Genomic DNA, 115,343 nt, shown 5'->3' on the forward strand with positions numbered 1-115,343 from the left:
TCGTCGACGTCGTGGGTCACGAACACCACGGTCGTCGGGTGGGTGCTCCACGTGTCGACGAGCAGTCGCTGCATGCCGCCGCGGGTCTGGGTGTCGAGTGCGCCGAACGGCTCGTCCATCATCACGGCCCGCGGCGCCCCCGCGAGGCCGCGCGCCAACTGCACCCGCTGCCGCATGCCGCCGGACAGGTTCTTGGGGAGGAAGTCTCCGAAACCGGTGAGTCCCACCTCCTCGATCCAGCGATCGGCGGTGTCGCGCCGCCCCTTGCGGGGTTCGCCGCGCAGTGCGAGGGCCAGCTCGATGTTCGAGCGGACGGTGCGCCACGGGAGAAGTGCGTTGTCCTGGAAGACGACGGCCCGGTCCCGGGACGTCGATGTCACCACCGCGCCATCGGCGACGACGCTGCCCGAATCGGGCGGCAGCAGACCGGCCAGAGCGCGCAGCACGGTGGACTTCCCGCACCCGGAAGGTCCGGTGAGAACCAGGATCTCGCCCGGAACCACGGTCAGCGACAGCGAACCGATGACCGGGTTCCCGGTGTAGGACAGGGTGACGTCGTCGAGGACCAGCGACATGCCGGCGGTCACGGACGGTGCTGCGGTGGCGGTCATGCGCGCTCCCCTCGCGGCAGCCAGCGGGTGACGCGCCGGCCGAGCAGTTCGACTGCGCCGGACGTGACGAACCCGAGGATGCCGATGGTGATCATCCCGACGAAGACGCCGGGATAGTCGACGATCGTGTACGCCTGCCAGGTGCGGTACCCGACACCGAGCCTGCCGGAGATCATCTCGGCGGAGATCACGCAGATCCACGCCACGCCGATTCCGACCGACAGTCCACCGAACACGCCTGGCAGGATGCCGGGGAGCACCACCCGCGACAGCACGTCCCACGGCCCGCCGCCCAGCGTGCGCACCGAGTCCTCCCACAGCGTCGGGAGGGCCCGTACCGCGTGCCGGGTGCTCACCATGATCGGGAAGAACGCGGCCACGAACGTGATGAAGACGATGCCCGCCTCGTCGCTGGGAAACAGCAGGATCGCGACGGGCACCACCGCGATGGCCGGGATCGGCCGAGCGAGTTCCGTCAGCGGTCCGAGGACGTCGGCGAAGAGTTCCGATCTGCCGAGGGCGATTCCGGTGGCCACACCGACGACGGTCGCGAGTCCGAATCCGCTGAGGATCCGGATCAGCGACTGCCCGAGGTCGAGGTAGAACAGTTCGGTCTGCAGCTGGGTGCCGAACGCGGACACGATGTCGGTGACGGTGGGGAGCGTGTCGAACCGCAACCACAGCCGCACGTCGTGGGCGGTCAGCAGCTGCCACGCGGTGATCGCGGCCGCGACCGATGCGATCCGGACGGCCCGGGACCGCCACGGTGACGACCGTCGGCGGATCCTTGCCGGATCATGTTCTTCCACAGCGGATTCGGTGTCGGTCAGGACGGCCGACTTCTCCAGGGTGGTCACTGCCGGACCTCCTCGACCGCGCGGTCGTACGTGATCGCGCCGCCCGTGGGGTGTGCGCGCAGGTACCGGTCGGCCGCGGCGCCGGTGGTGAACGGCAGGAAGGTGTCGCCGTCGCGCACCCACACCGCCTTGTCCGCGAACCATCGGGTGCCCAGTTCGGCGTCCGGGACGTACGCGGAGCGAACCGCGCGACCCTCGGCCTGGGCCTGCTTCACCGCCCGCAGCAGGCACGTCGGGTTCGCGGCCGGCTGGGTCTCGGCGGCGCCGTCGATCCAGACCTCCCCGGCCAGGGCCGGATCGTCCGCGGGCGTGGCGCACACCGGGTCGGTGCCGGTGACGGCGGTCGGGTTGGCCGTGGACGCCAGCGCGGTGTCGTAGTTCTGCCCGTCGGCCTCGAACGCGGACCGGAGCGGCGCGTCGTTCACGAAGCCCCCGACGTCGAGGTCGGCGAAGTCGCCGATCGACTTCAGGTACGGCACATCGTTCTTCAGCGCATCGATGAGCCCGGGCTTGAGGGTGGTGTCGAACGACGTGCCGCCCGGACCGTTGTACAGGTACACCACCTCCTGGGGCAGGCCGCTCGCCTCGGCCACGATCCGCGATGCCTCGAGCGGTTCCGTCCGGATGAAGCGCGTGGCGTCGAGCTGCGCCCGCAGGAACGCGTCGAGCACCTCGGGGTGTTCGTCGGCGTACGCGTCCCGGACCACCACGCCGTGCAGGGTCGGGGTGTGGAGTTCGGCGCCGTCGTACAACAGCTTGGCCTTGTCCTGGAAGACGAGGAGTCCGGGCCAGGCGACGAACTGCGACAGCGCCGCCACCTGACCGGATTCCAGGGCCGAGGATCCGACCTGCGGCTGCTGGTTGAGCACTTCGACGCCGGTGCCCGGGTCGATTCCGGCGCGGTCGAGGGCCTGGACGAGGGTGCCGTGGCCCGCGGAGCCGACGCTCGCGGACACCTTCTTGCCGGCCAGGTCGGCGAGCGTGTTCGCGGGTGAATTCGGTGGCACCACCACCATGTTCAGGGCGCCCTCGGGGTTGTAGCCGGTCACCGAGACGATCTCGGTCTTCGACCGCGGATTCGCCTGGGTGCGGGAGCCGTTGATCAGCATCGGGTAGTCGCCCATCGATCCGATGTCGATCTTCTCGGCCACCATCTGAGCGGTGATCGGAGCACCGGTGTCGTAGTCCTGCCACTCGACGGAGTACGTGGTCCCGGTCTGCTCGGTCACGTCCTGCAGGCGCTGTTCGAGGTATCCCTGCGCGCGGAGCAGGGTGCCGGCGGTGACGGTGTTGATCGTCTTGGACTGATACCCGATCACCACTGTGACCGCGTCGGCGTTGCCGGTCGACGGTTCGAGGGAGCAGCTCGTCGCCACGAGTGTCAGTGCCGCGGCGGCGATCGCGAAGGTGGGGAAGCGTCGCTTCATCTGTGTGGTCTTTCGCTCAGCGGAGGAGGTACGGCATGTTCACGGTGACCGCGCCGGTCGGGCAGCGAGCCGCGCAGGGACCGCAGTACCAGCATTCGTCGACGTGCATGAAGGCCTTGCCGTTCTCCGGGTTGATGGCCAGCGAATCGAGCGGGCAGATCTCGACGCACAGGGTGCAGCCCTCGATGCACAGCGACTCGTCGATGGTGACGGGCACGTCGGCTCGTTGATTGACCAGAGTCATGAGGTGAGCTCCCAGTTCGTGATGTCGGGACGTCGGACGAGGCTGCTGCGCATGGTGATTCGGTCACCGCGCATGCGGATGTATTCGAGGTCGACGGGACGTCCGTCGACGAGCCGGGCGAGGCGTTCGAGCAACAGGAGCGCCGCGCCCTCGGGTGTCTGGAGATTTGCGGCCGAATGCGCATCGGCGTTGACGGATTCGATCGCCAGATCGGCGGAGCCGAGCGACTGACCGCAGACCTCCTCGATCAGCGCGAAGACGTCGTTGGTTTCGAGGTCGTGGCCGAGGATCTCGGCCCCGATGTCGGGGACGAGGTAGGTGAGGTCGAGGCTGAGTGGCAGGTCGCCGAGGTAGCGCACCCGCTCGATGTAGACGGCGGGTTCGCCCGGCTCGAGCTGCAGACGGCGGGTCACCGCGGGCGGCGGGGTGATCTCCACGGCCGAGCGGACGTCGTTGCGCACCTCGCCGTGCCCCTTGAGCGTCTCCTTCAGCCCGAGCAGGGCGTCGAGACCGTGGTCGTACTTGCGTTGCGCCACGTGGGTTCCCACACGGGGGGCCCGGTCGATGAGCCCCTCCTGCTTCAGCAGCGCCAGTCCGTCGCGTACCGCATTGCGCGACACACCGAACTCGGCGGCCAGCTCCGACTCCGACGGCAATCCGCGCTCGGTGAAGGCGTCCGCGTGGATCTGCTGACGGAGCAGGTCGGCGAATCTGCGCGCATGGTCGGCACGGGAACTGCGCGACGCCGCCTGGAGGGGAGTCGGATTCACCACCACGGTCTCCTTCGTCGATTGTGCTGTGAGCTGGACGAAGACACACGCTAACGGCAGTCCGCCGGGCCGGGAGGCGTGGCGAACAGGCACTCGGACCGCGTCGGGTAATCGGCCGGGTCCTCGGTCGGAGTGGAACGCCTCACCAGCGAGAACACGGCAGCGACCGGGTAATGCGCCGGGTCGCGCCGAGCCCGGGATTTTCAATCACGGTGATTCGAAGTGGCGCCGTCCGCCGGTCGGGCCAGAATGTCTAGGTTAGGCTTACCTTCTGTTCTCGTCCCGAAGGAGCCGTTGCCGTGTTCGCACCCACCGCCAGACGTCAGATCGCCGTCGCACTCGCCGTGGCCAGTTCGTCCCTCTTCCTCGCCGCGTGCTCGTCCGGCGACAGCGGGGGCACCACGGAAGCGGCCGGTGAGGGATTTCCGGTCACGATCGAGAACACGTTCGGATCGACCACCCTCGACGCGGCACCCGGACGCATCGTCACGCTCGGATGGAACGCCCAGGACGTCGTCTACGCCCTCGGCGAGACACCGGTCGGCATGCCGAAGTACACGTACGGCGCCGAGGCGAACGGTGTGATGCCCTGGCTGCAGGACCGATTCGATCCGTCCCAGACCACCTTGCTCGACGCCGAAACGTCCACCCCCATCGAGGCGGCGGCGTCCCTGGCGCCGGACGTCGTCCTCGCCCCGTACGAGGGGTTCGACCAGGCGACGTACGAGAAGCTGTCGGGAATCGCGCCGACCGTGGCGTACCCGGACAAGGCGTGGCAGACCTCCTGGCAGGACCAGACGACGCTGGTCGGGCAGGCACTGGGCAAGAGCGCCGAGGCCGAGCAGCTCGTGGCCGGTCTCGACGACACCCTCGCCCAGACCGCCGCCGCGCATCCCGAATTCGCCGGCAAGACGATCTCGGTGATCAACTTCGACACCGACGCCGCGACCGTCAACGTCTACATGCCGTCCGATCCCCGCGTCCAGGTACTCACGCAGCTCGGCTTCACCGTGTCACCCGGCGTGCAGAAGCTGGCCGCGACGAACGATCCGGACAAGTTCTTCGCCGACATCTCCGTCGAGAACATCTCCGATGTCGACGCCGACGTCGTGGTCGCGTTCGTCCCGGAGAACACCTCCATCGCCGCGAACCCGGCCTACGCGAATCTCGGCGCCATCGGACGCGGCACCGCCGTACCGCTGTCGGACACGAAGATCATCTCGGGGCTCAGCCAGACCAGCGTCCTCGCGACACCGTGGGTTCTGGACAAGCTGACACCTCAGCTCAGCGAGGCCGCGAAGAAAGCGGGTGCCTGAACTCCCGCCTGACAGGCGGTGTCGGGCGTAGCGTATTCCGGGACACGCATTTCGGTTGTGCCCGCATCAGGAACGCTCGTCGAAAGCAGGTATGCGATGACGCAGATGTCCGAAAGACACACCGCGAAGGTCATCGGCGTCACCGTCGCCGCCGCGGTGGGTGGATTTCTCTTCGGTTTCGACAGCTCGGTCATCAACGGCGCCGTCGACTCCATTCAGGGCCATTTCGAGCTGGGGTCGTTCTTCACGGGTTTCGCCGTGGCGATTGCCCTGCTCGGATGTGCTGTGGGCGCGTGGTTTGCGGGTCGCCTCGCGGACCGCTGGGGCCGCAAGAAAGTGATGCTGCTCGGCTCGGTGCTGTTCGTCGTGTCTTCGCTCGGAGCGGGTCTCGCGTTCAGCGTCCCCGACCTGATGCTGTGGCGCGTCCTCGGCGGCCTCGGCATCGGTATCGCGTCGGTCATTGCGCCCACGTACATCTCGGAGATCGCGCCGGCCCGATACCGGGGCGCGTTGGCGTCGCTGCAGCAGTTGGCCATCACTCTCGGCATCTTCGCCGCGCTGCTGTCGGACGCGGTGCTGCAGAACGCCGCGGGCGGCGCGTCGAACGAGTTGTGGCTGAACCTCGAGGCCTGGCGCTGGATGTTCATCGTCGGTGTGATCCCCGCGGTCGTGTACGGCATTCTCGCCCTGCTCATTCCCGAGTCTCCGCGGTACCTCGTGGGTAAGCACCTCGATCAGGAAGCGGCCGACATCCTCGCGAACATCACCGGCGAGGTCAACCCGCACGAGCGCGTCTCCGAGATCCGGCTCACGCTGCGCCACGAATCGACGGCGTCGTTCGACGATATTCGCGGCCCGAAGTTCGGGCTGCAGCCAATCGTCTGGGTCGGCATCTTCATGGCCATCTTCCAGCAGTTCGTGGGTATCAACGCGATCTTCTACTACTCCACCACGCTCTGGAAGTCGGTGGGCTTCACCGAGAACGAGTCGTTCACCACGTCGGTGATCACCGCGATCATCAACGTGGGTATGACGTTCGTCGCGATCCTGTTCGTCGACCGGATCGGCAGGCGCATCCTGCTCATGGTCGGCTCGCTCGGCATGTTCGTGAGCCTGCTCATGGCCGCTATCGCGTTCTCCCAGGCGACGGGCAGCGGCGACGACGTCGTGCTCCCCAGCCCGTGGGGGGCCGTCGCCCTGATCGGCGCCAACCTGTTCGTGATCTTCTTCGCCGCCACCTGGGGCCCGGTCATGTGGGTGATGCTGGGCGAGATGTTCCCCAACAACATGCGCGCCTACGCACTCGGCATCAGCACGGCGGCCAACTGGATCGCGAACTTCACGGTCACGCTGTCGTTCCCGCCGCTCACCCGCTCGGTGGGGCTGTGGTTCCTGTACGGACTGTTCGCATTCTTCGCGTTGCTGTCCTTCTTCTTCGTCCGGTCGAAGGTCCGGGAGACGAAGGGGATGGAACTCGAGGAGATGCACACCTGACCCCGGCACGAACGGATCCGGCCGAATCACAGTGTGATTCGGCCGGATCTCTTCGGGTGGGGCGCCGGGTCTACTGGCCGCTGTTCTCCGCGCGCTGCGCGTCGAGACCGGCGACGACGCCGTTCTGCTGCCCGGAGCGCGAGTTGCCGAGACCGGCGAACCATCCGGTGATCTGCCGGGCGACGTCCTGCGCGGTGAGACCCAACTCGGTGTGGATCTGTGCGCGCGACGCGTGGTCGAGGAACCGTTGCGGCACTCCGAGATCACGACACGGCACGTCCACCCCGGCCGACCGCAGCGCCGCGGAGACGGTGGAACCGATGCCGCCGTGCAGACCGCTGTCCTCGACGGTGACCACCATCGTGTAGCCCTCGGCGAGCTTCACCAGCGACTCCGGAACCGGCAGGACCCACCGTGGGTCGACGACGGTCGCCGAGATGCCCTGCTGTTCCAGTCGTTCCGCGGCGGCGAGCGCGAGACCGGCGAACGCGCCGACCGACACGATCAGCACGTCGTTCCGCCCGGAGGGGGCACGGAGGATGTCGACGACGCCGTCGAGGCGGCTCACCGCGGGCACGTCGTCACAGACAGTGCCCTTCGGGAAGCGGAGGGCGGTCGGGCCGTCGTCCACGGCCAGCGCCTCGTCCAACTCCTCCCGCAGGGTGGCGGTGTCGCGGGGAGCGGCGACCTTCATTCCGGGGACGATGCCCAGCAGCGACATGTCCCACATGCCATTGTGGCTGGCGCCGTCGTTGCCCGTGATCCCCGCACGGTCGAGGACGAGGGTGACGGGCAGGTTCAGCAACGCCACGTCCATCAGCAGCTGATCGAATGCGCGGTTGAGGAACGTCGAGTAGACCGCGACCACCGGGTGCAGTCCCCCGAGAGCGAGACCGGCCGCCGACGTGACGGCGTGCTGCTCCGCGATCCCGACGTCGAACATGCGGTCGGGATACTTCTCGCCGAACGCCGCGAGACCCGTCGGGCCCGCCATCGCGGCGGTGATCGCGACGATGTCCTGCCGGTGACTCGCCTGATCGATGAGCTCGGCGGAGAACACCGACGTCCAGTCGGCGGACGCCTTTCCGGTCGACCTGCCCGTCACCGGATCGATCACGCCGGTCGAATGCATCTGATCGGCCACGTGGTTCTCGGCGGGCGCGTAGCCCATGCCCTTGCGGGTGACGGCGTGGACGATGACCGGTCCACCGAACGCCTTCGCGCGGCGCAGCGCGGATTCGAGTGCAGCCTCGTCGTGCCCGTCGACCGGTCCGAGGTACTTGATGCCCAGATCCGTGAACATCACCTGCGGGGCGACCGCGTCCTTGAGACCCGCCTTCATGCCGTGCAGAACCGAGTAGGCGGTGCGGCCCACCCACGGAAGCTTCTTCACCATCCGACGACCGCTGTCGAGGATGCGCTCGTACCCCGGCTGGAGGCGGAGGGCCGCGAGGTGGTCGGCGAGCCCGCCGATGGTCGGCGCGTACGAGCGACCGTTGTCGTTGACGACGATGACCACCGAGCGGTCCTTGCCGGCCGCGATGTTGTTGAGGGCCTCCCAGCACATGCCGCCGGTGAGCGCGCCGTCCCCCACGACGGCGACGACGTGGCGGTCCTGGCCGGTCAGCTCGAACGCCTTCGCGAGGCCGTCCGCGTACGACAGCGACGCCGACGCGTGGGACGACTCGACCCAGTCGTGGTCGCTCTCCGCCCGGCACGGGTAGCCGGACAGGCCGCCCTGCTTGCGGAGCGAGTCGAAATCGTCCTTGCGGCCGGTGAGGATCTTGTGGACGTACGCCTGGTGGCCCGTGTCGAAGATGATCGGGTCGGCGGGCGACTCGAAGATGCGGTGCAACGCGAGGGTCAGCTCGACGACGCCCAGGTTGGGACCGAGGTGCCCGCCGGTCGCGGCGACCTTCTGCACGAGGAACTCACGGATCTCGGCGGCGAGCTGCTTCATCTCCGCCGAATTCAGCTGACGAAGATCGTCAGGCGTCTGGATACGGGCAAGAACACCCAACGAGATCGCTCCCTCCGTGATGCACGCTGCCTTGCGTGCCTCTGCCACGTGGCTGTCGTGTCACGTCACAGTGGAACCAGTCTACGGAGCCGCGGAAGTGCGGGACACACGGTACCGGCCGCTGCGGCACCGTGGTGCGGCTTCGTCCTCGGGCATTCCGGCCACAGCCGTGACCGGCTTCACACAATTGTGTCGCCGGGCGGGCCGAACGGAACACCCGACATCGTCGTGAACAGCCTCTAGGGTCGTCTCATGAGCACCGTCGTGGACGCGCTGATCGGAAAAGTCTTCACCGAAACCCGGAAGAATCGCGGCGGCGAACTCGCCGACTACATTCCCGAGCTCGCCGCAGTCGCCCCCGACTCCTTCGGCATCTGCATCGCGACCGTGGACGGCTACGTGTACGAGGTCGGCGACACCCGCCTGCCGTTCACGATCCAATCCATTTCGAAACCGTTCACGTACGCCCTGGCGCTCGCCGATCGCGGGCCCGACGCCGTCGCCGAGAAGATCGACGTCGAACCGTCCGGGGAGCCGTTCAACGAGATCAGCCTCGATCCCCGGACGGAGCGCCCCCGCAATCCGATGATCAACGCCGGGGCGATCACCGCCGCGTCGCTGATCGCCGGACCGGACGTGGACACCCGGTTCGAGCGGATCCGGGCGACGTACTCGAGGTACGCGGGACGGGACCTGACGTTCAACCGGTCGGTGTACGAGTCCGAGTCACGGACCGGCCACCGCAACCGGGCCATCGGCCACATGCTGCGCTCGTTCGACATCATCACCGACGACCCCGACGAGGCGGTGGACCTGTACTTCCGCCAGTGTTCCCTCGACGTGACGTGCCGCGACCTGAGCCTGATGGCCGCGACGATGGCGAACAACGGCGTCAATCCCGCCACCCGGGAGACGGTGCTCGAGCCCTTTCTCGTCGAGCGGGTCCTGAGCGTGATGTCGACGTGCGGCATGTACGACGCCGCAGGTAAATGGGTGTACGAGGTCGGATTGCCCGCCAAGAGTGGGGTCGGTGGCGGGATCGTCGCCGTCCTCCCCGGGCAGATCGGGATCGCGATCTACTCACCGCGCCTCGATTCCCACGGCAACAGCGTCCGCGGAGTCGAGGCGTGCCGGGCGCTGTCGAACGAGCTCGAGTTGCACTTCCTGCACGTCACCCGCGCCGCTCGCTCCGCGGTGCGCGCCCGGTACTCGGTGTCGGACGCCCCCTCACGGTTGCGGCGGTCACCCTCCGAACGGGCCGCCCTCGACGACGTCGGCAAGCGCAGCCGGATCTACGAGCTGCACGGAGACCTGCTGTTCGCCGGCGCGGAGAGCGCCGTTCGCGAGATCGGCGCCGTCGAGGAAGACCTCGAGGTGGTGGTCGTCGACGTCCGCCGGGTCGACGAGGTCAGCGGGGTCTCGCGCCGGATGATCGAGACACTGCGGGCCGACCTCGCCGACCGGAGGTGTGCGATCGCGTTCGTCGACCCCGCCGGTCTGCTCGGCAACACCCACTCCGACCTGTCCGGGAACACCGGCAGGGTGTTCGCCGACCTCGATGCCGCGGTGCAGTGGTGTGAGGACATCCTCCTCGAACGGCACTGCAGCACGGCCCGGCAGCCGTCGTCCGTCACGATCGCCGAGCATCCGATGCTGTCCACCCTCAGCCCGCAGCAGCTGCAGCGGTTCACCCGCGACCTCGTCACCCGCTCCTACGCTCGCGGTGAACTCCTCGTCCATCGGGGCGACCGCGCGTGTGGGCTGTTCCTCATCCTGTCCGGGCGGTTGAGCTCCACCGTCAGCGACCAGTCGGGTGCGGTGCACCGGGTGATGACGTTGTCGGCGGGGATGAGCTTCGGTGAGATGACGATGATGCTCGACTCCCGCTTCCTCAACGACGTCCGAGCCGACACGCCGGTGACGGTCGCGGTGCTGACGTCCGAGCGCTACGCCGAAATGGCCTCGGAGGAACCGAAACTCAAGTTGGCGCTGCTCGAGCGTCTCGCGTCGGGCGCGTACGAGCAGCTCGATGTGATGCTGCGGTCCCTGCTGCGGCAGGGCGACGGCATCTGACCTGCTCCCGCGAGAACCCCGCGAAAAGGCGTTGCCCGATTCGGAAAAATCGGACAGGCTGGGGGCTCGGAATCGACGACGCCGAAATCGAAAGCAGGGGGCAATGCTCACAGCGACCAAGCTGGCCATCGAGACGACAGGGCTCGTCAAGACATTCGGATCCACGCACGCGGTCGACGGCCTGGATCTGGCCGTGCCGCTCGGCGGCGTCTACGGCGTTCTCGGGCCGAACGGGGCGGGCAAGACCACCGCGATCCGCATGCTGGCCACACTCCTGCCCCTCGACGGCGGAACGGCCACCGTGCTGGGGCACGACGTCGCGAGCGAACCGGACGCCGTCCGCAGCAAGGTCTCCCTGACCGGGCAGTTCGCGTCGCTCGACGAGGACCTGACGGGCACCGAGAATCTGCTGCTGCTCGGCCGGCTGTACGGGTACTCCCGGGCGGCGGCCCGCACCCGCTCCGAACAGTTGCTGTCCGCCTTCGGACTCGAGGAGGCGGGCAACCGGCAGGTGAAGAACTACTCGGGCGGTATGCGCCGGCGGCTCGACATCGCGGCGAGCATCATCGTCACTCCCGAGATGATCTTCCTCGACGAACCCACCACCGGACTCGACCCGCGCAGCCGCAACCAGGTGTGGGAGATCGTCCGGGCGCTGGTGGCCGGCGGCACGACGGTGCTGCTGACCACGCAGTACCTCGACGAAGCCGATCAGCTCGCCGACCGGGTGGCCGTCATCGATCACGGCAAGGTCATCGCCGAGGGCACCACGGGCGAGCTCAAGGCCTCCGTCGGATCGGGCGCGCTACACGTGCGCGTCACCGATGTCGCCACCCGTCCCGCGGCTGCGGCGTTGCTGCGCGAGATCCTCGAGGTGCCGGTCGTCGAGGAAGCAGATCCGGCCGCCCTCACCGCCCGCATCGACGACCCGAAGCGGGTCTCGCGGGCGCTGCCCGCACTCGACGACGCCGGAATCGCCGTCAGCACGTTCGCTTTGGGGCAGCCGAGCCTCGACGAAGTCTTCCTCTCCCTCACCGGCCGACCCACCGAGGAGCATGCGTCATGACCTCCACCACCGACCGGACCGCCGACACCGCCACCGCTGTCGCCGACGTCCTGCAGATGCCCGGCCCGCGGCCGGCGAGACCCACCGCCTGGTCCACCTCGCTGTCGTTCGGATGGCGTGCCCTGCTCAAGATCAAGCACGTCCCCGAGCAGCTGTTCGACGTGACGATGTTCCCGATCATGTTCACGTTGATGTTCACGTACCTCTTCGGGGGCGCGCTCGCCGGATCGACCAGCGCGTACGTCCAGTTCCTGCTGCCGGGCATCCTCGTGCAGACGGTCGTCATGATCACCATGTACACCGGCCTGACGCTCAACAAGGACATCGAGAAGGGTGTCTTCGACCGGTTCCGGTCGCTTCCGATCTGGCGGCCGTCACCGCTCGTCGGCGCGCTGCTCGGTGACGTCGTCCGCTACACCATCGCCTCGATCATCGTTCTGATCCTCGGGCTGGTGCTGGGTTTCCGCCCGGACGGCGGTCTCGTCGGCGTGGTCGCGTCGATCGGCCTTCTGCTGCTGTTCTCGTTCAGCCTGTCGTGGATCTGGACGATGTTCGCGATGCTCATGCGCACCGAACAGGCAGTCATGGGTGTGTCGATGTTCATCCTGTTCCCGCTGACGTTCGCCAGCAATATCTTCGTCGACCCCGCGACCATGCCGGGCTGGCTCCAGGCCTTCGTCGGCGTCAACCCGATCAGCAAGCTGGTGACGTCCATCCGCGGGCTCATGGCCGGGTCGGTGGAGATGGCGGAACTCGCCGCCGTCCTCGGTTGGTGCGCCGGGTTCGTGGTGATCTTCGGACCGCTGACGATGCGGCTGTACAACCGTAAGTCGTGACGGTGGCGACATCCGAGCCCGCCGAGCGATCGGTGACGGTACGAGGATCCGGAATCGTGTCCGCGGTTCCGGATCTCGTCCGCGCCGCCGTCACCGTGACAGCGACTCGGCCCGCGGTCGCTGCCGCGTTCGAGGCGGTCGCGCGGTCCACCACGGCCGTCACCGACGTTCTCCGCGGACACGGCGTCTCGGGCCCCGACCTCGCGACCACCGGACTGTCCGTGCATTCGGAAACGACGTGGACCGAGGGCCGGGGCAGCGAGGTGACCGGTTACACCGCGGCGACGACGCTGCAGATCACCGTCCGCGCGGACGACGCGGACGGTGAGTCTGGGGCGTCACCGGCACAGGTGGTGGCCGCCTGCGTGGGCGCGGGGGGCGACGACATCCGCCTCGGCGGACTCGAATTCGACTTTTCCGACCCCGCCGCCCTGACGGCCACCGCCCGGGAGCGGGCGTGGGCCGACGCGCTCGCCAAGGCGGAGCAGTACGCCTCGCTGTCGCAGCGTGCACTGGGCGAGGTGCTGGAGATCTCGGAAGTCGACACCGGCGACGTGTCACCGCGGCCGGTCGTGAAGGCGTTCGCGGCGGCCGACTCCCCGATCGCCGTCGAACGGGGCGAGAAACCGACCCGGGTCGATGTCCGGGTGCGGTGGCGCCTGACCTAGACCCGCGGTCCGCGCTGCTGAACGGATGTGGTGAAGGTGTCGTTGAGCTGGGTCAGTGAGGTCACCGCGGCCAGGGCCTGTTCCTGGGACCAGCCTTCGAGCATGCCGCGCAGGCGTTCGGCCCGGCGTTCGGTGGTCTCGCGCAGAATGTCCATTCCGTTCGGCGACACCCGGATACGGGAGGCACGTTTGTCGTCGGGGTCGGCTGTTCGGGACACGTACCCCGCGTCGACCAGCTCGGAGATCTGCCGGCTCAGCGAAGACTGGCTGACGCAGAGGTCGGTGGCCAGTTCGTTCTGCCGGCACTCCCCGCGCGCGGCGAGCACGAAGAGCACGCTCGTCAACGCGGGTGCGATCGGAGTCTCACCGCTCGCGGCGACGACCGCCCGCAACGATCGCCCGAGCGCGAAGACCGCATCGACGAGCGCTTGCGCAGTATCTGCCTCTACCGACATCCAGTCCCCGTCCCAACACTCTCTACTTGCGGGGTCAACTATACGTAAAGTTGCGTTCGGTAAACAACGATGCACCCGTTGTCAGCGCGTCAGCAACGCGATGCACTCCACGTGGTGCGTGAGAGGGAACGCATCGAACGCACGGAGCTCGTCGAGCCGGAATCCGTGCCCCAGGTAGAGACCGATGTCGCGGGCGAACGACGCCGGATCGCACCCCACGTGAACGACGCGTTCGGCGCCCGCCGCGGCCACCGCATCGATCACGTCCCGTCCCGCGCCCGCGCGCGGCGGATCGAGCACCACCACGCGTGGCGGGCCGGTCAACCCGGACATCGCGCGCTCCACCCGGTCGGCATGGAAACGCACCTGCGGGACGTCGGACAGCGCGGCCTTCCCGTCCGAGACGGCCTGGCGCGAGGACTCGACGGAATCCACGTGCCCGGACGCTCCGGCACCGCCCGCAAGGGCGACGGCGAACACTCCCACCCCGCCGTACAGGTCCCACGCGGTGTCCCCCGCGGACATCCCGGCCCATTCGGCGACCACGGCCGAATAGGTGTCCGCGGCGCCGCGGTGCGCCTGCCAGAACCCGGTGGCGGCGAGCGCCCATTCGCGGTCGCGCACCCGTTCGACCGGACGACCCGAACCGACGACCACGCGTTCGGCTCGCGGCGCACCGACGGCGGCGCGCCGTGCCATGGCACCGCGGCGCCCGGGGCTCGTCCGGCCGGTCCGGGACACCTTCGGTGGGGCGATCTCGACGACGTGCCGCTCCCCCGCGCCGTCGAGAACGATCTGAACCTCGCTACCCGGCGTCCAATCACGTTCGCTCACACCGTCATAGGCGGCAACGTCGATCTGCGGGCACGCGAGCTCGGTAACGATGCCGGAACTGCGATGCCGGTGATAGCCGGGACGCCCGTCCTGGTCGACGGCGAGCCGCACCCGCGTGCGCCAGCCGGTGCCGTCCCCCGTGCCGGGTAGTTCCTCGACCTCCACGTCCCGCTGTACCCGCGCGAGCCGCACCAGCTGTTCGGACACCACCTGCGACTTCATGTCCCGCTGCACGTGCAGGGTCGCGTGCGAGAAGTCGCAGCAGCCCGCGCCGCCCGGACCCGACACCGGGCACACCGGGGTGACCCGCTCAGGGGACGCGTCGAGGATCTCGATCGCGTCGGCCCGGCAGTAGGACCCGCCGCGGTCCTCGGTGACGAGCGCCGTCACCCGCTCCCCCGGCAGCCCGTGCCGGACGAAGACCACCCGGCCCTCGTGCCGGGCGACGACGAAACCGCCGTGCCCGGGATTTCCGAGCCGCAGTTCGAGGCGGCGGTCCAACCAGTTCTCGCTCAACGTTTCTCGCCCGTCACTTGTCGTCGGCTTCGTAGCCGCGGCGCGAGGCCCCGGCCGTGTATTCGATGTTCAGGGTCTTCGCCTTCTCCGACGAGTTCAGCTGCCACGGAACGCTCGTGACCATCACGCCGGGCTGGAACAGCAGCCGGCTCTTGAGCCGCAGCGCGCTCTGGTTGTGCAGGATCTGCTCCCACCAGTGGCCCACCACGTACTCGGGGATGAACACGGTCACGACGTCCCGCGGCGAATCCTTGCGGACGCGGCGCACGTAGTCGAGGACCGGTTTGGTGATCTCGCGGTACGGCGACTCGATCACCTTGAGCGGCACCGCGATGTCGCTCTTCTCCCACCGGCGCACGAGCGCCCGCGTGTCGGGTTCGTCGACGTTGACGGTGATCGCCTCGAGTGTGTCCGGCCGGGTGGCCCGGGCATAGGCGAGCGCGCGCATCGTCGGCATGTGCAGCTTCGAGACGAGGACGATGGAGTGCGTCCGGCTGGGCAGCACCCCGTCCCATTCCTGTTCCTCGAGTTCCCGGGCCACGCTGTCGTAGTGCTTCCGGATCAGTTTCATCACGACGAAGATCGCGACCATGGCCACGATCGCGATCCAGGCGCCGGCGGCGAACTTCGTGATGAGCACGATGATCAGCACGGCGCCGGTCATGGCGAGGCCGATGGAGTTGATCACCCGGGAACGCTGCATCCGCCGGCGCTGGGCGGGGTCGTTCTCGGTCGTCAGGTGCCGGGTCCAGTGCCGGATCATGCCGGTCTGGCTCAGCACGAAGGAGACGAACACGCCGACGATGTACAGCTGGATCAGCTTGGTCACCTCGGCGCCGAACAGGACGACGAATGCGATCGCGGCCCCGGACAGGAACAGGATGCCGTTGCTGAACGCCAGGCGATCGCCGCGTGTGTGCAGCTGACGGGGCAGGTAGCGGTCCTGCGCGAGGATCGATCCGAGCACCGGGAATCCGTTGAACGCCGTGTTGGCGGCCAGCACGAGGATCAGGGCCGTGACGATGGCGATGAAGTAGAACCCGATGGGGAACCCGCCGAACACCGTCTCGGCGATCTGCGCGATCAGCGTCTTCTGGTGGTAGCCGGCGGGGGCGCCGATCAGCTGCTCGGCCGGGTTGTGCGCGTACACGATCCCGATCTTCTGGGCCAGGATGATGATGCCCATCAGCAGGACGATGGCGATCGACCCCAGCAGCAGCAGCGTGGTGGCCGCGTTGCGGGACTTGGGCTTCTGGAACGCCGGCACACCGTTGCTGATCGCCTCGACACCGGTCAGGGCCGCACACCCGGAGGAGAAGGCCCGCGCGATGAGGAACGCGAACGCGATCCCGTACAGGTGGGAATCCTCGGCTTCGAGTTGGAATCCGGACGATTCTGCTTGCAGGTCCTCGCCGAGGACGAAGATCCGGAAGAACCCCCACAGCAACATCAGGACCATTCCGACGATGAATGCGTACGTCGGGATCGCGAAGGCGGCCCCGGATTCACGGATGCCGCGCAGGTTGATCGCGGTCAGCAGGACGATGGCCGCGACCGCGAACAGCACCTTGTGCTCCGCCACGAACGGCACCGCCGAACCGATGTTGGACGCCGCCGACGAGATGGACACCGCGACGGTGAGGACGTAGTCCACCAGCAGGGCGCTGCCGACTGTCAGACCCGCGGTGGGTCCGAGATTGACGGTGGCCACCTCGTAGTCGCCGCCGCCCGACGGGTAGGCGTGCACGTTCTGCCGGTAACTGGCGACGACCACGGCCATCACCGCGGCGACGGCGAGGCCGATCCAGGGGGTGTAGGCGTAGGCGGAGATGCCCGCCACCGACAGCACGAGGAAGATTTCCTCGGGAGCGTAGGCCACCGAGGACATCGCATCGGAGGCGAAGACCGGGAGAGCGATCCTCTTGGGAAGCAGCGTGTGCCCGAGCTTGTCGCTCCGGAAGGGTCTGCCTAGCAGTAGCCGCTTGGTGGCGGTCGAGAGCTTTGACACTGCCAAAGCGTAAGCCGTCCGTGGAAAAGCTGGACCCTCACCCACCAATGTGTCCGGATTGCGATCTCTGTCTCGGTTGCTCTTCTGCCGCGGCACTGTACGGTTCGATTCGGTACGCACGTCCTCGAGGCGTGACACCAGAGCCCATGAACGGAGTACAAGGTGTATGTGGTCATCATGGGATGCGGCCGGGTCGGCTCATCCCTCGCTGGCTCGCTGACCCGGATCGGCCACGAGGTCGCGGTCATCGATCGCGATCCCGCCGCATTCCTGCGTCTCGAACCCGACTTCCCCGGGCACACCGTCATCGGCATGGGCTTCGACCGTGACGTGCTGGTCAAGGCCGGTATCGAGCGCGCAGAAGCATTCGCCGCGGTGTCGTCCGGAGACAACTCCAACATCATCTCCGCGCGCGTGGCCCGCGAGACGTTCGGCGTGGAACGCGTCGTCGCCCGCATCTACGACGCGAAGCGCGCCGCTGTGTACGAGCGCCTCGGGATCCCGACCGTCGCCACCGTCCCCTGGTCGACGGACCGCTTCCTGCACACCCTCACCCGCGACAGCCAGACGGCCAAGTGGCGCGACCCCTCGGGAACGGTCGCGGTCACCGAGTTGGCTCTGCACGAGGACTGGATCGGCAAGCCGGTCGCCGAACTCGAGGCAGCGACGAATTCGCGTGTCGCGTTCATCATCCGCTTCGGCACGGGCGTCCTCCCCGACCGCAAGACCGTTTTCCAGGCCGACGACCAGGTGTACATCGCGGCCGTGTCGGGAACCGTAGCCGAAGCCGTCGCGCTCGCGGGCAATCCCCCGCCCTCGGACAACTGAGACGGCAGTGAGAATGTTCACGATCGACCACCCGAACGGAAGCACACGATGAGAGTCGCAATCGCAGGAGCCGGCGCAGTCGGACGCTCCATCGCGCGCGAACTGGTCCGCGGCGAACACGACGTCATGCTGATCGAACGCAAGCTCGAGCACGTGGAGCAGGAGTCGGTGCCCGAGGCGACCTGGGTCCACGCCGACGCGTGCGAATTGAGCAGCCTCGAATCGGCCTCCCTCGAAACCTACGAGGTCGTGATCGCGGCCACCGGCGACGACAAGGCCAACCTCGTCCTCAGCCTCCTCGCGAAGACCGAGTTCGGGGTGAGCCGCGTGGTCGCCCGCGTCAACGACCCCCGCAACGAGTGGTTGTTCGACGAGTCCTGGGGAGTCGACGTCGCCGTGTCCACCCCCCGGATGCTCGCGTCACTGGTGGAGGAGGCGGTGTCGGTCGGCGATCTCGTGCGGCTGATGACGCTGCGGCAGGGTCAGGCCAACCTCGTCGAGGTCACGCTGCCCGACAACACTCCGCTCGCCGGAAAACCCGTTCGCAAGCTCCAATTGCCCCGCGACGCCGCGTTGGTCACCATCCTCCGCGGCGGTCGGGTGATCGTCCCGCAGCAGGACGACCCGCTCGAGGGCGGCGACGAACTGCTGTTCGTCACATCCGTGGACGTCGAGGACGACCTGCGGGCGGCCGTCGGGCTCTCGTAACCGGGCCTAGGCGATCGACTTCGCCTTCGGCGCAACGGGTTAGAGCCTGATACCCAGGTCCGGCCTAGACTTGGCCGGGCTCGTCGCGGGGACCTCCGGCCTCCGTGTCGTCGGTCGGTGCTGCGGGCTCCTCGGACGGTCCCGGTTCGACGATCCTGTCGGCCCGCCGGACCGCCCAGATCGTCACCAGCAGAGCCAATCCCGCCAGCGGCCAGCCCATGGCGATGCGGGCGAACGCGAGCCAGCCGGTCTGATCCGAATCGTAGAGCTGCGACTGCACGACGTACCGGGCACCGAACACCAGCGCCCAAGCGGCGGTGGCGACGTCATAGGCACGCACCGCGCCGCGATGCCGCCGCCAGAGGTTGCCGTGGCCGTTGAGGAATCCCCAGATGAGTCCGACGATCGGCCAGCGCACCAGAATCGAGATCAGGAACACCGCCCCGTACGCGAGGCTCGTGTAGATACCGAACAGAAAGTACCCCTTGGCATCGCCCGTGCGGTAGGCGATGAAGGCGGAGATACCGACGCCGAAGAACCCGGACACCGCGGGCTGGATGGGGCTGCGGCGGACGAGGCGCCAGACGAGGATGGCCACGGCGACACCGAGGGCCGCCCAGATAGCCGGACCCAGGCCCCACACACCGTTGACCGGAACGAAGACCAGGATGGGCAGAGTCGAATACACCAGCCCGCTGAGCCCACCGAGCTGTTCGAGTATGGATTGCTGCTTCGTTTCGGTCACTCAACGAGAGTGCCACACGAGACGGACCTTACGATTCGCCGCGCAGCTCGTAGTACGGGTTGAAGATCACCTTCTGGCCGTCGCGTTCGCCGACACGTCCCCGCACCAGCAACGTCTTGCCCGGCTCGATGCCCGGAATTCTCCGCCTGCCGATCCACACCAACTTGATCTGTTCGGTGCCGTCGAAGAACTCGGCTTCGATGCTGGCGTTCCCGGACTTCGGACAGGCTTCGACGCTGCGGAGCCGTCCCAGCATGGTGACCTCTTCACCGCGGCTGCAGTCGCAGGCACGTTGTGCGCCGGACGCCTGTGACGTCTCGGCCATTTCCTCGGCGTCCAGCTGCTCCAGGTCCTCGGTGAGCCTGCGAGTCAGCCGACGAAAATATCCTGCCGTGGCGGGTGCCATTGCGCGCTCCTGGAGCATGTGCGACGCGAGATCTTCGCGCCGCTCGTAGGGCTGTGTATTCGCCACTGTAGACCCATTGGTTCCCGGCAACCACACCACCGGAGAGGGCACTGTCACGCACCGGGCAAGATCACCTCATGCCCTCTGATGATCAGCCATCCGTGGCCGTGGTGCTCCCCGGTACGGGATCCGATGCGGACTTCGTGGCCCGCGCCTTCACCGAGCCCCTGGCCTGCCGTGGAGTGCGCACGGTCGCAGTCGAACCCGATCCCCGGAGGGTTGTCGGCAGCTACCTGGACGCGCTCGACGCCGCGGCTGCGGAGCACTCCCGGATCCTCGTCGGCGGGGTCTCGATCGGGGCCGCTGTGGCGTTGCAGTGGGCAGGATCACACCCGGACAGCGCCGCCGGGGTCCTCGCGGCGCTGCCCGCGTGGACCGGCACCGCCGCGGACGCCCCCGCCGCGGCCAGCGCCCGGTTCACCGCCGCCCGGCTGCGGGCGGACGGCCTCGAACAGGTCACCGCCGAGATGATCGCCTCCAGCCCACCCTGGCTGGGCCGGGAACTGGCGAAATCCTGGCGCTCGCAGTGGCCCCACCTGCCGGCCGCATTGGACGAGGCCTCCGAATACCACGCCCCCGGTGCAGACGACCTCGAACGCATCGTGGTGCCGGTCGGTATCGCCGCTGCCGTCGACGACGCCGTGCATCCACTCGAGGTAGCCCGCACCTGGTCCGAACGGCTACCGCATGCCGGACTGGTCACGATGTCGCTGGACGAGATCGGTGCCGATCCCGCCGTTCTCGGCTACGCCGGCCTCCGTGCGCTGGATTCGGTGCTACACACCACCTGAACCGCCGTCATCGGCCGAGTTGCTGCATGGCAGAACCCGATTCGCCGCGCCGCTGCTGCGGCTGGGCCGGCGCCGGCGATGCCTGCTGCTCACCCTGCGGACCCGGCGCGGGCTGCTGCGGGGCCGGTTGCTGCGGTGCTGGTTGCTGCGGGGCGGCGCCCTGCTGCTGCGCCAGCTGTTGCTGGTGGGCGGCGGCCAACTGCTGGGCGAGCGCCTCCGGCAGGACCACCGGCAGCGGGGTCCGCACCGGGTTCGGCTCGTTCCCCCGCTTGACGACGGTGTCACGCAGGATCGCCCGGGCGGTCGCCACGAGTTCCGAATCGGCCGTGTTGCCACCGCTCGGTCCCGCGACCACGCACCGCACCATCCAGCGGTAGCCGTCGACGCCGATGAAACGCAGGTCGGCGTTCGGGGTGACGGCGAACACCTCGCGGCCCCACGGTCCGCTCTCGACGCTCACCGTCGCGTTGTCGTTGCGCAGGGACTCGGCGAGGTCGCCGGCGACTTCCCGCCACTGACCGGGAGACTTCGGGGCGGCATAGGCGGCCACCGTGACACGCCCGTGCTGGGTGACGAGGTGCACGGCCTGCGGCGAACCGTCCGGTGCCATCTCGACCTGCAACTGGGCACCCTGCGGCATCGGGACGAGAACGGAACCGAGGTCGAGGCGGGTCCCCACCTCACCGACGGTGAGATCGGCGCCCGACTCCAGGTCGTCGGCGTCGTACGGACCGCCGTTGACCTCGCTCACGGCGTCGTAGTCGTCCTCGAAGTCCGTGTCCTCGTCGGCGGCGTCCGTCTCGGCGTCCTCGAAGAAACCGGGCCGGTCGTCCTCGGTTTCCTGCTTCTTACGACGTCCGAACATGATCAGGCTCCTTCACTGGCATTGCCGACGAGGCTGGCGTGGCCCCCGCTAGACCCGTGTCCGTCACTGCCGCGAGTGGTGCCGTCGAGGGACTCCACCTCGACGAACGACACCAGCTCGACCCGCTGCACGACGAGCTGGGCGATCCGGTCGCCGCGGCGGATCTCGATCGGCGTCTCGAGGTCGTGATTGATCAGGCACACCTTGATCTCGCCCCGGTACCCGGCGTCGATGGTGCCGGGGGTGTTGACCACCGACAGCCCCGACTTGGCGGCGAGTCCCGACCGGGGATGGATGAGTCCGACGGTGCCCAGGGGCAGCGCGATCGCAACCCCGGTTCCGACGAGGACGCGGCGCCCCGGCTCGATGGTGACGTCGATGGTGCTGCAGAGGTCGACACCGGCGTCGCCGTCGTGCGCACGCTGCGGCAGCGGAATGTCCGGGTCCAGGCGCTGGAGGGCGACAGGCGGAAGGGCGGGGGTCGCGGCGGGAGAAAGGCCGGGAGATAGGTCGCTCACGTGCACCGAGCCTACTCTCAGACACCGACTATCCTGGTCGGGTGTCAGAAACGTCCCGGCCCGAAGTCGCGCCCACCGATAACACCTCGCCCACGCTCTACTCGGAGCGCCTGTGGGTACCCGTCTGGTGGTGGGCAGTGGGCCTGTTCGTCGCCGGCCTGCTCGCCGCGGAGGTGCACATGGGTGCGCCGGGTATCCGCGCGTGGCTGCCGTACGTTCTTCTGCTTCCCCTGCCCGTCTGGGGACTCGTCTGGCTCAGCCGGCTGCGCGTCGAGGTGGTCGACGAGCCGAACGGCGTCCATCTGCGGGTCGGCCAGGCACATCTGCCGTTGGATGTGATCGCGCGGGTCGCGGAGGTTCCCGGCTCGGCGAAGAGCGCCGCGCTCGGTCGTCAGCTCGACCCCGCCGCGTTCGTCCAGCACCGGGTGTGGGTCAAGCCGATGGCGCTGATCGTGCTCGACGACCCCGAGGACCCGACCCCCTATTGGCTGATCAGCACCCGACGTCCGGCAGAACTGCTGGCTGCGATCAACCGTGCCCGCCCGCAGGCGGACGGAGACTGATCGGACGGTGGGGCCTCCCACCGTCCGCCTCTCTCGTGCTCGCCGCTCTCAGGCTGCGCAGTCCCTACACACCAGCACGCCGCCCGCATCGCTGGCGAGTCGGCTGCGGTGGTGCACCAGGAAACAGCTGGAACACGTGAACTCGTCGGCCTGCTTGGGCACGACCCGCACCGAGAGCTCTTCCCCGGACAGATCGGCGCCCGGCAGTTCGAACGATTCAGCGGTGTCGGACTCGTCCACGTCGACGACAGCCGACTGAGCCTCGTTGCGTCGCGCCTTCAGTTCCTCCAGCGAATCCTCCGAAACCTCGTCGGACTCTGTTCGCCGCGGTGCGTCGTAGTCAGTTGCCATGTCGCCTTCCCCTCATCCTCTTCCGTGTATCCCGGCCCGTTCGGTACGTCGCAACCGTGTACCGGTCGACCGTCCGCACGAAAACCGCCTCGGCGCAGATCACACCCTGCGGCTACACAACGCTGCAACGGATGGGTACGTGCCCGGAACCAGGCTCCGGAAACATGATCTACGCCTCATTTGTCATCTTCTGCCGACCCTCGTTCTGCACGCTTTGAACGACTCGGGCCGCCAGACAGTAGCCGAAGGGAGTACAAAAGTCGTAACTGAATCGGCCGATCGCGCAAATTGTCTGCTAATCGTCACCAACACCACAGCAAGCTGTGACATTCCACAACGGGGACGGGTTCCGGGTTATGACGCGCCTGGGCTCTAAGGTAGGTGCCGAACCTGCGCCACGACGTGTGGCCCGGGCCCTGTATCGGTGCGCTGTACGGGCGATACGTCACAAGCGCAGTCTGTAGGAGAGGTCGAGGCACACTGTGGTTTCACTGATCACCGAAGGCAGCTCGCTCGACGACAAGGGTCGTCCGTTCCGTCGGCGGCGGGCGATGCCGATCCTCGTGGTGTTCGCGGTCCTCGCCCTGCTCGGCGCCGTCGTGTGGAGCGGCGTCCTCGGAGACGACGAGGATCTGGCGACGACGGTCGACTGCAACCCTCCCCAGCCGGCGGCGCAGCCCGTCGACCCCGTGGCCCCGCCGCAGCAGACGCTGGGCGAGAGGGTCGACGGTTCGACCCTGCGGGACGTGGAGCCTGCAGCACTGTCCGCCACCAAGGTGCGCGTGTTCAACGCGAACGGCGAGCACGGCCAGGCAGCGCAGGTGGCCGCCCAGCTGAGCGACTACGGGTTCGCGAGCGCCCCCGACGTCCAGGCGGGCAACGACCCGATCTACGTCGACCAGAACATGCAGTGCCAGGGGCAGCTGCGGTTCGGCCCGAACGGCGCCGCCGCCGCGAGCGCCCTCTGGCTGGTGGCCCCGTGCGCCGAGCTCATCCAGGACACACGCACCGACGACACCGTCGACCTTGCGCTCGGAACCTACTTCCGCAAGATCTCACCGAACACCGATGCCGAAGAGGTTCTGCGGTCCCTGAAGGATCCGCCGCCCGGAACCCAGCCCGCACCACTCGACATCGATCTCCTAAAGGCGGCGCGCACGGCCCGCTGCTGACCGCGGTCACACCTCCGGGATCGGGGCGTCCGCCCCGGTCTCGGCGAACAGCGCGTCCAGCGCATCGGCGATGCCGGGCGCGGCGGCCACCACCACTTCGCCGTCCGCACTCGACGTGTGCGGCGCAGGGATTCGCACGCGCGCTCCGGCCTCGGTCGCGATCAGCGACCCGGCGGCCCAGTCCCACGGGCTCAGCCCGTGCTCGAAGTGGGCGTCGACCCGGCCGGCCGCGACCATGCACAGATCGAGGGCCGCCGAACCGATCCGGCGGATGTCCCGCACCCGCGGAAGGATGTCGGCGATGAGGGCCCCCTGAACCTTGCGCCGCGCCGCGCCGTACCCGAATCCGGTGGCGAGCAACGCCATCGACACGTCGGTCACGGGATTGGAACGGAGTTCGCTCACCCGCCCGTCCGCGTCGGTCAGGGTCGAACCGCCGCCGCGGGCCGCGGCGTACGTCGCCCGGGCCGCCACGTCGACCACGGCCCCGGCGACGGACACTCCGTCGATCTGGGCGGCCACCGAGACCGCGTACGCGGGTACCCCGTACAGAAAGTTCACGGTGCCGTCGATCGGATCCACGATCCATCGCACCCCGGCGACGGAATCCTCCTCTCCCCCACCTTCTTCACCGAGGATCGCGTCGCCCGGACGCAGCTCCGCGAGACGGTCCCGGATGACTTGCTCGGCCTCGGTGTCGACCACGGTGACCGGGTCCGTCGGGGTGCTCTTCGAGGCCACGGAATCGCCGGATCCCGCTCGCTTCCCGACGATTCCGAACACCTCGGGCCGCCTCGCCCGGACGTGGGCGGCGGCTTCCTCGGCCACGGTCACGGCGACTTCGAGCAGTTCTCGGGGATCGGTGCCGACGCGGCCTGACGGAAGGTCTGAACTCTGGGGTGCATGCACCCACCCATCGGAACACACTTTCACTGCCTCACACCACCGCTGACGTTCCACGCTCCCTGGTGTCATCACCCACCGAAGTCGTCTCGACGCACTAGTGTGACGAGCAGCAGAAGCGCGCCGGAGAACGCGTCGTCGTCGACACGGAGGAGCACACGCCATGACCAAGACCGGGTTCGGTGTCGACGTCGGAGGCAGCGGCGTCAAGGGTGGCGTCGTGGACCTCGAGACCGGCGAATTGATCGGGGACCGGATCAAGCTGCTCACCCCGCAGCCGTCCACCCCGGAGGCGGTCGCGGAGACCGTCGCCGAGATCATTCGCCAGGCCGAATGGGACGGACCGGTCGGTATCACCCTGCCGAGCGTGGTCACCGGCGGAGTGGCACGGTCCGCCGCGAACATCGACAAGAAGTGGATCGGGACGGACGCGCGCACACTGTTCGCCGACGCCCTCGGCGGCCGGCTCGTCACCGTCCTCAACGACGCCGACGCGGCGGGGATCGCGGAGGACGCGCTCGGCGCCGGCAAGGACGCGAAGGGTGTCGTCATCCTCCTCACGTTCGGCACGGGCATCGGCTCCGCGATCCTCCACAACGGCGTCCTGCTCCCCAATACCGAGTTCGGGCACATGGAGGTCGACAGCAAGGAGGCCGAGCACCGGGCGGCGTCGTCGGTGAAGGAGAAGAAGGACCTGTCGTACAAGGAATGGGCCGCCGAGGTGACCCGCGTCCTCACCCGGTTCGAGAACCTCCTGTGGCCGGATCTGTTCATCGCCGGCGGCGGAATCAGCCGCAAACACGAGAAGTGGATCCCTCATCTGACCAACAGGACACCCGTCGTACCTGCTGCGCTGCTCAATACGGCAGGGATCGTCGGCGCTGCTCTCGCGGTCGAAACGGGCATCGCTCCGTAACTATTTCGGATGGGTCGTTACAATGGAAGAGCCCGGCTGCGCGCCGGCGAAACCAGTAGACCTCTCCGCCGGATGACCACTCTGGCGTGACGCCGCACGACACCGTCACGAAAGGGCGTACGTGGCAGCCACCGATACACGTCAGACTGCTGATTCGACTTCGGAGTCAGGACCGGAAGCACCAGTCGGAGCGGCAGCCACCGGCACTGCTCCGGCAGCCGAGGACGCTTCCGCGAAGAAGCCGGCGGCCAAGAAGGCACCGGCCAAGAAGGCAGCAGCGAAAAAAGCTCCCGCCAAGAAGGCGGCAGCGAAGAAGGCGGGCGGCAAGAAGGCCACGGCCGGTAAGTCCGCGGACGGCGAAGACCACGACGAGGACTCCGCCGACATGGAGGACATCGACATCACCGAGGGCGACCTGGCCGAGGTCGAGACCGATGTCGTCGAGGTCGTCGCCGTCGGCGAGGACGAGGAGACCGAGGAGCCGTCCGAGAAGGACAAGGCCTCCGGCGACTTCGTGTGGGACGAGGAGGAGTCCGAAGCCCTCCGTCAGGCCCGCAAGGACGCCGAGCTGACCGCGTCCGCCGACTCGGTGCGTGCCTACCTCAAGCAGATCGGCAAGGTCGCCCTCCTCAACGCAGAAGAGGAGGTCGAACTCGCCAAGCGGATCGAGGCCGGGCTCTACGCCACCCAGATCATGCAGGAGCTGTCCGATACCGGTGAGAAGCTCCCCGCCGCCCAGCGCCGGGACATGAGCTGGATCTGCCGCGACGGAAACCGCGCCAAGAACCACCTGCTCGAGGCGAACCTCCGCCTCGTCGTATCGCTGGCCAAGCGCTACACCGGCCGCGGCATGGCCTTCCTCGACCTGATTCAGGAAGGCAACCTGGGCCTCATTCGCGCCGTCGAGAAGTTCGACTACACGAAGGGCTACAAGTTCTCGACCTACGCCACGTGGTGGATCCGGCAGGCCATCACCCGCGCGATGGCCGACCAGGCCCGCACCATCCGCATCCCGGTGCACATGGTGGAGGTCATCAACAAGCTCGGCCGCATCCAGCGTGAACTCCTGCAGGATCTGGGTCGCGAGCCCACTCCCGAAGAGCTCGCCAAGGAAATGGACATCACGCCCGAGAAGGTGCTGGAGATCCAGCAGTACGCGCGAGAGCCCATCTCCCTCGACCAGACGATCGGCGACGAGGGAGACAGCCAGCTCGGCGACTTCATCGAGGACTCCGAGGCCGTGGTGGCCGTCGACGCCGTGTCGTTCACCCTGCTGCAGGACCAGCTCCAGTCGGTGCTCGAGACGCTCTCCGAGCGTGAAGCGGGAGTCGTGCGCCTGCGCTTCGGCCTGACCGACGGACAGCCCCGCACCCTCGACGAGATCGGACAGGTCTACGGGGTCACGCGTGAGCGCATCCGTCAGATCGAGTCCAAGACCATGTCGAAGCTGCGCCACCCCTCGCGGTCGCAGGTGCTGCGCGATTACCTGGACTGACAGTCACACACAGTTCCCGATGCCCCCGGACTCCGAGCGAGTCCGGGGGCATCGTCGTCTGCGCCGGGCGTCCGGCAGTGGTCCGCTACGCGCTGGTGCGAACCCGGATCCAGGCGCCCGCCACCGGTTCGACCACGCGGGCCGCCACAGGCCCGATGACGGCCATCAGAAGGACGTACGCGGTAGCGAGTGCAACGAGTTCGCTCTCCACGGCGCCGGCCGACAACGCCAGGCCGGCGATGACGATCGAGAACTCGCCGCGCGCGATCAGCGCCACCCCGGCCCGGGCCCGGCCCAGACGCCCGACGCCCTGTTGTTTCGCCGCCCACGCGCCGGTGACCATCTTCGTCAGCGCGGTGACGACGGCGAGGAGGACGGCCCAGCCGAGGACCGGTGGGATCGCCCGGGGATCGGTGTTGAGCCCGAACACCACGAAGAACATCGCTGCGAACAGATCGCGGAGTGGTTCGAGAACACGGCTGGCGTTGTGGGCGGTCGTGCCGGAGATCGCGATTCCCAGCAGGAACGCGCCGACGGCGGCCGACACCTGCATCGCCGAGCTGATCCCTGCAACGAGGAGCGCGGCACCGAGCAGTTTCAGGAGCAGGGTCTCGCTGTCCGGGCTGTCCAGCAGCGCCGACACGTAGCGGCCGTACCGCAATGCGATCACGAGGACGACCGAGATCACGACCAGTGAGATCGCGACGGCCTCGAGTCCACCGGCGAAACTGACGCCGGCGAGCAGGGCCGTCAGGATGGGCAGGTACACGGCCATCGCGAGGTCCTCGAACACGAGTATCGAGAGCACGACCGGTGTTTCGCGGTTGCCGAGCCGTCCCAGGTCGCTCAGCACCTTCGCGATGATGCCCGACGAGGAGATGTACGTGACGCCCGCCATCACGACGGCGCCGGTGGTCCCCCACCCCAGCATCAGGGCGACGACGGCCCCCGGCGCCGCGTTGAGGACGGCGTCGACGACACCGGCCATCCACGACCGTCGCAGCCCGGTGACGAGCTCCGAGGCCGTGTATTCGAGACCCAGCAGAAGCAGCAGGAGAACCACGCCGATCTCGCTGGCGAGGTGGCTGAACTCGCTGATGTCACCGAGATTGACGAACCCACCGCTGCCGAAGCAGAGTCCGCCGAGTAGGTAGAACGGGATCGGCGACATGCCGAACTGAGCCGCGAGACGGCCCAGCAGCCCGAGCGCGAAGAACACCGCGCCCAGTTCGATGAGCGCGAGCGTGGTGGTGTTCACGGACTGTCAGCCGTTGGCCAGGAGCTTGGCTGACGCGTCCAGTCCGTCTGTGGTTCCGACGGCGACCAGAAGGTCGCCCGAAGTAAGCAGGAAGTCAGGCTTCGGCGACGGGTACACCTGGCCGGCCCGCATGACCGCGACGATCGAGACCCCGGTTCGTGTCCGCATCGCCGTGTCGCCGAGCGGCCGGCCGTCGAATCGGGAGTCCTCCTTGATGTACAGCTGCTTGGTCCGGATGCCGGGCAGGTCCCTGTGTTCCTCCTCCAGCTGCGCCACGAGTTGCGGGGCACCCAGCAGGTTGCTGAGGACTGCGGCTTCCTCGGTGGTGAGCGGTACGGAGGCCGCGCAGGAGTCGGGATCGTCGGCTTTCGAGACGATCAGATCCGTGCGCCCGTCGCGATGGGTGATGACACCGATTCGACGACCGGAGGCAAGTTCGAAGTCCTTACGCACCCCGATACCCGGTAGTGGCGTCACTTCAACGTTCATGACTCCACGGTAGTCCGATCCGTGGGGGCAACCGTGGGAGGCTCGCGTCAGTGCCGGGCGGCGAACGTTCCGTCGGCGCCGGGGCGGTAGTCCTCGACCGACGTCACCGCCGTGACGGGCAGCGGCCCGTACAGGTGCGGAAAGAGCATCGACGCCGGATCGGTGGGGACACCAGGCTCCCACTTCACGGGTGAACCGAGAGCAGCGGGGTCGAGGGACAGCAGGACGAGGTCCGTGCGCCCGGCGAACAGCCTGTTGGCCGGCAGGTGCACCTGGGTGGGCGTCGACAGGTGAATGAACCCGTCGGCGGTGAACCCGTCGGGCACACGACGGCCTTCGCGCTCCGCTGTCCGCCATTCCGCGCGGCTGCACAGATGGACGAGCCGGTCGGATCCGTCGGGGCGCGCGTGTTCGGATTGCACACGGCGAGACTAGCGTCACGTCCCGAACCGAATCAGCTGTCAGCGAACTCGGACCGCTCGGTCTGTTCACGTCCGCCCTCTTCAGGGCTCTTCCTGCACATTTCCGGCGCGTTTCGTGTGTGATGCAACACTGAGAAACGCCATCGGGAACAACGCGTAAACCCCAAACGTCTGACAGAGTAGATCCACCGCGCCACCCCGACGCGGCGGACCAAGGCCCCAGGCACTCGGCATCAGTCGAAAGCCAGTACGGAGGAGTCATGCCCGGAACACTGACCAGCCCCCCGTTGACCGCAGCCGACCGGTGCGACCGGTGCGGTGCGGGAGCCCGCGTTCGCGCGGTACTTCCGACCGGAGGAGAGTTGCTCTTCTGCGGTCACCACGCCAACGAGCACGCAGACCGACTTCGCGAGATGAACGCCACGATCGTGTCCGAAGCCGAAGCTGCAATCTGATACGTCAGCCCGGGTGACCCGTCCCAGGCTCACCTCTTCAGAACAAGAGACCGGCGAGTGCACTGCACTCGCCGGTCTCTTCTGTTCGGCGGTCCGAGCGACGGTGGTCACCACTGTCGCAGGGTGGAGATCCGCTCGGTGAGCTGATCGACGGTGGCGATCGCGGTGGGCGGTCCCCCGCACACGCGACGCAACTCGCCGTGGATGGTGCCGTGCGGTTTGCCGGTCCTGTGATGATGCATGGCGACCAGACTGTTCAGTTCCCGGCGCAGCTGCGCGAGCTGTCCTGCGGCCGCCACCCGGTCCGCGACCTGCGGCACGGGTGTGTGGGCGGGCGCGGCGGGAGCAGGCTGCGGCTTGTCCAGCTGCTCCGATTGCCGCTGACGCAGCAGGGCGCGCATCTGGTCGGCGTCGAGCAGCCCGGGCAGACCGAGGTAGTCGGCCTCCTCGTCGGAGCCCGAGAACGTGGCCGTCCCGAAGGACGAGCCGTCGTAGATCACCTGATCGAGCTCGGCATCCGCGCCGAGGGAGGTGAACGCCTTCTCCTCCTCGCCGAGTTCGTCCTTCTGCTTGTTCGCGTCGGCGAGAAGGTCGTCGTCGAATCCGTCTTTCTCGCGGTGCGGTTTGCCGAGCACGTGGTCGCGCTGCGCCTCGAGCTGGCTGGCCAGGTCGAGCAGCACCGGCACCGACGGGAGGAACACGCTCGCGGTCTCGCCCTTGCGGCGGGACCGCACGAATCGCCCGATCGCCTGCGCGAAATAGAGCGGGGTGGACGCGCTGGTGGCGTACACGCCGACGGCCAGGCGGGGTACGTCGACGCCCTCCGACACCATGCGGACGGCGACCATCCACTTCTGGGTGCTCGCCCCGAACTCGGCGATCCGCTTGGACGCCGTCGGGTCGTCGGAGAGCACCACGACCGGATCTTCCCCGGTGACCGCCTTCAGCGTCTGTGCGTAGGCGCGGGCCACGGTCTGATCGGTGGCGATCACCAGACCACCCGCGTCGGGCATGCCGCCCGTGCGGAGCTGGCCGAGCCTCGTGTCGGCGGCGTGCAGGACCGCGGGAATCCAGTCACCCGACGGGTCCAGTGCTGTCCGCCATGCCCGGGCCGTCTGTTCCGCGCTGAGCGGCTCACCGAGACGCGCCGAGAACTCCTCGCCCGCATTGTTCCGCCAGCGTGCCTCGCCGGAATAGGCCAGGAACACGACGGGCCGGACGACGCCGTCCGCGAGCGCGTCGGAGTACCCGTAGGAGTGATCCGCCTTCGAGCGCATCAAGCCCTCGCGATCGGGTTCGTATGTCACGAACGGGATCGCGCTGTCGTCGCTGCGGAACGGCGTTCCGGTGAGGGCGAGACGGCGGGTGGCGTCACCGAACGCCTCCCGGATGGCGTCACCCCAGCTCTTCGCGTCGCCGCCGTGGTGAATCTCGTCGAGGATGACCAGCGTGCGCCGGCTCTCGGTGCGGACCCGGTGCTTGAACGGGTGCGACGCGACCTGCGCGTACGTCACCACGACACCCTGGTAGTCGCTGGACGTCTGACCGGTCGAGTTGGAGAAGTACGAGTCCAGTGCGATGCCGTTGCGGGCCGCCGACTCGGCCCACTGGTGCTTGAGGTGCTCGGTCGGAGCGACCACCGTGACCTGGTCGACGGTGCGGTCGCGCAGCAACTCCGACGCGACGCGCAGCGCGAACGTGGTCTTACCGGCGCCCGGCGTCGCGACCGCGAGGAAGTCCTGCGGTCCGGTGGACAGATATTTGGTCAGCGCGCGACGCTGCCAGGCGCGCAGTGATCCTGCGGGTCTGGCCGGTTCGGTCTGTGCGAGGTAGGCCTCGGTGCCCACTATCTGCGCGGCCTCGGTTTCCACTCTCGGCGCCGACTGGGAGCCCACTGTCTCAGCACTCACGGGCTGCCCTCCGCTGACATGGCACTGTTTGCTCGCACTCCTCGGTATTCGATCGACATGTCCGGGTCCAGACCCGAAGGCGCTGTCCGTCAAGGAGCCTAGCGCCCGGATACGACGCGAACCGCATTCGCGAGTTCCGATAGTGGCAGATTTGTCGCGACACGAGGACAGCAGCGGTGGGCAACCGGGCGTGTCGTCAGGGATGCTGGAAACATCATGACCGAAACGCCCTCGAAAACGCCGAAGAGTGGCGGCGACCCACCCAGGTCCGGGTGGCATCCGCTACGTCGGACGCTGAGCGTGATCGGTCGCACAGCGAGCAAGGCGTGGGACGATTCGATCTTCGGGAAGGCGGCCACGGCGGCGTTCTGGCAGACGCTGTCGCTGCCCCCGCTGCTGCTCGGGCTCCTCGGGATGCTCGGATACGTCGGCGGGTGGTTCGGGCCCGACACCGTCGACATCATCCAATCCAAGATCATCAACTTCAGCGGGACGGTGTTCAGCGACAACGTCGTCGAACAGATCATCCGACCGACGGTCGGCGACGTCCTCGAACGCGGACGCCCCGAGATCGTGTCGCTGAGCTTTCTGCTGTCCCTGTGGGCGGGCTCGTCCGCCATCTCCACGTTCGTGGACTCGATCGTCGAGGCACACGGCCAGCAGGAGGCGCGGCATCCGGTGTGGCAGCGCGTGTTCGCGTTGCTGCTCTACGTGATGTTCCTCATCCTCGCCGTGTTCACCCTGCCGCTGGTCGCGCTGGGACCGACGCTCGTCGGCAGGGTACTCCCGGAGGCGTGGCGCACCATCGGGACGGAGATCGTCGACACGTTCTACTACCCCGCCGTCGGTCTGCTGCTGATCGTCGGTCTGACGACCCTCTACAAGGTGGCGCTGCCCCGGTCGCTGCCGTGGCACCGGCTGCTCGGCGGTGCGCTGGTCGCGGGCGTGTTCTTCCTCGGGGCCAGCACCTGCCTGCGCTGGTACCTCTCCTGGGTCGCAGGCACGGGGTACACGTACGGGGCACTGGCCACGCCGATCGCGTTCCTGCTGTTCACGTTCTTCCTGGGTTTCGCGGTGGTGCTCGGCGCCGAGTTCAATGCCACCGTCCAGGAATTCTGGCCTGCCCGGGCAACCCGTATCGACCAGATGCGGGACTGGATCGCGGCGCAGGCCGACAGCTCACCGTCGGCGGGCCCGGTGACCAGCCTCACACGGCGTATCGCCACCGGTCCGATCAAGATCGTCGGCGAACGCACATCACCGGACCGTCCCGAGCCGGAGTCCGGGAACGACGTCGAGCCCGACAGCTCGGTACGGGAACGTCCCGAGCCACCGGGTGTGCGGCGCGCGCCGGCGAAGCCTCAGTCGCCCTTGCGTAATCCTTCGTAGATCTTCTTGCAGTCGGGGCAGACGGGCGATCCCGGCTTCGCCGATTTCGTCACCGGGAACACCTCGCCGCACAGGGCGACGACGTGGGTGCCCATGACGGCGCTCTCCGCGATCTTGTTCTTCTTCACGTAGTGGAAGAATTTGGGAGTGTCGTCATCGGTCGACTCGTCGGTGGTGACGTCGGGCCGTTCCTTGGTTTGAGTGCTCACCCCTCAATAATGCCGCAACCGGCCGGCGATCCCACCCCCTGCCGACCCCTTGTGTGCAATTGCCGCCCGACAGTGGAACAGTGGAGTCATGGCACGAAGTGCAGGGTTCGGCGCGTCCCACGACGCCGGCTCACCGAACAATCCGGTTCTCATCACCGAAGCAGCGCGATCCATCGAGGATCAACATCGCGCCCGTGTCCGCAAGTACCTGCTCATCATGTCGTTCCGTTTTCCCGCGCTGATCTTCGCGGCGGCGGCGTACGGCATCTGGGAGAACCCGTGGATCTCGATGGCGATCATCGGCCTGTCGATCCCGCTGCCGTGGATCGCGGTCCTCATCGCGAACGACCGGCCCCCGCGCACCAAGGACGAGCCCAGCCGCTACGACCACCGCGAGTCGCCGTCCACCGCCCTGCCCGCGCCGCCGCACCACACGATCGAGGGCTGACGACGCCGCACAATCGAGGGCTGACGCCGCAGCGGCGCGTACTGACACAATGCACGGGTGAACCGTGACGAACTGCTGTCGATCTGCCCTTCGCTGCGCGAGGCGCTTCTCCGCAACCGTTACGACACGGACACTCTGCTCGACGCGCTCGGCCCCGAGAACCACGCCGCGCTGAGCCGCAACGAACCGGTCCCGGTGCGCCGGGCCAGCGCGGGCTGCGGGGAACTCGGCACCCTGATCCGCCTGTTCCTGCTCACCGACGACTGTCCCGCCGCCGAGGTGGCGGCGGCGCTGGCCCCGCTCACGGTCGAGGATGCCGTCTCCGCCGGCTTGCTCGAGTCCGACGGCGACGTCGTCCGGGCCGCCCTCGACCTCCGGCCCATGGACATCGGCGGGGGCAACCGCTGGGTGGTGTCCGACCTCGACGGGTCCCTCCGGCCCCGCGAGACACCCGTCGACCACGTCATCGGCGTCGGGCACGCGTCGCTGTCGCTGCTGCAGGCCACCCCGACGGCACCGGTCGGGTCGCTGCTCGACGTCGGGACCGGCTGCGGCATCCAGGCACTGCACGGAGCCTCCTACGCCGACACGGTGACCGCCACGGATCTCAACGTCCGTGCCGTCGATCTCGCGGCCGTCACGGCGGCGCTCAACGAGGAGAAGATGGAACTGCTCGCCGGGTCGTGGTTCGAGCCGGTGGAGGGCCGCACGTTCGATCAGGTGGTGGCCAATCCGCCGTTCGTCGTCAGCCGCGCGCGGGTCGGGCACACCTACCGCGACTCGGGTCTCGACCTGGACGGCGCGAGTGAATTGATGATCTCCGGGGTCGCCGACTACCTGGCACCCGGCGGGACCGCGGCGCTGCTGGCGTCCTGGATCCACGTCGAGGGCGAGGACTGGCGGGCCCGGGTGGCGTCCTGGCTTCCCACCCACGGAATCGATGCGTGGGTGGTGCAGCGGGACGTCGCGGACCCCGCCCTGTACGTGGGTACGTGGATGCGGGACGGCGGCCTCGACACCCGCGACCCCGCCACCGCGACGATCGCCGAGGAATGGCTGGATCACCTGGCGAGCGCCGACGTGGAGGGAATCGGCTTCGGGTTCGTCTACCTGCGCCGCACCGACGCACCCACCGACCTGATGGCGGAGGATCTCACCCACGGCTTCAGCGATCCGCTCGGCGCGGAGGCGCTCGGATACTTCGAGCGGGTGGCGTGGCTGCGGGAGCACGACGTGCTCACCGCGCGGTTCCGCGTCGAGGAGAGCACCGCCCTCGAGCGGGTGTTCCTCCCCGGCGACGACGGCTGGACCCAGGTGGTCGCCCGATTGCACCGCGGCAACGGCCCGGCGTGGCAGCACGAGGTCGACGATCTCGTCGCGTCCCTCGTCGCGGGCATGCGCGGCGGCGACGGCCTCGTGCTGGGCGAACTGATCGAACTCCTCGCGGCGGCCCACGGCGTCGACGCCGAGGAACTCGCGCAGTCGGCCGTCCCCCTCGTGCACGCCCTCGTCCGGCACGGACTGGTGCTCCCCACGTAGCCGACGGGTTCCCGAACCGTCCCCCTTATACGTGTTCTCAGCAACTTCTCAGGACCGAATCGAGGAACCCGCAGGTCACAGCCTCTTCGTAAATTACCGGCCGGGAACTTTCCCAGGCCTTCGGTGCGTTGATCCATATGAGACACCACCGATGAGGAGGCAAGTCATGACAAGCCCCAGCACCACAACTCGCATTCGTCCCAGCGCTGCCGATCTGGACGCCCAGAGCCCCGCTGCCGACCTGGTCCGCGTCTACCTGAACGGAATCGGCCGCACCGCTCTGCTGACGGCTGCAGACGAGGTGGAACTGTCCAAGCGAATCGAGGCTGGGCTGTACGCGGCGCACATCTTGGACACCGGGAAGCGACTGTCCCCCGCCAAGAAGCGCGACCTCGCGACGATCGTCCGTGAAGGACAGTCCGCCCGCGCACACCTCCTCGAGGCCAACCTGCGACTCGTCGTGTCGCTCGCGAAGCGGTACACCGGTCGCGGCATGCCGCTCCTGGACCTCATCCAGGAAGGCAACCTGGGGCTGATCCGCGCGATGGAGAAGTTCGACTACGCGAAGGGGTTCAAGTTCTCGACGTATGCCACCTGGTGGATTCGTCAGGCCATCACCCGCGGCATGGCCGATCAGAGCCGGACGATCCGGCTGCCAGTGCATCTCGTGGAGCAGGTCAACAAGCTGGCCCGGATCAAGCGTGAGCTGCATCAGCAGCTCGGGCGTGAGGCGACGGACGACGAGCTGGCCGAAGAGTCCGGAATCCCGGCCCACAAGATCGCCGACCTCCTCGACCACAGCCGCGACCCGGTAAGCCTCGACATGCCGGTCGGCAACGACGAGGAAGCACCGCTCGGCGACTTCATCGAGGACTCGGAGGCCACGTCGGCGGAGAACGCGGTCATCGCCGGTCTCCTGCACAGCGACGTGCGCACCGTGCTCGCCACCCTCGACGAACGTGAGCAGCAGGTCATCCGCCTGCGTTACGGACTCGACGACGGTCAGCCGCGCACCCTCGACCAGATCGGCAAGCTCTTCGGGCTCTCCCGCGAGCGGGTCCGCCAGATCGAGCGTGAAGTGATGGGCAAGCTGCGTCAGGGCGACCGCGCCGAGCGGCTGCGCTCCTACGCCAGCTGACACTCCCCCACCCGGAATCAGCGCCGGTGCCGGTCGTACGCGACCGGCACCGGCGTTGTGCTGTCCGCCCGGACCCCGCTTCGGGTCTGCGCGGCACAGTGGTCAGCGCAAGCGGCGGGGACCGAGGTCGGCGACACTCGGCTCCGGGCCGATCCGCACACGCGAATCGGTGATCTGGGCGCCCTCCGCCGAGGCGAGTACGGGTTCGCAGGCCAGTTCCCGCACCTCGGGGAGGTCGTCGGCGAGAGCCGAGATCCGCTGCACGAGGTCGACCAGGGCGGATTTGTTCACGGGCACCGCGCTGCGATACCCGGACAGCAGCGGCGCGGCCTTCGGTGCGTCGATCAGTTCGGCCGCGGCGTCCTCCGTGAGGGGCAGCACCCGGTAGGCGCGGTCACCGAGGAGGTCGGAGATCACGCCCGCCAGTCCGAACGAGATCAGCGAACCGAACGACGGGTCGTCCTGCACACCCACCACACAACCGATTCCCTTGGTGGCCATCCGCTGCACGTGGAGCAGTGGTTCACCGGACGCGGCGGCGAGGTCGCGGTAGGCCCAGCGGACGGAGTCGGGCCCGACCAGGTCGAGTCGGACACCGCCGAGGTCCGGCCGGTGCCGCCACTGCTCACCGGTCGCCTTGACCGCGACCGGGTACCCCAGTTCCTCCGCGGCCTGTACGGCCTCGTCTTCGGTGGTGGCGGACCGGAAGTCCACGACGTCCACGCCATAGCACGCGAGGAGCTGCGACGCCTCGAAGTCCGACAACCAGCGCCCGGACGACGCCCCGAGCCAGCCGTCGACCATCTCCTTCGCCCGTTCCGGATCGATGCCGTTGGGGCGCACCACCTTCGACGACGGCTTCCGCTTCCATGCCGCGTACCGCCACGCACGCGCCAGTGCAAGTGCCGCGCGCTCGGGGCCGGGATACGAGGGAACCGAACCCCGGGTCGGGTGCCCGTCCTCGCCCCGCACGGCCAGCACGTCGGGCACGCCCTCCGCCGCGAGGAACGTCGTCAGCACAGGTTTGTCCGCTTCCCGGACCGCTTCCCGGAGCGCCTGGGCATAGGGTTCGGCGGGCACGGCGACCGGCGGGACGAAGACGGCGATCACCGAATCGACGTCGGACGACGCCAGCGCGGTCCGCACCGCCGTCGCGAACTCCTCGGGACCGGCCTGCGGGCCGAGGTCGACCGGGTCGCCGACGTGCAGTCCTTCACTGCGTGCGGCGTCCGCGGCGAGGACGCCCAGCGCGGTCGAGTTGCCGACCACGGCGAGCCGGGGGCCTGCCGGCAACGGCTGGTACCCGAACAGCAGCGCGCAGTCGAACAGCTGGGAGATCGACCCGACCTGCACGACCCCGGCCTGCTCGAACAGGGCACGCACGATCGAATCGTCCATTTCGCCACCGCTGGCCGCGAGCGCGGGCGGAACGGCGTGCCGGCCGCTCTTGACTGCGACGATCGGCTTGTTCCTGGCCACCCGGCGCGCGATGCGCGAGAACTTGCGCGGATTGCCGAAACTCTCCAGATACAGCAGCACGACCTCGGTGGCCGGATCCGAATCCCAGTACTGCAGGAGGTCGTTGCCGGAGACGTCGGCGCGGTTACCCGCGGAGACGAAGGCGGACAGGCCGATTCTGCTCCGTGCGGCCTCGTCGAGAATGGCGATGCCGAGTGCGCCGGACTGGCAGAAGAATCCGACGTTGCCCGGACTCGGGAGCACCGGCGCGAGGGTCGCGTTCAGCGACACCTCGCGGTCGTTGTTGGCCACGCCGAGCGCGTTGGGACCGATCAGCCGCATCCCGTGCGCACGTGCGGCATGGACGAGCCGACGTTCGGACTGCCTTCCGTCCGAACCGGTTTCGCTGAAGCCCGAAGACACGACGACGAGCGCCTTGACACCCTTGTCGAGGCAGTCGTCGAGGACGGCGTTGATCGACTCGGCGGGAACGGCGACCACCGCGAGATCCACCTCGTCGGGGATGTCGCGGACCGTCGGGTACGCCCGCACACCGTGAACCGAACGGTGCTCGGCGTTGACCGGATACACGGGACCGGCGAATCCTGCCCGCAGCAGGTTGGTCAGAACGGCGTTACCGACCTTCGCTCGGTCGGTCGAGGCACCGATCACCGCGACCGATCGCGGACTGAGCACGTTGCGCATGCTGCGCGCCTCCGCCGCCCGCTCGCGGGAATTACGCACGGACACCATCGCTTCGGTGGGGTCGATCGCGAACTCGAGCCTCAGCACTCCGCCCTCGAAACTGCGGCTCACCTGGTACCCCGCCTCGCGGAAGACCGTCACCATGTTCCGGTTCTCCGCGAGAACCTCGGCGACGAACATCGTCAGGCCGTTCTCCGCGGCCGCCGCGGCCAGGTGCTCGAGCAGGATCGGCCCCAGCCCGCGGCCCTGATGCGCGTCGGCGACGACGAACGCCACCTCCGCGGACTTGCCGTCGCCTTCGCCGGTGAGCCGTTCGTAGCGCCCGACGGCGATGATCTCGTCGCCGAGGACCACCACGAACGCCACCCGATCGTGGTGGTCGACGGTGGTGAAGTGGACGATGTCCCGTTGCGACATGGTCGGGTAGGGGCCGAAATACCGGAGATAGCGGGTGCGTTCGGAGAGCTTCGAATGGAACGCCACGAGTGTGTCCGCGTCCTCGGGCACGATCGGCCGCAGCGCCACCGCCCCGCCGTCGGCCGCCAGTACGTCGGCGACCCAGTGCCGCGGGTAATTGTGCGCGGCGTCGGGCGGATTCCTCTTCGGCTCGGTCGTGACCGCCTCCGCGCCGGTGTCCGTCGAGGAGCTTCCGTCCGTCGGCTCAGTCACGGGGATCCTCCGGGTCGAGTCCGAGTAGCGGGAAGCAGGCGCGGCGGGTGGCGATGACGGCCGAGTCGATGCGTGTCAGGGCGCGGTCGACCGAGGGGACCCCGGTCTCCGGTGTGCCACCGGGTCCGTCCCAGGACAGGTAGTCGACCTCGCCGCCGTCGCCCATCGTGTCCGGCAGGTCCACGCTGGGCGCGAGCGCGTGGGCCCGCTCCTGCCAGTCCGCGGGTACGGCACGGGCCGTGTCGATCTCGCGGTCGAGTGCCGCGGCGATGAGGTGGGTCCAGGCACGGGGGACGACGCGGACCAGTCCGTACCCACCGCCGCCCACGGCCAGCCAGCGACCTTCGGCGTAGCGGTCGGCCAGATCACGCATCGCGAGAAACGCGGCCCGCTGGCCGTCGACCGTCAGCGCGAGGTCGGCCAGCGGATCCTCGCGGTGACTGTCGACACCGCACTGGCTGATCACGATCTGGGGACGGAACGCGGCGAGAGCGCCCGGGACGACGGCGTGGAAACCTCGCAGCCACAACGCATCGACGGTGCCGGGCAGCACAGGGAGGTTGACGGCGGTGCCTTCCGCGGCCCCCTCCCCGACTTCGCTCGACCAGCCGGTGTTGGGCCAGAGTGTCGCCGGATGCTGGTGGAGCGAGATCGTCAGCACCCGCGGGTCGTGGGCGAACGCGTGCTGCACCCCGTCGCCGTGGTGGGCGTCGACGTCGATGTAGGCGATCCGGTCGAAACCGTTGTCCAAAAGCCAGGACACGGCAATGGCGACGTCGTTGTAGACGCAGAAGCCGGACGCCCAGTCGGGCATCGCGTGGTGCATACCGCCGCCGATACTCACCGCGCGCCGCGTGCGCCCCGCTGCGATCTCCTGCGCTGCGGCGAGGGAACCGCCGGCGAGGATCGCGCTCGCCTCGTGCATCTGGGGGAAGACGGGGTTGTCCTCGGTGCCGAGACCGTGCGGGGCGTCCGCGCCGAGCACACCCGACGTCGCCGAGTGGCCGGCCTGCTTGACGGCTTCGACGTACGCGGGGGTGTGGATCCGCAACAGATCCGCGTCCGACGCGGCCTCGGGCCGCAACAGTTCGACCCCCTCCAGGATCCCGAGGCTGCGGGCGAGCGACATGGTCAGCTCGAGCCGGGTGGGATTCATCGGGTGGTCCGCACTCCACCGATAGCTGAGATAGTCCGGGCTCCACACGACGGCACGGTTCGATACCAGTGCAGCCGAATCCTCCCCGGAACTGAACGACGCGGTCATGAACTCACGCTACTGGTACCCCGCGGAGGGTGCGAGCAGACCCCGCTACGACTACCGTCGACGCGCTGCGAGGCGGACGGCGCCGGTGAGGGGCAATCACCGGTAGAATCAACCGAGACGAAGGGGTGTGAGTGTGAAGGATCTGGTCGACACCACGGAGATGTATCTCCGGACGATCTATGACTTGGAAGAAGAGGGCGTCGTCCCCCTTCGAGCACGTATTGCCGAACGACTCGAGCAGAGCGGTCCGACGGTCAGCCAGACCGTCGCCCGGATGGAGCGTGACGGTCTCCTCCTGGTCGCCGGCGACCGCCACCTGGAACTGACGGAGAAGGGCCGCGAACTCGCGGTGTCGGTGATGCGGAAGCACCGCCTCGCCGAACGACTCCTGGTCGATGTCATCGGCCTCAAATGGGAAGAGGTTCACGCGGAGGCGTGCCGCTGGGAGCACGTCATGAGCGAAGAAGTGGAGCGGCGCCTGGTGGAGGTGCTCAACAACCCGACGACCTCGCCGTACGGAAACCCGATTCCGGGGCTGGCGCAGCTCGGGCTGGACCGCCCGGTCGACGCCCCCGAGACGCTCATCCGTCTCACGGACGTGCCGCCCGGGAAGCCGACCGCGGTCGTGGTCCGGCGTCTCGCGGAGCACGTGCAGTCGGATCCGGACGTCATCGGCCAGCTGCGTGAGGCGGGCGTCGTGCCCGACGCGCGTGTCACCGTCGAGACCAAACCCGGTTCGGTCACCATCACGGTGCCCGGCCACAGCGGTTTCGATCTGTCCGAGGAGATGGCGCACGCCGTCCAGGTGAAGCAGGTTCAGGGTTAGCGGATGAAACTTCTGGTCACGGGCGGTGCCGGCTACGTCGGCAGCGTCTGCAGCACAGTCCTGCTCGAACGAGGACACGAGGTCGTCATCATCGACGACCTGTCCACCGGTAACGCCGACGCGGTGCCGCTCGGCGCCGAGTTCGTCGAGGGCGACGTCGCGGAGGTCGTGTCGGACGTACTCGGCACGGGCGGCACTCCCCGTTTCGACGGCGTCCTGCACTTCGCGGCTCAGTCGCTGGTCGGCGAGTCCGTCCAGTACCCCGAGAAGTACTGGCGCGGCAACGTCGTCACCACGCTCGAACTTCTGGAGGCAATGCGGAATTCGGGGACGCAGAAGCTGGTGTTCTCGTCGACCGCCGCCACGTACGGCGAGCCCGAGCACTCGCCGATCACGGAGGCCGATCCCACGCGTCCCACCAACCCGTACGGGGCGACGAAACTCGCGATCGACCATGCCATCATGTCGTATTCGGTGGCGCATTCGCTCGCGGCGACCAGCCTGCGGTACTTCAACGTCGCGGGTGCATACAAGTCGGCCGGCGAGAACCGGGTCGTCGAAACGCATTTGATTCCTCTCGTGCTCCAGGTGGCGCTCGGTCAGCGGGAGAAGATCTCGGTCTTCGGAACCGACTGGCCGACGCCGGACGGAACCGCGATCCGCGACTACATCCACGTGCTCGACCTCGCCGAGGCGCACGTGCTGGCACTGGAGTCGTCGATCGAGGGCAGGCACCGCATCTACAATCTCGGTAGCGGTGCGGGTTTCAGTGTGCGCGAGGTCATCTCGGCGTGCGCGCGGGTCACCGGGCTCCCCATCGCGGTCGAGGACGCACCGCGCCGGGCGGGCGATCCCGCCGTGCTGGTGGCGTCGAGCGATCGTGCCATCGCGGAACTCGGGTGGCGGCCGGAGCACACCGACCTCGACGAGATCGTCGCCGACGCCTGGACCTACCTGCAGAACCTCGGCGACAGGTCGCACGCCGCGCAGCGGTGACGTTCGCTCACCCCTCGACCTGCGGGGGTAGCACGACGCCGACCTCCGCCGCACTGTCGTAGCCAACTCCGGCCAGGCCACGCACCTCGGCCGGCCGGAGTCCGGCGTGCAGCGCTCCGTCCAGCAACGTGGCCAGTACGTGTCCCGGATCAGAGTCCAGGGCAGCGGCCAGGGCGATTCCCGCGAACGGCCCGTCCCCACGAATGTAGGCACTGTAACCGAGCAGTGCCGCCGCGTTCGCGCGTTCCGGGTCGGGGAGGTTGCGGGTGAGGAGAATCCACAACTGCTCCGCGTCGCCGGCGTAGGCTCCGACCGCCAGCGCGAGCGCGCAGTCGCGAACGATGACGTTGTCCAGGGCCAGCGCCAGTTCCGCGTACTCCGGCGCGAGGAGTTTCTCGCCCGAGGACACCCGCGCGATGTGCGTCAGCAGCAGTTCGAGTTCGAGACGGTGGCAACGTTCCGGTGTTGCCGATCGTTGCGCCAATTCCCTTCGAAGAAGCGATGATTGACGGCCACGGCCGATGAGGGCGGCGATCTGCATCCGTTCGAGCGGTGGGCCGGCCTCGATCGTCGCTTCCAGCTCTTCGCGTGAGGAGCGGATCGGCCGGCCCTCGAGGACCTGCGCCACCGCGACCCGAGACGACGTGGGATCCGGCTGGGCGCCGTACCCACCGCCGCCGAAGAGACTGAACCACTCGCAGCCGTCCGCGATCTCGGCCGTCACGAACACGTCGAGCAGCGTGGTGGGTGCGAAATCCAGGAGATCCTCGAATTCTTCGACGATGGCGGCCAGTTCGACGCGGGAGACCGCGAAAGGGTCGGTGAAGCGGTCGTCGACCAGCACCAGGATCACTCCGGCCGCACGGTCCCTCTCGCAGACCGAGGCGAACTGCCCCACCGCCGCGTACATCGATTCGGTCGGTTCGTCGCCGCCACCGAGGACCAGGTCGTGTCTCATGACGGCACCGACCGCCGGGGTGGGCTCCCCGGACGATCGACCGTGCCGGCCGGAAACCGAGCAGAGCGGGCACCGAGGCGAGGAGTTCGCCCGGGTCGGACAACTTGACGGTGTACCGCTGTGAGAACGGTCCCCCGCCGGGGTCGTCGGAGAAGTCGGAACTGTGCGGAAATGCAGGAGTCGTCATGCATCAGACTCTGACCGGTCGACGCCGACGGACTCGGCACTCGACCTGGGAAAACACACAGGGCTGTGGATGAGCGCGAGGTTATGGACAACCGGCCCGCCACGCCGAGCAGACGCGCCGATTGCCAGAGAAGTCGTCGGAGCCCTGTGCTAAGGCCTCCGCTCAGCTGTTCTGCACCTTCTGCACGGCCGCGGTGAACACCTCGTCGAGCGCGACGGTATCGGCCTTCGCGTCGCCGAACGACATGAACGTCGCCGACACCCGCACGTCGCCGACCTGCGCGATCAACGTGACCATCGACTGGGTGACCTTCTCGCTCTCGTTACCCGACCTGACGGTCCGCCGGAGCGCGAGGGTGTCGTCGGCCCGGACGGGTGGCGCGGGCGTGACCTGGGTGGTGACGGTGGACTCGGCGCCGTTGTCGGTCACGGTGACCTCGCCGCATCGCTCCGTCTGCTTTGCCAGCTCGTCCAGGGGCGTGTCGGTCTTGGTGAGTTCGATCGAGATCGTCGAACGGCTCGCATTGTCGGTGCCGACGGCCATGACCGTGCCGGTCGGTCCGTAGTCCTGCGACGGAGGTGCGCAGTCCGCGGGGTCGACAACCGCGCCCTGTGGCACGCCCGTCAGGTCGGGCGCGGCCATCGACACGGCCTGCGCGGGCAGCACGATCGCCTCGTACCGGGCCGGGAAGTCGGCGGGATCGACCAGGAGTTTCGACAGTCCCTTTCCGGACGGTGTACCCGCTGAGATGGTCGTGCTCGGCTGCGGGATCCCGGAGACCGTCGAGGAGCACCCGGAGAGGATCGCCGCGGCGGCGGACAGCGCGACCACCGGGGCAACGATGGCCGTCCGTACCGCTGTGCGCCGAGACCTCACCGTCGACCTCCCGTGTCGGATCCGTGCCCCCGTCCGGGGCGCCCTTTCCGCCACTCTGCCACGCCGATGCACCGGCGGCGGGGAGGCTGCGGCTCAACTGCCGCGGGCGATCCACTCCTCCAGATGTGGGGCCTCGGCCCCGATGCTGGTGCCGTCGCCGTGCCCGGTGCGGACCGTCGTCGACGCCGGCAACGCGAACAGGCGGTCGCGGATGGACCCGATGATCGTCGGGAAATCCGAGTACGAGCGGCCGGTGGCACCCGGTCCGCCCGAGAACAGGGTGTCGCCACTGAACAACTCCCCCGCTTCCGGGAGATACAGGCAGCACGAACCGGGCGAGTGACCGGGAGTGTGGAGCACGCGGATATCGGTGCCGGCCACAGGGATCTCCTGTTCGTCCTCGATCGGTGCGTAGGCGACGGCGGGGTGCGTCTGTCGCCACAGCACGTCGTCGGCCGCATGGAGGTAGAGAGGAGCATCCAGCGCCGCCGCCAGTTCGGGCGCCACGGTGACGTGGTCGTTGTGCCCGTGTGTGCAAACGATGGCCCGGACCTTCCTGCCGCCGACCGCCTCGACGATCGGTTCGGCGGAATGGGCGGCGTCGACGACCACCACCTCGGAGTCGTCGCCGACGATCCACACGTTGTTCTCGACGTCCCAGGTGCCGCCGTCGAGACTGAAGGTGCCGGAGGTGACCACTCGGTCGATACGGACGCTCACGACGCGACCGCCGATCGCCTGATCCGGCCGGCAGTTGCTCGTACCCGCCTCGACATCGTGCACCTCCAGGATCGTTCTCCGGCTCGGACCGTGCTGTTCCCCACAGTGCCACAGTCTGTGCGCGGGATCTCGCTGTGGGCGAACACCGAACGGCCACCGGCGGGAATTATCGGTCGACCGCACCGTGTTCCCCCAGGGCGGGACCTCCGAGAGCAAAGTCCGACGTATCGATGCCGGAGCCGATAGGGGACACTGGAGGCCAGGCACGAAGGAGAAGAGGTCTGTGATGGACGAACAGTCGAAGATGTACGAGCTGGAGTTCCCGGCGCCGCAGCTGTCCTCCGCGGACGGGCAGGGACCTGTGCTGATCCACGGACTCGAGGGCTTCTCCGACGCCGGCCACGCCGTCAAACTCGCCACGACGCATCTCCGCGAGAGCCTGGAGAGCGAGCTGGTCGCCTCCTTCGCGGTCGACGAATTGGTCGACTACCGCTCACGTCGGCCCACGATGACGTTCAAGGCCGACCACTTCTCGGACTACGACCAGCCCGAGCTGAACCTCTATGCCCTGAAGGACACGGCGGGGACCCCGTTCCTGCTGCTGGCAGGCATGGAGCCCGATCTGCGCTGGGAGCGCTTCACCACGGCGGTGCGGCTGCTCGCCGAGCAGCTCGGTGTGCGCCGGACCGTGGGCATCAATGCCATTCCGATGGCCATTCCGCACACCCGCCCGCTCGGTGTGACAGCGCATTCCACCAACAAGGACCTGATCAAGGACCACCAGCGCTGGTCGGGTGAGCTGCAGGTGCCGGGCAGCGCGTCCTCGCTGATCGAATTGCGGATGGCGCAGCACGGACACGAGTCGGTCGGATTCTCGGTTCACGTTCCTCACTACCTGGCTCAGACGGATTACCCCGGGGCCGCCGAAACCCTCCTCGAGAATGTGAGTGACGTCACCGACCTGGATCTGCCGCTGAGCGCGCTGGGCGAGGCCGCGGCGCGCGTCCGCGAACAGGTCGACGAGCACATCGCGGGTAACGAGGAGGTACAAACCGTCGTCCACGCCCTGGAACGTCAGTACGATGCCTACGTAACGGCACAAGAGCAGCAATCCACGCTCCTGGCCAGCGAAGAAGATCTTCCGAGCGGAGACGAACTCGGCGCGGAATTCGAGCGTTTCCTCGCCGAACAGGCGATGCAGGACGGCAACGGCGGCGACTCCGAGGAGGAGGGCGGATCACCGGGCGGGGCATGACCGGCGAGCGGTTGTGCGGCCGCCACCCGGACACTGTGCGGCCGCACGGTCCAGTTGTTCACCCGACACCGGTGCAATAGCGTCGATGTGAAGCGGATGATTGAGCTGTCAACATTCGGGTATTGCATCTAGTTCAGGAGGCGACATGAGCGACAATCGCATTCGTAAGCTCAGGCCTGTACCGAACGCCGAAACCCGCATGATGTTCCGCACCATCCACGGTTACCGCCGCGCGTTCCGCATGGCGGGCGAGGGTCCCGCGCTGCTGCTGATCCACGGCATCGGCGACAACTCGTCCACCTGGACCGAGATCATCCCGCACCTGGCCAAGAACTACACCGTCATCGCGCCCGACCTCCTGGGCCACGGGCGGTCCGACAAACCGCGAGCCGATTACTCGGTGGCGGCGTACGCCAACGGCATGCGCGACCTCCTGTCCACCCTGGGCATCGACAAGGTCACCGTCGTCGGTCACTCGCTCGGCGGCGGGGTCGCCATGCAGTTCTCCTACCAGTTTCCGCAGATGGTCGACCGACTCGTCCTGGTGTCGGCGGGCGGTGTCACCAAGGATGTGCACCCGCTGCTGCGGCTCGCGTCGGTTCCGGTGGTCAACGAGGCGCTGAAACTGCTGCGCATTCCCGGCGCGATGCCCACCGTCCGACTGGTGGGCAACGTGCTGAGTCAGCTGAACGGCACGCGGCTGCGTCCCGGCGCGATGCTGCACGACACACCCGACCTGGTGCGGGTACTCGCCGAGTTGTACGACCCCACCGCGTACGAGGCGTACCTGCGCACCCTGCGGGCGGTCGTCGACTGGCGCGGCCAGGTGGTCACCATGCTCGACCGATGTTATCTGACCGAGAACCTTCCGGTGCAGCTCATCTGGGGCGATCAGGACGCCGTCATCCCGGTCAGCCACGCCCATCTGGCGCACGCGGCGATGCCCGACTCACATCTCGAGATCTTCCGCGGCGCAGGCCATTTCCCGTTCCGCGACGATCCGATGCGATTCCTGCGCACCATCGAGAAGTTCCTGTCCGGAACGCATCCCCTGCAGTTCGACGAAGCGAAGTGGCGGCAGATGCTCGTCACCGGCGTCGGTGAGAGCACCATCACCGGCAGCGCGTCCACCCGCATGGCGGTCCTGGACGCGATGGGATCGGACGAGCGCAGCGCGACCTAGGCCCGGCACCGGCACACCAGCGTCCGGCTAGCCTGTAGCAGTGCTTCTCTCCGACCTGCTCCCCGAGAACGCGGATTCCGATTCCGTTTTCGACGCCTTCACCTCCTGGACCGAAGAACGAGGTCTGACGCTCTACTCCGCCCAGGAAGAATCGGTCATGGAGCTGGTGTCCGGGGCCAACGTGATCCTGGCGACGCCCACCGGATCCGGCAAGTCCATGGTGGCGGTCGGCGCCCACTTCTACGCGATGGCCACCGGCAAGCGCACGTTCTACACAGCCCCGATCAAGGCCCTCGTCAGCGAGAAGTTCTTCGCCCTGTGCGAGGTGTTCGGCGCGGAGAACGTCGGCATGATGACGGGCGACGCCGCCGTCAACTCGCGGGCGCCGATCATCTGCGCGACCGCCGAGATCGTCGCGAATCTCGCACTGCGGGAGGGCCCGGACTCCGACATCGGTCAGGTCGTGATGGACGAGTTCCACTTCTACTCCGAGCCCGACCGCGGGTGGGCGTGGCAGGTCCCCCTCGTCGAACTCCCCCACGCCCAGTTCCTTCTCATGTCGGCCACGCTCGGTGAGGTCGACTTCTTCTCCTCCGATCTCACCCGGCGGACCGGACGCCCTACCACCGTCGTGGCGGGCACCGAGCGTCCCGTTCCCCTCATGTTCTCCTACGCCACGACGCCCGTGAGCGAGACCATCGAGGAACTGGTGACCACCAACCAGGCCCCGGTCTACGTCGTGCACTTCACCCAGGCCGCCGCCCTGGAACGCGCGCAGGCCCTGACCAGCGTCAACTTCTGTTCACGCGAGGAGAAGGACGCCATCGCCGAAGCCCTCGGCGGCTTCCGCTTCACCACCGGATTCGGCAAGACCCTCTCGCGCCTCGTCCGGCACGGCATCGGCGTCCACCACGCGGGGATGCTGCCGAAGTATCGCCGTCTCATCGAGAAGCTGGCGCAGGACGGTCTGCTGAAGGTCATCTGCGGCACCGACACTCTCGGTGTGGGGATCAACGTCCCCATCCGCACCGTGCTGCTGACCGGGCTGACCAAGTTCGACGGCACCCGCACCCGGCACCTCCGCGCCCGGGAGTTCCATCAGATCGCGGGACGCGCGGGACGCGCCGGCTACGACACCCTGGGCACCGTCGTCGTGCAGGCCCCCGAGCACGAGGTCGAGAATCTGCGTGCTCTGGCGAAGGCCGGCGACGACCCGAAGAAGCGCCGGAAGGTGCAGCGTAAGAAGGCGCCGGACGGCTTCGTCTCGTGGAGCGAGGCCACGTTCGATCGCCTCGTCGGCGCGTCACCCGAACCGCTCACGTCGCGGTTCTCCGTATCGAATTCCATGCTGCTCAACGTGATCGCCCGGCCGGGCAACTGCTTCGAATCGATGCGGCACCTCCTCGAGGACAACCACGAGACCCGCCCGGCGCAGCGCAAGCACATCCTCAAGGCGCTGTCGTTGTACCGGGGGCTGATCGACGCCGGCGTGGTGCAACGACTCGACGAGCCCGACGCCGACGGCCGCATGGCCCGGCTCACGATGGAACTCCAGCGGGACTTCGCGCTGAACCAGCCGCTGTCCCCGTTCGCCCTGGCCGCCCTCGAACTCCTCGACGCCGAGTCCGATTCGTATGCGCTGGACGTGGTGTCGGTGATCGAGTCGACCCTCGACGACCCGCGGCAGGTCCTCATGGCGCAGCAGCACTTCGCCCGCGGCGAGGCGGTCGCGCAGATGAAGGCCGACGGCATCGAGTACGAGGAGCGGATGGAACTGCTCGAGGAGGTCACCTGGCCCAAGCCCCTCGGCGAGCTGCTGTTCCCGGCGTTCGAGATGTACCGCGGTGGCCATCCGTGGATCTCGGAGTTCGCGCTGTCGCCCAAGTCCGTCGTGCGGGACATGGTCGAGCGTGCCATGACGTTCGCCGAAATGGTCAGCCACTACGGGCTGGCCCGTTCGGAAGGTCTCGTGCTGCGGTATCTCGCCGACGCGTATCGCGCACTGCGCCAGACCGTTCCGACCGAGGCCCGGACGGAGGAGCTCGACGACCTCATCGAGTGGCTCGGCGAGCTGATCCGCCAGGTGGATTCGAGCCTGCTCGACGAATGGGAGCAACTCACCGACCCCGGCGCCGAGGGAGACGAGCAGCAGGTCGCGTTCGGGGCCGACGTGCCACGCCCGATCTCGGCGAACACGAGAGCATTCCGGGTGATGGTGCGCAACGCCATGTTCCGGCGGATCGAACTCGCGTCGCGGCGGCGGTGGGCCGAGCTCGAGGGGCTCGACGACGGCATCGACGCCGACGAGTGGGAAGACCAGCTCCAGCCGTACTTCGACGAGTACGACTCGCTCGGCACCGGGCCGTCGGCGCGCGGCCCCCAGCTGTTCCAGGTGGAGACCGCGCCCGAGTTGTGGCGGGTCCGGCAGGTCCTCGAGGATCCGCAGGGCGATCACGGGTGGGCGCTGACGGCGGTCGTCGACCTTCCCGAGTCCGACGCGGCCGGCGAAGTGGTCTTCGACGAACTCAGCATCGTCGAGGGGTAGGTGTCAGGAACGCGGCCGGCGCGGCTGATCCCGCCGCGCCGCGTTCTTCTCCTTGATGCGGACGGTTTCCTTGCGGACCTCGGCCTGGGTGGCGCGTTCCTGCTGCAGCCACTCGGGGCGATCCGCCATCAGCGCGTCGATCTGCTCGGTGGTGAGCGCGTCGGTGATGCCGCCTCGTGCGAGGCCCGCGATCGACACACCCAGTTTCGCCGCGACCACCGGCCGCGGGTGCGGACCGTTGCTGCGCAGCTCCAGCAGCCACTCCGGCGGATCGCTCTGCAGTGCGCTCAGCTCGTCGCGGGAAACGACACCCTCCTGGAACTCCGCGGGGGTGGCCTCGAGGTACACACCCAGCTTCTTCGCCGCGGTTGCGGGCTTCATAGTCTGAGGGCTCTTGTGCGACGTCATGGTGTCAAGAGTAACGAGCGTGTGCGGTGCCGTTGACCGAGGCCGGTAGCCTGACGGGGTGACAGACGCGGATGCATCCCCTTCCTTCCGGCTCGCGTATGTCCCGGGGGTGACCCCCACCAAGTGGGTGCGGATCTGGAACGAACGGCTCCCCGACGTGCCGCTCACCCTCGTTCCGGCGTCCGCCGCCGAGGCACCCGGTCAGCTGCGCGGCGCCGGCGCGGACGCCGGTCTGGTGCGGTTGCCGATCGACCGGACCGGTCTCAGCGCCATCCCCCTGTACACCGAGATCCCGGTGGTGGTGGCGCCGAAGGACCACGTCGTGGCGGCGGTGGACCAGGTGTCGCTCGCGGATCTGGCCGACGACGTCGTGCTCCACCCGCTCGACGACACCCTCGAATGGGGCACGATGCCGGGACTGCCGGCCCAGGACCGCCCGGCCACGACGGCCGACGCGATCGAACTGGTCGCGGCGGGGATCGGGCTGCTCGTCGTTCCGCAGTCGCTCGCCCGGCTCCATCACCGCAAGGATCTCATCTACCGGACCGTCACGGACGGCCCCGAGTCGCGGATCGCGCTGTCGTGGCCGGAGGACCAGACCACCGAACTGGTGGAGGAGTTCATCGGCATCGTCCGCGGTCGGACCGTCAACAGCTCTCGGGGACGCACTGCGACGCCGGCTGAGCCGAAGAAGAAGCGCCCCACTGTGGCGGCAGCGCGGCAGAAACCGCCCGCGGGGGCCAAGACGTCGCGGTCCGGATCCGGAACGAGGGGCGGCAAGCGCGGCAAACCCCGGCGGCGGTCCTAGCCCCCGACCGGTGCGGCCTTGCCGAGCAGGCCGGCGAGTTGCCCGTAGTCGTCCGCGCGGGCACTGGACGAGCGGAACACGAGTCCGATCGTCCGGCCGGGTGCGGGCGCCGCGAAGCGTGCGGTCGCCAGCGGCCCCCGCCCCGTCTCCACCTTCACGGCGGATTCCGGCACCAGGGTCACGCCGAGTCCGCCCGCGACGCACTGCACCACCGTCGACAGCGACGTGGCGCGGGTGTCGCCGGCCACGGGGTGGGCGTCGACCGAGCGGCACAGGTCGAGGGTCTGATCGCGCAGGCAGTGCCCCTCGTCGAGCAGCAGGAGGGGAAGCTCGTCGAGCGTCTGCGGCGAGATGTCCGTGCGGCCCGCCAATGGGTGCCCCTCCGGGACGACCATCACGAAATCTTCCGTGTACAAAGGGATGTCGACGAGGCCGCTGACACCGCTCGGCAACGCCACCACGGCGACGTCGAGCGAGCCCACGCGCAACGCCTCCAGGAGTCGCGCCGTCTGATCCTCGATGACCTGCGGCTCCAGGTCGGGCAACTCGTCACGCAACGCCGGCAACAGGGCCGGCAGCACGTAGGGGGCCACCGTGGGGATCAATCCGATACGCAACGGTCCGGCCAGCCGGTCACCCACGCCCGCGGCGGTCGCGACGAAACCGTCCGCCGCTTCGAGGATGATCTTGGCCTGGCCGAGCAGGCGCTCCCCCGCCGCGGTGACGAGGACCCGACGGGTGCTGCGCTCGATGAGTTGCACGCCGAGCCCGTTCTCCAGCGCGGCCAGCGATTGCGACAAGGTGGGCTGGCTCACACTCAAACGCGCCGCGGCCGTGCCGAAGTGGCGATAGTCGGCCACTGCGACGAACGCACGCAGCTGCGACAGTGTGGGTTGATAACTCTGATCGGCCATACCTATCAGCGTAGCGCGATCTATCACCCTTGCCTTTCGGCGGTTTCGGGCGGGGTCGACGCGGGGCCCTTCGTCCTCTGCCGGGGCGATAGGGTGCGTCAATGCCCATCCACGTAGATGTCGTCCGGGTGTTCACCGACGACAAAGGACGCCACGGCAACCCGCTCGGCATAGTCGACGCCTCGGTTGTTCCCACCGAGGACCGGCAGTCCGTCGCCGCCGCGCTCGGGTACAGCGAGACGATCTTCGTCGACGTCCCCGGTCCGGGTGACACGCACGCGCGGGCCCAGATCTTCACTCCCACCACCGAACTCCCGTTCGCCGGACACCCCACCGTCGGACTGTCCTGGTGGTTGCACGAACGCGGCGCCGCGGTCGGCACACTGGACGTGCCCGCGGGCCCCGTCGCCACGCGGCGCTCCGGCGCCATCACCTGGGTGCGGGCGCGGCCCGAGTGGGCGCCCGACTTCTCGCTGTACCCCATGAACAGCGTCCGCGAGGTCCAGGCGGCCGACCCGAAGAGGTTCGGTGCCGGACACCACTACCTGTGGGCCTGGACCGACAAGGTCGAGCACTCGATCCGGTCGCGAATGTTCGCCCCCGACATGGGCATCACCGAGGACGAGGCCACCGGCGCTGCCGCGGTCCGGATCACCGCGCACCTCCGCCACGCCCTCCTGATCACACAGGGCAAGGGATCCGAACTGCGCACCACCTACGATCCCGACGGCTGGGTCGAGGTCGGCGGACGGGTTCACCCCGAGAAGTCACGCACCCTCTGACGACGGCCGCCGGCCTCGCCCCGCGGCGAGGTCGGCGTCGCTCAGCGTCACCTCGATCTCCCGGCCCAGCGTCACACCCGGGGCCAGGGGAAGCCGGTCGCCGCTCCAGAACTTTCCCGGGTCATACCAGTTGGTGCGCCGGCGTCCGCTGATCAGACCCATCTCCTCGTACGTCTGCGCGACCACCTCGGCGCAATAGGCACTTTCGAGGCTCCCCGACTGCTCCTGGCGGCGCCCCTTCCCCGGCAGACGCCCCCCGAACCACCGTGAGGCGAGCTTCGCTGTGGACGGGAAAGGTGTTCCGTCCAGCCGCGCGATGGTGCGCAGCAACGCATCCTCCTGCTGCGGGGTCGCGGGTTCGGCGAGCTGACGCAGCCACCCCCGCTGCCCGTACCGCGCACCCCACACCTGGACGGCGGCGCGCAGGTCGTGGAGTTGCACACCACGCTGGAAGCGGCCTGTCCACATGTCCTGCAACGAATGCCCGAGTTCGGCGTGCCACATCAGTGGCGGCAGGTCCTCGAGGACCACCGACATGCCGACGTGGTTGACCGGACTGTCCGTGAGGGTCTGAATGGCCCTGTCTGCCGGAGACTCTCCGCGGAAGATCCAGATGTCGCCGGTGCGGGTGACCTCGACCGCGGTGTCGAGGTCGATGCTGGAGCCGTGTCGTCGTGCGTCCGTGTGCCGTGGCGCGTCCATGGGCCCTAGCCTAGAAGGATGCGACCTCGGGGCAGGCAATGGTGGAAACTTCTCGGACTCGCCGGTGTGGTGGGCGTGGCCGCGACCGGGGTCGTCGCGGTCCGCGCGGACCGGCAGCGGAAGGCGTACACGCCCGACGAGGTGCGGGCGCGGCTCCACGAGCGTTACACCCGCGCGTATGCAGCGCACGACGGGCAGACGGAGATCGACCTGGCCCGACCGACGTGGCGGGAGCGGGTCACCGGTGCCCTGCACCGCCTCCGCAGGCGGGGCACCGGGTCCGATCAGCCCAGCGCCTGCCGGATCCCGTCGGCGAGCTGAACGACCTGCTCGTCCGTCATCACGAACGCCGGCGAGATCTGCATGGCGCCCTGACCGGCGGCACGTCCCGAGATTCCGTGTTCACGCAACGTGTTCACGAACGGGAGGGCTTCCGCCGGATCGGCCAGCTGCACCGCCGCGACCGCACCGAGGCCACTGCGCACCTCCTCGACCCGCGGGTGGTCGGCGAGGGGCGCGAGGTGCTCGTGCAGTGACGACTCGAGCCGCTTCGACTCCGCCAGCAGGTTCTCGCGCTCGATGATGTCGAGGTTGGCGAGAGCGGCCGCCGCGGCGCCCGCATGGCCGCCGTAGGTGTAGCCGTGCCGCCACCAGACTCCGCCGGCGAAGAACGGCTCGGCCACGCGCGGGGCGATGAACACCGCACCCATCGGGACGTACCCGGACGTGAGGCCCTTCGCCGTCGTCATCATGTCGGGCTGCAGGTCGAATCGCGTCGACGCGAACCACTCGCCGCCAATGCGGCCGAATCCGGTGACCACTTCGTCGACCACGAACAGGATGTCGTGCTCGCGGCAGATGTCGCGGACCTCCGCGAGGTACCCCTCCGGCGGCAGGTACACGCCGCCCGCACCGATGACGGGTTCGCAGAAGAACGCGGCGATCTTGTCGGCGCCGATCTTCTCGATCAGTTCGAGCAGGCTCTTGGCGTCGTTCCAGGCGACCGTCGCGGCGTCGGCCATCAGCTCGCCGTAGCCCTCGCGGTTGACGGGGATGCCCGCGAGAGCGGTTCCCGCCACGTGCATTCCGTGATACGCCTTCTGGCGGCCGACCACGATCGTCTTGGCCGGTTTGCCCATCTCGTGCCAGTAGCGGCGCGCGAGCTTGGCCGCCGTGTCCACGGAATCCGAGCCACCCGACGTGAAGAAGATCTTGCTGCCCGGCACCGGCGCTATGGTCGCGAGACGCTCGGCCAGGGTCGCGGTGGTCTCGGGAACGAAGTCGCCGAAGTTCGAGAAGTGGGCCACGGTCCGCAGTTGTTCGGCGACGGCGTCCGCGATCTCCGCACGACCGTGCCCCACGTTGGTGAACCACAGACCCGCTGTCGCATCGAGGTAACGGTTGCCGCGGTCGTCCCAGATGTACGCGCCCTCGCCGCGGGACACCACGAAGGCACCCTTCTGTTCCACCGCGCCCATATCCGCGAATCCGTGCCACAGTGCCGACGCCATGCTCATCCCTTCGTGAAACCCCACCCCAGGCGACTATGCCACGGCGGCTCGGCGAGGAATCGGCCGCGTCACTTCTCTGCCAGGGCGGTGGGGTGCGCTTCGGTGTCGATCCCCGGTATCCCGCGACCGCGGATGGACGCCCCCGCCGTCTCGGTCACGAAGTACAGCGCGACGAGGCCGACCCCGCACGCAGCCATCATGTAGAACGCCGGCATGAGCGTGTTTCCGGTCCATTCGATGAGCAGTTCGTTGACCGCGGGGGCAGTGCCACCGAACAGCGACGTGGACACGTTGTACGCGATGGCGAAACCCGCGAACCGCACGTGTGTCGGGAACATCGCCGGGAAGGTCGCCGAAATCGTGGACAGCTGCAGGACGTACAGCAAACCGAGCACCGCGAAGGCGAGGATCGCCCACCCGAAACCCTGACGCATCAGCAGGTACATCGGGACGGCGAGCACGATCAGTCCCACGAGTGAGCCGTACCACAACGGTTTTCGGCCCACCCGGTCCGACAACCCGCCCGCGAACGGAATGACGGCCATCATCACGAGCTGCCCCACGATGAACAACGTCAGCGACGCGGTGGACGTCAGACCGATCTGCGTCTCCAGATATGTCGGCATGTAGCTCAGCAGGGTGTAGTTGGTGACGTTCAGCGCGATGACGAGTCCGCCGAGCAGCAGCAGCGGCTTCCAGTACTCGGTCACCAGGTCCTTGAACTCGTGCGTCGGCGTCGACTCCACCTCGCCCTCCGCGTCGAGTTCACGGAACACGGGTGTCTCTTCGAGCTTGGTCCGCAGGTACAGGCCGATCAGACCCATCGGCCCCGCGATCAGGAACGGGATCCGCCAGCCCCACGTGGACATGAACGGATCGCTGGAGAACAACTCCACCACCAGGACCACGATCGCACCCAGCGCATAACCGCCGAGGGTGCCGAACTCGAGGAAACTCCCGCAGAAACCGCGCTTGCGGTCCGGTGAGTACTCGGCCATGAACGTCGCCGCGCCGCCGTACTCGCCGCCGGTCGAGAAGCCCTGGATCATACGCAGCAGCACCAGCAGAAGAGGCGCCCAGAAACCGATGACGTCGTATCCGGGCACCAGGCCGACGCCGAACGTCGCACCCGCCATCAGGACGATCGTCAGTGCGAGAACCTGGCGACGTCCGAGCCGATCACCCAGTGGACCCCACACGAGCCCACCGAGCGGTCGCACCACGAACGACACCGCGAACACGAGCAAGGCGTACAGCGTGGCCGAACTGGTGTCGCCGGGAAAGAACGCGGCCGAGATGTACGACACGGTGAACGCGTAGACACCGTAGTCGAACCACTCGGTGGCGTTGCCCATCGCCGACGCCGCGATCGCACGACGGAGAACACCTGGTGGGAGGGTTTCCTGCTCGGCTGAAGGACTCGCAGATGCCATAGATCCCGCCTCCTCGGGCCGGTTTTCGCGTGCCCTCATTGTGTCCCGAGTGGCACGTGTTGTCGCCGCTTTGCCGTTTACAGCGGCCGACGGCACGTCCGCCCGGGGGCGTGTGCGGCCGCCGCCCTCCGGGTATCCGCAACCATGACCAGCCGAATCATCGCCATCGCCGTCGACTGCCGCGACGCGGAATCACTCGCACGGTTCTGGTGCGAGGCCCTGGAGTATCCGCCGACCCGCCGCTGGAAGGACGCGTACGGGCGCGAGTACGTCGAGTCGAGCGCACCGGGGTCCACGTCCCTGGTGTTCCAGCCCGTCGACGACCGGAAGTCCGGGAAGAACCGCCTGCACCTCGACATCGCACCGTCGTCCGGAACCCGCGACGAGGAGGTGCAGCGGCTTCTCTCGCTCGGCGCCCGGCGGCTGAGCGACGACCCGAACGTTCCCTGGGTGGTCCTCGCCGACCCGGAGGGCAACGAATTCTGCGTGCTACCGGAACGTGGTGCCGACGACGGGACGAGTGCGTGAGCCTCGCCACCAGGCGGCGGGCCCGCCATGGGAGATCCAGTGCCGTGCATGGTCGACGTAGTCGGTGATCACCCGGACCCACTCGTTCCAGGCACTCGGTGTGGGAAGGGTTTCGACGGAACGGGTCAGGAGACGATCCAGCGCGTCCGAGACGAGGTCCGCACGTTCCAACTGCACCATGTGCCCGGCGCCGGGCACCTTCACCAGTTCTGTGTCCGGCAACTCCCCGGCGATCGCCTTCGAATACCGGAACGGGGTCAGCAGGTCACGATCGCCGCACACGATCAGCGTCTCGATCGGTGCCAGCAACGGCACGGCCGCCGTCTCGTCGTGATTCTTGAACGACGGCAGGAAGTCGACGAGCGTCTTGAGCGACGTGTCGTTGATCATCTGCTCGGAGTGCCACATGATGGCCGGGCTGATCCTGCGGTCGCCGAACGACGCCGACCTCAGGATCGGCGCCAGCACCCTCTTACTGGCGCCTCGACCGCTCTGCACGACGCGCGGCAGGTGCCGGGCCGCGGTGCTGAATCCGGCGACCACCGGCGTGTTGAGGGTCCGCGCGAGCCCCACGTCCCCCAGTTTCTCCGCCGCGGTCGCGATCAGGCCCACCCCGACGATGCGGGAACCGATCAGATCGGGGTGCTGCCCGACGTACGAGAGGACCGCCATGCCGCCCATGGAGTGGCCGACCAGCACGATCGGCCCCTCGGGCACGAGCGCCCGGATCACGGCGTCCACGTCCTGCGCGAGATGCGGGATCGTGCAGGTGTCGCGGCGCGGTACCCCGGAATCGCCGTGCCCCCGCAGGTCGAAGAAGACCATGCGAATCGTGGATCCCCACGTCTCCTCGAGCCGGACGCGCTGGAAGTGCCACCCCGTCATCCGGTTGCAGAAGCCGTGCACGAACACCACCGTCAGAGGGGCGAACGCCGGGCCCACCTCGCGCACCGCGAGCGGCACCCCGTCGTCGGCGGCGACCACACTCCCGCGGTCGCGGCTGAGCAGGTCGAACGTCTCGCCTGCGTACTCGTCGAACATAATCTCCCAGCCGTTGCCGAAGTCACGGATGAACCCGCGGACGCCTGTCCAGTGGAGGATAGCGCGGCCCGCGAATCGTACCCGCGCAACTTCGCCGCTACCGGTCCTCGCCGAACCGCCGCCGCGCACCGAGGCGTCCCACCGCGGTGACGGCGAGCGCCATCAACGCCATGGCCAGCAGCAACACGACCGCCGTGACCGCCAACTGGAGGTAACCCTGCGTCCCGCGGATCGAGGAACGGGTACGGATACCAGTCGACGCTCGGACCGCGCACCAGCGAATAGCTACCGTAGACGACGGGAAATACCAGCCAGCTCAGACTCTGGACCTCGGAGATCCGTACCCGAGACGGCGCGATCACCCGGTCGACCAGGGGGAAGAGCGGCAGCAACCGGTGCAGTGCCGTGTTGATCCAAGCGTCCTGCAGCATCACGTCGACATTCGCCAGCAACACCGCGTACACGATGCCGGTGATCACCATGTAGAAGGTCGTCGCACCCCGGAACAGCTGCCAGCCCCGCGACTGCGGATTCCGGACGGCGCCGATCAGCGGCACGCAGAATTCGAACAATCGCCTGGCCTCGCAGGTCCGTGACGACGGCAGCGTCCATTCGCAGATATTCGCACACGGACGGGCGCGGCACAGCGCGATCGACCGGGTTGGCTAGGCTGTGTTCAGCATGTCCACCACAGCACCCAGCCGGCGGGATCTGAAGAACAGCCTCGGCGAACTCACTCTGCGCGACGAACACCGGCTCCGCCGGCAGCTCGAGCGTGCCCGCACGCCCGAGGCCCTCGCGTCCCTGTCGAACGACATCACCGCCGCGCGCGGGCGCATCGACCGCAGGCGGGGCAGCGTGCCCGTCATCGACTACCCCGACTCCCTCCCGGTGAGCCAGCGTCGCGACGACATCGCGAAGGCGATCTCCGAGCACCAGGTCGTCATCGTCGCCGGCGAGACGGGATCGGGCAAGACGACGCAGATCCCGAAGATCTGCCTCGAACTCGGCCGCGGTGTGCGCGGCCTGATCGGCCACACCCAGCCGCGGCGTCTCGCCGCGCGGACGGTCGCCGAGCGGATCGCCGAGGAACTCCACAGCGAACTCGGGGAGACCGTCGGGTACACGGTGCGATTCACCGACCAGGTGTCGGACGGCACCCTGGTGAAACTGATGACCGACGGCATCCTGCTCGCGGAGATCCAGCGCGACCGGATGCTGCGCCGGTACGACACGTTGATCATCGACGAGGCCCACGAGCGCAGCCTCAACATCGACTTCATCCTCGGCTACCTGCGGCAGCTCCTCCCCCGCCGGCCCGATCTGAAAGTGATCATCACGTCGGCGACGATCGACCCCGAACGCTTCGCGCAGCATTTCGCCCTCGACGGCGTGCCCGCACCGATCGTCGAAGTGTCCGGGCGCACGTTCCCCGTCGAAATGCGTTACCGCCCACTCACGATGGAGGTGGGCGAGCAGACGTTCGACCGCGATCCGGTCGACGCCGTGTGCGAGGCGGTCGAAGAACTCTCCGGCGAGGGCGACGGCGACATCCTGGTCTTCCTCTCCGGCGAACGGGAGATCCGCGACACCGCCGACGCCCTGCGCGATCGCCGACTGCGCGGCACCGAGATCGTGCCCCTCTACGCCCGGCTGTCGGCGGCCGAACAGCACAAGGTGTTCACACCCCACACCGGTCGCAGGGTGGTGCTGTCGACGAACGTCGCGGAAACATCCCTCACCGTGCCCGGCATCAGGTACGTCGTGGACCCGGGAACCGCCCGCATCTCCCGGTACTCGGTGCGCACCAAGGTGCAACGCCTGCCGATCGAACCGATCTCGCAGGCTTCGGCCCGCCAGCGGTCCGGACGATGCGGCCGTGTGGCCGAAGGCATCTGCATCCGGCTGTACTCCGAAGAGGATTTCGAGTCGCGGCCCGCGTTCACGGAACCGGAGATCCTGCGCACCAACCTCGCGTCCGTCATCCTGCAGATGACGGCACTCGGCCTCGGTGACATCGCCGCGTTCCCGTTCGTCCAGCCGCCGGATCCGCGGGCCGTCCGCGACGGCATCGGCCTGCTCGAGGAACTCGGCGCGATCGAACGCACAGCGCACGCCGAGCAGCCGGTCCTCACCCCCGTCGGACGCGAACTCGCGCAGATACCCGTCGATCCGCGCATGGCCCGGATGCTCGTCGAGGCCCACCGGAACGGCTGTCTGTCCGAGGTCCTCGTCATCGTTTCCGCCCTCTCGATCCAGGACGTACGGGAACGTCCCGCCGAATTTCAGCAGGCGGCGGACGAGAAGCACGCCCGGTTCAACGTCGAGAACTCCGACTTCCTCGCGTTCCTCGAACTCTGGAAATACCTGCGCGAGCAGCGGAACGAGCTGTCGTCCAACCAGTTCCGCAAAATGTGCCGCACCGAGTTCCTGCACTGGCTGCGAATCCGCGAATGGCAGGACCTGCACGGTCAGCTGCGTCAGATCACCCGCGGACTCGGCTGGAACACCAGCGACACCCCGGGCGGCGAAGCCGCGATCCACCAGTCCCTGCTCGCGGGACTGCTGTCCCACATCGGACTGCGCGAGGGCGACAAACGCGACTTCCTCGGCGCGCGCGGAAGCCGATTTGCGATCTTCCCCGGTTCGGGCCTCTTCAAGAAGCCCCCCAGGTGGGTGATGGCCGCCGAACTCGTCGAGACGTCCCGCCTGTGGGCGCGGATGTCGGCCAGGATCGAGCCCGAATGGGCCGAGAAGCTGGCCCCGCATCTCGTGAAACGCACCTACTCCGAACCGCACTGGTCGTCCAAGCGCGGCGCGGCCATGGCCTACGAACGCGTGACGCTGTACGGCATCCCGCTCGTCGCCCGCCGTGCGGTCACCTACAGCACCATCGACCCCGAGACCTCGCGTGAGCTCTTCCTCCGCCACGCGCTGGTACAGGGCGAATGGCAGACGCAGCACAAGTTCTTCCACGCCAACCGCGCACTCCTCGACGACGTCGAGGAACTCGAGCATCGCGCCCGCAGGCGCGACATCCTCGTGGACGACGACACCCTCTACGACTTCTACGACCAGCGGGTCGGCCCGGAGGCGGTCTCGGCCCGGCACTTCGACTCGTGGTGGAAGATCGCCCGCCGCAAGAATCCCGACCTGCTCACGTTCACCCAGGCGACCGTCGTCAACGCCGATTCGGCCACGGTCCTCGGCGGCGAATACCCCGACGCGTGGCGTCAGGGCGACATGCAGTTCCCCCTCACCTACCAGTTCGAGCCGGGCAACGAGGACGACGGCGTCACGGCCCGGATCCCCATCGCCCTGCTGGCGGGGCTGCGCCCGGTCGGATTCGACTGGCTCGTCCCCGGCATGCGCGTCGAACTCGTCACCGCTCTCATCAAGACCCTCCCGAAGACCCTTCGCAGACAGGTCGTTCCGGCGCCCGACTTCGCGGCTGCCGCGTTGGCGGCCGTGAAACCCCGCTCCGAACCGCTCGCCACCGCGATGGCACGCGAATTGTCCCGGCTCGGTGCCTGCCGCATCGATCCCAAGGACTTCGATGCGACCGCCCTCCCCGACCACCTGCGGATGACGTTCGCCGCCGTGGACGAGAAGGGCGCCGTCCTCGGCCGGGACAAGGACCTCGCGGCGCTGCGGAAGTCGCTGGCTCCCCGCGTTCAGGTGGAAGTGGCGAAGGCGGCCTCGAATTCGGAACGGCCGCCCGCACTCACCTGGACTCCCGCCACCCTCGGCTCACTCGAGGCCACCGTGACGCGCGAACTCGGCGGCCAGAAGGTCACCGGGTATCCCGCCCTCGTTCCGGAGGGCGACGGCGTCGCCGTCCGCGTCCTCAGCACCGCGGCAGCGCAACGTGCCGCGATGCGAGCCGGAACCCGCCGGCTGCTCCTCGCCGCCGTTCCCACACAAGCCAAGACAGTGACGTCCGGTCTGAGCAACGCACAACGATTGGCACTCGGGCAGAATCCCGACGGCAGCCTCGACGCCCTGATCGACGACTGTCGCAACGCCGCCGCCAACCAGTTGATCGCCGCGCACGGCACCCCGGTGCGCACACCGCAGGAATTCGATGCCCTCGTGGCGACGGCGCGTGCCGAGATGGCCCGCAACGTGGCGGTCCTCCTGCGACTGGTGTCGCCGGTGCTGGAAGCAGACCACCGGCTCGCAGTCGTCCTCGAACGCGCCACCGGCGAGGCCGCCGACGACGTGCGAGAACAACGCCAGTCGCTCCTGTTCCCCCGATTCGTCGCCGACGTCGGAGTCACCCGGCTCCGCGAACTGCCCCGCTACCTCGCCGCCGCCGTCGCCCGTCTCGAAGCGCTTCCCGGGAGCGCACCCCGCGACCAGAAGGGGATGGACGTCCTCGACCGCGTCTACGCCGGCTACGAACGGATGCTCGCGGCACTACCGGAAGAACGACACCACTCCCCCGAAGTCGACGCCGTTCACTGGATGATCGAAGAACTCCGGGTCAGCCTGTTCGCGCAGACACTGGGCACACCCGTCCCCGTCTCGGAGAAGCGTGTTCTGACGGCGATGCAGAAGGTGCGCTGACGCGCAGGCTCAGGCGTCGTCCCGGGATTCACGGTGTGCGCGGAGCTCTTTGATCTCGCGGGCAAAGTCTTCCGCCGAGCTGAACGACCGGTACACGGACGCGAAACGCAGGTACGCCACCTCGTCCAGATCACGAAGCGGACCGAGGATGGCGAGGCCGACCTCGTTGCTCGGGATCTCCGCCGACCCCGATGCCCGGACCGCGTCTTCGACCTGCTGGGCAAGGAGATTCAGCGCGTCGTTGTCGACCTGGCGGCCCTGGCAGGCGCGGCGCACACCCCGCACCACCTTTTCCCGGCTGAACGGTTCGGTGACACCACTGCGCTTGACCACCGACAGCACCGCGGTCTCCACGGTGGTGAATCGGCGACCACACTCGGGGCACGAACGGCGGCGGCGGATGGCCTGTCCTTCGTCGGCTTCTCGCGAATCGACCACACGTGAATCGGGGTGCCGGCAGAACGGGCAGTGCATGGCGATTCCTTCGTCGTAGCCGTCGTGGCCGCAACTGTTCGCCTCCCCCGATGGCGAACCGACGAAAACGGATTCACGCAGCGGATGCACGATCTCGACGCGACCACACGAAGTGGTGGGACTGACAGCATCCGAGACTACTCGTCCGCCCGATGGGACAGTCATGCAGAGCCACCCCCGTCACCGGGTCGGGGACGACGGGACGATCAGCGTCTGCCCCGGGTGCAGCGCCGAATTGGACATGGCGTTCAGCTCCATGATCCGCTCGACGACCTGCGCCGCCGGGAGATCCGGTGCGATACGTCCGGCGAGCACTGCCAGGCTCTCCCCCTGCTGTACCTGCACGACCTCCGTGGCTGCCGCGTCGCCCACACCGTCGGTGGTGGCCAGCTGGGCCACCCCGACGAGACCGCACAACACACCCGCGGTGATCACGACACTCGCGAGCACCATCCGCCAGCCGACGTCGGTGGCCCCGCGCTCATGATCGGCACGGGAGACACCGACACGGGCGGACCGGTACGCGACGGCACCGGACGACGGACGACGCAGGTCGTAGCCCGAACCACGCCGACGCGGCTCGGTTCGGTACGCCCGCGCGCCCCCGGACCGGACGGCACCCCGTTCGAGTGCCTGCCGGTTCAGCACTGCCTGCCGATGGAGAACTGCGTTGCTCATCGGTACCTCCGCTGCTCGTGTCCGTTTGTCCAAGCCGTTTGTCAAAGCCGATGGCGACCCTGCGGCCGTCCGATCCGACCTGTGCTCGATCCGACCCTGTGCTCGATCCGACCCTGTGCTCGATCCGATCGGGTGTTCGATCACGCGTTCGAAAGAACACATGTTCGATTTCTACCACGACACTCCGACAAAGTCTCTACTTCTCGCGACACGTGTCGAACAGATGTTTGAAACTCCGAGGAAAGCGGGATAGATTCGAGTCACGCGGCACAGCAGTCACATGCGACCCATACCGAGTAGATCCACATACGGAAGATCCACAGACAGACGGAGGCACCTCGCCATGAAGGACGACAGCTCGACCGACGGTTCGACTCCACGTGTGAGCGGTGGCTCCGCCGCCGGGTTGACCGACCGGCAGCGCCGTGTCCTCGAGGTGATCCGCACGTCCGTGAACGAGCGCGGCTACCCGCCCAGCATCCGTGAGATCGGCGATGCCGTGGGGCTCACCTCCACGTCCTCCGTCGCCCATCAGTTGCGCACGCTCGAGCGGAAGGGCTTCCTCCGCCGCGATGCCAACCGTCCGCGCGCCGTCGACGTGCGCGGCCTCGACGAGGTGGCGGCAGGCGCCGCGGCGAACGCCTCCGGCGCCGTCGGGTTGGCTGCGGTCAAGTCCGGCGCCGACGGCGCACCCCTGCCGGAGCCGACGTTCGTCCCGGTCCTGGGCCGGATTGCCGCGGGTGGCCCGATCCTCGCCGAGGAAGCCGTCGAGGACGTCTTTCCGCTCCCCCGTGAACTCGTGGGCCAGGGCTCGCTGTTCCTGCTCAAGGTCGTGGGCGAATCGATGATCGACGCCGCGATCTGCGACGGTGACTGGGTGGTGGTCCGTCAGCAGAACGTGGCGGAGAACGGAGACATCGTGGCGGCGATGATCGACGGCGAAGCCACCGTGAAGACGTTCAAGCGCACCGACAACGAGGTGTGGCTGATGCCGCACAACCCCCTGTTCGATCCGATCCCCGGCAACGACGCAGTCATCCTGGGCAAGGTCGTCACGGTCATGCGCAAGATCTAGCTTCCGCCGGCAGATACGAGTAGGGCCCACGGCAATTGCCGTGGGCCCTACTCGTATCCACCCCGGATACGCGGGTCGTGCCTCGTCAGAGATCGAGGCCGCGACCGATGATTTCCTTCATGATCTCGGTGGTTCCGCCGTAGATGGTCTGGACACGAGAATCCATGTACGCCTTGGCGATCGGGTACTCCTTCATGTACCCGTAGCCGCCGTGCAGTTGCAGGCACCGGTCGATCAGCCGGACCTGCGCCTCGGTGGTCCACCACTTGGCCATGGCCGCTTCCTGCACCGTCAACTTTTCGTCGTTGAGCATCTCGATGAACCTGTCGACGAGGACGCGGACCGCCGTTGTCTCGGTGGCGAGTTCGGCGAGCACGAAGCGCGTGTTCTGGAAGCTGCCGATCGACTTGCCGAACGCTTTCCGGTCGCGGCAGTACTGGATCGTCATGTCCAGCGCCGACTCCATTGCGGCGGCGGCCACCACGGCGATCGACAGCCGCTCCTGGGGAAGGTTCTTCATCAGGTAGAGGAAGCCCATTCCCTCCTCGCCGAGGAGGTTCGCGGCGGGCACGCGGACGTCGGTGAAGCTGAGTTCGGCGGTGTCCTGCGCCTTCATCCCGATCTTGTCGAGGTTGCGGCCTCGCTCGAAGCCCGGCATGTCCCGTTCGACGACCAGCAGGCTGAACCCCTGCGCTCCCTTGTCGGGATCGGTACACGCCACCACGATCACGAGGTCGGCGTTGATGCCGTTGGTGATGAAGGTCTTGGAACCGTTGAGGACCCAGTCGTCGCCGTCGCGCACGGCGCGCGTCTTGATGCCCTGCAGGTCGCTGCCGGTCCCCGGTTCGGTCATCGCGATGGCGGTGATCAGCTCACCCGACGCGAAACCGGGCAGCCAGCGCTGCTTCTGCTCCTCGTTGCTCAACTCGAGCAGGTAGGGCGCGACGACGTCGTTGTGCAGGGTGAAGCCGATTCCGCTGTACCCACCGCGGGTGGTCTCCTCGGTGATGATCGCGTTGTAGCGGAAGTCGCGCACGCCGCCGCCGCCGAACTCCTCCGGCACCGCCATACCGAGGAAACCCTGCTTGCCGGCTTCGACCCACAGGCTGCGGTCGACGATGTTCTGCTCTTCCCACTTGGCGTGGTTCGGCTCGGCGTGCTGTGCGAGAAACTTGCGGTACGACTCCCGGAACAGTTCGTGCTCCGGTTCGAACAGGGTGCGCTCCACGCCAGACTCCTCGTATCAACTTCTCTGGGTACGTCTCGTTCGACGGTAGAGGCGAGGAACTACGGGGTGAATGACCCAGGTGATCGGGATTCGTGACCCATCCGGTCACCGGTGTCAGGGCTTGCGGAACCGCGCGAGCGAACGCATCACCGGGTAGGCGACGAGGATGCCCACCGAACCCCACGCAATGCCACCGAGTTCCACCGATCCGATCGTCAGCGTGAGGTCGCCGATGCCGGCGACGAGCGCGGCGGCGACCACGGTGAGGTTCACCGGGTCGGTGAAGTCCACCTTGGCGTCCATCCAGATGCGCACGCCGAGGACGCCGATCAGTCCGTACAGCACCAGGGTCGCTCCGCCGATGACGCCGTTCGGCACGGTGAACACGAGGGCGCCGAACTTCGGTGAGAACGCGAGAACTACGGCGGTGGCGGCCGCCACCCAGTAGGCGGCGGTGGAGTAGACGCGCGTCGCGGCCATCACTCCGATGTTCTCCGCGTACGTGGTGGTCCCGGAGCCGCCGCCGAACCCGGCCAGGGTGGTGGCCAGCCCGTCGGCGACGAGGGCATCACCGGCGACGTCGTCGAGGGAACGCCCCGTCATGGCCGACACCGCCTTGACGTGACCGACGTTCTCGGCGATCAGGACGACGACCACCGGCAGGGTCAGCGCGATCACGGACCACTCGAACGTCGGTCCCCTCAGCTCGGGCACACCGAACCAGGCCGCGTCCCGCAGCGCCGTCACCCGCTCGTCGGCGAGCCCGCCGGTGACGGCGGCGAACACCCAGCCGACGACCACACCGACCAGGATGCCGAGGCGCCCCAGCAACCCCGGACCGAGGACCGTCACGAGCAGGATCGCCAGCAGCGTCACCCCGGCGATCAACGGCTGCGATTCGAACGAATCCACCGCGGTGGGTGCGAGATTGAGTCCGATCAGGGCCACCACGGCACCGGTGACGACGGGCGGCATGACCGCGTCGATGACCCGCGAGCCGGCGAGCTTCACCGCGATACCCACCAGGAGCAGGAGCAGACCCGCGGCGGCCACGCCGCCGAGTTGCGCGGCGGCACCGGAACTCTGCGACGCCGTCAGCGGCGCGATGAACGCGAACGACGAACCGAGGTAGCTGGGAATGCGGCCCCGCGTGATCAGCAGGAACAGCGCCGTCCCGATTCCGGAGAACAGCAGCGTCGTCGTGACTGGGAACCCGGTGATGGTCGGCACCAGGAGGGTGGCGCCGAACATCGCGATGACGTGCTGCATCCCGATTCCGACGGTCCGCGGCCAGGTGAGACGCTCCCCGGGAGCGACCACCTCGCCCTCGCCGATCCGCCGGCCGTCACCGTGCAGCGTCCACCCGAAGGCCTTCGTCGGAGCGGACGGGCCGGCGGAGCCGCCGGGGGCGTCGGTTTCTTCTTTCGTCACAGTTGGCCAATAGTAGGGACCATCCGGGAGTTTCGCGGGACTACGCGCCCAGCACGCGGACCGCTGCGGCCCGCGCCTCCGCGGGATCGCTCGTGGCGAGCACGTCCTCGGCGGCACGACGGCAGTCGTCCAGCGACACCGATCCGACCTTCGCGCCCACACCCGACACCGCGGCGCCGGCACAGGACAGCGACGTGACGCCGAGCCCGATCAGCACGCAGGCGAGTAGCGGGTCGGCCGCCGCCTCACCACACACACCGACCGGCTTGCCCGCCGCGATGCCCGCCTCGGCCGTGCGAGCGACGAGCGCGAGGACGGCCGGCTGCCAGGGGTCGGTGAGCGACGCCAGGTCGGAGGACATCCGATCGGCGGCCATCGTGTACTGCGCCAGATCGTTGGTGCCGATCGACAGGAAGTCGACGTGGCGCAGCAACCGGTCGGCCAGCAGGGCGGCGGCGGGAACCTCGACCATCACACCGGGGACGAGGCCGCGGGCGCGGACCTCGGCGCCGAACGATTCCGCCTCGGCGGGAGTCGAGATCATCGGTGCCATCACCCACGGCTGCGACTGCGTCTGCTTCGCGGCGGCCGCGATGGCGTCGAGTTGCCGGCTGAGGATGCCCGGGTTTTCTTCGGCGATCCGGATTCCGCGGACCCCGAGCGCCGGATTGGCCTCCTCGGCGTGGTTGGCGAAGCGCAGCGGCTTGTCCGATCCCGCGTCGAGGGTTCGGATCACCACCTTCTTTCCGGCGAATGCGTCCAGCACCTCACCGTAGATTTCGGCCTGCTCGTCGACGCCGGGTTCGGAATCGCGGTCCAGGAAGCACAGCTCGGTGCGGAACAGTCCCACGCCTTCGGCGGCCGTCGCGCTCGCCGACCGCGCGCCGGCCCCGTCCTGCACGTTGGCCAGGATCGACACGGAGTGCCCGTCGCTGGTGCGGCCCGGTCCTTCCCACGACTGGATGCGGAGTCGTTCCGCGCGGCCGTGTTCCACGGCGGCGCGGGCCTCGACGGGGTCGGGCTCCAGCACCAGTTCGCCTGCGGCGCCGTCGAGGAGAACGGGGGTGCCCGCGGCCACCGACTCGAGATCGCGCACCGCGACGACGCACGGGATTCCCAGTTGCCGCGAAATGATCGCGGTGTGGCTCGTCGGGCCGCCGAGGACGGTGACGAGGCCTACGATCAGTTCGGGATCGAGACCGGCGGTGTCGGCAGGAGCGAGGTCCTGCGCGCAGAGGATCGACGGGGTCGTCGGGACGGGGATGCCGGGTTCGGGCAGACCCATGAGCTCCGACACGACCCGGTCGCGGATGTCGCGCAGGTCGGTGACTCGTTCCGCCATCAGCCCACCCATCTTGGTGAACAGGGTGGCGAACTGTTCGGTGGCGCCGGCGGCCGCTTCGTCGGCCGGGGCTCCCCCGGCGATCAGCTTCTGCGCCGCACCGAGCCAGCCGCGGTCGGCGGCCATCGCCGCGTTCGCCTGCAGGACCTCTGCCGCGGCGCCGGAGACGGTGGACGCGCGGTCGCGAAGCCGCTGCGAGACCACGGCGGTGGCTTCCTCGAAGCGGACCTTCTCGGCGTCGCGCGATGCTTCGTCGATCCGGGCCGACCCGGGCGCGACCTCGGGCCGCGGAGCCGGCCAGATCACCGGTGCATACGCAATGCCCGGTACCACCGGCGTACCTCGCACGATTTCACGGTCTTCGGTCATCAGGTCCTCCTGGCCGGATCGTTCTGTCTTCACTCAGTCGGAAATGCACTCGACTATGTGACGGAGATTACTCTCAACTCTTGACATGTCAACACACTCGGGCGTAAAACAACATGACACAACATTTCGTGTGATGCAGACCATAACGGATCACGTCACCGAACACTTCATCGACGAGAACAGGAACGGGGACACGGTGTATCCGGAAGAACGCCAGCAAGCGGTCACCACGCTGATCTCGCAGCGGGGGCGCATGTCGGTCGCAGACCTGTCCGACACCTTCGGAGTCACCACCGAGACCGTGCGCCGCGACCTCGCTCTCCTCGAACGTCTCGGCCACGTCCGCCGAGTGCACGGCGGCGCGGTGCCGGCCGGTTCCCTCACCGTCACCGAGCCCGGCATGACGGAGCGCGACCACACCCGCGCCGAACAGAAGGACCGGATCGCGAAGCGCGCCGCCGCCTACCTTCCGCCGTCCGGCGGCAGCGTGTTGTTCGACGCGGGAACCACCACGGGGCGCATCATCCCCGAACTCCCGTCCGACCTGGATCTCACCGTGATCACCAACTCCGTTCCGATCGCGGCACGGCTCGCGGGGCTCAACTCGGTGACGCTCCACATGCTGGGCGGCCGGGTGCGCGGTATCACGCAGGCCGCCGTCGGCGAGGAGGCGTTGCGCATCCTCGACGTCCTCCGCGTCGACGTCGCGTTCATCGGTACCAATGCGCTCAGCGTCGGCCACGGCCTGTCCACGCCGGACACCGAGGAGGCCGCCGTGAAGCGCGCGATGGTGCGCTGCGCCAACCACGTCGTCGTGGTCGCCGACTCGTCGAAGGTGGGCCGCGAGCACCTCGTGAGCTTCGCACCCATCCACAGCGTCGACATCCTCGTCACCGACGCCGACATCAGTTCCGCAGACCGAGCCCATTTCCACGACCAGGGAATCGAGGTGGTGATCGCATGATCGTCACGCTGACCGCCAATCCGAGCATCGACCGCACAGTCAACCTGGTCGGACGACTCGAACGAGGCACCGTCCTGCGCGCAGCCGCAACCCACAGCGACCCCGGAGGCAAAGGAGTCAACGTCGCCCGCGCACTCACGTCGGCCGGTGTCGCCGCCATCGCGGTACTGCCGGGCAACGACGGCGATCCGCTGCTCACCGCACTGTCCGAGCACAGGATCGAGCACGTCACCGTGGCGATGTCCGGTGCCGCACGCACCAACATCACCATCACCGAGCCCGACGGCACGACCACCAAGATCAACGAGCCCGGTGTCTCGATGTCCGCAGAATCGCTCGCCGCGCTGCAGTCGGAGATCATCGAACGCGGATCCCGCGCCGAATGGGTGGTGCTGTCCGGTTCACTTCCCCCCGGCATCCCCACCGACTGGTACGCCACCCTCGTCGAGGCACTGCGCGCGTCCTCCTGCCGGGTCGCCGTCGACACTTCGGACGCCCCACTGCTCGCGCTGGCGGACCGATTCCCCGCGGCGGCACCCGACCTCGTCAAACCCAACAGCGAGGAACTCGCGCAACTCACCGGCGCCGACGGGCAGTTGCTCGAGGAGTCGGCGCTCCGCGGCGACCCGACGGCCACCGCGCACGCAGGAAGGCAACTCGTGGACCGCGGGGTCGAAGCCGTCCTCGCCACCCTCGGCGCCGCGGGTGCGGTGCTCGTGACGGAGGCGGGCGCCTGGTGGGCCACGCCACCACCGATCGTCGCCCGCAGCACCGTCGGCGCCGGTGACTCGTCACTGGCGGGCTACCTGACGGCGCACATCTCCGGTGCACCGCCCGCGGACTGCCTCCGATCCGCCGTCGCCTACGGCAGTGCGGCGGCAGCCCTACCCGGAACCACCCTCCCGACTCCCGAACACGTCGACCTCGACGCCGTCACCGTCACCGCCCTCAGCTCCCCCGCCCCCGATCCGGCCTGAACCAGAAGGAAACACCATGTCTCACTCGACACCCGACCGCGATTCTGGGCCGCAGATCATCAGCGAAGATCTGATCTCCCTGGACACCAACCTCGGAGCGACCAAGGAGGACGTGATCTCCGCGCTCGCCCAGCGTCTGGCCGACTCCGGTCGTGCCACGGACGCGGACGCTCTCCGCGACGCCGCGCTGGCACGTGAATCACAATCGGCGACAGGCCTTCCCGGCGGAATCGCCATCCCCCACTGCCGTTCGGAAGCCGTCGTGGCGGCGTCCCTCGGATTCGCCCGGCTCGACCCCAAGGTCGACTTCGGCGCCCCGGACGGCCCCGCCGACCTGGTGTTCCTCATCGCAGCCCCCGAGGGTGCGGGCGCGGAGCACATGAAACTGCTCTCCTCGCTCGCACGGGCACTGGTGCGCCCCGCGTTCGTCGGTGCGCTGCGTGACGCGAAGACCCCCGCCGAGATCGTCACTCTGGTCAACGACGTCCTGGCCCCCGCACCTGCCGCCAAGCCGGCGGCCGCGGCTGCGACCGCTGCTGCTCCTGCTGTGGCAACCCCGGCGCCCGCCGCCCAGCCCGTGACCACCGCGAAGGAGCCCGAGCCCGAAGAGGCACCGAAGCACATCGTCGCGGTCACGGCCTGCCCGACCGGCATCGCCCACACCTACATGGCCGCCGACTCCCTCGTCGCCGCCGGCGAGCGCGCGGGCATCGTCGTCCACGTGGAGACACAGGGTTCCAGCGGAAGCACCCCGCTGGCGGCCAGCATCATCGCCGGCGCGTCCGCCGTCATCTTCGCCACCGACGTCGGCGTGAAGGGCAAGGAACGCTTCGCTGGCAAACCAGTGGTGGCGTCGGGCGTCAAACGCGCGATCAACGAACCGGACACGATGATCACCGAGGCACTGCGTGCGGGCATGAACCCGTCCGCGGCGACGGTGGACGCCGGCAGCGCGGGCAGCGCCGCGGACGAGCCGGCCGGGTCGGTCGGCTGGGGCACGCACCTGCGTCAGGTGCTGCTCACCGGTGTCAGCTACATGATCCCGTTCGTCGCCGCCGGCGGTCTGCTGATCGCCCTCGGATTCCTGCTCGGCGGATACGAGATATCCGGCCCGGCCGAGGACATCGTCCTCAGCAACTCCCTCGGCCAACTCCCCGACGGTGGCCTGGCGACGTACCTGGGTGCGGTGCTGTTCCAGCTGGGGTCGCTGGCGTTCAGCTTCCTCGTCCCCGCGCTCGCCGGTTACATCGCCTTCGCGATCGCCGACCGGCCCGGTCTGGCTCCGGGCTTCACCGCGGGTGCCGTGGCGGTTTTCGTCGGCGCCGGATTCATCGGAGGCCTGGTCGGTGGTCTGATCGCCGGTATTGTCGCCCTGTGGATCAGCCGGATCCCGGTTCCACAGTGGTTGCGCGGCCTGATGCCGGTGGTGATCATTCCGCTGTTCGCGACCCTGATCGTCGGCGCGCTCATGTTCCTGGTCCTGGGCCGTCCGCTCGCCTCGATCACGTCGGGCCTGACGAACTGGCTCAACGGTCTGTCCGGCAGCTCCGTCATCTTCCTCGGCATCATCCTCGGCCTGATGATGTGCTTCGACCTGGGTGGCCCGGTCAACAAGGCCGCATACGCGTTCGCGGTCGCCGGCCTCAACGTCAACGATCCCGCCTCGCTGCGCATCATGGCGGCCGTGATGGCGGCGGGCATGGTCCCGCCGCTGGCCATGGCGCTCGCGTCGACCGTCCTGCGCCCCAGCCTGTTCAGTGAGGCGGAACGGGAGAACGGCAAGGCGGCTTGGCTGCTCGGCTCGGCGTTCATCTCCGAGGGTGCCATCCCGTTCGCCGCCGCCGATCCGCTGCGCGTCATTCCCTCGATGATGGCCGGGGGCGCCGTCACCGGCGCCCTGATCATGGCGTTCGACGTCACCCTCAGCGCACCGCACGGCGGAATCTTCGTCTTCTTCGCCATCGGCAACCTGCTGTGGTTCCTGGTGGCACTCGCTGCCGGTGTCGTCGTCGCCGCGCTCTGCGTCGTCGGCGCCAAAGAATTCATCAAGCCCGGCGCGTCCGACGCCGAACTCGACCCCGACGTTGCGACGGTCGCAGCGTAAGAGAAACAGATCGACCCGCTCGACCCACATCACCCCCACCGACAGAGGAGAGAATCCATGCCCAGCACAACAGTCGCCGTCGGTTCGTCCATCGGCCTCCACGCCCGTCCCGCCGCCGTCATCGCCGAAGCGGTTGCCGCCGCCGGTGTGCCCGTCACGCTTGCCGTGGCCGACAGCGAACCGGTGGACGCCGGCTCCGCACTGCTCATCATGACCCTCGGCGCCACCAAAGGCACCGAGGTGACGGTCACCAGTGACGACGCCGACGCCGTCGAGAAGGTGGCCCAGTTGGTGGCGGCGGACCTCGACGCCTGACCGGTACCCGGCCGTCAGCTGGTGAGACCCAGCCGGCGGCCGGTCCAGTCGATCTCCCGTTCGAGCGCAGCACTCCAGGTGGCGCCCTCGTGGCCACCGGGGAGCTCGTAGTAACGCACGTTCAGACCGGCCGCCCGCGCGGCAGCGAACATCCGCTGCTGCTGCGGGCGGTATTCGTCGTCGGTGGCCCCGGCGACGAACACCCCCGTCAGCTCCGGGAACTGCCGGGTCTTCAGCACGTCGATCGGATTGACCGCCGCGAATGCGCGTTCGTCGCCGGCGAACGTCGCCGCGACCGTCCCCGCATGATCGCCCAGCGAGGGCTCGTCCTGGCCGAGGAAGTCGAGAAACGTCGGGTAGATCCGCGGATAGTTCACCGCCAGTTGGATCGAAACGTCCCCCCGTAGGAGAATCCGCCGATCGCCCACTGCGCCGGGTCGTGCGACACCTGCAGGTTCTGCTCGATCCACGCCGGGACGTCGCGAGCCACGTACGTGGCAGCGTGTCCCAGCGCCGAATCCAGGCAGAGCGGGTTCGCGTCCTGCGATCCCAGTGCATCGACCACCACGACGACCGGCGCGAGTCCGTCGTGCCGCGCTGCATACGCGTCCACCGTCGACCCCAGCCGGCCGCTGCTGAACCAGTCCTGGGGCCGCCCCGGCTGTCCGGCGATCATCACCATGACGGGGAGCACCGCCCGAGGTGACGTCAGGTACGCCGGTGGCAGGTACAGCACGGCCGGCCTGGCCGGAAATCCGGATTCGGTGCCGGGAATCTCCACTTCCGTCACCACCCCGGACCGGGGTGTGCGCACCGGGCGCGTCCAGTCGGAGTCCACCGGAACTCCGGACTGCACCGTCGGCTGGAACCCGGGGACGTCACCGAACGCGACGGGCACGACGACCGCCGGCGGGCGGTGTCCGACCACCGACCCGGCGGTCGGGAAGACGCCGACCTGTGCGTTCACCTGCCCGGCTGCGGCGGCAGCAACCACGACGGATGCAACGGCGATCACCACCCCACGCCGGGCTCCAGATTGACGGAGCCGAAGCGCGCCGAGCACGAGGACGGCCACAGCGAGCCAGATCCACGCGTATCCCGCCGGTGGCAGCTGATTGGGAAGCGGCCGGTACGTTGCCCACACGGCACCCGCGATCACGGCCGTCACCAGGACCGCGACAGCCGCGGCGCCGAGGATCAGCCGCCGCGCGGAACGGGAGGACGCGGCGAGCACCATGCCGATGCCTGCCAGCGCGGCCACCATCAACGCAAACCGGGCGCGACCGTGCTCGAGCGACAGGTGGGAGATACGCGACAACAACTCGTGGGCCTGCACCGGCCCAGTATCCACACCGCCGAACGCGTCGAAAGAATCAGGCTTGCACCATTTCTCGCAAATCAGACCTATCGGGCACGACGGCGGACGGCGAAGCCGAGGATCGTCGCCAGCACGACCACGGCGGCGATGCCGATCCCCCACAGCGTTCCCGGCGACTGCGCCGACACTTCGTCGGCGACCGTCTGCGCGCGGGCATGCTCCTGCACCCGGGACACGGCCCCCGGCAGCACCTGGATCGGCGGGACCGGACCCTCCCGCGCCTCGGAGGCGATCAACAGGTCGCCGTTCTCGGTGAACGCGACCGACTCCCCCTGCGGCTGCTCCGGCACGTGCGCGCGCACGACGGGACCCGCGGCGAACGCTGCGGCCAGGTCGCCATCCGGGGCGGAGAACAGGAACACGTCGGAGTAGCTGCGCACGGCGGCTACGGTGCCGTCGGCGGATACCGCTCCGCCGGTGAACATCGTCGAATGCAGGGCCGGGGCCGTGGTGCCGCTGCCGGTGGTCGCGTCGTCGGCACCGTTCGTCTCCGAGACGTCCAGTGTTCCCACCTTCTCCAGCGGGGTCGGTCCGGGGCTCGCGAGGTCGCCCACTGCGACACCACCGACGGGCCGGTACACGTTGCCCGCCCCGAACACTTCCTTCGTGACGATCAGCGGGGTGCCGTCACGCTGGACGAGAACGGTCTCGGCGTCGTGGGGACCGTCCGGATACGTCAGCCGATGCAGTTCTCCCGCGCCCGTGTCGCGGTCCATCGCGATCAGCGCGACCGTGTCACGTCTGCGCCCGTTGTCGCCGGTGTCGGCCAGCCACAGCCGCCCGTCGGGACCGGACGCCACGTCCTCCACGTCGTAGGGGTCCGCCGGCAGCGGAAGCCACCGCTGCACGGCGCAGTTCCCGTCCATCACCGCGACCGCACGATCGGAGCCGCTGTCACCGACCGCGTAGAGGAGTCCCCCCACGGACACGAGCCCCGACAACTCTTCCAGAGAGGCCTCGTCCGGCGTGCCGGCCGCGGAATCGTCGGGTGTGCAGAGCGGACCGAACTCCGACGCGTCGACGGCGGTCTGATCTCGGAAGAACGGCTCGGCGGATCCGACGCCCGCCGCGGCGAGTGGACTGCACGCTGCAAGGACCGTGACCGCAACTCGGGCCGTCCACCTCGAGCGGTCAGGCACTGCCGCTGTACTGAACCAGTGCCGACGCCAACGCTTCGGGCACCCGCGCATGGACGCGCGTGCCGTCTTCCTCGTGGGACGAGTCGAGGATCTGGCCGTCCGAGTGGATCCTGGCCATCAGGTCTCCCCGGTTGTACGGGAGGAGGATGCTGACCTCGATCTCGGGACGGACCAGGACGTCGCTGAGATGCGCTCGCAACTCGGCGATGCCTTCACCCGTGCGGGCAGAGACGAACGACGCACCGGGCAGGAGGCCCCGCAGCTGCGTCAACGTGACCGGGTCGGCCGCGTCGATCTTGTTCACCACGATCAGTTCCGGCGGCGCCGCGGCGTCGTTCTCACGGATCACCTCGGTGATCACCTCGTGGACGGCCCTGATCTGATCCGTGGGCAGCGGGTCGGAACCGTCGACGACATGGAGCAGCAGATCCGCGTCCGTCACTTCCTCGAGCGTCGAGCGGAACGCCTCGATCAGCTGCGTCGGCAGGTGCCGCACGAACCCGACCGTGTCGGTCAATACGTACTCACGGCCGTCGTCCAGTGCCGCCCGCCGAGTGGTGGGATCGAGGGTGGCGAACAGCGCGTTCTGCACCAGCACCCCGGACCCGGTCAGCGCGTTGAGCAGGCTCGACTTGCCGGCGTTGGTGTAGCCGACGATCGCGATCGACGGTGTCTCGCTGCGCAGGCGCCGGGTGCGTTTGGTGTCGCGGGCGGCCTTCATGCCCTTGATCTCGCGACGCAGCTTCGCCATCCGCTCACGAATACGGCGGCGGTCCGTCTCGATCTTCGTCTCACCGGGACCGCGCAGACCCACGCCGCCGTTGCTGCCGGCGCGACCGCCCGCCTGCCGGGACATCGATTCACCCCAGCCGCGCAGTCGGGGCAGCATGTATTCCATCTGGGCCAGCGCCACCTGCGCCTTGCCTTCCCTGGACGTCGCGTGCTGGGCGAAGATGTCGAGGATCAGGGCCGTCCGGTCGATGACCTTGACCTTGACGACCTTCTCCAGCGCCGTCAGCTGCGCGGGAGTGAGTTCACCGTCGCAGATGACGGTGTCGGCGCCCGTGGACAGGACGACCTCGCGGAGTTCCTCGGCCTTGCCGGAACCGATATACGTGGCCGCGTCGGGTTTGTCGCGCCGCTGGACCAGGCCTTCGAGGACCTCGGAGCCGGCGGTCTCGGCCAGAGCTGCAAGCTCGGCCATGCTGGATTCGGCCTGCGCCGCGGTGCCCTGCGTCCAGACCCCGACGAGGACCACGCGTTCGAGGCGCAGCTGCCGGTATTCGACCTCGGTGACGTCGGTGAGCTCGGTGGAGAGCCCGGCAACTCGGCGCAGCGCGCTGCGATCCTCGAGTTGCATCTCGCCGACCGATGGGCGCCCGTCGTCGTAGGCGAACTCGGTGGAGTCGGAGATCGGCGATTCTTCTGTGCTATGTGATTTCGTCATACACCCTCATGATCCCACGGAATGTCGAGGTCATGCACGTGCATTTCGCGCAGGGCGATCAGCCGAGGCTGTTCCACCAGCCGTCGTCGAGGTTCCCGGACGCCACCAGAACGGACGGTCCGCGCAACGTCGCCCGGCCGCCGGACAGCGCCACGGTCACCTGACCACCGGGAATGCGGACAATCACCTCACCCGAGTCGGCGCCCTCGAACCGCAGCGCAGCGGTGGCCGCGGCGACCGTGCCGGTGCCGCACGACCGGGTTTCGCCGACTCCGCGCTCGTGCACCCGCATGTCCACGGCCCCGGATTCGATGCGGGTGAGGATCTCGACGTTGACACCGTGCGGGAAGAAACCGGGGTCGAACCCGGGCGCGGCCGTCAGGTCGAGGGCCGACAGGGAGGCCGCCGTCAGATGTGCATCGACACAGGCGAGGTGCGGGTTCCCGACGTCGATGCCGATCCCGTTGAACACCTTGCCGTCGAGGGTCGCGGCGCTGGTTCCCAGATCGCGGACCACACCCATGTCGACGGTGACCTCACCGAAGGAGCCGTCGGCCGAATGCACGATCACCGGCTTGCCACCGGCGCGGCTGCCGACGACGAACTCGTCGCGCGTCTCGAGGCCGGTCGACCGGAGGTAGTGCGCGAAGACGCGGACGCCGTTGCCGCACATTTCCGCGATCGATCCGTCGGCGTTGCGGTAGTCCATGAACCAGTCGTCCTCGGACGTGCCGTCGGGGAGTTCGATGAGGACACCGGCAGTGGCCAGCGCACCGGCCTTCGCAACGCGCAGGATTCCGTCGGCGCCGAGTCCGCGCCTGCGGTCGCACAGCGCCGACACGCGGGGGGCGGACAGATCGATGCGGACGTCGGGATCCGGGAGGACCACGAAGTCGTTCTCGGTGCCGTGTCCCTTGCTGAAATCCATGCGCACCACTCTATCCAACGGCTGCCGCGGTGCGGCTGATCGACGCTGCCGCGGTGCGGGATCGACGCTGCCGCGGTGCGGCTCACCGACGCTGCCGCGGTGCGGCTCATCGACGCTGCCGGGCGATTTCGTAGAGGGCGACGGCTCCGGCAGAGGGGGCGCCGAGGGAACTCGCGGCCCCGCCGATCGGGATGTTGACCACCGTGTCGCAGGCCTCTCGCCACGCGGCGCTCATGCCGCGGGTCTCGTTGCCGATCACGAGGACGGTGCCGCCACCGAAGTCGTGGGAGTCGATGGTGACGGAACCGGTCTCGTCCGTCCCGACGATGTGCAGGTCGGTTCCGGACGTCCGCCGGGCGTCGCGGAAGGCGAGGATGTCGTCGACGGACGACACGGTGACGACGGGCATCGCGAACAGTGATCCGGTGGAGGCGCGGACACTCTGCGGGTCGAACGGGTCGGCACCGTGGCCGACCACCACGACGGCGTCGGCTCCGAATGCGTTGGCCGAGCGGACGAGTGTTCCCAGGTTTCCGGGTGAGGTGGGCCGGTCGAACACGACGATCAGGGGTGCGGACTGCAGTCGCAGATCTTTCAATCGCGGCGCACGCGTCTTCGCGACGGCGATCAGTTCCGGCGCCGTGGTGGTCTTCTCGCCCAGCTCGGCCATCAGTTCGGCGCTGACACCGACCTGTTCGACGGAGCGGGAGGCGAGCAGGTCGCGCGCCCAGTCGGACAGCGGCGGTCCGTCGATGCGATGCAGCAGCGATTCGATCGGCCAGTCGTGTTCCATGGCCAGGTTGAGCGGACGCACGCCCTGGATCAGGAAGCGTCCCGCCTTCGTCCGTTTCGCGCGGTTGGTGAGATACGACTGCCATTGCTGGAATCGCGCGTTGCGGGTCGTGACCAGCAGGGACGAGACGGGACGGTGCCGTCCGGACGGTGTTCGGCTCATCGTTCTCCCAGTGTTCGGGTCTCGTCGAGGGTGCGGAGGGTGGTGTCCGCGAGGTCGGGGTCGCTTCCGTCGACCCAGTGGATGCGGGTGTCGCGGCGGAACCAGGACCGTTGCCGGCGGACGTAGCGCCGGGTGCCGATGAAGGTGCGTTCCTGCGCCTCGTCCAGGTCGTATTCGCCGTCGAGCCAGGCGAGGACCTGTGCGTATCCGATGGCCCGGGGGGCGGTGACGCCCTCGCGCAGTCCCACGTCGATCAGCCCCCGGACCTCGTCGACCAGTCCTCGGTCGAACATCAGCCGGGTGCGGAGCCGGATCCGGTCGTCGAGGTGGGCTGTGTCGCGGTCGACACCGATGATGTGTGTGCCCCATCGTGGTTCGCCGATGCGCGGGGCCGACGCCGCGAACGGCCTGCCGGTGATCTCCACGACCTCGAGTGCTCGGACGAGGCGCCTGCCGTCGGTGGGCAGGATCGAGGCCGCAGCGTCGGGGTCCACCCGGCTCAGCTCGGCGTGGACGGCGGCGACTCCCTCGTCGGCGAGAACGGCTTCCCACCGCGCCCGCACCGACGCATCAGTGGCGGGGAAACTCCACTCGTCGAGCAGCGACTGCACGTACATCATCGATCCGCCGACGATGACCGGCACGGCGCCTCGCGCGGCGATCGCCTCGACGTCGCGGACCGCCGCCTGCTGATAGTTCGCGACGGTCGCAGTCTGCGTCACGTCGAGGACGTCGAGCTGGTGGTGCGGGATTCCGCGGCGCTCGGCCGGCGCGAGTTTCGCGGTGCCGATGTCCATGCCCCGGTACAGCTGCATCGCGTCGATGTTGACGATCTCGCCACCGAGGCGTTCGGCCAAGTCCAGCGCGAGATCCGATTTGCCGGTGGCGGTCGGTCCGACGACGGCGATCGGGGTGGGTGACGTCACGGACGCCACTCACCCACGTGATAGCCGACGCCGTACGGCGCCGCGCTGTACAGCGTCCGGCAGGACGTGGGCGGTCTGTCGAAGACGCCGGCGAGCACCTGCCACGGGACGCGTCCGCCGATGCCGAGCGTTGCGCACTCCGCAGGTTCCAGGGCCAGCAGCGCTTCGCGGTCGCCGGTGTCGAGGGCCGCGTCGACCCTGGTCTGCACACCCTCCGCCCGAGGGTCGAACGCGCCCGGAGCCTTTGCCGTGAGTGTGTTCGCCCCGTCCGCGACGATGAGCAGCCCGCGCGGTTCCGGATCCCGGTCGAGGAAGGCGCGCAGTTCCGCGCCGTACTCGGCGCACCGTTCGGGGGCCAGGTCCGCGGCGAGAATCCGGGCGTCGACGACGGCGTCCGGCGCGCAGGTCCCCCGGATCCATCCGGCGGTCAGCGCCGCGAGGGGCAGGTCCGGGTCGGGATCGCCGGCCGGGCCGGGCCGCAACGTGACCCGCACGTCGACGCCGTAGCCGCGATAGGTGCCCTGGGCGTCGGGCGGGACGTCGGCGGCGGCGGGTGCCGCTCCGACCGCCACCCACTCGGTGGCGAGCGCCGACAACGCCTTCGCGGCCGTCTGCACCGCGTCCCGCAGCGGCGCCGTTTCCGCGGCCGCCGACCCGGTCAGTTCGGGCACCAGGAGCGGGGGTGACGGCACGAGGATGGCGGCGATGAACACACGCGTCACGCTAGTCGACCGTCGGCGAGGACCCGACATCCGATTCGGGCGCTGCCGTCAATCGGTACCAACGCGGACCGTCCGACCTGATTCAATAGTCCACAGGGCCCGTACCGGGTTGAATGGAGCCAGCACCCGCCCCGGGTCGTATGGAGCCAGTATCGCGTTCAGGCAGCCGTGACGCGCGGCAGAGATGAGGAACCGATGACCGACAGCAGCGACGCGAAGCCCGCCGTGGAGCCTGCCGCTCAGCAGCACGACACGCCGAAGCCCAGCGTCCCGAAGCCCGGTGCCGCCGCGAAGCCGGGTGCACCCAAGCCCCACCCCACACCGACACACGCCCTCTCCGCCCCCGCCGTCGCCGCACCCGCCCAGAGTGATCCGAGCAAGTTCGGTCGCGTCGACGACGACGGCACCGCCTGGGTCAAGACCGCGGACGGCGAACGGCAGATCGGCTCGTGGCAGGCCGGAGACGCAGCGGAGGGTCTGGCGCACTTCGGTCGGCGCTTCGACGATCTGGCGACGGAGGTGGCACTCCTCGAAGCCCGGCTCAATTCCGGCGCCGGTGACGCAAAGAAGACAAAAGCGGCCGCGATCGCGCTCGCCGAATCTCTCCCGACCGCCGCGGTGATCGGTGACATCGATTCGCTCTCGGTCCGTCTCGACGTCATCATCGCCGGATCCGACGAGGCCGCCGCCCACGCCAAGCACGAGAAGGAACTGTCGCGGCAGGCTCACACCGAGCGCAAGGAAGAACTGGCCGCCGAGGCCGAGCACATCGGCGCCGAATCCACACAGTGGAAGGCCGCCGGCGACCGTTTGCGCGAGATCCTGGACGAGTGGAAGACGATCCGCGGGATCGACCGGAAGGTCGACGACGCCCTGTGGAAGCGGTACTCCAAGGCGCGGGAGGCGTTCAACCGGCGCCGCGGTGCCCACTTCGCCGAACTCGATCGCGAACGCGCCGCCGCGAAGACGAAGAAGGAAGAACTCGTCGCACGGGCCGAGGCGCTGTCCGACTCCACCGACTGGGGTCCCACCGCCGGCGCGTTCCGGGATCTTCTCGCCGACTGGAAGGCCGCCGGGCGTGCGCCGCGTGAAGCCGACGACAACCTCTGGAAGCGATTCAAGGGCGCCCAGGACGTGTTCTTCGCAGCCCGCAACGCCGCGTCCTCCGAACGCGACGCCGAGTTCGAGGAGAACGCGGTCGCCAAGGAGGAGTTGCTGAAGAACGCGGGCCACATCGATCCGAACAAGGACATCGACGCCGCGCGGGCCGCGCTCCGCGACCTGCAGGAGAAGTGGGACGCCGTCGGCAAGGTGCCCCGCGAGCGGATGCACGACCTCGAGGGCAAGCTCCGGGCCATCGAGAAGCGGGTCCGCGACGCCGCCGACGAGGAATGGCGTCGCACCGACCCGGAGGCGCTCGCCCGGGCCGCGCAGTTCCGTGAACGGGTCACCCAGTTCGAGGAGCAGGCGGCCAAGGCCACCGCCGCGGGCAAGACGAAGGATGCCGAGAGCGCCCTCGCGCAGGCCAAGCAGTGGCGCGAATGGGCCGAGGCGGCCGAGGGAGCCGTCAGCGGCCAGTAGACACGATCAGCCGACGTTCCAGTCGCCGCGTCGCTCCGCTTCGGCGGCAGCGGCGCGGCGTTCCTCTTCTGCGGCCAGCTGCAGCGCGGTCCGGCTCCAGACCACCTTCAGCCAGTGGAACGTGAGCACGATGACCGTGAGCCAGCCGATGATCAGCCCGATACCCGGTCCGGCCGCTTCGATCCCCGGCGCCGGCGTCTGCCGCGACCAGATGGCGAGCATCCCGAACACGACGGACACGGCAGTGCCGGCCAGGGCCACCCAGGCGAGGGCCCAGCGGCGGGTGACGAGTGCCAGCATCGACACCACGACGCCGAACACCACCTCGAACCACACGAACAGCCGCGACGGCAGCGCGATCGTCTCCGCCTGGGCGTCGTCCCCGTACACGAGCACCTCCCAGCCGTTGGCGACACCGGAGTGCGGCAAGGTCAGCGAGCCGAGGAGCACCACGACCGCGATCGCGACGACGAGTGCACGCGCACCGGGGTCGATCTCGCCGGCCACCTTCTTCTCGGCGTCGTCGAAATCCTTCAGGTAGCTCTCGATCGGCTCGTTCTCGCCACTCGAACCGTTGTCGCCGCTCCGGCTTCCGCCATCGTGCCGCTTGTCGTCGGGCGAGGAGGTCATGCGTTGCATCCCATCTGAGCGGGTAGTGGTGCGGGCGCACCGATCTGCGGTAGTCCGAGTCCGACGCCGATCGGCGGGGTCTTCGGGGTGACGCCCTTCTCGAAGGAGTCACCCGCGCGGGTCCGGCGGTGGGTCAGGACCGGGGTGTCGGCGACGAGGTGGTGCGGGGCGGCGGCGCTGACGACGATGGTGACGACGTCGCCGGGCCGGATGTTCCCGTCGAGGTTTCCCTCCGGCCGGAAGTGGACGAGCCGGCCGTCGCGGGCGCGTCCGCTCATCCGGGCGGTCTCCGCGTTCTTGCGACCCTCTCCGGCGGCGACGAGCAGCTCCACTTCGGCGCCGACGAGTTTCCGGTTCTCCTCGAGGGTGATTTCTTCCTGCAACGCAATGAGACGTTCGTACCGTTCCTGGACGACCGCCTTGGGTAGCTGGTCGTCCATCTCCGCGGCCGGAGTGCCGGGCCGCTTCGAGTACTGGAACGTGAACGCGCTGGTGAACCGCGCCTGCCGAACCACGTCGAGCGTGTCCTGGAAATCTTCCTCGGTCTCACCCGGGAATCCGACGATGATGTCGGTGGTGATCGCCGCGTGCGGCATCGCCGTGCGGACTTTCTCGATGATCCCGAGGAACCGCGTCTTCCGATAGGAGCGGCGCATCGCCTTGAGCACGCGGTCCGAACCGGACTGCAGCGGCATGTGCAACTGCGGGCACACATTCGGGGTCTCGGCCATCGCCTCGATGACGTCGTCGGTGAACTCGGCCGGGTGCGGTGACGTGAACCGGACCCGCTCCAGGCCGTCGATCTCGCCGCAGGCACGCAGCAGCGCGGCGAATGCCCCGCGGTCGCGGGGCTGGTCGGGGTCGGCGAAGGACACGCCGTACGCGTTGACGTTCTGCCCGAGCAGCGTGACCTCGACGACGCCTTCGTTCACCAGCGCCTGCACCTCGGCGAGGATGTCACCCGGGCGGCGGCCGACCTCCTTGCCCCGCAGCGCGGGCACGATGCAGAACGTGCACGTGTTGTTGCAGCCCACCGAGATCGACACCCAGCCGGCGTACGCGGACTCCCGCTTGGCGGGCAGCGTCGACGGGAACGCCTCCAACGCGTCGAGGATCTCGACCTCGGCCCGCTGATTGTGGCGGGCCCGGTCCAGCAGGGCGGGGAGCGAACCGATGTTGTGGGTACCGAACACGACGTCGACCCACGGCGCCTTCTTCACGACGATGTCGCGGTCCTTCTGCGCCAGGCACCCTCCGACCGCGATCTGCATGTCGGGGTTCTGCTCCTTGGCCGGGGCCAGATGACTCAGATTGCCGTACAACTTGTTGTCGGCGTTCTCCCGCACCGCGCAGGTGTTGAAGACGACGAGGTCGGGCGCCTGCCCGGCGGCCGCCTTCGTGTAGCCCGCGTCCTCGAGCAGACCCGACAGCCGCTCGGAGTCGTGCACGTTCATCTGGCAGCCGTACGTGCGCACCTCGTAGCTGCGGTGAGGGTTCTGGTCGATCGTGTCCACGTATGCCAGGGTACGGGCCGCGCCAAATCGCCTCGTCGCGGCCGGTGTGCGCCAAGACACACAACCGAAGCCGGACAGTAAAGTTTCCGTGACATCCCGAGGATTCTCGGAGCAAATGGCGGGTGCGCCCGCCCCCAGCACATAGGGTCTCGACTATGACGCAAGCCGACGACGCGACGCCGCCACCCTCCACGGGCGCGGCCCCGTCCATGATCTCGATGAAATCGGTGAACAAGCACTTCGGCGCCCTCCACGTCCTGCAGGAGATAGACCTCGAAGTCCCTCGCGGACAGGTCGTGATCGTCCTCGGACCGTCCGGCTCGGGTAAGTCGACGCTGTGCCGGACCATCAACCGGCTCGAGCCGATCGACTCCGGCGAGATCGCCGTCGACGGCAAGGTGCTGCCCGCCGAGGGCAAGGCGTTGGCGGCGCTGCGCGCCGACGTGGGCATGGTGTTCCAGTCGTTCAACCTGTTCGCCCACAAGACGATCCTCGAGAACGTGATGCTCGCGCCGGTCAAGGTGCGGAAGAAGAGCAGCGCCGACGCGAAGACCAAGGCCTACGAGCTTCTCGAGCGGGTCGGCATCGCCAACCAGGCGGACAAGTACCCGGCGCAGTTGTCCGGCGGCCAGCAGCAGCGCGTCGCGATCGCGCGCGCACTCGCCATGAACCCCAAGGTCATGCTGTTCGACGAGCCGACGTCCGCACTCGACCCGGAGATGGTCAACGAGGTCCTGGATGTCATGACCTCGCTCGCCAAGGAGGGCATGACCATGCTGGTGGTGACCCACGAGATGGGCTTCGCCCGCAAGGTCGGCCACCGTGTTCTCTTCATGGCCGACGGTCAGATCGTCGAGGACTCCGAGCCCGCCACTTTCTTCACTGCTCCCAAATCGGAGCGCGCGAAGGATTTTCTCGGCAAGATTCTCAGCCACTGACCCGGAAGAGCCGGTGCTCTGTCGGTCGACCCTGCTCCACAGGCAACATTCATCATTTTCAATTGGAGGAACTCGATGAGGATCAATCGCTCGATTCGCGTGGGAATCGGCGTCATGGCGCTCGCCGTCGTCGCATCGGCTTGTGGCGGGGGTGAAGAGAAGAGCGCGTCCCAGAGTGCGTCGGAGGGCAAGCTGACGGTCGGAATCAAGTACGACCAGCCCGGCCTCGGGTTGCGCAACCCCGACGGATCCTTCAGCGGTTTCGACGTCGAGGTCGCCGAGTACGTGGCCGGCAAGCTGGGTGTCGCCCCGGAGAACATCGAGTTCAAGGAGTCCCCGTCGGCTCAGCGCGAGACACTGATCCAGAACGGTGAGGTCGACTACATCGTCGCCACCTACTCGATCACCGACGCCCGCAAGGAGAAGGTCGACTTCGCCGGACCGTACTTCATCGCCGGACAGTCGCTGCTGGTGAAGTCCGACAACACCGACATCACCGGCCCCGATTCGCTCAACGGCGGCAAGAAGCTGTGCTCGGTCACCGGGTCCACCCCCGCGCAGAAGGTCAAGGACACGTACGCGCAGGACGTGCAGTTGCAGGAGTTCGACACGTACTCCGCCTGCGTCGAGGCGCTGCGGAACGGTGCCGTCGACGCCGTCACCACCGACGACATCATCCTCGCCGGCTACGCCGCGCAGTACCCGGGCGAACTGAAGGTGGTCGGCGCGCCGTTCACCGAGGAGCGCTACGGCGTCGGCCTGGCCAAGGGCGACGACGAGACCCGCGCCAAGATCAACGACGCAATCGAGGCGATGATCGCGGACGGCTCGTGGGAGCGCGCGTTCAACGAGACCGTCGGTGCGTCGGGCTACCCGATTCCCGCGCCGCCGACCGTCGATCGGTACTGAGCAACTCACTCATCCGGGTCGGACGGCTCCGCTTCGGCGGAACCGTCCGGCCCGGTTCGACACCAACCACCGGTGACCTGGGGAGACGGTAAGTGGACCTACTGAGCAAGTACGGCGATCAGCTGATCGACGCATTCTGGACGACGGTGCAGCTCACCGCGTTCTCGGCTGTCGGTGCTCTGATACTCGGCACGATTCTCGCGGCCATGCGGGTGTCGCCGATTCCGGTCGCGCGCGGCGTCGGCACGGCCTACGTGACGATCTTCCGCAACACTCCCCTGACGCTCATCATCATCTTCTGCTCGTTCGGCCTCTTCCAGACGATGGGCGTCAAGCTCGCCCCCGAGCAGTCGCCGACGTTCTTCGAGCAGAACAACTTCCGGCTCGCCGTGCTCGGCCTCAGCATCTACACCGCGGCCTTCGTGTGCGAGTCGCTGCGGTCCGGTATCAACACCGTGCACGTCGGCCAGGCAGAGGCGGGCCGCTCACTGGGCCTCACGTTCTCCCAGAATCTGCGTCTGATCGTGCTGCCGCAGGCGTTCCGGGCGGTCACCGCCCCGCTCGGAAGTGTGCTGATCGCCTTGACCAAGAACACGACGATCGCCTCGGTGATCGGCGTCGCGGAGGCATCGCTCCTGATGAAGGAAATGATCGAGAACGAGGCCGCCATCTTCGTCGTCGGTGGCATCTTCGCACTCGGATTCGTGATCCTGACCCTGCCGATGGGGCTTCTGTTCGGCTACCTGAGCAAGCGATTCGAGGTTGCACGATGAGCAATTCCGCCACCGTCCTCTACGACGCTCCGGGACCGAAGGCGAAGAACATCTATCGCCTGATCTCCGTCGCCGTCGCCCTCGTGCTGCTGGGAATCGGTTACCTCGTCTACGTCGCGCTCGACGACAAAGGTCAGCTGACGTCGGCGAAGTGGGATCCGTTCACCGAGTCGACGTCGTGGACCACCTATCTGATCCCCGGTATCCGCGGCACACTCGTGGCCGCCGCCGTGTCGATCGTGTTCGCGTTGATCCTCGGCGCAATTCTCGGCATCGGACGCTTGTCGAACCACCGGCCGGTGCGCTGGGTCGCCGGCGGGATCGTCGAGTTGTTCCGCGCCATCCCGGTGCTGATCCTGATGATCTTCTCGTACCAGCTGTTCGCCGAGTACGAGGTGTTCAAATCGAAATACCTCGCCCTCGCCGCGGTCATCGTGGGCCTCACGCTCTACAACGGCTCCGTGATCGCCGAGATCGTCAGGGCCGGCATCAACTCGCTTCCCAAGGGCCAGAGCGAGGCGGCGATGGCGTTGGGGATGCGCAAGGGCCAGGTCATGCGCACCATCCTGCTTCCGCAGGCCGTCACGGCGATGCTCCCTGCGATCATCTCGCAGATGGTGGTGGCGCTGAAGGACTCCGCGCTCGGTTACCTGATCGGGTACGTCGAAGTGGTGCGGTCGGGCCAGCAACTCGGTGCGTTCTACGGCAACTACCTCCCCGCCCTGATCGTCGTGGCGATCATCATGATCATCCTCAACTACACGCTCACCGTGGTCGCGACCAAGGTGGAGAAGCGCCTTCGGGCCAGCCGGAAGGGCGGAGGCCCCAAGGGAGCCGTTCCCGAACTCCCGGCGGTGTCGGTTCCGGGGATGGACATCACCGACAAACGGTTGTGACGTGACACGGTTCCGACATGACACTGCGGTCGGACGGGTCACTGTCCCGGTCCGACCGCAGTGTTGTCGGTTCTCAGGTCTCGTCGAACAAGTCGTCGGTCTCGGTCCCGGCCCGATCGAGTTGCTGCTTGACCACCTCGAAGGCCATGCCCTGTGGGAAGCCGCGGCGCGCCAGCATCGACACCAGCCGTCGCACCGCCCGGTCGCGCTCGCCCGCGGACACGGTGCGCAGTTTCTTCACCACCAGTTCCGTGGCCCGCGCTCGTTCGTCTTCGCTGTCGATCTGGGCGAGCGCCTCGGTGGCGTCCTCCTGACCGATGCCCTTGCGGCGCAGTTCCATTGCGAGCGCACGCTTCCCCTTGCCGGAGTACGTGTGCCGCGAATGCACCCACTGCTGGGCGAAGTCCGCATCGTCGACGAGTCCGACTTCGGTGAGGCGATCGAGCACACGCTCGGTGATGTCGGCCGAGTAGCCCTTCTTGGCCAGGCGCTCGGACAACTCCGCTCGACTCCGGGCACGGTCCGTCAGGAGACGCAGGCACAAATCCTTGGCCTGCGTCTCCGTTCCACCTTCGCCCGTAGGACGCACGGCGGCGCCTTAGAATTCGACCGGGGCGACGTCATCCGTGGCAGCGGTGACGTCGGCGCCGATTCCGAGCTTTTCCTTGATCTTCTTCTCGATCTCGTCCCGGACGTCGGTGTTCTCCAACAGGAACTTGCGGGCGTTCTCCTTGCCCTGCCCCAGCTGGTCGCCTTCGTAGGTGTACCAGGAGCCCGACTTGCGGATGAACCCGTGTTCGACACCCATGTCGATCAGCGAGCCTTCCTTGCTGATTCCCTGTCCGTAGAGAATGTCGAACTCGGCCTGCTTGAACGGCGGGGCGACCTTGTTCTTGACCACTTTGACGCGGGTACGGTTGCCCACCGCGTCGGTGCCGTCCTTGAGGGTCTCGATACGCCGAACGTCGAGGCGCACAGACGAGTAGAACTTCAACGCCTTACCACCGGTGGTGGTTTCGGGGGAACCGAACATAACGCCGATCTTCTCGCGCAGCTGGTTGATGAAGATCGCGGTGGTGCCGGAGTTACTGAGCGCACCGGTCATCTTGCGCAGCGCCTGGCTCATCAGACGCGCCTGCAGACCGACGTGGCTGTCGCCCATCTCACCCTCGATCTCGGCGCGGGGGACGAGAGCGGCCACGGAGTCGATCACGAGGATGTCGAGGGCGCCGGAGCGGATCAGCATGTCTGCGATCTCGAGCGCCTGCTCACCGGTGTCGGGCTGCGACACCAGCAGCGCGTCGGTGTCGACGCCGAGCTTCTGGGCGTAGTCGGGGTCGAGTGCGTGCTCGGCGTCGATGAAGGCCGCGATGCCACCGGCCGCCTGGGCGTTGGCGACCGCGTGCAGAGCCACCGTGGTCTTACCCGAGGATTCCGGGCCGTAGATCTCGACGACACGGCCGCGGGGCAGCCCGCCGATACCGAGGGCGACGTCCAGCGCGATGGAGCCGGTCGGGATGACGGCGATGGGCTGACGGACACCTTCGCCCAGGCGCATCACCGAGCCCTTGCCGAAGTTCTTGTCGATCTGCGCCAGCGCCAGGTCGAGCGCCTTGTCTCGATCGTGTGCCTGTGGTGCCATCGTCGTCCCCATTCCTCGAGTCTCATCAGTGATCTGCGGTCAGGTTAGATCCAGGTACCGACAAGAACCGTGACCACCGAACGTCTCCAGCATAGGGGAACGTGTGTTCGATATGTGCGGTCGGTCCGTTCGACACGCCGGATTTCTACCGGCGCTGCGGTGGGACGTCGAACTCGACGCACAGTTCCCGCCACACCTCGCGGGGTTCCCGGCCGTCCTCGATCGCTTCGGCGGCGGTCTTGCCGCCGAGATTGAGCAGCACGTGGTCGACGAGCAGTGCATCACCGCGCATCTGCCCGAACTCTTCGCGGACGAGTTGGTGAAATTCGGTCAATCGCACACGACCACGCTAGCCGAACCGCGAGCCGGGTTCTCACCGCAGCGCGTCGCGGCACACCTCCACCGGATCGGCGACCTCCGCGATGCTCCGCGCGGCTCGCTGTGCGGCGTCGGCGTGGGCACCGTTCGAGAGCACCTGCCCGACCGCCGCGCGGAGCACTTCCGCGCTCGGCGGCCGCACCACGACGGCGCTCCCCTGCCGCGCGGCACGATTCGCGAGTTCCCACTGATCTCCGCCGCCGGGAACCACCACCGCCGGGACACCCGCCAGCAGCGCCTTCGCGAGCATGCCGTGCCCACCGCCGCAGACGACGACCGAGGCCTCGCGCAGCATCGCGTCCTGCCGGCCGAGTCCGGCTCGTGCCCAGGACGGAACGGTGTGCGGCGACCCCTCCAGAATCGACGCGATCACCCGGACGCCGGCCCCGTCGAGCCCGGCGAGCGTGGTCTCGAGCATCCCCTCGGCGCCGGTGAACGCGGTCGAGGGCGCGACCATGACCAGCGGATCGGTGCCGTCCGGCACACCCAGCACCTCGTTCGTGGGTTCCCACAGCAGCGGCCCCACCACTTGCGCCTCGGCGGGCCAGTCCGGTCTCGGCACCTCGAGCGCGGGGAGCGTCGCGATCAATCGGCGCACCGGCCCCGGGTCCGTTGCCGGCAGTCCGACGCCGACGCGGGCCTCGGAACGTTGCCGCTCACCCTGCCGGATCGACCGGCCCGTCGCGGCGCGCATGAGCGTGTCGCGGAGCCTGCCCCGGACACCTTCTCCCGGCGCCAATCCGCTTCCGATCGGCGGCAAACCCCGCGACGGCGCGTACAGCGGGTGCGGCGACAGTTCGACCCACGGGATCCCCAGCCGCTCGGCGGCCATGCCGCCGCCGGCGGTGAGGATGTCGGAGACCACGAGGTCCGGCCCCATCGCCCGCAGGTCGGGCAGCAACTCGGTGGAGATGTGCGCGGCCCGGGCGTGGATACGTGCGCCCGCGTCGAGGTCGTCGTCCGTGGGCCGGGGCGCGAGACCTTTCAGCAGCTCGGCCGGCACCCCGGCCGCCCGCGCGGGCTCGACCCACCGTATGCCGGTGAACAGGACCGGTTCGTCCCCGGCCTCGAGGAAGGCAAGGCACAACGCAAGGGCGGGAAAGGCATGTCCGGGATCCGGCCCGGCGACCACGGCGACTCGCACGACCACAGGGTGTCACACGGTCGGCGTCACCGTTTCTCGAACACGGCTTCGGCGGCGCCGAGGGACCGCGCGCGGTCGGCGGGCACGAGCCCGATCCGGGTGCGCCGGTCGAGCAGGTCGTCGACGTCGAGCGCACCCTCGTGCGTCACTGCGAACTCGAGTTCGGCGCGGCTCACGTCCACACCCTCGGCGATCGGTGCCAGCAGTTCGGGGCCGGCGGCGGCGATCAGCGCCGCTTCCGTTCCGAAGCGAGCCAGCAGTGTCGGCGGCGCCGAAACATTCCGCAGCGCTTCGGGTGTCGCGGCACCGACGAGCGGGAGGGCACGCGTCCGGCACGGACCCGCATCCAGCCCCGACACCTCCACGGCGGCGTCGACGGCGTCCTCCGCCATCTTGCGGTAGGTGGTCAGCTTGCCGCCGACCACACTGACAAGACCCGTACCCGATCGCAGGATGGCGTGGTTGCGGGACAGGTCGGCGGTCGACCCGTCGCCGGTGTCGAGCAGCGGTCGCAGCCCCGCGTAGGTCCCGAGGACGTCCGAGCGGCGCAGCGGAACCTCGAGCGCGGTGTTGACCGTGTCGAGAAGGAAGTCGATCTCCTGCTCCGACGCGACGGGGACGTCCGGAACGGGTCCCGGCGCGGCCTCGTCGGTCAAGCCGAGGTACACGCGGCCGAGCTGCGCGGGCAGCGCGAAGACGAAGCGATTGGTCTCACCGGGGATCGGGACCGTGAGCGCTGCGGTCGGGTTGCCGAGCCGCTCGGCGGGGAGCACCAGATGTGTGCCGCGGCTGGGCCGCAACGTGATCCCTGGATCGATCTCACCCGACCACACACCGGCGGCGTTGACCACCGCGCGTGCCCGGATCGGCAGTTCCGAGCCGGTCAGCTCGTCGCGCAGCGTCGCGGATGTTCCGGTCACGTCGTACGCGCCCGTCCGGGTGAGCACCTTCGCACCGTGGAGCGCGGCGGTGCGGGCGATGGCGACCACGAGCCGGGCGTCGTCGATCAGTTGTCCGTCGAACGCCATCAAACCGCCCCGCAGGCCCTCCCGCCGCACGGCGGGGGCGAGTTCGACCACCCAGTCGGCCCCGACCGTGCGCGATCGCGGCAGGACCGCCGACGGCGTGCACGCGCCGGCGCGCAACAGGTCGCCGGCCAGGAATCCCGTACGGACCAGGGATTTGGCGAACAGGGTCGTGGAATCGAGAACGGGGACGAGCTGGGGCAGCGCGCGGACGAGATGAGGGGCGGTGCGCGTCATGAGGATTCCACGTTCGACCGCGCTCTCCCGGGCGATCCCGACGTTGCCCGACGCCAGGTACCGCAGGCCGCCGTGGGCGAGCTTGGAACTCCACCGGCTGGTTCCGAAGGCGAGGTCCCGCTTCTCGACGAGTACGACGCGGAGACCGCGCGACGCCGCGTCCAGCGCGACGCCGGCACCGGTCACTCCCCCACCGATCACCAGCACGTCGACGGGTGCGCCTTCGGACAGCTCGTCGAGCTCGCGTGCCCGTCGTACGGCATTCAGCGCCGACGAGCGTCTCGTCGGCGGCGTGTTCGGGTGATTCACCGGTCTCCTCGGGTTGTGGGGTGGTCGTCGGCGGCGTCCGGCGCCAGGTAGGCGCCGACGGCGTACCGGAGTTGCCGCGTCAAGGCGTCGCCCGGAAGTTCCTCGGCCACCATCACGGCCGACTGGACCGCGGACTGCGCGATGAGCAGCACCATGGTGGCGATGTGACGGCTCTCCCCCGCGCGAATGGAGCCCTGTTCCTGACCCGCGGAGACCGCGAATGCGACCTGGTCGATGATCGCCCGCTGGCTCGTGCCGAGCCGCTCCAGAATGTATGTGGTGAACAGCTCCTGATCCGAACGCAGGATCTTCACGAACAGCGGATGGTCGCGCACCTCGGTGGACACGCGCACCACGGCGTCGACCAGTTGGCGGTGGACCGACTCCTCGGCGGAGAATTCGGGCATGACGGCTGCGATCTCGCGGGTCATGAGATCGGCGACCACTGCCCTGGTGTCTGCCCAGCGCCGGTACACGGTCGGCCTGCTGACGCCGGCGCGCCGGGCGACCTCCGCCAGCGTGGTGCGGCGAAGTCCGAAATCGAGGATGCACGAGCGTGCGGCGTCGAGGATGGAGTCCTCGACGCTCGCGGGACTGTCGTCATGCGCTGGAGAATTACGAATAGACATTGTGTGTAACACCGTAACGCATGGATCCCCCACCGGCACCCCACCGACACCCGAATCACATCGCCCGGGCCGGATCCCGTGCGCACCGGCCCCCGATCGTCGGGGATTCGGGTGGCGTGAGCACGGCCGACGGGTGAGATGACAGGACCGGCGCGGGGGTCGGCCGAGATGCTGTCCCGCGACTGCGCGCACACATTCGGCTAACTATGCTGTTCCGTCACGGTCGGATTATAGATCGATGCACAGAGGATGCCTATGCGTGATCGTGCTCGCCGCCGACGTCAGGCGAAGTAGTAGAGCTCGAAACCCACCGCGCGTTCCGCGTCGAATCCTGGCTGCGGCCGGGTCACCATCTCGACCTGAGCCCTCGCCTGCTGCCCCACCGGCACGTCGCTGAGCGCTTCGAGGTAGCGGACGTGCTCGGCCAGTGACAGCACCGCCCGATCCACCGTCCGGGTGACGTCCACCGCGTGGGTGGGCGTCATCGTGTTGACCGCGACCCAGCGGACACCCCGCCACGGCGGCAGGCCGGACTCCCCCAGCTCGGGGAAGATCCATTCGTTCGCGGCGTCGGCGGTGGCGTCGAGTACGGAACGCCCGAGAGCGCGGTGATCAGCGCTGTTCAGCTGACCCGGACCCCAGGTGTCCGAGAAGTTCGCGGTCACCACGAGGTCGGGCCGGTGGCGACGGATTGCCGTGGCGAGATCGCGGCGTAACGCGAGGCTCTCGACGAGAGTGCCGTCCGGGTAACCGAGGAACTCGACGTCGGTTACGCCCACGACTGCGGCGGAGCGGCGCTCCTCCGCCTCCCGTACCGGACCCGATTCCGTGGGATGCAACCCTGCGATCCCTGCCTCGCCGCTGGTGGCGAGCACGTAGCGGATGTCCTTGCCCTGCTCGGTCCAGCGCGCCACAGCTGCCGCTGCGCCGTATTCGATGTCGTCGGGGTGAGCGACGACGACGAGCCCACGATGCCAGTCCTCGGGTACCGGTTCCATGGGTAGAGCATGCCTGTCAGTGTCGCGTGATGTCCGATTTCTCGCCGGATCCGGACATCGCCTTGATCAACAGGTAGACACCGAACACCACGGCACTCACGACGAGAATCCAGAACAGACCCTTGACGAGTGCACCGACCACTGCGAGCGCGATCCAGATCACCGCAACCGCCAGAACAATCTTCCAGAACATGATTTCCTCCACTCACGTCTCCCCGATCGATTTCTGCGCCCGACATCTGGTCGACCCCATTTATCGGGTACGCACACCAGCCTGACACGGCGGAGGAGGTAAATCACCAGGTCAACGTAAAGATCAGGGAAAGATCAGGGTTCTCCCCCACTCCGCGGCCGAGCGGTGACACCGTGGCGGGCAACGAATTCAGCGGTAGCGACGGACGATGTCGTCGATCTCGCCGAGGGCGGCCGCGAGGCCGGCGAGTTTCTCGGTAGCCGACACCAGTTCGGCACGTTCGTAGGCCAGTTCGCCGACGGCGCTCGTCGTTCCGGGGACGGCCACTTCGGCGGCCGCGGCCACCAGTTGCTCGAACTGTTCGACGCCGTCGTCGAGTTGCGCGGCGGCCGAGGTTATCGCGCGGTGGAGCGGTTCGGCGGCTGCCCGGCTCCCCCGGGCAGCGTCCTCCATGGAGGTGATGTCGAACGCCACCGCCTGCAGTGCCGCGGCGGCGGAACGGGCCGTGGTGTGGGTGTCCTCGATGTCCTCGCCACTGATAGTTCCGGAGCGCGACAGCACACCGAGGATGCCGTGCAGTGCCCGCTCGCTGTGCACGAGTCGCTCCATCGATTCCCTGGCGGCCGAGGACGGCGGCGGAAGCACCCGGCGCACAGGAAGGCCCGGCGGCAGGGTCACGGCGTCGAGCTTCCGATAGCGGCTGACGGCCAGCACCGCCGGAACCGCGAACACGACGGCGCCGCCCCCGGCCATCAACATCGACCATTCCGGCGCAGCCATCAGGGCCAGCCCTGCGGCACCGGTGGCCGACGAGCCGGACACGATGCCGTAGCGCTTCGCGCGGCGCCTGGCCCGTCTCTTCTTCCGCAGCAGACGTTCCCGCGGATCGCGCCACTTCTGCGCCGCGTCCGCGACGGACTCGCCGGCCTGCTGCAGTGCCCCCTGGATCCCGGCGAGACCGGACACGACGGTGGCCGACCGGACTGCGCGTCCAGGTCGGCCACGTCGGGTGGAACTCATGCGAATTCTGTTCGGCTACTGCGCAGTGCCGGTCTGGCCGGCTGCCGGCGGCTGCTTGTCGAGGTTCGGGTTGGCGGCGGGGGTTGCCGGTGCGTTCGCGGCACCGCCGGACGGCAGGGCGTCGCCCTTCATCGAGGCCCGGATCTGCTCGAGCCTGCTGTGCCCGGCCATCTGGATGCTCGCCTGCTGGACCTCCATCATCCGGCCCGACACCGAGTTCTGGGCGAGCTCCGCGGAACCGAGGGCATCGGCGTAGCGGCGCTCGATCTTGTCGCGCACGGCATCGAGGCTGGGCGTGTTGCCGGGGGCCGACAGCGTGCTGTCCATCGAGCGCAGCGACTCGCTGACCCGTTCCTGCATCTTGGCCTGCTCGAGCTGGCTGAGCAGCTTGGTGCGTTCCGCGACCTTGGCCTGCAGGGCCATCGCGTTCTGCTCGACGGCCTTCTTCGCCTGCGCGGCAGCCTGCAGCGACTGGTCGTGGAGCGCCTTGAGGTCTTCGACACCCTGCTCGGCGGTGACGAGCTGCGCGGCGAACGCCTCGGCGGCGTTGGTGTACTGGATGGCCTTCTCGGTGTCGCCCGCGACCTGAGCCTGGTCTGCGAGGTTGACGGCCTGACGCGCGTTGGCGTTGAGCTTTTCCACCTCGTCGAGCTGGCGGCTGAGCTTCATCTCGAGCTGGCGCTGGTTGCCGATGACAGACGCGGCCTGCTGCGACAGGGCCTGGTGCTGACGCTGCGCATCCTCGATCGCCTGCTGAATCTGAACCTTGGGGTCAGCCTTCTCATCGATCTTGGAATTGAAGAGCGCCATCAGGTACTTCCATCCCTTGACGAAAGGATTAGCCATGGGTTTGATCCTGCCTCCATCTGTTGCGCCGCGCGATGCGCGACCCGATGCGCGACCGTCACGCACCGGAACAAGGGCTGCGCCCCGACTGTCTGTCTGACCCACCGCGAACGAGATCGGCAGTTACGAGAAATCTATCGGTTCGGCACGGGTGTTGCTATGCGGCAGCCAGGGCCTGCGCGGGTGCGGGGATGACGACCCGCGTGTCGCGGGCGATGGTCGTCGAACCCGGTCGTGCGCTCGCGGCAGGAGCGTCGGCGGGCGCGGATTCGGCCGCGTGCCGCTCGCTGTCTCCGCGCTTGGCCGAAGTGCCGTCGGACAGCGATTCGCTGACGTCGACGAGCACATCGGAGAGTGGAACCTCCAGTGCATCGCAAATCGCCGCCAGGAGCTCACTCGAGGCTTCCTTGCGCCCTCGTTCGACCTCGGACAAGTACCCGAGGCTCACACGAGCACTGTTGGAGACCTCACGCAGGGTCCGGCTCTGCGAAACGCGCGTACGCCGAAGACTGTCACCGATTGCCTCACGCAATAGCAGCGCCATCTCGCTCCTCCTTCATCCGTCACCTGTCTCGCCTATCTCAACGCGCGAACAGGACCGATTGGTTCCCGACCTTAGCCTGCGGATGTTTCCTGCACACGATCGAGGAGTCCCGACACGGCGGCGGAAACCGCCGATTTGCGGATCTGCCACCGGTCCCCGGCCAATCCGAGCTCGTGGACCGACGTTCCGGAGGCCCCGGAAATGCTCAGGAACACGGTTCCCACGGGGTGTCCGTCCTGGGTGTCGGGGCCCGCGACGCCGGTCAGTCCGACGCCCCAGTCGGCGCCGCAACGGGTGCGGGCGCCGTCCGCGAGGGCGTGTGCCGTGGACGCGGCCACGGGTCCGTCCGCGGCCAGCCGAGTGGGATCGACACCGGCGAGGGTGGCCTTGAGGTCGGTGGCGTAGACGATGAGCCCTCCCCGGAGCACGTTGCTGGCACCCGGCACTCCCGCGATGGTCGCGGTGAGCAGACCCGCGGTGAGCGATTCGGCGGTGGCCACCGTCTCGCCGCGGGCGGTCAGCACGGCCACCAGTTCGCCGGCCCGCGTACCGTCGACCAGCGGGTCGGTCACGCGCCGGTGCTCGCGTTCGACTCGACCTTGTGGACCCCGGCCCGCAGCCGCACGGCCTGCACGACGTAGTCCAGCCCGGTCACCACGGTGAGCAGAACGGCAGCACCCATGAGGACCCATCCGACGATCTCGAACCCGTCCGGCAGCGGCAACAGGTAGAAGCCGATGGCAACGGTCTGCACGAGCGTCTTGAGCTTGCCGCCCCTGCCTGCCGGGATGACGGCGTGTCGCAGGACCGCGAACCGAAGCAGGGTGATACCCAGTTCGCGGACCGCGATCACCGCCGTCACCCACCACGGGAGGTCGCCGAGAATCGACAGACCCACGAGGGCCGCACCGATCAGCGCCTTGTCCGCGATGGGATCGGCGAGCTTGCCGAAGTCGGTGACAAGCCCGTACTTGCGTGCGAGTTGCCCGTCGATCCGGTCGGTGATCGCGGCAACCGCGAACACGCCGGTGGCGATCAGGCGCCACGTCGTGGAGTGACCGTCGCCGACGAACAGCACGACCAGGAAGACCGGGACCAGCAGGATCCGGAGAATCGTCAGGATGTTCGCGATGTTCAGAAGCGGTACGGCCGTCTCACTCGCAGGCTCCACCGACGGGTCCGGGGCCGCCGGTTGGTCGGCGGCCGTCCAATCCTCGCGCTGCGTGCTCATCGGAGCACCACAGCGTCGAACTGCACCCCTGGACGCGTCGGGGAGTGGGGAGGATTCGTAGGTCGTACCGGCACGTGCCTAAGAATATCGGTACGGCCGTTGGCTAATGTTCACGACATGACTTCTCGGACGCCGGACATCGCCGACAATCAGCTGATCGTGCGGCGAGCACGAACCTCCGACATTCCCGAGATCAAGCGTCTGATCGACATCTACTCCGGCAAGATCCTGCTCGAGAAGAACCTCGTCACCCTGTACGAGTCCGTCCAGGAGTTCTGGGTGGCCGAACGCGGCGACAACGTGATCGGTTGTGGCGCAATGCACGTGCTGTGGGCCGATCTCGGCGAGGTGCGCACGATCGCGGTCGATCCGTCAGCCAAGGGCCAGGGTGCCGGCCACCACGTGGTCGCCAAGTTGATCGAGGTCGCGCGGGAGCTCGAACTCGAGCGCCTCTTCGTTCTCACGTTCGAGGTCGACTTCTTCGGCAAGCACGGATTCGTCGAGATCGACGGAACACCCGTGACAGCGGAGGTCTACGCCGAGATGTGCCGCTCATACGACACCGGTGTCGCCGAATTCCTCGATCTGAGCTATGTCAAGCCCAACACCCTCGGCAACACCCGGATGCTTCTCACCCTGTGAAATCTCATTGGGTGAGACAGATGTGCTCTGTTCCCCCGCCAGTTCGACAACCCGTCACCAGAGAGCGAGAACATGTCCCTGTTCGTAGTGGAGTACACGTATTCGGCCGAGACCGTCGCGGGACGCGACGAGCATCGCCCCGCCCACCGGGAATGGCTCGGTGAGCTCGCCGAGAAGAAGACCGTCGTGTCGTCCGGCCCCTTCGCCGACGGCAGCGGCGCCTTCATCATCGTCGACGCCGCCGACGTCGAGACCGTCGAACTGCTCTTCACGCACGACCCGTTCGCCCGGCACGGTCTGGTCGCGGCCTCGCGGATCGTCGAATGGGTACCGGTTCTCGGCGAATTCAGTTCCTGAACCGCCGAGAATCCCAGCACCCCTCGAGCACGACGCGCGGCGGACTACTTCGCCGGCGTCGTGTTCCGCGTCTTGAGAAGGCTGGCGACGGTGGTCACGGCCAGCACACCGATGATGACGGCGAGCGAGAACACCGTCGACACCTCCGGCACCGCCACGTGCTCGCCGCCGTTGACGAAGCCGAGCGTGTTCTCGTGCAGGGCGTGCAGGACGAGCTTCACGCCGATGAACGCGAGGATGATCGACAGACCGTACGCCAGGTAGACCAGGCGGTCCAGCAGGCCGCCGATCAGGAAGTACAGCTGACGCAGACCCATCAGCGCGAAGGCGTTGGCCGTGAAGACGAGGTACGGCTCCTGGGTGAGCCCGTAGATGGCGGGAATCGAGTCGAGCGCGAACAGCACGTCGGTGAAGCCGATGGCGACGAGCGCGAGCAGCAGCGGAGTCACGACGCGCTTGCCGTTGATCCGCGTGACCAGCTTGTCGCCGTCGTACGTGTCCGTGGTGGGCAGGAACTTCTTCGCGATGGCGACGATCTTGCTGTCGCGTTCCTCCTCGACCTCTTTCTCGTTTCCGTGATCACGCAGCAGCGTGTAGGCGGTGTAGATGAGGAAGGCGCCGAACAGGTAGAACACCCAGCTGTAGGTGTTGATCGCCGCGGCACCGACCGCGATGAAGATTCCACGCATCACCAGCGCCATCACGATGCCGATCAGCAGCACCTTCTGCTGGTATTCCCGCGGTACCGCGAACGTTCCCATGATGATCACGAACACGAAGAGGTTGTCGACCGACAACGCCTTCTCGGTGACGTACCCGGCGAAATACTCGCCGCCGTACTGACTTCCCCACAGCCACATCACGATCAGGCCGAAGAGGATCGCGACGCCGATGTAGACCGACGACCAGAACGCCGATTCCCGGAACGTGGGGGCGTGCGGGGTGCGCACGTGCGCGAAGAAGTCGAAGACGAACAGTCCGAGAATCACCACACACGTGATGACCCAGACCAGTGGTGAAACATGCATGAAAATAGACCTCCGGTATACCTAGTCGGTACCGGAGGTCTCTCCCGCCGCGCCGGATCCATTGTCCGAACGACTGACGGCACCGGACCGGCAATGGTGCCGATCGTGTTGACGATGCCGTCACAGAGGTGGGGATACTCCCCTCCAATTCGCTGCCCATTCAACCACACTGCGCGCGAACCGCACATTTCGGACACGCGCGGCGCGCCTTAGTCCTGGTCGGGCGGCGTCTCGTTCGGGTCGCCGCCGCGGATCGACCAGAGCAGACCGTCGAGTTCGTCCGGCTTGATGAGCACCTCGCGGGCCTTCGAGCCCTCGCTGGGGCCCACCACTCCCCTGGTCTCCATCAGGTCCATCAGGCGGCCGGCCTTCGCGAATCCGACGCGCAGTTTCCGCTGCAGCATCGACGTGGAACCGAACTGGCTGGAGACGACGAGTTCCACCGCCTGCAGCAGCACGTCCATGTCGTCGCCGATGTCGGGATCGACGTCCTTCTTCTCGCCCACCTTGGCCGCGGTGACACCGTCGGTGTACTCCGGCTCCGCCTGGTTCTTGGTGAAATCGACGACCGCCGAGATCTCTTCGTCGGTGATGAACGCACCCTGCAGACGTGTCGGCTTGCCGGCGCCCATCGGGAGGAACAGCCCGTCGCCCATACCGATGAGCTTCTCGGCGCCGGGCTGGTCCAGGATGACCCGCGAGTCGGTGAGCGAGGACGTCGCGAACGCGAGCCGCGACGGCACGTTCGTCTTGATCAGACCGGTCACGACGTCCACCGACGGCCGCTGTGTGGCCAGCACGAGGTGGATACCGGCCGCGCGCGCCTTCTGGGTGATGCGCACGATCGCGTCCTCGACGTCACGCGGCGCGGTCATCATGAGGTCCGCGAGCTCGTCGACGATGGCGAGAATGTATGGATACGGCCGGTAGACGCGTTCGCTGCCGAGCGGAGCGGTAATCTCCCCTGACTTCACCTTCGAGTTGAAGTCGTCGATGTGGCGCACCCGGTTGGCCTGCATGTCCTGGTAGCGCTGTTCCATCTCCTCGACCAGCCACGCCAGCGCGGCCGCGGCCTTCTTCGGCTGGGTGATGATGGGGGTGATGAGGTGCGGAATGCCCTCGTACGGTGTCAGCTCCACCATCTTCGGGTCGATGAGGATCATCCGCACTTCGTCGGGGGTCGCACGGGACAGCAGCGACACCAGCATCGAGTTGACGAAGCTCGACTTACCGGAACCGGTGGAACCGGCCACGAGCAGGTGCGGCATCTTCGCGAGGTTGGCGCAGACGAAATCGCCTTCGATGTCCTTGCCGAGACCGATCACCAACGGGTGGTGGTCCTTGCGGGTGCTCGGCGCGGTGAGGACGTCGGCGAGACGCACCATCTCGCGGTCGGAGTTGGGCACCTCGATACCGACCGCGGACTTGCCGGGGATCGGCGCCAGCAGGCGCACGTTGTCCGTTGCGACGGCGTACGCGATGTTGCGGGCGAGCGCCGTGATCTTCTCGACCTTGACGCCCGGGCCGAGCTCCACCTCGTAGCGGGTGACGGTCGGACCGCGGGTGAAACCGGTGACCGCGGCGTCGATCTTGAACTGCTCGAGGACCTCCGTGATGGCCTCGATCATCGCGTCGTTGGCGGAACTGCGCTTCTTCGGCGGATCGCCCTCGATGAGCAGCGACGTGGGCGGCAACGTGTAGTCGCCCTCGACCACCCGGTCGGTCACGAACTTGTCGACGTCGGGCAGCGGTTCCGGTTCGGGTTCCGGCTTCGGTGCGACCACCGGTTTGGCCTTGGCACGCGCCGGTTTCGACGCCGGTGCGGGAGCCGGCACGGGTGTCGTGGCGGGCTCGGCGTCCCACAGCCCGAGCACCTCCGTCTTCGCGGTGTCGCTGACGTCGTACTCGTCGGTGGGGTAATTGTCGGCCGCCGCACCCCGGCCACCGGACTTGTAGTCGTCGACGGGGTAGCCGTCGGCGTCGAACAGGGTGGGGTCATACTCGCCGTCTTCGTAGTACTCACTGTCGTAGTCGGCGTAATGGTCGCGGCCGAACGACGTTCCGAAGTACGACTGCAGCTTGCCCGGCACCTCGCGGACCGTGGTTCCGGTCAGCAACAGCACACCGAACAGAGCCGCCAGCAGCAGCAGCGGCGCCGCGAGCCACACGGTCAGGCCGTCGGTCAGGGGACCGCCCGCCGCGTAACCGACGAATCCGGCGCCGCGGGCCCGGCCGTCCGCATCGGTGGGCGAACCGGTCGCGATGTGCCAGAGACCGAGGGCCGGCAGGCCGACCAGCAGCGACCCCAGGACGAGTCGTGGCCGGATCTCGGGTTTCGGTTCGGTCCTCATCAGGATGACCGCGACGGCGACGCCGATCAGCGGCAGGATGCCGGACACCCCACCGAAGACGGCACGGACCCCGGTCTCGACCCACTCGCCGACGGGTCCGCCGGCGGAGAACCAGATTCCGCCCGCGACCACGACGCTGATCGCGATGAGCCCGAGGGCGATGCCGTCGCGCCGATGACCCTGTTCGATCTCGGCGGCCTTGCCGACGGTGCGGGTGGTGGCGCCGACCCCCTTCGTCATCAGTGACCAGCCGGCGCCGATTCCCCGGCCCACCGACTTCAGGGGACCGGACGTGGACGTCTTCTTCGCGGCGGGCCTCCGAGCCCCGCCGCCCCGGGGCGACGTGGACTTCCGCGGCGTGCTGACTGTCCGGGTCGTGCGGGACTTGGGCTTGGACGTCGTCGAGCCGCCTCGCACGCCCGTCCTCGTCGTGGACGTCGTCGTGCTCGAACCGCGTGCGCTCGCCTTACCTGCCATGGCTCTCAGATTAGTCGCTACGGCACCTTCCGGACCATCCGCAACACCCGTAACACGGGGAGACCTGCGGCGAAATGCCCTCAGAACCCCCGGTCGAGGGAGGTCACGGCCTCGACGTCGGCAGCGTCACCCTCGGTCTCGATCCGCACCTGATCCCGTCCGAACGCGTGCAGGGCGAGTTCCGACGGTTCACCGCGCAGAATCACCCGACCGGAACCGGCCGTGCGGACGGTGGCCTGCTCACCGGACGGCCGCTCGAGCACCACCGATACCGGTGAGTGGCGGTAGCCGAGCTTGCCGACCTTCTTTGCGAGCCCCCACAGCGCGTCCTGACGCGTTTCGGGCAGGACCCGCGGCTCCCACCCCTCGTGGGCACGCCGGACGTCCTCGTGGTGCACGAACATCTCCCCCAGGTTGACCTGTGCGTCCACCCAGTACATCGGCGACCACATCGGCGGACCCGACCGGACCTCGTCTAGCAGACGACTCCACGGACGAGTGGCGGTCTCGTTCTGAACCTTCTCGGTGTAGCCGGCGAGACGACCCACGACGATGCCGGGAGCAGCGTCGAGGCGTCGTTCACGCACGATCAGGTGGGCGGCCAGATCCCGGTTGGTCCACGTCCCGCAGAGGGTCGGGGCGTCGGGACCGAATTCGGCCATCGAATCGACGAGGGCGAGGCGTTCATCTCGGGCGAAGGTCACCCGACCGAATCTACCTGTCGGAGAACTACTTGCCCTCCGCCGACGGCACCGCGATGACGGTCGGAACGATCATCGGACGGCGACGGTACTTGTCGGCGACCCACCGGCCGACGACACGCCGGATCGCCTGGGCGATGCGATGTGCGTCGTTGATGCCTTCGGTGGCCAGGCGAAGCAGTTCCGCCTCGACCAGCTGAGCCGCGTCCTTGAGCGCGGTCGGGTCGTCGGAGAATCCGCGCCCCGACACCTCGGGGGTGCTGACCGCGCGACCCGTGTGGTCGTCGATGACGACGTTGATGGCTATGAACCCGCCCTCGCCGAGGACCAGACGGTCCGACAGGGTGGAGTCGCCGACGTCACCGACCGACAGTCCGTCGACGTACACGTGCCCGACGGGGACCTGCCCGACGATCTCGGCGAGACCGTCGACCATGTCGACGACCACCCCGTCCTCGGCGAGCACGATCCGCTCCTCCGGCACGCCGGTGGCCTTCGCGAGGGCGGCGTTGGCGCGGAGGTGACGCCATTCGCCGTGCACCGGCATGGCGTTGGTGGGTCGCACCGCGTTGTACAGGTACAGCAGCTCGCCCGCGGACGCGTGACCGGAGACGTGCACCTTTGCGCTCTGCTGAGTCACGACGGTGGCGCCGCGCTTGGCGAGCCCGTTGACGACGGCGAACACGGAGTTCTCGTTGCCCGGGATCAGCGACGACGCCAGCACCACGAGGTCGTTGGCCCGGATGTTGATCTGCCGATGCTCACCGCGCGCCATCCGCGACAACGCCGACAGCGGCTCACCCTGCGATCCGGTGGAGATCAGCACGAGCCGGTCGTCGGGCAGGTTGGCGGCGGTGTCGATGTCGACGACCAGACCGTCCGGCACGGTCAGGTACCCCAGATCCTGCGCGATCTGCATGTTGCGGACCATCGACCGGCCTACGAACGCGACCCGCCGGTTGTACCGGTGCGCCACGTCGACCACTTGCTGGATGCGGTGCACATGGCTGGCGAAGGAGGCCACGATGACCCGCTGCTTGGCCTTGCCGATGACGTTGTCGAGCACTCCCCCGATCTCGCGCTCGGGCGTGACGAATCCCGGCACCTCGGCGTTGGTGGAGTCGACGAGGAACAGGTCGACACCCTCGTCGCCGAGGCGGGAGAAGCCGGCGAGGTCGGTGAGCCTGCCGTCGAGCGGCAGCTGGTCGAGCTTGATGTCACCGGTGTGCAGCACGACTCCGGCGTCGGTCCGGATCGCGACGGCGATCGCGTCGGGGATCGAGTGGTTGACGGCGAAGTACTCGCACCCGAACGGACCGTGTTCAGTGCGCTGACCCTCCACGACCTCCACGAGGTTGGGGCGCTGCCGGTGCTCACGGCACTTGGCCGCGACCAGCGCGAGTGTGAACCGCGAACCCACGACGGGCAGGTCCGGACGCAGGCGCAGCAGGAACGGGATGGCGCCGATGTGGTCCTCGTGACCGTGTGTGAGGACGACGGCCTCGACGTCGGCCATCCGATCCTCGATGTGCCGGAAGTCCGGGAGGATCAGGTCGACGCCGGGCTGCTGATCTTCCGGGAACAGCACACCGCAGTCGACGATGAGCAGTTTGCCCTGGTGCTCGAACACGGTCATGTTGCGGCCGATTTCGCCGATGCCACCGAGCGCCACCACTCGCAGCCCCTTGAACGGGGCCTTCGGTGGCGCGCCGAGCCGGGCTGTCGGATCGACCGCGGCGGGCCGTGCGTCCTGACGCTTGTTGCCGCCGCGCCGACCGGAACGGGACCCCGACTTGTTCGCGGCGCCGCCCTTCGTGGAGGCAGCCTTCACGGGCGCAGATTTCGCCTGCTCCGACTTCGGGGCCGTCGGCTCGTCCGCGACGACCGGCGCCGCCTTGGGCGGCTCGGTGACAGGGGTCGCCGCCTTCGTCGGCTCGGTGACCGGGGTCGCCTGGGGCTGCTCGGTGATAGAGGGTGCCGCCTTGGGCGGCTGGCTAGCCGTGGGTGAAGGGGGGCCGGCCTGGCGGCTGGCGCTGCGACGACGAGGCGGTCGGGTCACGCGAGCACCCCCGCAGCGTGCAGATCGGCGGCCAGGAGATCTATCTGATCGTGGGTGGGCGCCACCTGAGGCAACCGGGGTTCACCGACGTCGAGACCGATCAGACGCAGACCCGCCTTCGACGCGCTGACTCCGCCGAGCCGCGCCACGGACCGAATGACGGGGATCAGGCTGAGGTTGATGGCGCGGGCGCGGGCGATGTCCCCGGCCGCGAATGCGGTGTGCATTTCACGCAACCGCCCGGGCACGAGGTGCCCGATGACGCTGACGAATCCCGTCGCGCCCACCGCGAGCCACGGCAGGTTGAGCGGGTCGTCTCCCGAGTAGAACTGGAGGTCGGTGGTGCCGATCAGCTCGGCGCCCGCGTTGAGGTCGCCCTTGGCGTCCTTGACCGCGACGATGCGCGGGTTCTCGGCGAGGCGCCGGATGGTCTCCGTCTCGATGGGGACCACGGAGCGGGGTGGAATGTCGTAGAGCATCACCGGGAGGTCGGTGGCGTTGGCGACGGCGGTGAAATGCGCGAACAGGCCGGCCTGCGGCGGACGCGAGTAGTAGGGGGTGACGACGAGGAGGCCTTGCGCGCCCGCACGGGCGGCGTCACGGGCGAGCTCGACGCTGTGCGCGGTGTCGTTGCTGCCCGCGCCGGCGATGATCTTCGCGCGGTTGCCCACCGCGTCGATGACCGCCCGGAGCAGCTCGAGCTTCTCGTTCTCGGTGGTCGTCGGCGACTCACCGGTGGTGCCGGCGAGGACGAGGGAGTCGCACCCGTTGTCGACGAGGTACGCCGCGAGGCGGACACCGGCGTCGACGTCCAGCTTTCCGTCCGAGGTGAACGGCGTCACCATCGCTGTGGACACGGTGCCGAACGGACGCTCGACGGGAGAAGCGGAATCACCGTAGGTCATGGTCAGAAGGCTACCCGGTGACCCAGGTACTTTTGCACACCAGTCACGCGTCGGCGGCAAACGTGCTCTGCGCCACCTCCGTGCCGTCGCCCCAGTCCAGTACCTCGAAGTCGCCGAAGACATTCGGCGCGGCCGCCTGCAACTGCCTCAGACACTCGACTGCGACACGGCGAATCTCCACGTCGGCGTGCTCGGTGGCCCGCATCGAGACGAAGTGCCGCCACGCCCGGTAGTTGCCGGTGACCACCACGCGGGTCTCGGTCGCGTTGGGCAGTACAGCCCTCGCCGCCTGCCTCGCCTGCTTGTTGCGTAGCGGCACGCTGGAGGTGTCGGCCAGTTTCACTTCGAGCGCCTCGAGGAGTTCGCCGTACGCTTCCCGGCTCGCATCGGTGGCCTTCGCGAACAGGTCCTCGAGTTCCGGGTCGCCGGCGATGGCGGGCGGGACGACGACGTTCGCGTCGTTCTCGCGCACGAAACGCTGCGACAGCTGCGAGTAGGAGAAGTGGCGGTGCCGGATGAGCTCGTGGGTGCAGGACCGCGAGATGCCGGTGATGTAGAAGCTGACGGTGCCGTGTTCGAGGACCGACTCGTGCCCGACCTCGAGCAGATGGCGCAGGTACCCGGCGTTGGTCGCGGTGCGGGGGTTGGGTTTGGACCAGCTCTGGTAGCAGGCCCGGCCAGCGAACTCCGCGAGCGCTTCGCCGCCGTCGGCGTCGGTCTCCCACGGAATGTCCGCCGGCGGAAAGAACTCCGTCTTCGCGACGAGTTGCACCCTGAGCGGCACGGTCTGCGGCACTGCGCTGTTCCTCCTACCGAACTCCCTGGTCGGGAGTCCCTCCTCAAAGCATCGACCCTAGTCGCAGCCCTGATCGGGTACGCGGCGCGCCCCGGCCCGACACGGGCCGGTTCCCGCACGTTCACCGGTTCGTGTCACTCTTCGTCACGCCCACACCTTCGTGGGCGAGACCATCCGCGAGGGAGACCCACCGTGCAGTACCGGAACGGCCGCGCACGCCGCGGCGTCGTGATCGCAGTCCTCGGGGCAGCAGTTCTCGGGGCCGCTCCCCCGGCGTTCGCCGACCCGGCCCCGGCCGGCCCGCCTGCTGTCGAGAGCCCGGCACAGGCGAACCGGTCCCTCGGCCTCGAAGGCGCCCGCAACGCCCGCGACATCGGTGGATACCCGACCGCCGACGGGGCGGTCGTCCGCTCGGGGCTGGTGTTCCGCACCGACGCACTGGACACGCTGACCCCGCGCGACCTGGCACAACTCGAGGCCTCGAACGTGACGGTCGTGGACGACCTGCGCACCACGTACGAGCGGGCTCTCGCGCCGGACCGCCTTCCGGCCGGAGCCACCGGACACTGGTACGACGTGCTCGGGCAGTCCCCGATCACGACACTCGTCGACATGCCGGCCGCCTACCGGGCCTTCGTGACCGGGCCGGGCGCGAACGAGGCGTTCTCGGCGGTACTGCACGACATCGCGGAGTCCGACGGAGCGGTGATCTACCACTGCAGCGCCGGCAAGGACCGCACGGGGTGGACGACGGCCGTGCTGCTCACCATCCTCGGGGTGCCGCGCGACACGGTGAACGCGGACTACCTGCTCAGCGACACGTACCGTGGCGCCGATTCGGAGCATCCCGGACTGGACGGAGTCGACCAGGCGTGGCTCGACACGGCCTTCGACACCGCCGTCGACACCTACGGCAGTTTCGACAATTACGTGTCCGAGGGACTGAAGCTGTCCGAGAGCGACGTCGCCCTCCTGAAGACAAGACTCCTTGACTGACGCCATCGATGACGTCATGCTGGCGTCATGGACCTCGGCATCTACGTCTCCCGGCTGCGAGACGACCTGAACGCGGCAGCCGCACTCGGCGACGAGCAGACGCGGGCGACCGCAGCGGCGCTCGCCGCCGCGGTCGAACCCGCCGCCCGCCTGCTCCTCCTCTCGGCGCTCACCGATTTTGCCGGCGAGGTGTCGTCCGAACTGGGCAATCGCACCGTCGGTGTACGCCTGGACGGCAGCGAGGTAGCCGTCGACGTGCACCGCACACCCACCGCTCCCGGACCGGAGGGCGAATGGAGCGCGACAGCCGAAGATCTCGGCGCCGCCTTCGATGACGTCACCGGTGACATCAGTCGCGTCACGCTGCGTCTGATGGATCAGATCAAGTCGAAGGCCGAGGAGGCCGCCTCCCAGAACGGCGTGTCACTCAATTCGTGGGTGTCGCAGGCGGTCCAGGGCGCGCTCAAGGACCAGATGCGCCGCAACGGGCGAGACAATTTCTGACCACCACAGTACTCACTCCACGCTCTCCTCGGCGGCGGTGATGTAATTACGTCGCATCAGCCACACGGTGAGAGTCGCCAGAGGCTCGAAGGAGCGAAGAACATGGCCGTTTCCGGCGTCAAGGAATTCGAGATCAAGGCCGATCCGGCCACGGTGATGGCCGCGATCGCTGCGGTGGATCGCCTGCCCGAGTGGTCTTCGGCCCACAAGTCGGTCACCATCGAGAGCACACACGACGACGGCCGCCCCCACCGCGTTCGGATGAACGTCTCGATCCTCGGCATCAGCGACGAGCAGGTGGTCGATTACACCTTCGAGGGCGACGACACCGTGTCGTGGCACCTCGTCGAGAGCGGCCAGCAGAACGCACAGGACGGCTCGTACGTCCTCACCGAGTCGGGCGCCGGCACCAAGGTGACGTTCGAGTTGACCGTCGACCCGAAGATTCCGCTGCCGGGGTTCCTCGTGAAGAAGGCCCAGAAGACCGCCCTCGAGACCGCGAGCAAGGGCCTGACGAAGTTCGTCGAGAGCCTGTAGTACCTCATCCTCCTCGCGGCCGCGCCGCGGCCGCGAGGAGGACACCGAGGTTGCCGCGATCGTCCACCCGGACGTCGTCCAGCCCCAGCCACGTTGCCATTCTTCGCAGTTCGGGGAGCAACGCCTCCACCACCCGGCCCGGCGACCGGTCGGGTTCCACGAACGCGGATCGCACTTCGAGCGTTCCCGACGCTCGGTCGGCCTTGAGATCGACCCTCGCGACCAGTTCACCGTTCAGCAGGAACGGGAAGACGTAGTACCCGTGGACGCGTTTGTGCGCGGGTGTGTAGATCTCGAGGCGGTAGCGGAAGTCGAACATCCGCTCGGTGCGGGGCCGGTAGAACACCAGCGGATCGAACGGGCACAGCAACGCCGCCCCCTCCACCTTCCGGGGAACCCGGACGTCGCGGTGGACGAAGGCCGGTGTGTCCCAGCCCCGGACCGCCACCTGTTCGAGCTCCCCGTCCTCGACGAGTTCCGCGATGGCCGCCGTGGTCTGTGCGGGCGACAGTCGGTAGTAGTCCCGCAGGTCGGGTTCGGTGGCCACCCCGAGGGCCCGCGCGGACCTCTGCACGAGGCCGCGGACGGCGTCCGGCTCCGAGACCTGCTCGGAAAGAATCGCTTTCGGCAGCACACGTTCCGTGAGGTCGTAGTGGCGGGTGAACGCGACCCGTTTGTCCACCGCGAGCGCACCGGACGCGAACAGTTGCTCGCACACCACCTTGGTGTCGCTGCGATCCCACCACGGACCCTTTCGGTCGGGACGGTCGACCTCGAGGTGTTTCTCCACGTCACCGGCGCTGCACGCGCCGACGGCGCCGATCACGTCGAGCACGTCGGCGGCGAGGGTGGGGTTGCGGTCGAGGACGCGGGACTCGCCGGACCAGCGACCGTGCCGGTACCGGTGCATCCGCCAGCGCAGCAGCGGCCAGTCCTCGACGGGGATGAATGCCGCCTCGTGCGCCCAGTACTCGGCCAGCATGCGGGGTGCGCGGGCGGAGTGCGACCAGGCCGCCGAATCGACCAGCCCGCGGTCGTACACGCCGAGTCGGCTGAACAGCGGGACATAGTGGGCGCGCACGGCCACGGAGACCGAGTCGATCTGGAGCAGCCGCACCCGGTCGAGAACCGAACGGACGTGTCGGCGCGTCGGCGGGCCCGCCGGTTTCCTGTCGGCGAACCCCTGCGCCCACAGCGCCGATCTCCGGGCCGCGGCAGCGGTCATCTCACGCATACCCGCAGCCTGCCATCAGCCACCGACACGGTCGCCGCCGCGCGGCCATCAGGACTCGGCCAGCATGACCGCCACCGTCGCACCGAGTTCGTAACACCGCTCCCGCGCGTTCGCGTCGAGTGACCCGGTCAATTCGAGGATCTCGGCCACCTGGGTGAGGGCGAGACCCGTCACGATCTTCTGCACCGACTTCACCGCGCCGGCGGTGTCGTTGTTGCCGTGCACCCACAGTCCATACGGGCGTCCCGCGACCGCGTCGAGGCACGGGTAGTAGACCGTGTCGAAGAAGTGCTTGAGAGCGCCCGACATGTAGCCGAAGTTGGCCGAGGTGCCGAAGAGGTATCCGTCGGCTTCGAGAACGTCGGGCACGGTCGCGCCCAGTGCCGGAATCGACTTGACCTCGACCCCGTCGATGTCGGGATCCCGCGCGCCCTTCAGCACCGCTTCGAGGCACTCACGGGTCACCGGCGACGGCGTGTGGTGGACGACGAGTAGTGACTTCACAGTCGTCAGCGTACGACCGGGTCGCCCCCTACCGGCCGGGCTCGCCTTCCCGCTCGGCGCGTTCGAGTTCCACCGCTCGTTTCATCGTCTCCCGGGCCCGCCCGCGGTCGCCGGCGTAGTCGTAGGCGCGGGCGAGCCGGTACGAGTTCCGCCAGTTGTCCGGGTCTGCTTCCCACTCGGTCTTGACCTGTTGGAACAGGGCATCGGCCGCGTCACGGTCGATGCGGCCCGAAGGCCGCTTCGGCAGGTCGGTGACATCCAGTTCGAGATCCTCGTCGGCGATGCGACGGGACAGGTGCTGATGCTGGAATCCGGCACGCAGCGTGGCGTAGACGATCCAGGCACCGAGGAACGGGAGGATGAGGACGCCGACACCGAGACCGATCGCCGCTCCCCCACCGTCCTGGATCAGTTCGATCCCCCGCTGGCCGAGGAGGACGAAGTAGAACGCCAGGGCCGCGACCAGCAGTCCGATCGTGACGACGGTCTTGGTCGAGCCGTTCTTCACAGGTCGAGAAGAGGGTCGATACCGACGGTGAGGCCCGGCCGGGAGCCGATCTCCCGCACACCGAGCAGTACGCCGGGAGCGAAGGAGTTGCGGTCGATCGAATCGTGCCGGATGGTCAGCGTCTCGCCCTGGGTGCCGAGGATGACCTCCTGATGGGCGACGAGACCCGCCAGGCGCACCGAGTGCACCCGCACGCCGTCCACGTCGGCGCCGCGAGCGCCGTCCAGTTCGGTGGTCGTGGCGTCGGGGCTCGGACCGACGCCGGCCTTGCGCCGCGCCTCCGAGATGAGGGCAGCGGTCCGGTACGCGGTGCCGGACGGCGCGTCCGCCTTGTTGGGGTGATGCAACTCGATGACCTCGACGGAATCGAAGAATCGTGCCGCCGCCTCGGCGAAGCGCATGGAGAGGACGGCGCCGATCGCGAAATTCGGGGCGATCAGAACGCCGACGCCGGGCCGGTCCGACGCCCACGACCGCACCGTGTCGAGCCGGGCGTCGTCGAAACCGGTGGTGCCGACGACCGCATGAATACCGTTGAACACGAGGAACTTCAGGTTGTCCATCACCACGTCGGGGTGGGTGAAATCGACGACGACCTGCGTGCCGGTCTCGACGAACGTCTCCAGCCGGTCGCCGTGATCGACCTCGGCGACGAGTTCGAGGTCCGGCGCCTGCTCCACCGCCTCGCAGATCGCTCGGCCGACCTTGCCCTTGGCCCCGAGAACCCCGACCCTGATGGGTGCTGCTGCCCTCACTTCTCCACGCTCCGTCCAGTCACAACGATTCGCCCGAAAGCGTCTACATAGATCTCATACTATCTGCCACTCGTGTAGCAGACTGTAGAGGTGTATGTGTGGCACGGCTACCGGTATCACCGTGCGGTGGTGTGGGTTTGACCGTGTCCCACACCGACGCTTGTGGTGCAGGAACATGCTGTTTCGGATTCACCCCCAACCACGGTGTCGCGGTGGGCAGGCTGCGGCGGACCGGCGATGCCGTGGTCTGCCCGGGGTGGGACCGATCTTGTCCCGGCACCGGCGCACCGGCGCGTGTTCGGTGACACGGACCGCGGGTGACTGCCCCCGCCGCCGGGTGGCCTTGCTTCTGCCGAGCAGTGCGCGTTTGGCCAGGTTCACCCCCGCGATGTGATCGCGGTTACCACCGACCCGGCAGCGAGGACACCACGCGTCGTGATAGCCGCCGGGGCGGGCGAGTGGTTCGTCGCAGCCCGGACACTGTGCGGAGGATCCCCGGGCGGGCACCGAGACCACCGTGATGCCGGCACCGGCGGCGGTGTGGGCGAGCGCTGCAACGGCTTGGCGGCGGGCGGACTGCGCGGCCCGGTTGTTGTTGACGTGTCCGTGTCCGCGGGTCTCGAGGGTGGTCAGATCTTCCACCGCGATCATCTGCGCGCCGGCGGCGGCGGCGTAGTCGGTGACCTGGCGGGCGAAGTGGAACGCCAGTTCCCGGTTGATCTTCCCTCTCTTGATACCCACCGCGGTGCGGTGGGTGTCGAGGACGGCGATCGTCTCCTCCAGCTCGGCGCGAACCTCGGGCGGGGCGGTGGCGGCCAGCCGCGTCAACCGGGCCGCCTTGCCGTGCAGCAGCTGCCCCTCGGCTTGCAGGCGCGCGAGTTTGATTCCGAGGCCGCGGTCGTCGTAGGTCCAACCCCGGTAATCGGAGGACAACCCGCCGGAACCCTCTGCTGCGATGGCGGCGGCACCCAGAGTGGTCGGGGACCAATCGACCCCCACCGCGACCGCGGCCGAGTCCAGATCGCCTGCCGGGACGAGCTCGGTCACGGCGCACCGCCAGAGCAGTCCCCGGCGGTCGAGGACCAGGGTCGGCAGGTGCCAGGCGGTGATCGCCCGGTCGTGCAGGTGCTCGGGGATGATCGCGGTCAGCCGGACATTGCGCCACTGCGCCCGCCCCGCCGGGGCGGGGCAGGTCGGCAGCTTCACCGTCAACACCAACTCGTCACCGGTGACGGCAAGCTGCGCGAGCTGCCGATCGGCGGCCGAGAGCCGTGCCATCGCGCTCGTCTGTGGCGGTCCCTGGACGTCGGTGATCCGCAACCGGCCGGCCGGTGCCCCGCCGCCGCGGCGGGCGCGGGCAATCAGCTGGCGCCGAACGCCCCGCGCGAAACCCGCCGGCACATAGTCGCCCGACCCGGTGGGTGCGGTCAGACGACCGGTGGCCGGGTCGAATCGCTGAGAGAGCGCTGCGATCGCGGTGTCCCGGTACGCCAGGGTCCGCAAAGTGGCCATCACCTGCGCCGTCACCACCCGCGTCACCCGCGAGGGCACGTAGATTCCGTCCGGATAGATGGGGTTCCAGCCGAGGCGGGCCGCGGCGACATGGCCCTGTGCGGGCAGCCTGCGGTCCTGGCGGTCATGGCCGGCGGCGAGCACATCGAACGTCGCCGGCTGCCACAGCCGCGACACCAACTCGGCGCCGGCCGCGGTGATCAGGTCGAGCAGCCACCCCACCCGGATGTCGACGTCGTCGAGGCCGATCTGCTCGCCGGTCGCGTCGTCGACCGCCACATGGGCGCGGGTGGTCACCGAAAACTGCCGCGCCGCAACCGCAGTCCGACGATCCTCGCTGGTACTCATCGGTTACCCCGCCCCCCACCGAGCTGAGGCATCGCCCCGCCGCCTGCGCCGATTCCGCTGCGAGAGCAGCCGGCGGCACCGCAGGGAAGCGACACCAACAACACCCATGCAGTCATCCACCAGCTCCTC

Annotated in this window: 110 protein-coding genes and 3 pseudogenes; 43 read left to right on the forward strand and 70 right to left on the reverse strand. The window is 68.2% G+C overall.

Annotated features, from left to right (window positions below; translation table 11 throughout):
* The 5 genes from RJ1_RS10670 to RJ1_RS10690 all read right to left on the reverse strand — a co-directional run.
* The coding region (locus tag RJ1_RS10670; protein WP_073359904.1) for an ABC transporter ATP-binding protein at window positions 1-611 on the reverse strand (611 nt) is incomplete at its 3' end.
* Window positions 608-1,420, reverse strand: coding sequence for an ABC transporter permease (locus tag RJ1_RS10675; RefSeq protein WP_240319993.1), 813 nt, complete (start codon window positions 1,418-1,420; stop codon window positions 608-610). The genes RJ1_RS10670 and RJ1_RS10675, both read right to left, overlap by 4 nt.
* A 44-nt stretch (window positions 1,421-1,464) precedes the next feature.
* Window positions 1,465-2,895 carry an ABC transporter substrate-binding protein gene (locus RJ1_RS10680; protein ID WP_073359905.1) on the reverse strand — a complete coding sequence of 477 codons (1,431 nt, stop codon included), beginning with the start codon at window positions 2,893-2,895 and terminating at the stop codon, window positions 1,465-1,467.
* A gap of 16 nt (window positions 2,896-2,911) precedes the next feature.
* Complete coding sequence (locus RJ1_RS10685; protein ID WP_005240903.1) at window positions 2,912-3,139, reverse strand: 4Fe-4S dicluster domain-containing protein; 228 nt, start codon at window positions 3,137-3,139, stop codon at window positions 2,912-2,914.
* Entirely contained in the window at window positions 3,136-3,915 is a 780-nt protein-coding gene (locus tag RJ1_RS10690; protein ID WP_073359906.1) for a GntR family transcriptional regulator, read from the reverse strand. The genes RJ1_RS10685 and RJ1_RS10690 overlap by 4 nt, the downstream gene beginning before the upstream one ends.
* A 293-nt stretch (window positions 3,916-4,208) precedes the next feature.
* Here RJ1_RS10690 and RJ1_RS10695 point away from each other — a divergent pair, with 293 nt between their 5' ends.
* Both RJ1_RS10695 and RJ1_RS10700 read left to right on the forward strand, forming a co-directional pair.
* Entirely contained in the window at window positions 4,209-5,225 is a 1,017-nt protein-coding gene (locus RJ1_RS10695) for an iron-siderophore ABC transporter substrate-binding protein (RefSeq protein WP_073359907.1), read from the forward strand.
* A 96-nt stretch (window positions 5,226-5,321) separates the two neighbouring features.
* Window positions 5,322-6,719 carry a sugar porter family MFS transporter gene (locus RJ1_RS10700; protein ID WP_073359908.1) on the forward strand — a complete coding sequence of 466 codons (1,398 nt, stop codon included), beginning with the start codon at window positions 5,322-5,324 and terminating at the stop codon, window positions 6,717-6,719.
* A 70-nt stretch (window positions 6,720-6,789) separates the two neighbouring features.
* Here RJ1_RS10700 and dxs read toward each other — a convergent pair whose 3' ends face one another.
* Window positions 6,790-8,739, reverse strand: a complete 1,950-nt coding sequence (gene dxs, locus RJ1_RS10705) for a 1-deoxy-D-xylulose-5-phosphate synthase (RefSeq protein ID WP_073360023.1) — start codon at window positions 8,737-8,739, stop codon at window positions 6,790-6,792.
* 252 nt (window positions 8,740-8,991) lie between these two features.
* Between dxs and glsA the strand changes: the two genes are divergently transcribed.
* From glsA to RJ1_RS10725, 4 genes are all read left to right on the forward strand, one after another.
* Complete coding sequence (gene glsA, locus RJ1_RS10710) at window positions 8,992-10,812, forward strand: glutaminase A (RefSeq protein ID WP_073359909.1); 1,821 nt, start codon at window positions 8,992-8,994, stop codon at window positions 10,810-10,812.
* Window positions 10,813-10,915: 103 nt separating this feature from the next.
* The gene (locus tag RJ1_RS10715) at window positions 10,916-11,878 is read left to right on the forward strand and encodes an ATP-binding cassette domain-containing protein (protein WP_073359910.1); all 963 of its coding nucleotides are present in this window, start codon (window positions 10,916-10,918) and stop codon (window positions 11,876-11,878) included.
* Window positions 11,875-12,714, forward strand: coding sequence for an ABC transporter permease (locus tag RJ1_RS10720; RefSeq protein WP_073359911.1), 840 nt, complete (start codon window positions 11,875-11,877; stop codon window positions 12,712-12,714). Before RJ1_RS10715 ends, RJ1_RS10720 begins: the two co-directional genes overlap by 4 nt.
* Complete coding sequence (locus RJ1_RS10725) at window positions 12,711-13,382, forward strand: SIMPL domain-containing protein (protein WP_073359912.1); 672 nt, start codon at window positions 12,711-12,713, stop codon at window positions 13,380-13,382. The genes RJ1_RS10720 and RJ1_RS10725 overlap by 4 nt, the downstream gene beginning before the upstream one ends.
* Here the strand turns inward: RJ1_RS10725 and RJ1_RS10730 are convergent.
* The 3 genes from RJ1_RS10730 to RJ1_RS10740 form a co-directional block, all read right to left on the reverse strand.
* Window positions 13,379-13,837 carry a MarR family winged helix-turn-helix transcriptional regulator gene (locus RJ1_RS10730; protein ID WP_073359913.1) on the reverse strand — a complete coding sequence of 153 codons (459 nt, stop codon included), beginning with the start codon at window positions 13,835-13,837 and terminating at the stop codon, window positions 13,379-13,381. The genes RJ1_RS10725 and RJ1_RS10730 overlap by 4 nt on opposite strands.
* A gap of 81 nt (window positions 13,838-13,918) precedes the next feature.
* Window positions 13,919-15,187: a class I SAM-dependent RNA methyltransferase gene (locus RJ1_RS10735; RefSeq protein WP_073359914.1), complete on the reverse strand. Its 1,269-nt coding sequence runs from the start codon at window positions 15,185-15,187 to the stop codon at window positions 13,919-13,921.
* A gap of 13 nt (window positions 15,188-15,200) precedes the next feature.
* Window positions 15,201-17,195, reverse strand: a complete 1,995-nt coding sequence (locus RJ1_RS10740) for an APC family permease (protein WP_073359915.1) — start codon at window positions 17,193-17,195, stop codon at window positions 15,201-15,203.
* 162 nt (window positions 17,196-17,357) lie between these two features.
* Between RJ1_RS10740 and RJ1_RS10745 the strand changes: the two genes are divergently transcribed.
* Together RJ1_RS10745 and RJ1_RS10750 are read left to right on the forward strand one after the other, a co-directional pair.
* Window positions 17,358-18,023, forward strand: coding sequence for a potassium channel family protein (locus RJ1_RS10745; protein ID WP_073359916.1), 666 nt, complete (start codon window positions 17,358-17,360; stop codon window positions 18,021-18,023).
* A gap of 48 nt (window positions 18,024-18,071) precedes the next feature.
* Window positions 18,072-18,731 (forward strand): potassium channel family protein, encoded by a 660-nt coding sequence (locus RJ1_RS10750; RefSeq protein WP_073359917.1) that lies wholly within the window; start codon window positions 18,072-18,074, stop codon window positions 18,729-18,731.
* A 64-nt stretch (window positions 18,732-18,795) separates the two neighbouring features.
* Here RJ1_RS10750 and RJ1_RS10755 read toward each other — a convergent pair whose 3' ends face one another.
* Together RJ1_RS10755 and RJ1_RS10760 are read right to left on the reverse strand one after the other, a co-directional pair.
* On the reverse strand, window positions 18,796-19,476 hold the full coding sequence (locus RJ1_RS10755) for a DUF3159 domain-containing protein (protein WP_073359918.1): 681 nt from the start codon (window positions 19,474-19,476) through the stop codon (window positions 18,796-18,798).
* Between the two features lie 28 nt (window positions 19,477-19,504).
* On the reverse strand, window positions 19,505-19,882 hold the full coding sequence (locus RJ1_RS10760) for an OB-fold nucleic acid binding domain-containing protein (RefSeq protein ID WP_005240856.1): 378 nt from the start codon (window positions 19,880-19,882) through the stop codon (window positions 19,505-19,507).
* Between the two features lie 137 nt (window positions 19,883-20,019).
* On the opposite strand from RJ1_RS10760, the gene RJ1_RS10765 reads away from it, so the two are divergent.
* Window positions 20,020-20,733 carry an alpha/beta hydrolase gene (locus RJ1_RS10765; protein WP_073359919.1) on the forward strand — a complete coding sequence of 238 codons (714 nt, stop codon included), beginning with the start codon at window positions 20,020-20,022 and terminating at the stop codon, window positions 20,731-20,733.
* Between the two features lie 7 nt (window positions 20,734-20,740).
* On the opposite strand, the gene RJ1_RS10770 is transcribed toward RJ1_RS10765, so the two are convergent.
* Together RJ1_RS10770 and dut are read right to left on the reverse strand one after the other, a co-directional pair.
* Complete coding sequence (locus RJ1_RS10770) at window positions 20,741-21,598, reverse strand: DUF3710 domain-containing protein (RefSeq protein ID WP_073359920.1); 858 nt, start codon at window positions 21,596-21,598, stop codon at window positions 20,741-20,743.
* Window positions 21,599-21,600: 2 nt separating this feature from the next.
* A complete protein-coding gene (gene dut / locus RJ1_RS10775; RefSeq protein ID WP_174694964.1) occupies window positions 21,601-22,122 on the reverse strand; it encodes a dUTP diphosphatase in 522 nt (173 codons plus the stop codon).
* Between the two features lie 35 nt (window positions 22,123-22,157).
* On the opposite strand from dut, the gene RJ1_RS10780 reads away from it, so the two are divergent.
* Window positions 22,158-22,679: a DUF3093 domain-containing protein gene (locus RJ1_RS10780; protein WP_073359921.1), complete on the forward strand. Its 522-nt coding sequence runs from the start codon at window positions 22,158-22,160 to the stop codon at window positions 22,677-22,679.
* Window positions 22,680-22,727: 48 nt separating this feature from the next.
* Here the strand turns inward: RJ1_RS10780 and RJ1_RS10785 are convergent, their stop codons facing one another.
* The gene (locus tag RJ1_RS10785) at window positions 22,728-23,030 is read right to left on the reverse strand and encodes a DUF4193 domain-containing protein (RefSeq protein WP_005240850.1); all 303 of its coding nucleotides are present in this window, start codon (window positions 23,028-23,030) and stop codon (window positions 22,728-22,730) included.
* 482 nt (window positions 23,031-23,512) lie between these two features.
* Between RJ1_RS10785 and cei the strand changes: the two genes are divergently transcribed.
* Entirely contained in the window at window positions 23,513-24,202 is a 690-nt protein-coding gene (gene cei / locus RJ1_RS10790) for an envelope integrity protein Cei (RefSeq protein ID WP_073359922.1), read from the forward strand.
* Window positions 24,203-24,208: 6 nt separating this feature from the next.
* Here the strand turns inward: cei and RJ1_RS10795 are convergent, their stop codons facing one another.
* Window positions 24,209-25,129, reverse strand: a complete 921-nt coding sequence (locus RJ1_RS10795) for an inositol monophosphatase family protein (protein WP_083400435.1) — start codon at window positions 25,127-25,129, stop codon at window positions 24,209-24,211.
* A 139-nt stretch (window positions 25,130-25,268) separates the two neighbouring features.
* Here RJ1_RS10795 and ppgK point away from each other — a divergent pair, with 139 nt between their 5' ends.
* On the forward strand, window positions 25,269-26,021 hold the full coding sequence (gene ppgK / locus RJ1_RS10800; protein ID WP_073359924.1) for a polyphosphate--glucose phosphotransferase: 753 nt from the start codon (window positions 25,269-25,271) through the stop codon (window positions 26,019-26,021).
* A 121-nt stretch (window positions 26,022-26,142) separates the two neighbouring features.
* Complete coding sequence (locus RJ1_RS10805; protein WP_073359925.1) at window positions 26,143-27,516, forward strand: RNA polymerase sigma factor; 1,374 nt, start codon at window positions 26,143-26,145, stop codon at window positions 27,514-27,516.
* An 85-nt stretch (window positions 27,517-27,601) separates the two neighbouring features.
* Here the strand turns inward: RJ1_RS10805 and RJ1_RS10810 are convergent, their stop codons facing one another.
* Genes RJ1_RS10810 through RJ1_RS10820 form a run of 3 tightly spaced genes read right to left on the reverse strand, consistent with a single transcriptional unit; the run spans window position 27,602 to window position 29,685 of the window.
* Window positions 27,602-28,774, reverse strand: coding sequence for a cation:proton antiporter (locus RJ1_RS10810; protein WP_073359926.1), 1,173 nt, complete (start codon window positions 28,772-28,774; stop codon window positions 27,602-27,604).
* A gap of 6 nt (window positions 28,775-28,780) precedes the next feature.
* Window positions 28,781-29,263 (reverse strand): cation:proton antiporter regulatory subunit, encoded by a 483-nt coding sequence (locus tag RJ1_RS10815; protein ID WP_073359927.1) that lies wholly within the window; start codon window positions 29,261-29,263, stop codon window positions 28,781-28,783.
* 47 nt (window positions 29,264-29,310) lie between these two features.
* Window positions 29,311-29,685, reverse strand: a complete 375-nt coding sequence (locus RJ1_RS10820) for a DUF952 domain-containing protein (RefSeq protein WP_073359928.1) — start codon at window positions 29,683-29,685, stop codon at window positions 29,311-29,313.
* Window positions 29,686-29,945: 260 nt separating this feature from the next.
* On the opposite strand from RJ1_RS10820, the gene RJ1_RS10825 reads away from it, so the two are divergent.
* On the forward strand, window positions 29,946-30,140 hold the full coding sequence (locus RJ1_RS10825; RefSeq protein WP_005240831.1) for a DUF7455 domain-containing protein: 195 nt from the start codon (window positions 29,946-29,948) through the stop codon (window positions 30,138-30,140).
* A gap of 107 nt (window positions 30,141-30,247) precedes the next feature.
* Here the strand turns inward: RJ1_RS10825 and RJ1_RS10830 are convergent, their stop codons facing one another.
* Complete coding sequence (locus RJ1_RS10830) at window positions 30,248-32,011, reverse strand: DEAD/DEAH box helicase (RefSeq protein ID WP_073359929.1); 1,764 nt, start codon at window positions 32,009-32,011, stop codon at window positions 30,248-30,250.
* Between the two features lie 255 nt (window positions 32,012-32,266).
* Between RJ1_RS10830 and RJ1_RS10835 the strand changes: the two genes are divergently transcribed.
* Window positions 32,267-33,439 (forward strand): YihY/virulence factor BrkB family protein, encoded by a 1,173-nt coding sequence (locus RJ1_RS10835; protein WP_073359930.1) that lies wholly within the window; start codon window positions 32,267-32,269, stop codon window positions 33,437-33,439.
* Here the strand turns inward: RJ1_RS10835 and RJ1_RS10840 are convergent.
* Entirely contained in the window at window positions 33,412-33,648 is a 237-nt protein-coding gene (locus RJ1_RS10840) for a DUF3039 domain-containing protein (protein WP_005240826.1), read from the reverse strand. The two genes, RJ1_RS10835 and RJ1_RS10840, sit on opposite strands and share 28 nt — an antisense overlap.
* Before the next feature lie 88 nt (window positions 33,649-33,736).
* Here RJ1_RS10840 and RJ1_RS10845 point away from each other — a divergent pair, with 88 nt between their 5' ends.
* The 3 genes from RJ1_RS10845 (at window position 33,737) to RJ1_RS10855 (ending at window position 36,773) form a co-directional block, all read left to right on the forward strand.
* Window positions 33,737-34,096 carry a DUF3099 domain-containing protein gene (locus RJ1_RS10845; RefSeq protein WP_073359931.1) on the forward strand — a complete coding sequence of 120 codons (360 nt, stop codon included), beginning with the start codon at window positions 33,737-33,739 and terminating at the stop codon, window positions 34,094-34,096.
* A 57-nt stretch (window positions 34,097-34,153) separates the two neighbouring features.
* Window positions 34,154-35,635: a DUF7782 domain-containing protein gene (locus tag RJ1_RS10850; RefSeq protein ID WP_073359932.1), complete on the forward strand. Its 1,482-nt coding sequence runs from the start codon at window positions 34,154-34,156 to the stop codon at window positions 35,633-35,635.
* A gap of 166 nt (window positions 35,636-35,801) precedes the next feature.
* Window positions 35,802-36,773: a sigma-70 family RNA polymerase sigma factor gene (locus RJ1_RS10855; RefSeq protein WP_073359933.1), complete on the forward strand. Its 972-nt coding sequence runs from the start codon at window positions 35,802-35,804 to the stop codon at window positions 36,771-36,773.
* Window positions 36,774-36,875: 102 nt separating this feature from the next.
* On the opposite strand, the gene RJ1_RS10860 is transcribed toward RJ1_RS10855, so the two are convergent.
* Complete coding sequence (locus RJ1_RS10860; protein ID WP_073359934.1) at window positions 36,876-39,605, reverse strand: bifunctional acetate--CoA ligase family protein/GNAT family N-acetyltransferase; 2,730 nt, start codon at window positions 39,603-39,605, stop codon at window positions 36,876-36,878.
* Window positions 39,598-40,869 (reverse strand): acetoin utilization protein AcuC, encoded by a 1,272-nt coding sequence (locus tag RJ1_RS10865; protein ID WP_073359935.1) that lies wholly within the window; start codon window positions 40,867-40,869, stop codon window positions 39,598-39,600. Before RJ1_RS10865 ends, RJ1_RS10860 begins: the two co-directional genes overlap by 8 nt.
* Before the next feature lie 133 nt (window positions 40,870-41,002).
* Between RJ1_RS10865 and RJ1_RS10870 the strand changes: the two genes are divergently transcribed.
* Both RJ1_RS10870 and galE read left to right on the forward strand, forming a co-directional pair.
* Complete coding sequence (locus tag RJ1_RS10870; protein ID WP_073360025.1) at window positions 41,003-41,695, forward strand: iron-dependent transcriptional repressor DtxR; 693 nt, start codon at window positions 41,003-41,005, stop codon at window positions 41,693-41,695.
* Between the two features lie 3 nt (window positions 41,696-41,698).
* Entirely contained in the window at window positions 41,699-42,691 is a 993-nt protein-coding gene (gene galE, locus RJ1_RS10875; RefSeq protein ID WP_073359936.1) for a UDP-glucose 4-epimerase GalE, read from the forward strand.
* Window positions 42,692-42,698: 7 nt separating this feature from the next.
* On the opposite strand, the gene RJ1_RS10880 is transcribed toward galE, so the two are convergent.
* The 3 genes from RJ1_RS10880 to RJ1_RS10890 all read right to left on the reverse strand — a co-directional run bounded on the left by RJ1_RS10880 (window position 42,699) and on the right by RJ1_RS10890 (window position 45,432).
* The gene (locus RJ1_RS10880) at window positions 42,699-43,649 is read right to left on the reverse strand and encodes a DUF4192 domain-containing protein (RefSeq protein ID WP_240319694.1); all 951 of its coding nucleotides are present in this window, start codon (window positions 43,647-43,649) and stop codon (window positions 42,699-42,701) included.
* A 349-nt stretch (window positions 43,650-43,998) separates the two neighbouring features.
* Entirely contained in the window at window positions 43,999-44,712 is a 714-nt protein-coding gene (locus tag RJ1_RS10885) for a DUF5642 family protein (protein ID WP_378379442.1), read from the reverse strand.
* Between the two features lie 93 nt (window positions 44,713-44,805).
* Complete coding sequence (locus tag RJ1_RS10890; RefSeq protein ID WP_073360026.1) at window positions 44,806-45,432, reverse strand: MBL fold metallo-hydrolase; 627 nt, start codon at window positions 45,430-45,432, stop codon at window positions 44,806-44,808.
* Between the two features lie 286 nt (window positions 45,433-45,718).
* Between RJ1_RS10890 and RJ1_RS10895 the strand changes: the two genes are divergently transcribed.
* The 3 genes from RJ1_RS10895 to RJ1_RS10905 all read left to right on the forward strand — a co-directional run bounded on the left by RJ1_RS10895 (window position 45,719) and on the right by RJ1_RS10905 (window position 50,415).
* Window positions 45,719-46,687 carry a proteasome assembly chaperone family protein gene (locus tag RJ1_RS10895; protein WP_073359938.1) on the forward strand — a complete coding sequence of 323 codons (969 nt, stop codon included), beginning with the start codon at window positions 45,719-45,721 and terminating at the stop codon, window positions 46,685-46,687.
* A gap of 145 nt (window positions 46,688-46,832) precedes the next feature.
* On the forward strand, window positions 46,833-47,870 hold the full coding sequence (locus RJ1_RS10900; RefSeq protein ID WP_073359939.1) for an alpha/beta fold hydrolase: 1,038 nt from the start codon (window positions 46,833-46,835) through the stop codon (window positions 47,868-47,870).
* Between the two features lie 40 nt (window positions 47,871-47,910).
* Window positions 47,911-50,415, forward strand: a complete 2,505-nt coding sequence (locus tag RJ1_RS10905) for a DEAD/DEAH box helicase (protein ID WP_073359940.1) — start codon at window positions 47,911-47,913, stop codon at window positions 50,413-50,415.
* A 3-nt stretch (window positions 50,416-50,418) separates the two neighbouring features.
* Here RJ1_RS10905 and RJ1_RS10910 read toward each other — a convergent pair whose 3' ends face one another.
* The gene (locus RJ1_RS10910) at window positions 50,419-50,823 is read right to left on the reverse strand and encodes a DUF5997 family protein (RefSeq protein ID WP_073359941.1); all 405 of its coding nucleotides are present in this window, start codon (window positions 50,821-50,823) and stop codon (window positions 50,419-50,421) included.
* A gap of 58 nt (window positions 50,824-50,881) precedes the next feature.
* Between RJ1_RS10910 and RJ1_RS10915 the strand changes: the two genes are divergently transcribed.
* Complete coding sequence (locus RJ1_RS10915; protein WP_073359942.1) at window positions 50,882-51,631, forward strand: LysR family substrate-binding domain-containing protein; 750 nt, start codon at window positions 50,882-50,884, stop codon at window positions 51,629-51,631.
* Here the strand turns inward: RJ1_RS10915 and RJ1_RS10920 are convergent.
* A complete protein-coding gene (locus tag RJ1_RS10920) occupies window positions 51,628-52,545 on the reverse strand; it encodes a hydrogen peroxide-inducible genes activator (RefSeq protein WP_073359943.1) in 918 nt (305 codons plus the stop codon). The genes RJ1_RS10915 and RJ1_RS10920 overlap by 4 nt on opposite strands.
* Before the next feature lie 101 nt (window positions 52,546-52,646).
* Between RJ1_RS10920 and RJ1_RS10925 the strand changes: the two genes are divergently transcribed.
* Window positions 52,647-53,327, forward strand: coding sequence for a PhzF family phenazine biosynthesis protein (locus RJ1_RS10925; RefSeq protein ID WP_073359944.1), 681 nt, complete (start codon window positions 52,647-52,649; stop codon window positions 53,325-53,327).
* Here the strand turns inward: RJ1_RS10925 and RJ1_RS10930 are convergent.
* Entirely contained in the window at window positions 53,313-54,029 is a 717-nt protein-coding gene (locus RJ1_RS10930) for a hypothetical protein (RefSeq protein ID WP_073359945.1), read from the reverse strand. The two genes, RJ1_RS10925 and RJ1_RS10930, sit on opposite strands and share 15 nt — an antisense overlap.
* 18 nt (window positions 54,030-54,047) lie before the next feature.
* Here RJ1_RS10930 and RJ1_RS10935 point away from each other — a divergent pair, with 18 nt between their 5' ends.
* Window positions 54,048-54,350, forward strand: coding sequence for a hypothetical protein (locus tag RJ1_RS10935; protein WP_073359946.1), 303 nt, complete (start codon window positions 54,048-54,050; stop codon window positions 54,348-54,350).
* Here the strand turns inward: RJ1_RS10935 and RJ1_RS10940 are convergent.
* Together RJ1_RS10940 and RJ1_RS10945 are read right to left on the reverse strand one after the other, a co-directional pair.
* Window positions 54,314-55,546, reverse strand: coding sequence for an aminotransferase family protein (locus RJ1_RS10940; RefSeq protein ID WP_073359947.1), 1,233 nt, complete (start codon window positions 55,544-55,546; stop codon window positions 54,314-54,316). The genes RJ1_RS10935 and RJ1_RS10940 overlap by 37 nt on opposite strands.
* Window positions 55,547-55,608: 62 nt before the next feature.
* Window positions 55,609-56,973, reverse strand: a complete 1,365-nt coding sequence (locus tag RJ1_RS10945) for an MFS transporter (RefSeq protein ID WP_073359948.1) — start codon at window positions 56,971-56,973, stop codon at window positions 55,609-55,611.
* A gap of 144 nt (window positions 56,974-57,117) precedes the next feature.
* On the opposite strand from RJ1_RS10945, the gene RJ1_RS10950 reads away from it, so the two are divergent.
* Window positions 57,118-57,501 carry a VOC family protein gene (locus RJ1_RS10950; protein ID WP_073359949.1) on the forward strand — a complete coding sequence of 128 codons (384 nt, stop codon included), beginning with the start codon at window positions 57,118-57,120 and terminating at the stop codon, window positions 57,499-57,501.
* Here RJ1_RS10950 and RJ1_RS10955 read toward each other — a convergent pair.
* Window positions 57,463-58,542: an alpha/beta fold hydrolase gene (locus RJ1_RS10955; RefSeq protein WP_073360027.1), complete on the reverse strand. Its 1,080-nt coding sequence runs from the start codon at window positions 58,540-58,542 to the stop codon at window positions 57,463-57,465. The two genes, RJ1_RS10950 and RJ1_RS10955, sit on opposite strands and share 39 nt — an antisense overlap.
* 97 nt (window positions 58,543-58,639) lie before the next feature.
* Window positions 58,640-59,154, reverse strand: a pseudogene (locus tag RJ1_RS48790) (Pr6Pr family membrane protein).
* A gap of 69 nt (window positions 59,155-59,223) precedes the next feature.
* Between RJ1_RS48790 and hrpA the strand changes: the two are divergent.
* Window positions 59,224-63,111 (forward strand): ATP-dependent RNA helicase HrpA, encoded by a 3,888-nt coding sequence (gene hrpA / locus RJ1_RS10965; protein ID WP_073360028.1) that lies wholly within the window; start codon window positions 59,224-59,226, stop codon window positions 63,109-63,111.
* Window positions 63,112-63,120: 9 nt separating this feature from the next.
* Here hrpA and nrdR read toward each other — a convergent pair whose 3' ends face one another.
* A complete protein-coding gene (gene nrdR / locus RJ1_RS10970) occupies window positions 63,121-63,585 on the reverse strand; it encodes a transcriptional regulator NrdR (protein ID WP_073360029.1) in 465 nt (154 codons plus the stop codon).
* A gap of 180 nt (window positions 63,586-63,765) precedes the next feature.
* Window positions 63,766-64,263 (reverse strand): LysM peptidoglycan-binding domain-containing protein, encoded by a 498-nt coding sequence (locus RJ1_RS10975; RefSeq protein ID WP_073359950.1) that lies wholly within the window; start codon window positions 64,261-64,263, stop codon window positions 63,766-63,768.
* A 343-nt stretch (window positions 64,264-64,606) separates the two neighbouring features.
* Between RJ1_RS10975 and lexA the strand changes: the two genes are divergently transcribed.
* Complete coding sequence (lexA, locus tag RJ1_RS10980) at window positions 64,607-65,338, forward strand: transcriptional repressor LexA (RefSeq protein ID WP_073359951.1); 732 nt, start codon at window positions 64,607-64,609, stop codon at window positions 65,336-65,338.
* Between the two features lie 85 nt (window positions 65,339-65,423).
* Here the strand turns inward: lexA and RJ1_RS10985 are convergent, their stop codons facing one another.
* From RJ1_RS10985 to ptsP, 3 genes are all read right to left on the reverse strand, one after another.
* Window positions 65,424-66,566: an acyl-CoA dehydrogenase family protein gene (locus RJ1_RS10985; RefSeq protein ID WP_073359952.1), complete on the reverse strand. Its 1,143-nt coding sequence runs from the start codon at window positions 66,564-66,566 to the stop codon at window positions 65,424-65,426.
* A 114-nt stretch (window positions 66,567-66,680) separates the two neighbouring features.
* Entirely contained in the window at window positions 66,681-67,997 is a 1,317-nt protein-coding gene (locus RJ1_RS10990; protein WP_240319695.1) for a uracil-xanthine permease family protein, read from the reverse strand.
* A gap of 40 nt (window positions 67,998-68,037) precedes the next feature.
* Window positions 68,038-69,708 carry a phosphoenolpyruvate--protein phosphotransferase gene (gene ptsP, locus RJ1_RS10995; RefSeq protein WP_073360031.1) on the reverse strand — a complete coding sequence of 557 codons (1,671 nt, stop codon included), beginning with the start codon at window positions 69,706-69,708 and terminating at the stop codon, window positions 68,038-68,040.
* Window positions 69,709-69,904: 196 nt separating this feature from the next.
* Between ptsP and RJ1_RS11000 the strand changes: the two genes are divergently transcribed.
* Genes RJ1_RS11000 through RJ1_RS11015 form a run of 4 tightly spaced genes read left to right on the forward strand, consistent with a single transcriptional unit; the run spans window position 69,905 to window position 74,068 of the window.
* A complete protein-coding gene (locus RJ1_RS11000; protein ID WP_005261129.1) occupies window positions 69,905-70,672 on the forward strand; it encodes a DeoR/GlpR family DNA-binding transcription regulator in 768 nt (255 codons plus the stop codon).
* A complete protein-coding gene (gene pfkB / locus RJ1_RS11005; protein ID WP_073359953.1) occupies window positions 70,669-71,649 on the forward strand; it encodes a 1-phosphofructokinase in 981 nt (326 codons plus the stop codon). The genes RJ1_RS11000 and pfkB overlap by 4 nt, the downstream gene beginning before the upstream one ends.
* 16 nt (window positions 71,650-71,665) lie before the next feature.
* Window positions 71,666-73,753, forward strand: a complete 2,088-nt coding sequence (locus RJ1_RS11010; protein WP_073359954.1) for a PTS fructose transporter subunit IIABC — start codon at window positions 71,666-71,668, stop codon at window positions 73,751-73,753.
* A 57-nt stretch (window positions 73,754-73,810) separates the two neighbouring features.
* On the forward strand, window positions 73,811-74,068 hold the full coding sequence (locus RJ1_RS11015) for an HPr family phosphocarrier protein (RefSeq protein ID WP_073359955.1): 258 nt from the start codon (window positions 73,811-73,813) through the stop codon (window positions 74,066-74,068).
* Between the two features lie 14 nt (window positions 74,069-74,082).
* On the opposite strand, the pseudogene RJ1_RS11020 reads toward RJ1_RS11015, so the two are convergent.
* From RJ1_RS11020 to RJ1_RS11050, 7 genes and pseudogenes are all read right to left on the reverse strand, one after another.
* A pseudogene (locus tag RJ1_RS11020) lies at window positions 74,083-75,404 on the reverse strand (alpha/beta hydrolase).
* Between the two features lie 68 nt (window positions 75,405-75,472).
* A complete protein-coding gene (locus tag RJ1_RS11025) occupies window positions 75,473-76,585 on the reverse strand; it encodes a hypothetical protein (protein ID WP_073359956.1) in 1,113 nt (370 codons plus the stop codon).
* Entirely contained in the window at window positions 76,578-78,032 is a 1,455-nt protein-coding gene (gene hflX / locus RJ1_RS11030; RefSeq protein ID WP_073359957.1) for a GTPase HflX, read from the reverse strand. The genes RJ1_RS11025 and hflX overlap by 8 nt, the downstream gene beginning before the upstream one ends.
* Window positions 78,033-78,090: 58 nt before the next feature.
* Window positions 78,091-78,960 carry a diaminopimelate epimerase gene (dapF, locus tag RJ1_RS11035; protein ID WP_073360032.1) on the reverse strand — a complete coding sequence of 290 codons (870 nt, stop codon included), beginning with the start codon at window positions 78,958-78,960 and terminating at the stop codon, window positions 78,091-78,093.
* Between the two features lie 106 nt (window positions 78,961-79,066).
* Window positions 79,067-79,915: a TrmH family RNA methyltransferase gene (locus RJ1_RS11040; protein ID WP_073359958.1), complete on the reverse strand. Its 849-nt coding sequence runs from the start codon at window positions 79,913-79,915 to the stop codon at window positions 79,067-79,069.
* Window positions 79,912-80,841 carry a tRNA (adenosine(37)-N6)-dimethylallyltransferase MiaA gene (miaA, locus tag RJ1_RS11045; protein ID WP_174694965.1) on the reverse strand — a complete coding sequence of 310 codons (930 nt, stop codon included), beginning with the start codon at window positions 80,839-80,841 and terminating at the stop codon, window positions 79,912-79,914. Before miaA ends, RJ1_RS11040 begins: the two co-directional genes overlap by 4 nt.
* Window positions 80,838-81,554: a class III extradiol dioxygenase subunit B-like domain-containing protein gene (locus tag RJ1_RS11050; RefSeq protein WP_073360033.1), complete on the reverse strand. Its 717-nt coding sequence runs from the start codon at window positions 81,552-81,554 to the stop codon at window positions 80,838-80,840. Before RJ1_RS11050 ends, miaA begins: the two co-directional genes overlap by 4 nt.
* A 204-nt stretch (window positions 81,555-81,758) precedes the next feature.
* Here RJ1_RS11050 and RJ1_RS11055 point away from each other — a divergent pair, with 204 nt between their 5' ends.
* A complete protein-coding gene (locus RJ1_RS11055; RefSeq protein ID WP_073359960.1) occupies window positions 81,759-83,144 on the forward strand; it encodes a DUF349 domain-containing protein in 1,386 nt (461 codons plus the stop codon).
* Window positions 83,145-83,150: 6 nt separating this feature from the next.
* Here RJ1_RS11055 and RJ1_RS11060 read toward each other — a convergent pair whose 3' ends face one another.
* Window positions 83,151-83,774 (reverse strand): Rv2732c family membrane protein, encoded by a 624-nt coding sequence (locus RJ1_RS11060; protein WP_073359961.1) that lies wholly within the window; start codon window positions 83,772-83,774, stop codon window positions 83,151-83,153.
* Window positions 83,771-85,288, reverse strand: coding sequence for a tRNA (N6-isopentenyl adenosine(37)-C2)-methylthiotransferase MiaB (miaB, locus tag RJ1_RS11065; protein ID WP_073359962.1), 1,518 nt, complete (start codon window positions 85,286-85,288; stop codon window positions 83,771-83,773). The genes RJ1_RS11060 and miaB overlap by 4 nt, the downstream gene beginning before the upstream one ends.
* A gap of 209 nt (window positions 85,289-85,497) precedes the next feature.
* Between miaB and RJ1_RS11070 the strand changes: the two genes are divergently transcribed.
* The 4 genes from RJ1_RS11070 (at window position 85,498) to RJ1_RS11085 (ending at window position 88,804) form a co-directional block, all read left to right on the forward strand.
* Entirely contained in the window at window positions 85,498-86,226 is a 729-nt protein-coding gene (locus tag RJ1_RS11070; RefSeq protein WP_083400707.1) for an amino acid ABC transporter ATP-binding protein, read from the forward strand.
* Between the two features lie 75 nt (window positions 86,227-86,301).
* Entirely contained in the window at window positions 86,302-87,135 is an 834-nt protein-coding gene (locus RJ1_RS11075) for a glutamate ABC transporter substrate-binding protein (RefSeq protein ID WP_073359964.1), read from the forward strand.
* Between the two features lie 92 nt (window positions 87,136-87,227).
* Window positions 87,228-87,908 (forward strand): amino acid ABC transporter permease, encoded by a 681-nt coding sequence (locus RJ1_RS11080; RefSeq protein ID WP_073359965.1) that lies wholly within the window; start codon window positions 87,228-87,230, stop codon window positions 87,906-87,908.
* On the forward strand, window positions 87,905-88,804 hold the full coding sequence (locus tag RJ1_RS11085) for an amino acid ABC transporter permease (protein WP_073359966.1): 900 nt from the start codon (window positions 87,905-87,907) through the stop codon (window positions 88,802-88,804). Before RJ1_RS11080 ends, RJ1_RS11085 begins: the two co-directional genes overlap by 4 nt.
* Window positions 88,805-88,877: 73 nt before the next feature.
* Here RJ1_RS11085 and recX read toward each other — a convergent pair whose 3' ends face one another.
* The 13 genes from recX to pgsA form a co-directional block, all read right to left on the reverse strand.
* Window positions 88,878-89,393, reverse strand: a complete 516-nt coding sequence (recX, locus tag RJ1_RS11090; RefSeq protein ID WP_073359967.1) for a recombination regulator RecX — start codon at window positions 89,391-89,393, stop codon at window positions 88,878-88,880.
* A 9-nt stretch (window positions 89,394-89,402) separates the two neighbouring features.
* Window positions 89,403-90,446, reverse strand: coding sequence for a recombinase RecA (recA, locus tag RJ1_RS11095; RefSeq protein ID WP_073359968.1), 1,044 nt, complete (start codon window positions 90,444-90,446; stop codon window positions 89,403-89,405).
* 145 nt (window positions 90,447-90,591) lie between these two features.
* A complete protein-coding gene (locus RJ1_RS11100) occupies window positions 90,592-90,786 on the reverse strand; it encodes a DUF3046 domain-containing protein (RefSeq protein WP_073359969.1) in 195 nt (64 codons plus the stop codon).
* A 33-nt stretch (window positions 90,787-90,819) separates the two neighbouring features.
* On the reverse strand, window positions 90,820-91,968 hold the full coding sequence (locus RJ1_RS11105; protein ID WP_073360034.1) for a glycosyltransferase: 1,149 nt from the start codon (window positions 91,966-91,968) through the stop codon (window positions 90,820-90,822).
* A gap of 26 nt (window positions 91,969-91,994) precedes the next feature.
* Complete coding sequence (locus RJ1_RS11110) at window positions 91,995-93,539, reverse strand: glycerol-3-phosphate dehydrogenase/oxidase (protein WP_073359970.1); 1,545 nt, start codon at window positions 93,537-93,539, stop codon at window positions 91,995-91,997.
* Complete coding sequence (locus RJ1_RS11115) at window positions 93,536-94,168, reverse strand: TetR/AcrR family transcriptional regulator (RefSeq protein ID WP_073359971.1); 633 nt, start codon at window positions 94,166-94,168, stop codon at window positions 93,536-93,538. Before RJ1_RS11115 ends, RJ1_RS11110 begins: the two co-directional genes overlap by 4 nt.
* 281 nt (window positions 94,169-94,449) lie before the next feature.
* Window positions 94,450-95,166, reverse strand: coding sequence for a PIG-L deacetylase family protein (locus RJ1_RS11120; RefSeq protein WP_073359972.1), 717 nt, complete (start codon window positions 95,164-95,166; stop codon window positions 94,450-94,452).
* 16 nt (window positions 95,167-95,182) lie between these two features.
* A complete protein-coding gene (locus RJ1_RS46705) occupies window positions 95,183-95,359 on the reverse strand; it encodes a hypothetical protein (protein WP_162850318.1) in 177 nt (58 codons plus the stop codon).
* A 189-nt stretch (window positions 95,360-95,548) separates the two neighbouring features.
* Entirely contained in the window at window positions 95,549-96,379 is an 831-nt protein-coding gene (pspM, locus tag RJ1_RS11130) for a phage shock envelope stress response protein PspM (RefSeq protein WP_240319698.1), read from the reverse strand.
* A 15-nt stretch (window positions 96,380-96,394) separates the two neighbouring features.
* The gene (locus RJ1_RS11135; protein WP_073359975.1) at window positions 96,395-97,225 is read right to left on the reverse strand and encodes a PspA/IM30 family protein; all 831 of its coding nucleotides are present in this window, start codon (window positions 97,223-97,225) and stop codon (window positions 96,395-96,397) included.
* Between the two features lie 157 nt (window positions 97,226-97,382).
* Window positions 97,383-97,769, reverse strand: coding sequence for a helix-turn-helix domain-containing protein (locus tag RJ1_RS11140; protein ID WP_073359976.1), 387 nt, complete (start codon window positions 97,767-97,769; stop codon window positions 97,383-97,385).
* A gap of 71 nt (window positions 97,770-97,840) precedes the next feature.
* Window positions 97,841-98,341: a CinA family protein gene (locus RJ1_RS11145; protein ID WP_073359977.1), complete on the reverse strand. Its 501-nt coding sequence runs from the start codon at window positions 98,339-98,341 to the stop codon at window positions 97,841-97,843.
* Window positions 98,338-99,000, reverse strand: coding sequence for a CDP-diacylglycerol--glycerol-3-phosphate 3-phosphatidyltransferase (pgsA, locus tag RJ1_RS11150; RefSeq protein ID WP_073359978.1), 663 nt, complete (start codon window positions 98,998-99,000; stop codon window positions 98,338-98,340). The genes RJ1_RS11145 and pgsA overlap by 4 nt, the downstream gene beginning before the upstream one ends.
* Window positions 99,001-99,117: 117 nt before the next feature.
* Here pgsA and RJ1_RS11155 point away from each other — a divergent pair, with 117 nt between their 5' ends.
* A complete protein-coding gene (locus RJ1_RS11155; protein WP_073359979.1) occupies window positions 99,118-99,642 on the forward strand; it encodes an amino-acid N-acetyltransferase in 525 nt (174 codons plus the stop codon).
* Between the two features lie 72 nt (window positions 99,643-99,714).
* The gene (locus tag RJ1_RS11160) at window positions 99,715-99,999 is read left to right on the forward strand and encodes a YciI family protein (protein ID WP_073359980.1); all 285 of its coding nucleotides are present in this window, start codon (window positions 99,715-99,717) and stop codon (window positions 99,997-99,999) included.
* 44 nt (window positions 100,000-100,043) lie between these two features.
* On the opposite strand, the gene RJ1_RS11165 is transcribed toward RJ1_RS11160, so the two are convergent.
* The 6 genes from RJ1_RS11165 to thyX form a co-directional block, all read right to left on the reverse strand.
* Window positions 100,044-101,027, reverse strand: coding sequence for a TerC family protein (locus RJ1_RS11165; RefSeq protein WP_073359981.1), 984 nt, complete (start codon window positions 101,025-101,027; stop codon window positions 100,044-100,046).
* Window positions 101,028-101,236: 209 nt separating this feature from the next.
* Window positions 101,237-103,855, reverse strand: a complete 2,619-nt coding sequence (locus RJ1_RS11170; protein ID WP_073359982.1) for a DNA translocase FtsK — start codon at window positions 103,853-103,855, stop codon at window positions 101,237-101,239.
* An 80-nt stretch (window positions 103,856-103,935) separates the two neighbouring features.
* A complete protein-coding gene (locus RJ1_RS11175) occupies window positions 103,936-104,559 on the reverse strand; it encodes a TIGR03085 family metal-binding protein (RefSeq protein ID WP_073359983.1) in 624 nt (207 codons plus the stop codon).
* 25 nt (window positions 104,560-104,584) lie between these two features.
* Entirely contained in the window at window positions 104,585-106,615 is a 2,031-nt protein-coding gene (locus RJ1_RS11180; protein ID WP_073359984.1) for a ribonuclease J, read from the reverse strand.
* Window positions 106,612-107,520 (reverse strand): 4-hydroxy-tetrahydrodipicolinate synthase, encoded by a 909-nt coding sequence (gene dapA, locus RJ1_RS11185; protein WP_073359985.1) that lies wholly within the window; start codon window positions 107,518-107,520, stop codon window positions 106,612-106,614. Before dapA ends, RJ1_RS11180 begins: the two co-directional genes overlap by 4 nt.
* A gap of 43 nt (window positions 107,521-107,563) precedes the next feature.
* Window positions 107,564-108,316 carry an FAD-dependent thymidylate synthase gene (gene thyX / locus RJ1_RS11190; protein ID WP_073359986.1) on the reverse strand — a complete coding sequence of 251 codons (753 nt, stop codon included), beginning with the start codon at window positions 108,314-108,316 and terminating at the stop codon, window positions 107,564-107,566.
* A gap of 192 nt (window positions 108,317-108,508) precedes the next feature.
* Here thyX and RJ1_RS11195 point away from each other — a divergent pair, with 192 nt between their 5' ends.
* The 3 genes from RJ1_RS11195 (at window position 108,509) to RJ1_RS11205 (ending at window position 110,353) form a co-directional block, all read left to right on the forward strand.
* Window positions 108,509-109,312 carry a tyrosine-protein phosphatase gene (locus RJ1_RS11195; protein ID WP_143048856.1) on the forward strand — a complete coding sequence of 268 codons (804 nt, stop codon included), beginning with the start codon at window positions 108,509-108,511 and terminating at the stop codon, window positions 109,310-109,312.
* Between the two features lie 27 nt (window positions 109,313-109,339).
* Window positions 109,340-109,816, forward strand: coding sequence for a toxin-antitoxin system HicB family antitoxin (locus RJ1_RS11200; RefSeq protein WP_073359987.1), 477 nt, complete (start codon window positions 109,340-109,342; stop codon window positions 109,814-109,816).
* A 102-nt stretch (window positions 109,817-109,918) separates the two neighbouring features.
* The gene (locus RJ1_RS11205) at window positions 109,919-110,353 is read left to right on the forward strand and encodes an SRPBCC family protein (protein ID WP_073359988.1); all 435 of its coding nucleotides are present in this window, start codon (window positions 109,919-109,921) and stop codon (window positions 110,351-110,353) included.
* A 4-nt stretch (window positions 110,354-110,357) separates the two neighbouring features.
* On the opposite strand, the gene RJ1_RS11210 is transcribed toward RJ1_RS11205, so the two are convergent.
* The 5 genes and pseudogenes from RJ1_RS11210 to RJ1_RS11230 form a co-directional block, all read right to left on the reverse strand.
* Window positions 110,358-111,587, reverse strand: coding sequence for a winged helix-turn-helix domain-containing protein (locus RJ1_RS11210; protein ID WP_073359989.1), 1,230 nt, complete (start codon window positions 111,585-111,587; stop codon window positions 110,358-110,360).
* A 48-nt stretch (window positions 111,588-111,635) separates the two neighbouring features.
* Entirely contained in the window at window positions 111,636-112,091 is a 456-nt protein-coding gene (locus RJ1_RS11215; protein ID WP_073359990.1) for a flavodoxin family protein, read from the reverse strand.
* Between the two features lie 28 nt (window positions 112,092-112,119).
* Window positions 112,120-112,599 (reverse strand): hypothetical protein, encoded by a 480-nt coding sequence (locus RJ1_RS11220; RefSeq protein WP_073359991.1) that lies wholly within the window; start codon window positions 112,597-112,599, stop codon window positions 112,120-112,122.
* A complete protein-coding gene (dapB, locus tag RJ1_RS11225; protein WP_073359992.1) occupies window positions 112,596-113,354 on the reverse strand; it encodes a 4-hydroxy-tetrahydrodipicolinate reductase in 759 nt (252 codons plus the stop codon). Before dapB ends, RJ1_RS11220 begins: the two co-directional genes overlap by 4 nt.
* 43 nt (window positions 113,355-113,397) lie before the next feature.
* Window positions 113,398-115,214, reverse strand: a pseudogene (locus RJ1_RS11230) (zinc ribbon domain-containing protein).
* Window positions 115,215-115,343: the final 129 nt, after the last annotated feature.

Origin of the sequence: Rhodococcus jostii NBRC 16295 (genome assembly GCF_001894825.1) — a bacterium.
In the GTDB taxonomy this organism is placed as follows: Bacteria; Actinomycetota; Actinomycetes; order Mycobacteriales; family Mycobacteriaceae; genus Rhodococcus_F; species Rhodococcus_F jostii.

Coding starts and splice junctions, on each gene's coding strand:
- dapF (WP_073360032.1), bottom strand. CDS start 78,960: ATGGATTTCAGCAAGGGACACGGCACCGAGAACGACTTCGTGGTCCTC.
- hflX (WP_073359957.1), bottom strand. CDS start 78,032: ATGACGAAATCACATAGCACAGAAGAATCGCCGATCTCCGACTCCACC.
- RJ1_RS11170 (WP_073359982.1), bottom strand. CDS start 103,855: ATGGCAGGTAAGGCGAGCGCACGCGGTTCGAGCACGACGACGTCCACG.
- RJ1_RS11205 (WP_073359988.1), top strand. CDS start 109,919: ATGGCCGTTTCCGGCGTCAAGGAATTCGAGATCAAGGCCGATCCGGCC.
- RJ1_RS10945 (WP_073359948.1), bottom strand. CDS start 56,973: ATGGCATCTGCGAGTCCTTCAGCCGAGCAGGAAACCCTCCCACCAGGT.
- dapA (WP_073359985.1), bottom strand. CDS start 107,520: ATGACCTACGGTGATTCCGCTTCTCCCGTCGAGCGTCCGTTCGGCACC.
- RJ1_RS10770 (WP_073359920.1), bottom strand. CDS start 21,598: ATGTTCGGACGTCGTAAGAAGCAGGAAACCGAGGACGACCGGCCCGGT.
- RJ1_RS11140 (WP_073359976.1), bottom strand. CDS start 97,769: ATGGCGCTGCTATTGCGTGAGGCAATCGGTGACAGTCTTCGGCGTACG.
- RJ1_RS10910 (WP_073359941.1), bottom strand. CDS start 50,823: ATGACGTCGCACAAGAGCCCTCAGACTATGAAGCCCGCAACCGCGGCG.
- pspM (WP_240319698.1), bottom strand. CDS start 96,379: ATGAGTTCCACCCGACGTGGCCGACCTGGACGCGCAGTCCGGTCGGCC.
- RJ1_RS10865 (WP_073359935.1), bottom strand. CDS start 40,869: ATGACCGCGTCGTTCAGTTCCGGGGAGGATTCGGCTGCACTGGTATCG.
- glsA (WP_073359909.1), top strand. CDS start 8,992: ATGAGCACCGTCGTGGACGCGCTGATCGGAAAAGTCTTCACCGAAACC.
- RJ1_RS10685 (WP_005240903.1), bottom strand. CDS start 3,139: ATGACTCTGGTCAATCAACGAGCCGACGTGCCCGTCACCATCGACGAG.
- RJ1_RS10950 (WP_073359949.1), top strand. CDS start 57,118: ATGACCAGCCGAATCATCGCCATCGCCGTCGACTGCCGCGACGCGGAA.
- RJ1_RS11010 (WP_073359954.1), top strand. CDS start 71,666: ATGTCTCACTCGACACCCGACCGCGATTCTGGGCCGCAGATCATCAGC.
- RJ1_RS10835 (WP_073359930.1), top strand. CDS start 32,267: ATGACCGAAACGCCCTCGAAAACGCCGAAGAGTGGCGGCGACCCACCC.
- RJ1_RS11155 (WP_073359979.1), top strand. CDS start 99,118: ATGACTTCTCGGACGCCGGACATCGCCGACAATCAGCTGATCGTGCGG.
- RJ1_RS11075 (WP_073359964.1), top strand. CDS start 86,302: ATGAGGATCAATCGCTCGATTCGCGTGGGAATCGGCGTCATGGCGCTC.
- RJ1_RS10900 (WP_073359939.1), top strand. CDS start 46,833: ATGAGCGACAATCGCATTCGTAAGCTCAGGCCTGTACCGAACGCCGAA.
- RJ1_RS10765 (WP_073359919.1), top strand. CDS start 20,020: ATGCCCTCTGATGATCAGCCATCCGTGGCCGTGGTGCTCCCCGGTACG.
- RJ1_RS10930 (WP_073359945.1), bottom strand. CDS start 54,029: ATGGACGCGCCACGGCACACGGACGCACGACGACACGGCTCCAGCATC.
- RJ1_RS10845 (WP_073359931.1), top strand. CDS start 33,737: ATGGCACGAAGTGCAGGGTTCGGCGCGTCCCACGACGCCGGCTCACCG.
- RJ1_RS10975 (WP_073359950.1), bottom strand. CDS start 64,263: ATGAGCAACGCAGTTCTCCATCGGCAGGCAGTGCTGAACCGGCAGGCA.
- RJ1_RS10760 (WP_005240856.1), bottom strand. CDS start 19,882: ATGGCACCCGCCACGGCAGGATATTTTCGTCGGCTGACTCGCAGGCTC.
- RJ1_RS10815 (WP_073359927.1), bottom strand. CDS start 29,263: ATGAACGTTGAAGTGACGCCACTACCGGGTATCGGGGTGCGTAAGGAC.
- RJ1_RS10925 (WP_073359944.1), top strand. CDS start 52,647: ATGCCCATCCACGTAGATGTCGTCCGGGTGTTCACCGACGACAAAGGA.
- RJ1_RS11085 (WP_073359966.1), top strand. CDS start 87,905: ATGAGCAATTCCGCCACCGTCCTCTACGACGCTCCGGGACCGAAGGCG.
- pgsA (WP_073359978.1), bottom strand. CDS start 99,000: ATGAGCACGCAGCGCGAGGATTGGACGGCCGCCGACCAACCGGCGGCC.
- hrpA (WP_073360028.1), top strand. CDS start 59,224: ATGTCCACCACAGCACCCAGCCGGCGGGATCTGAAGAACAGCCTCGGC.
- RJ1_RS10720 (WP_073359911.1), top strand. CDS start 11,875: ATGACCTCCACCACCGACCGGACCGCCGACACCGCCACCGCTGTCGCC.
- RJ1_RS11120 (WP_073359972.1), bottom strand. CDS start 95,166: ATGGAACCGGTACCCGAGGACTGGCATCGTGGGCTCGTCGTCGTCGCT.
- RJ1_RS10750 (WP_073359917.1), top strand. CDS start 18,072: ATGAGAGTCGCAATCGCAGGAGCCGGCGCAGTCGGACGCTCCATCGCG.
- RJ1_RS10955 (WP_073360027.1), bottom strand. CDS start 58,542: ATGTTCGACGAGTACGCAGGCGAGACGTTCGACCTGCTCAGCCGCGAC.
- RJ1_RS11055 (WP_073359960.1), top strand. CDS start 81,759: ATGACCGACAGCAGCGACGCGAAGCCCGCCGTGGAGCCTGCCGCTCAG.
- RJ1_RS11015 (WP_073359955.1), top strand. CDS start 73,811: ATGCCCAGCACAACAGTCGCCGTCGGTTCGTCCATCGGCCTCCACGCC.
- RJ1_RS11200 (WP_073359987.1), top strand. CDS start 109,340: ATGGACCTCGGCATCTACGTCTCCCGGCTGCGAGACGACCTGAACGCG.
- RJ1_RS11040 (WP_073359958.1), bottom strand. CDS start 79,915: ATGAGCCGAACACCGTCCGGACGGCACCGTCCCGTCTCGTCCCTGCTG.
- ppgK (WP_073359924.1), top strand. CDS start 25,269: ATGACCAAGACCGGGTTCGGTGTCGACGTCGGAGGCAGCGGCGTCAAG.
- RJ1_RS10940 (WP_073359947.1), bottom strand. CDS start 55,546: ATGAGCATGGCGTCGGCACTGTGGCACGGATTCGCGGATATGGGCGCG.
- RJ1_RS10700 (WP_073359908.1), top strand. CDS start 5,322: ATGACGCAGATGTCCGAAAGACACACCGCGAAGGTCATCGGCGTCACC.
- RJ1_RS11070 (WP_083400707.1), top strand. CDS start 85,498: ATGATCTCGATGAAATCGGTGAACAAGCACTTCGGCGCCCTCCACGTC.
- galE (WP_073359936.1), top strand. CDS start 41,699: ATGAAACTTCTGGTCACGGGCGGTGCCGGCTACGTCGGCAGCGTCTGC.
- RJ1_RS10855 (WP_073359933.1), top strand. CDS start 35,802: ATGACAAGCCCCAGCACCACAACTCGCATTCGTCCCAGCGCTGCCGAT.
- pfkB (WP_073359953.1), top strand. CDS start 70,669: ATGATCGTCACGCTGACCGCCAATCCGAGCATCGACCGCACAGTCAAC.
- RJ1_RS11210 (WP_073359989.1), bottom strand. CDS start 111,587: ATGCGTGAGATGACCGCTGCCGCGGCCCGGAGATCGGCGCTGTGGGCG.
- RJ1_RS11060 (WP_073359961.1), bottom strand. CDS start 83,774: ATGACCTCCTCGCCCGACGACAAGCGGCACGATGGCGGAAGCCGGAGC.
- recA (WP_073359968.1), bottom strand. CDS start 90,446: ATGGCACCACAGGCACACGATCGAGACAAGGCGCTCGACCTGGCGCTG.
- RJ1_RS10935 (WP_073359946.1), top strand. CDS start 54,048: ATGCGACCTCGGGGCAGGCAATGGTGGAAACTTCTCGGACTCGCCGGT.
- RJ1_RS10730 (WP_073359913.1), bottom strand. CDS start 13,837: ATGTCGGTAGAGGCAGATACTGCGCAAGCGCTCGTCGATGCGGTCTTC.
- nrdR (WP_073360029.1), bottom strand. CDS start 63,585: ATGCACTGCCCGTTCTGCCGGCACCCCGATTCACGTGTGGTCGATTCG.
- RJ1_RS10895 (WP_073359938.1), top strand. CDS start 45,719: ATGGACGAACAGTCGAAGATGTACGAGCTGGAGTTCCCGGCGCCGCAG.
- ptsP (WP_073360031.1), bottom strand. CDS start 69,708: ATGACCGAAGACCGTGAAATCGTGCGAGGTACGCCGGTGGTACCGGGC.
- RJ1_RS11165 (WP_073359981.1), bottom strand. CDS start 101,027: ATGCATGTTTCACCACTGGTCTGGGTCATCACGTGTGTGGTGATTCTC.
- RJ1_RS10680 (WP_073359905.1), bottom strand. CDS start 2,895: ATGAAGCGACGCTTCCCCACCTTCGCGATCGCCGCCGCGGCACTGACA.
- RJ1_RS10715 (WP_073359910.1), top strand. CDS start 10,916: ATGCTCACAGCGACCAAGCTGGCCATCGAGACGACAGGGCTCGTCAAG.
- RJ1_RS11160 (WP_073359980.1), top strand. CDS start 99,715: ATGTCCCTGTTCGTAGTGGAGTACACGTATTCGGCCGAGACCGTCGCG.
- RJ1_RS11115 (WP_073359971.1), bottom strand. CDS start 94,168: ATGTCTATTCGTAATTCTCCAGCGCATGACGACAGTCCCGCGAGCGTC.
- RJ1_RS10785 (WP_005240850.1), bottom strand. CDS start 23,030: ATGGCAACTGACTACGACGCACCGCGGCGAACAGAGTCCGACGAGGTT.
- RJ1_RS10825 (WP_005240831.1), top strand. CDS start 29,946: ATGCCCGGAACACTGACCAGCCCCCCGTTGACCGCAGCCGACCGGTGC.
- RJ1_RS10880 (WP_240319694.1), bottom strand. CDS start 43,649: ATGAGACACGACCTGGTCCTCGGTGGCGGCGACGAACCGACCGAATCG.
- lexA (WP_073359951.1), top strand. CDS start 64,607: ATGAAGGACGACAGCTCGACCGACGGTTCGACTCCACGTGTGAGCGGT.
- RJ1_RS11135 (WP_073359975.1), bottom strand. CDS start 97,225: ATGGCTAATCCTTTCGTCAAGGGATGGAAGTACCTGATGGCGCTCTTC.
- RJ1_RS10920 (WP_073359943.1), bottom strand. CDS start 52,545: ATGGCCGATCAGAGTTATCAACCCACACTGTCGCAGCTGCGTGCGTTC.
- RJ1_RS46705 (WP_162850318.1), bottom strand. CDS start 95,359: ATGTTCTGGAAGATTGTTCTGGCGGTTGCGGTGATCTGGATCGCGCTC.